The following is a 97,868-nucleotide window of genomic DNA, read 5'->3' as shown; positions in this document are numbered from 1 at the left end:
AGGGACGCCTCCCACAGGGCCGACTCGACGAGCGCCTCCGGGGTGGCCTTGCCGTACTTCTGCAGCAGCCGCCTGTCCAGGGAACCCGCGTTGACACCGATCCGGATCGGGGTGCCGTGGTCCCTGGCGGCCCGCGCGATCTCCTTCACCTGGTCGTCGAACTGCTTGATGTTGCCCGGGTTCACCCGCACCGCCGCGCAGCCCGCCTCGATCGCGGCGAAGACGTACTTGGGCTGGAAGTGGATGTCCGCGATCACCGGGATCCGCGACTTGCGGGCGATGGCCGGCAGCGCGTCCGCGTCGTCCTGCGTGGGGCAGGCGACCCGGACGATCTGGCAGCCGGACGCGGTCAGCTCGGCGATCTGCTGGAGGGTGGCACCGATGTCCGACGTACGGGTCGTCGTCATCGACTGCACCGAGACCGGGGCTCCGCCCCCCACCGCCACCGGCCCGACATCGATCCGCCGCGACACACGCCGCGGCGCGACCGGCCGGGCCGGCACCTCGGGGACACCCAGAGGCACGGCGGTCATGGCGTCACTCCCGGTTTCCGGAGACGGTCTCGCGCATGGCCCGCAGCGACTCCTTCAGGGAGCCCATGGTGGCAAGGACGGCGGTGGGCTCGTAGCCGCAGTGCGCCATGCAGTTGGCGCAGCGCGGGTCCTTGCCGCGGCCGTACTTGTCCCAGTCGGTCTCCTCGATGAGCTCGCGGTACGTCGGGACGTAGCCGTCGCTCATCAGGTAGCAGGGGCGCTGCCAGCCGAAGAGCGAGTAGTTCGGGATCGCCCAGGCGGTGCAGGGGAAGTCGACCTTGCCCTCCAGGAAGTCCAGGAAGAGCGGGGAGTGGTTGAGCCGCCACTTGCGGCGGTTGCCGCCCGCGAAGGCCTTCCGGAACAGCTCGCGGGTCTGCTCCACGCCCAGGAAGTGCTCCTGGTCGGGCGCCTTCTCGTAGGCGTAGGCGGGCGAGATCATCATCTCGTCCACCCGCAGGTCGTCATTGAGGAAGTTGAGCACCTCGATGATCGTCTGGGGGGTGTCGGTGTTGAAGAAGGTGGAGTTGGTGGTCACCCGGAAGCCGCGCCGCTTGGCCTCCTTGATGGCCTCCACCGCCTCGTCGAACACCCCCTCCTTCGCGACCGACTCGTCGTGCCGCTCCCGCAGCCCGTCGATGTGCACCGCGAAGGCGAAGTAGGGCGAGGGCGTGAACTTGTCCATCTTCTTGCGCATCAGCAGTGCGTTGGTGCAGAGGAAGACGTACTTCCGCCTGGCCACGAGCTGGCGCACGATCTCGTCGATCTGCGGGTGCATCAGCGGTTCCCCGCCGGCGATGGACACCATCGGCGCACCCGACTCCAGCACCGCGCCCACGGCCTGGGCGACCGGCATGCGCTGCTTGAGCACACCGGCCGGGTGCTGGATCTTGCCGCAGCCCTCGCACTTGAGGTTGCAGGCGAAGAGCGGTTCCAGTTCGACGATCAGCGGAAACTTGTCCCGCCTGCGGAGTTTCTGTTCGGCCAGGTATGTAGCGACCTTGATGGACTGACGCAACGGCATGGCCATCTGGCTCACCTCCGGGGGAGCGACAAAGAACGGTGCCATTCATAAAATGCGGGAAGAACGGAACGAAGAACGCGGAAGGCTGATATTCCACCGCGCAACGTGCCGATCCGGACGAGTTCATGTTCCGGAGCGTCCACGACCACCCGTACGGCCGCAACCGGACGCTCGCCGGCGCGCACGGCGCTCAGCAGCGTGGCCGCCGACTCCATGTCGACGGCGATCGCGCCGGTCGCGCGCAGCGCGGACCGCTCCGGGCCGCGGACGACGTGGTCGGAGCCGGTGAGCGGTCCGGTGTGGACGGTGCGCCCGGGCAGGACGCGCGCGAGCTCCTTGACGAGCGGTTCGGTGTCCACGCACGGGACGGTCCCGCGCGGGTCCCGGGTCTCCTCGGCGACGACCAGGTCGCCGGGGTGCATACCGGGGGCGAGCCCGGCGCAGAAGCCGGTGGCCAGAACGGCCGCGGCGGTGAGCGCCGGCTCGGACAGGTACCGGGTGACGGACCGTTCCGCCGCCCGGGGCCCCATGCCGGTGCGGACGAAGGTGACCGGCCCTCCCGCCCCGCCGCGGTCGCCGGTGCGCAGGGCGAGGTGCTCGATGCCGAGCGCGCAGGCGATCAGCAGCGGAGGCGGGGCGGGCCGGGTGCTCACCTCAGCTCACCGTGGCCTCGGGCAGCGGCTTCCTGCCGTCGGAGTGGGACCTCCTGGCCCGGGCGAGCGGGGGCCGCTCGAAGGGGTCGCCGTGCAGATAGCGGCCGAGCGCGGTGAGCGGGAACACCTGGCGGTACAGGTGGTAGTTGATGGAGAAGTCCCAGGGGAAGCCGGTGCCGGTGAAGTACGGCTCGTCCCAGGAGCCGTCCTCCCGCTGGGTCGCGGCCAGCCACTGGATGCCGCGTTCCACGGCCTGCGAGTCCCGCTCCCCCGCCGCGAGCAGCGCCATCAGCGCCCAGCCGGTCTGCGAGGCGGTGGAGGCGCCGCGGCCGCTCCACTCCTTGACGTGCTTGTAGGAGCGCAGGTCCTCGCCCCAGCCGCCGTCGTCGTTCTGCACCTTCTCCAGCCAGGCCACCGCCCGCCGGATCGCCGGGTGGGAGCCGGGCAGACCGGCCGCGGTGAGGGCGGGCACCACGGAACCGGTGCCGTACAGGTAGTTGACGCCCCAACGTCCGAACCACGAGCCGTCGGGCTCCTGTTCGGCGAGCAGCCAGTCGATGCCGCGCCGGGTGCGGGGATCGTGGGCCAGGCCCTCGGCGGCGAGCATCTCGACGACGTGGGCGGTGACGTCGGCGGACGGCGGGTCGATGACCTCGCCGAAGTCGCAGAACGGCAGCCGGTTCGGGAACGGGCTGGTGTTGTCGACGTCGAAGGCGCCCCACGCGCCGTTCCTCGACTGCATCCCCAGGTTCCAGCGCACCGCGCGCCCGACGGCGTGGTCCACGCGCTCGGGGTCGTGGTGCCGGACCCGGCGCAGCGCGAGAGCCACCTCGGCGGTGTCGTCGATGTCGGGGTAGTTGTCGTTGTGGAACTCGAACGCCCACCCGCCGGGCGGAAGTTGGGGTCGCTTCACGGCCCAGTCACCGGGCCGGACGATCTCCTCGCCGAGCATCCAGTCGGCCGCCCTGACCAGTTGCGGATGGTCGACCGGCAGGCCCGCGTCGACGAGCGCGATGGTGGCGAGGCAGGTGTCCCACACCGGGGACTGGCAGGCCTCGATCATCCGGGCGCCGTCCTCGCGCCACACGGCGAAGCGGTCCAGTGAGGCGAGACCCTCGCGCATCACCGGGTGCTGGAGGTCGTAGCCGAGCAGGCGCAGGGCGATGACCGAGTACACGGCCGGGGGCTGGATGCCGCCCCAGCAGCCGTCGTTCTCCTGCCGCTCGATGATCCAGCGGGCGGCGGAGTTCATCGCGGCCCTGCGCAGCCGGCGCGGGACGACCTTGCGCAGTCGGTGCAGCGCCTTGTCGAGGCGCTGGAAGGCGCCGTCCCAACTCGCCGCCGGTGCCAGCGGCTTGGCGGGGTTGGGGTCGGCCGGGTCGGTGTGCAGCTCGTCCAGCGGGAAGGGGGCCGGGCGGACGGGGCGCTTGGCCGAGACGATGGTCAGCGGCACGATGGTCTGCCGGGCCCAGCACCCGAAGTCGTAGATGTTGAGCGGCATCCAGCGGGGGAAGTAGATGAGTTCCGGCGGGAGTTCGGGCAGATCGTCCCACTTCCACCAGCCGAACAGGGCGAGCCAGATCCGGGTGAAGACACGGGAGGCGGCGATGCCGCCGCGTTCGCGGACCCAGGCCGAGGCCTTCGCCATGTGCGGGGCGTCGGGCGCGTCGCCGGCCAGCCGCAGGGCGACGTACGCCTCGATGGTGGTGGACAGTTCGCCGGGGCCGCCGTAGAAGGTGGCCCAGGTGCCGTCCGGGCGCTGCTCGCCGCGGATGAACAGGGCGGCGGCCCGCGTCGTCTCCTCGTCCAGGATGCCCAGGAACTGACGGAGCAGCAGGTCTTCGGCGTCCATGGTGACGTTCGTCTCCAGGTCGCCCTTCCACCAGCCCTGGGCGTCCTGCCGGGCGAGCAGGAAGTCGGTGGCGCGGCGCGCGGCGCGTTCGGCGGCTTCTGGTACCCCGGCCGCCTCGGGGATGGTGATGTCTGTTTCGCTGGCCGCGGCAGCGCGGGGCGGCATGGTCGCTCCGGTGCTTCCGTCGGTCGTCGCTGTCATGGCTTCCCCTTCGTGCAGTCGTGCGAGTCGTGCTGCTGTGGGTCCGCCGTCGGCCGGTGCCGTCATCCGCGGCACCGGCCGGCGACTACGCGAGGGTTATTCGGCCGATAGTGATCATCTCTTCCGTACGACGACGAAATCGGCGAGTGCCGTGAAGGCGGCCCTCACCCGGTCGGGCATGTGGACGGCGTCGAGTGCCTCGACGGCGATCGCGTGCTGCCGGCGTGCCTCCCCTGCCGTCCACTCTCGGCCGCCGGCCTCCTCGATGAGGGCGGCCCGGGCCGCGAACTCCTCCTCGGAGAAGTTCTCGAAGTCGCTGCTCTTGGCGTCGGCGGCGAGGATCTCGCCGAGCCGTTCGGAGGCGTCGCCGCCCGCCGCGAGCGCGGCCACCACCGGCAGGGACTTCTTGCGCTGGCGCAGGTCGCTCCAGGTCTGCTTGCCGGTGGCCTCCGGGTCGCCCCAGATGCCGAGGAGGTCGTCGACGGCCTGGAAGGCGAGTCCGAGGTGGTAGCCGTAGCGCTCCAGCGCGTCGGCGGTGGCGTCGTCCGCGCCGCCGAGGACCGCGCCGATCGAGGAGGCGCAGGCGAGCAGCGCGCCGGTCTTGTTGCCCTCCATCTCCAGGCACTCCTCGACGCTGACGCGGTCGCGGTGCTCGTAGGAGATGTCCTGCGCCTGACCGTCGATCAGGGCGCGGGTGGCGGTGGTCAGCCGGCGGGTGGCGCGGCCGGCCTCGACGGTGCCGAGCTCCAGCAGGACCTCGTTGCCGAGGGCGAACAGGGCGTCACCGACCAGGATGGCCTGGGCGGGGCCGTGCACCTTCCAGACGGTGTCGCGGTGCCGGCGCTGCTCGTCGCCGTCCATCAGGTCGTCGTGCAGCAGCGAGAAGTTGTGGACGAGTTCCACGGCGACCGCGCCGGGGACGCCCACCTCGGGCGCGGCGCCGGTCACCTCGGCGGAGAGCACGGCGAGGGCGGGGCGCACGGCCTTGCCGCCGTCCCCGTCGGCCGGGTTGCCCGCGGCGTCGATCCAGCCGAAGTGGTAGGCGGCGACGGTGTCCATGGGCGGCGCCAGGCGGTCGACGGCGGCGCGCAGGACCGGGGTGGCCAGGGTGCGGCCGCGCTCCAGCAGCGCGGTCACGTCCACCGCGGTCCTCGAGTCGGCCGTCGAGGCGGGGGGCACAGTGGGCACAGTCTCTCCTGTTGTTGCGGTACCGGGGGTGGGGCCCGCCGCGTAGTGCTCGGTCATCAGGCCGCCTCCTCGAACGCGAAGAGGCGGGCGGGGCGGGGCCGGCCCAGGGCGTTCAGCGCGGCGTCGGCCGCGCTCACGCCGCTGCGGACCGCACTCTCCATGGTCGCGGGCCACCCGGTGGCGGTCCACGCTCCGGCCAGGTACAGGCCGGGAGCCTTGGTGCGGGCGCCGGGCCGCAGCCGGCCGACGCCGGGGGTGGGGGCGAACGTCGCCGTGCGCTCCCGGGTCACGAAGAAGTCCTTCACCACGGCGCCGCGCGCACCGGGAATCAGCCGCTCCAGCTCGGGCAGGTAGCGCTCGCGGAGCACGGCGACCGGTTCGTCGATGTCGTCCAGCGCGGCCGACTGGGACACCGCGAGGTACTGGCCCTCGCGCAGCCCGGAGGCGTCGGTGCGGTCGAAGACCCACTGCACGCGGGTGCCGAGGGCGGCGACGAACGGCCGGGCGAGCACCGGGCGGTCGTAGACGACGTGCACGTTGAGGATGGGCGCGGTGCCGATCTCCAGCAGCCGCCCGGGGTCGTCGAGGGCGCCGGGCGGCAGCAGGCCGTGCGTCTCGCGCTGGGGCACGGCGAGGACGACCGCGTCGGCGCGGAGTGTTTCGCCGGGAACCTGAACGCTCCAGCCTCCGTTCCCGTTGAGGGAGACGGAGGTGACGCGTGTACGGACTTCGGTACGGACGCCCGCGGAGTCGAGCGCCTTGCGCGCCAGCCGGTCGTGCAGTTCGCCGAGCGGTACGGCGGCCCAGCCGATGTCGGCCGCGCCCGGGTCGGACAGCAGACCGGTCTTGAACACCATCGCGGCGAGCCCCAGTGAGGCGTCGCCCGCGACCGCGTTGAGGGTGGCGACCCCGACCAGGTCCCACAGGGCCTCGACGGCCCGCGCCGACTGGCCGTGCGCGGCCAGCCAGCTGCCGAAGTCCTGTGCGTCCAGGGCCGGATCGGTGAGGTCGAGCCCCTTGAGCGCGAGCGCGGCGCGCCCGACGGCGGCGCGCTCGGCGAGCGAGAGGTGCGGGTAGGTGGCCAGGCTGCGCCCCAGGTGGAGGGGGACGGGCAGCGGGTCGCGCCGCAGCCGCCCGAGCCGTTTGCCCTCGGGCTTGGCGACGTCGACGACGGGCACGTCCAGGCGGTCCTGCAGCGGCGCCAGCGCCGCGCCCTCGATCCGGTCGAGGAACCAGCGGTAGGCGGTGCAGCAGCGCAGGTACACGTGCTGGCCGTTGTCGACGGTCAACTCGCCGCGCTGGAAGGAGAAGGCGAGACCGCCCAGCCGGGGTCTGCCTTCGACGAGCGTGACGTCGACGCCCGCGTCGGCGAGCGCGAGAGCCGCGGTGATACCGGCGAGACCGCCGCCGACGACGACGGCGGTACGCCGCGCCGGGGCCTCGGGTGCCCGGGCACCGGCGTGCGCCTGTTCGGCGCGGGAGCCCTCGCTCATCCTGCGTCCTTCCCTGCGTGCCGACCGTGCTGGATGAACGGTGCACGGTCGCCCGTCGCAGTCAGGGACGCCACGCCGCAGCGCGGGGTTGCCCGCCGCGCCGCATCGTCGGAACCGGACGGTTCCCGGGAACCCATCAGGCGCGCCTCCTGACGGTCCGCCGGGAGACGTGCCGGGTGTCGAGGCCGGACAGTCCGCGCACGGCGACGTACGCCTTCTCGCGTCCGGGCAGCGAGACCCGGCCGCGCAGCACGGCCCCGGGGTCGCGCTCGATGCGGTCCAGCAGCCGGCGGTAGATGCCGGCCATGGCGGCCACGCAGGCGCCGCTGCGCCGGTCGAGCATGGGGAGCAGCCGGTAGCCCTCGGCGAACAGGGCGCGGGCCCGCCGCACTTCGAAGTGCACGAGGCCGGCGAAGTCGGAGCCCTGCGGTGGAGTGGGCCCGTCGAACCCGGCCGAGCAGCCGAACTTGGCCAGGTCGTCGGCGGGCAGATAGGTGCGCCCGCCCTCGGCGTCCTCACGGACGTCGCGGAGGATGTTGGTGAGCTGTAGCGCGAGGCCGAGCGTGTCGGCGTACTCGGGGGCGCGCTCGGCGCCGCGCGCGCCCGGTTCCGTACCGAAGACGCCGAGCGAGAGACGGCCGATGGCGCCGGCCACGCAGCGGCAGTAGACCTTCAGGTCGTGCCAGGTCTCGTAGGTCTCGCCGCGCACGTCCATCTGGACGCCGTCGATCAGCTCGTCCAGACCGCCGAGCGGGATCGGGAAGGCGCGCGCGGCATCGGCGAGGGCCACCGCCACCGGGTCGGTGTGGTCCTCCTCGATCTCGCCGGCGCGGATCAGGGTGAGCAGTTCCCGGGTGTCCTCGAGCCGCGCGACCTTCACCTCGGCCGGCAGGCCGCCGTCGCCGATGTCGTCGACGCGCCGGGAGAACGCGTACAGCGCGGACATGGCGCGCCGCTTGGGCGTCGGCAGCAGCCGGATGCCGTAGGCGAAGTTGCGGGCCTGCTGCCCGGTGACGGCCTCGCAGTAGCCGTATGCGGCGAGTACCGGTGCGGACACGTGCGGCACAGACTCCACGGTCCGGATCACCCCTCTCCTCGCAGAGTCGCGCCCGCCTCACGCAGCAACTGGACCTTGCCGGGCTTGGGCGGGCCGGGAAGTACGTCGTATTCGGCGGCGGCGATCGCCCGGACCGCCGCCCTTCCCCCCGCCACGAACCCCGCGAGCAGCAGCTTCAACCTGCCGTGGACGCTACCCACCAAGGGGGCGCCTTCATTCAGCAGATCGCGGGCGCGTTGTGCTTCGTATGCAACCAGGGCGCGCACCGAAGCGCTCGCGATTTTCGCGGCGAGGTCGGTTTCCTGGACGTGGAAACGTTTCATGTCCTGGGCCGGCAGATAGATCCGGTCACGGCCGAGGTCCTCCGCGACGTCCTGGAGGTGCTCGACGATCTGCAGCGCGGTGCAGATCGAGTCGGACAGCCGGATCCGCTCGGGGGTCGCGGTGCCGGTCACGGCGAGGACGAGGCGGCCGACGGGGTTCGCGGACAGTTCGCAGTAGGCGAGGAGGTCGTCGTAGGTCTCGTAGCGCCGCACCAGTTGGTCCTGACGGTTGGCGGCGATCAGGCCGAGGAACGGCTCGGGGGTGAGGGAGCGGCGGCGTGCCGTGGGCTGCAGGCGGCGCAGCAGCGGGTGGCGCGGGGTGCCGTCGAAGACCCGGCGCAGATCGGCCTCGAAGGCGTCGAGGAGGACCAGCCGGTCCCCGGCCTCGGCGGCCGGCACACCGAGGGCGCGGGCGTCGGCGCCGCCGGGGGCGAGGTCGCCGTCGCCGATGTCGTCCACCAGGCGGGCGAATCCGTACACGGCCATGAGGTCGTCGCGCCAGGCGCGGGGCAGGAAGAAGGGGGCCACGGGGAAGTTCTCGCTCGCGGCCTTGTCGAGGGTGGCGCGCTCCAGGTCCGGCGCCGTGCGGGTTGCCGTCACCGCGGGCTGCCCGGGGCGTGGACGGCACATGCTGCGCTGAGCTGGGGAGTTTCCGTAGCCATTGCCGTCACATCTCCCGTTCTACACTGCCGATCCGATACACACTATTTCGGACACGCCGCCTGGCCCTCCGCGGGGCGGCCCGGCGGAGGGTGTCGCGCTTTATCGCCCCATGTGCCGCTTTCGGGGACCGGTACAGCTTACGTTGTACAACGCAGCTTGGACCGGCAGGGTGTCCCGCGCATCACAACAACACACCAATTGCCGTCAAGATTCCTACGTCATGCGCGAGTTGACGTTTCCTTTGCAGACGCAGGGCCCCGCCGGAGAGGTTCCGCGGGGCCCTGGCCGAAACGGGTCACTTGCCCGTGAACTTCTCGTACTCCTTGAGGACCTCTTCGGTGGGTCCGTCCATGCGCAGTTCACCGCGTTCCAGCCACAGGACGCGGTCGCAGGTGTCGCGGATGGACTTGTTGTTGTGGCTGACCAGGAAGACCGTGCCGGCCTCCTTGCGCAGTTCCCGGATCCGCGCCTCCGAGCGCTTCTGGAACTTGCGGTCACCGGTGGCCAGCGCCTCGTCGATCATGAGGACGTCGTGGTCCTTGGCGGCGGCGATGGAGAAGCGCAGCCGGGCCGCCATGCCGGAGGAGTACGTCCGCATCGGCAGGGTGATGAAGTCGCCCTTCTCGTTGATCCCCGAGAAGTCGACGATGTCCTGGTAGCGCTCCTTGACCTGCTCGCGGGACATGCCCATCGCGAGACCGCCGAGGATGACGTTGCGCTCACCGGTGAGGTCGTTCATCAGGGCGGCGTTGACGCCGAGCAGGGAGGGCTGGCCGTCGGTGTAGACCTTGCCGCTCTCGGCGGGGAGCAGTCCGGCGATGGCGCGCAGCAGCGTGGACTTGCCGGAGCCGTTGGATCCGATCAGGCCGATCGCCTCTCCGCGGCGGGCGACGAAGGAGACTCCGCGCACCGCGTGCACCTTGCGCACGCCGCGCGCCCCGTCGTCGGAGCCGCGCTTGAGTATGCGGCTGAGGGCGGCGGTGGCGCTGCCCTTGCCGGTCCTGGCGCCGTTGACCCGGTAGACGATGTGCAGCTCGTCCGCGATGACGGTCGGGCGCGGGTCCGGGGTGTCCTGGATGTCGGTCTCAGCCACGGCCGTACCTCTCCTCCGCCTTCCAGAAGTACACGAAGCCGCCGGCGAATACGATCACGGCCCAGAACAGGGCGATGGCCCACACGTGCGGCGGCAGGTTCGAGGCGCCGTACCCGTCGATCAGCGCGAACCGCATCAGGTCCATGTAGACGGCGGCCGGGTTGACCTGCAGCAGCCGGACCACCCACTCGGGGCGGCCCTCCATCATCTTGCTGATGGAGAACATGACACCGGAGGCGTACATCCAGGTGCGCAGGACGAACGGCATCAGCTGGGCGAGGTCCGGGGTCTTGGCGCCGAGGCGGGCGACGATCAGCGCGAGACCGGTGTTGAACAGGAACTGCAGCACCAGCACCGGGATGATCAGCAGCCAGGACATCCCCGGGTAGCTGCCGAACCCGATGGCCACGATGAACATCACGATCATCGAGAACAGCAGCTGCTGGAGCTGCTGCAGCGAGAAGGAGACGGGCAGCGAGGCGCGCGGGAAGTGCAGGGCGCGCACCAGGCCCAGGTTGCCGGAGATCGCGCGGACGCCGGTCATGACCGAGCTCTGCGTGAAGGTGAACACGAACACGCCCGTGACCAGGAACGGGATGTACACGTCCTGGGACATGCCGCGGCTCGCGTGCAGGATGACGCCGAAGATGAAGTAGTAGACCGCCGCGTTCAGCAGCGGGGTCGCCACCTGCCAGAGCTGGCCCAGCTTGGCCTGGCTGTACTGCGCGGTCAGCTTCGCCTGGGAGAAGGCGAGGATGAAGTGGCGGCGCCCCCACAGCTGGCCCACGTACTCGGCGAGCGAGGGCCGGGCGCCGCTCACCGCGAGTCCGTACTTGGCGGCGAGCTGGGCGGCCGTCAGTCCCTCGTCGGGCGACGGGGCCGCGGTCACCGCGACTCCGGCGTCATGCGTTGTCTCACTCACGGGTGGAAGCTTTCGTCTTCGAGTACGTCTTGCACGGTTGCGTCTTCAAGGGCGGCGGACCCGCCCGCCGGGGCGGGTCCGTACGGTCGAGCTTGTCAGATCACCGGGGGCCGGCCCAGTCGGGTCAGCCGCCACACCGTACGCCAGCGCATCGGGCTCCGGGGCCCGCAGGGGCTGCTCCACCCCTCCTTGAAGCCGCCGAACCAGGCCTTCAGGGCCGGTCCGGAGGGCCGGCGCAGCAGCGTGAGCAGCAGCCAGACCCCGAGGTAGACCGGGACCAGGAGGGCGGGGAGGTTGCGGCGGGCCAGCCAGACCCGGTTGCGGGCGACCATGCGGTGGTACACCGCGTGCCGCGAGGGCGCGGTCGTCGGGTGGTAGAGCACCATGTCGGACCGGTAGTCGATCATCCAGCCGGCGTCGAGGGCCCGCCAGGCCAGGTCGGTCTCCTCGTGGGCGTAGAAGAACTCGTCCGGGAGGACGCCGGCGTCGGCGAAGACCCGGGTGCGGACGGCGTTGGCGCCGCCGAGGAAGGTGGTGACCCGGGAGGAGCGCATCGGGTCGGAGGCGCGCAGCCGGGGCACGTGCCGGCGCTGGGTCTCGCCGGTCTCGGGGTCCGCGATGCGGAAGCTGATGATGCCGAGCTCCGGGTCGGCCGTGAAGGCCTCGCGGCACAGCTCGGCCGTGTCGTGGCGGGCCAGCAGGCCGTCGTCGTCCAGGAAGAGCAGTATGTCGACATCGCGGCCGGCGGGCCCGAAGGCCGCTATGCCGACGTTGCGGCCGCCGGGGATGCCCAGGTTCTCGGGCAGTTCCACGGTCCGGACGCCCTCGGGGACGTCCGGGACGGGCGAGCCGTTGCCGACGACGACCACCTCGACGCGGTCGCCGTCCTGCTTGGCGACGGAGTCGAGCAGTGCCCTCAGCTCCTCGGGCCGGTTGCCCATGGTGATGATGACCGCGCCGACCTTCATGGCACTCACCTCAGCCTGCTGGACGCCAGGATGGACACCAGGTGCAGCACGGTCTGCAGCAGGGCGATGCCCGCGAGGACGGCGGTGCCGAGCCGGGTGAAGAACAGGTCGCCGTGGATCTGGTCGGCGATCGCCAGGACCAGGATCAGCAGCGCGGCCTCGATGCCGAGGATCAGCCGGTGGAACTTCAGCGCCGCGGCGGCCCGGCGGGCCAGCGCCATGCCGGAGGAGCGCGGCTCGGCCGCCGCCTCCTGGACCGGCGGCTTCCCGGCCTGGTGCCGGGCGACGCCGACCAGGTCGGTCTCGGCCTTGATCAGGATGGCGCCCAGCGCGGCGAGCGTGCCGAGGAAGGCCCACAGCCAGTCGATCCGGCCGCCGCCCCACAGGTCGGCGGCGCGCAGCCCGAGGCCGACCAGGACGGCCGCGTCGGTGAGGTAGGCACCGACCCGGTCCAGGTAGACCCCGCTGAGCGAGTACTGCTGCTTCCAGCGGGCGACCTCGCCGTCGACGCAGTCCAGCAGCAGGTAGAGCTGGGTGGCGACCACGCCGAGCACGGCGCCCGTGATCCCCGGCACCAGCAGCGCCGGGGCCGCGAGCACCCCGCAGAGGGTCATCAGGTACGTGAGCTGGTTGGGCGTGACCCGGGTGTTCACCAGGTAGCGGTCGACGCGCAGGGACACCTCTCGCATGTAGAGGCGTCCTCCCCAGTGCTCACCGCTGCGCCGGTCCTTCACCCCGACGGGGTGGACGACCGGACGGAGTTCAGCTACCGATGGCCTTGACATAGTCGGCGTAGGTGTCCTTGATCTGGTTCGTCTTGAGGTCGAGGTGTTCGAGGATCGTGTAGCGGCCGGGCCTGGTCTCCGGAGCGAACTCCACGGCGCGGACGAACTCGTCCACCGAGAAGCCGATCTCCTCCGGCAGCACCGGAAGCCCGTGCCGGCGCAGTACGCCGGCCATGTACGCCGCCTCCTCGTGCGCTCCGCGCAGGTACATCGCGAAGGCCGCGCCGATGCCGCACTGCTCGCCGTGGGCGGCCGCCCGCTTCGGGTAGAGCAGGTCGAAGGCGTGGTTGATCTCGTGGCAGGCCCCTGAGGAGGGGCGGGAGTCACCGGAGACGGACATGGCGATGCCGGTGAGGACGAGGGCTTCGGCCAGCACCTGCAGGAAGCCGTCGTCGCCGACGCCGCCGGGGTGCCTGAGCACCGACTCGCCGGCCTGCCGGGCCATGGCGGCGGCGAGACCGTCGATCTTCTCGCCGTTGACCCGGTTGGCCAGCTCCCAGTCCGCGACCGCGGAGATGTTGGAGATGGCGTCGCCGATACCGGAGCGCACGAAGCGGACCGGCGCCTCACGGATCACGTTGAGGTCGATGACGACCGCGATCGGGTTCGGCACACCGTACGAGCCGCGGCCCGCGTCGTTGTCGAGGGTCGCGACCGGCGAGCACAGACCGTCGTGCGCGAGGTTGGTGGCGACGGCGACCAGCGGCAGCCCGACGCGCGCGGCGGCGAACTTGGCGCAGTCGATGATCTTCCCGCCGCCGAGTCCGACGACGGCGTCGTAGCGGTCGGCCTTTATGTCGCTCGCCAGCCGGACAGCGTCGTCGATGGTGCCGCCGCCGACCTCGTACCAGGTGGCGCCGGGCAGCGACGGGGCGAGGCGTTCGCGCAGCCGGGCGCCCGAGCCGTTGCTGACGGCGACGGCGAGCCGGCCGGACTGCGAGATGCGCTCGTCGGCGAGGACCCCGGCCAGGTCGTCGAGGGCACCCGGGCGGATGTCGACGACGAGCGGCGAGGGGATCAGCCGGGTCAGTACTGGCACGCGATCTCCCGTCCACGGGCGAGGTCGTCGTGGTTGTCGATCTCCACCCACTGCACGTCGCCGATCGGCGCGACGTCGATCCGGAAGCCGCGGTTCACCAGCTCCTGGTAGCCGTGCTCGTAGAACTGCTGGGGGTCGGTCTCGAAGACCGTCTTCAGGGCGTCGGCCAGCTCGGGGGCCGCGTCGCCCTCGATGAGGGTGACGCCGATGTACTCACCGGTGGCCTCGGCGGGGTCCATCAGCTTGGTGATCTTCCGGACGCCCTCGGCGGGGTCCACGACGACCTTCATCTCCTCGTCCGCCAGGGACTTCACGGTGTCCAGCGCGAGGATGATCCGCTTGCCCTCGCCGCGGGCCGCGAGCAGCGTGCGCTCCACCGAGACCGGGTGCACGGTGTCGCCGTTGGCGAGGATCACACCGTCCTTGAGGGCGTCACGGCCGCACCACAGGGAGTAGGCGTTGTTCCACTCCTCGGCCTTGTCGTTGTCGATGAGGGTGAGCTTGAGGCCGTACTTCGCCTCGAGGGCCGCCTTGCGCTCGTACACGGCCTCCTTGCGGTAGCCGACGATGATCGCGACCTCGGTCAGGCCGATCTCGGCGAAGTTGCCGAGGGTGAGGTCCAGGACCGTCGGCTCGCCCTCTATGCCCGCGGGGCCCACCGGCACCAGAGCCTTGGGAAGGCTGTCGGTGTAGGGACGCAGACGCCGTCCGGCGCCGGCCGCCAGCACGAGGCCGATCATGCGGGTTCTCCTTCGTCGTGTACGGCGGGCGCCCCTGCGGACACCCAGAAGCGGATGCTCTCGACGAGCACCAGCACGGCGACGGCCACGGCGAGGACCGTGAGCGCGGCCTTGAACTGCGAGGCGGTGAGCACCGCGGCCAGGACGGTGACGAGCAGCGTCCGCCCCTCCTGCCCCCCGATGGCGCGCACCAGCCAGGCCGGGGGCGCTCCGGCGTTGCCGCGGATGCGGTACACCGTGTCGTAGTGATGGTAGGCGACGGCCGCCACCAGGCCGAAAGCCGCGGGAAGGGCTCCGTTCACGTCCGCGTGGGCCGCCAGTACCAGCACGGTGCCGTACTCGGCGGCGCGGAACAGCGGCGGGAGCAGCCAGTCGAGGGCGCCCTTGAGGGGGCGGTACAGGGCCTGGCCGGCGGTGACGGCGTAGACGGCGGCGCCGGCGACGGGCGCCCAGGCCGGGCCGGCGAAGAGGGAGACGGCGAGCACGGCGGTGCCGGCCAGGGCCACGAGCAGTGGGGCGCCGAGGCGGACCCGGGTGGCACGTGCCACGTACGAGGCGAGCGGGCCGTTGTCGGCGAGGTCGGCCAGCGCCTGGGCCGCCCGCTCGGTGCGCCGCGCCTTGCGGGTCACCGAGCGCAGCACACGGCCGGCCGTGGTGTACGTCGCGGCGAAGGCGCAGCCGGCGAGCAGCACGTAGAAGGTGATGCGCGGGGTGGTGACCGCGGTGAGGACGGCGATCATCGCCCAGCGCTCGCCGATCGGCAGGACGATCATCCGGCGCACCCAGACCGTCCAGCCGACGCTGTCCAGCTTGTCGGAGAGGGCGGCGGTGGGGCTGGTGTTGGCGGTGGCGTCGTGGTTGGCCTCGTTGAAGGAGAAGTCCACGACGTGCCGGCAGGTCTGCAGGATCATGGCGCCCAGCGCCAGGGCCCAGACGTCGTCGCCGCCGCGGGCCGCTCCGAGGGCGAGGCCGGCGTAGTAGGCGTACTCCTTGGCCCGGTCGAAGGTGGCGTCGAGCCAGGCGCCCAGCGTGGAGTACTTCAGGGCGTAGCGGGCGAGCTGGCCGTCGGTGCAGTCGAGCACGAACGAGGCGATCAGCAGGACGCCGGCCGCGACGAAGCCGGCCCGGGTACCGGTCGCCGCGCAGCCCGCGGCTATCAGGGCGGTGAGCAGCGAGGCGGTGGTGACCTGGTTGGGGGTCAGGCCCCGGCGGGCGCACCAGCGGGCGATGTAGCGCGAGTACGGGCTGATGAAGAACGTGGTGAAGAAGCCGTCGCGGGACTTCACGGCCGACCTCAGGCGTACGGCCTCGTCGTCCACGGCGGCGACGGCCTGCCGTGCCTCGTTGCGGGCCTGCGGGTCGGCCGGGACGGCGGCGACCAGGCTGCCCAGCTCGGGGTGGTGCACACCGGCGTCGTCGGCGTCGAGCGTGGTGACGACGCGGTCGGCGAGGGAGTCGGCGTCCCCCGCGCTCGGCTTGGCCGGCGCGGCACCCCCGCCCGCGGTGGCGGTCTCCCGGTCCAGCGCCCGGGTCAGCGCCTGGCGGGCCTCCGGCTGGGCGGTGACGGCTCCGGGCACGGCGGCGAGCGGGAAGCGCGGGTCGGTGAGGCCGAGGCGCAGGGCGTGCGGGTGGCCGACGAAGCGGGCGTCCACCAGGGCCACGCGCCTTCCGGAGGGTGCGGCGGCGAGCAGGGTCCGGGTCTCGGCGGCGTCAGCGGCCACGCGCACGTCGAAGCCGAGGGACCGCAGATCGTTCTCGAGCGACGATCCGGGGACCGGCTGACCGGTGACGATGGCGGTCGACAACCGAAACTCACTCCCTGGGTGCCGACGCGGGGGCGCCGGTCTTCTGCGTGGTGGGGCGCCCCTGCCTGCGGCACTCGGGCGGCATGTCGGCAGAGGCTATCGGATGGGCGGAAGCCCGTGTTCACCGGCCGTTCACGGCCCGGCCCACGGGGGCTGCCCGGTCCTTCGCCGCGATCATCATCGGGGATGCGGGGCCCGCCCCACAAACCGCGCGGCGCAGACCCGGGCATCCTCCGGCATCGCGGACACATGCCCGGTTCGGCATAGGGTGGACGACCATGACCTGGCTGATCACCGGCGGAGCCGGATACATCGGGGCGCACGTGGCACGGGCCATGACCGGCGCCGGCGAGAGCGTCGTGGCGCTGGACGACCTGTCGGCCGCCGTGCCGGCGCGGCTCCCGGCGGGCGTCCCGCTCGTCGAGGGCTCGACGCTGGACGGGGATCTGCTCAAGCGGGTCTTCGCGGAGTACGGCGTGACGGGTGTGGTACATCTCGCGGCGCGCAAGCAGGTCGCCGAGTCCGTGGCGCAGCCCACCCGCTACTACCGGGAGAACGTGGGCGGCCTGGCCACGCTGCTGGACGCGATCGCCGAGGCCGGGATCGACCGGCTGCTGTTCTCCTCGTCGGCGGCCGTGTACGGCAACCCGGACGTGGACCTGATCACCGAGGACACCCCCTGCGCCCCGGTGAACCCCTACGGCGAGACCAAGCTGGCCGGGGAGTGGCTGGTGCGGGCGGCCGGGCAGGCGCACGGGATCTCCACGGTGTGCCTGCGCTACTTCAACGTGGCGGGGGCGGCCGCGCCGGAACTGGCGGACACCGGGGTGTTCAACATCGTGCCGATGGTCTTCGACCGGCTCACCCGGGACGAGGCCCCGCGGATCTTCGGCGACGACTATCCGACGCCGGACGGCACCTGCGTACGTGACTACATTCACGTCGCCGACCTCGCCGAGGCCCACCTGGCGGCGGCCCGGCGGCTCGCCGGGGGTGGCCGCGCGGGCGACCTGACGCTGAACATCGGCCGCGGCGAGGGCGTCTCCGTGCGGGAGATGGTCACGGTCATCGGGGAGGTCACCGGCGACCGGCGGCCCGCGCTGGTGGAGGGGCGCCGGCCCGGGGACGCGCCGCGCGCGGTCGCCTTGGCCGAGCGGGCCGCCGAGGCGCTGGGCTGGCGGGCCCGGCTCGGGGTGCGGGAAATGATCGAGTCGGCCTGGGCGGGCTGGCGGCTGCACCACGGCGGCTGAGCCGGAGCCGGTCGCCGAGCGGCCGTCCGCTGCCTGACCTGCCGCTTGTTTGCGCAGGTCAGGGCAGATGACAACGGTGTTCAGTGCCGCGTTGCCCGATACCCCCCGCCCGTAGTTGACTGTGGCCACGCGCGCAACACGGAAGGGTGGTCCTCTCATGGGGGCAGGGCACGACCACGGGCACGCGCACAGCCATGCGCCGCCCACGGGCACGGCCGCGGCCGCCTATCGCGGCCGGCTGCGGGTGGCACTGGGCATCACGCTCACGATCATGGTGGTGGAGATCGCCGGCGGTCTCCTCGCGGACTCGCTCGCCCTCATCGCGGACGCGGCCCACATGGCGACCGACGCGCTGGGCCTGGGCATGGCGCTGCTCGCCATCCACTTCGCCAACCGCCCGCCGAGCACCAACCGCACCTTCGGCCTCGCCCGCGCCGAGATCCTCGCCGCCCTGGCCAACTGCCTGCTGCTGCTCGGCGTCGGCGGCTATGTGCTCTTCGAGGCGGTCCAGCGCTTCCTCACACCCGCGGACACCGAGGGCGGTCTGATGATCGTGTTCGGTCTGTTCGGCCTGGTCGCGAACTCGGTCTCGCTCCTCCTGCTCATGCGCGGGCAGAAGGAGAGCCTGAACGTGCGCGGCGCCTTCCTGGAGGTGGCCGCGGACGCGCTGGGCTCGGTGGCGGTGCTGATCTCGGCGGCCGTGATCCTGACCACGGGCTGGCAGGCGGCCGACCCGATCGCCTCGCTGGTCATCGGGCTGATGATCGTCCCGCGGACGGTGAAGCTGCTGCGCGAGACGCTCGACGTCCTGCTGGAGGCCGCCCCGAAGGACGTCGACATGGCCGAGGTGCGCTCGCACATCCTTGCGCTGGACGGCGTGGAGGACGTGCACGACCTGCACGCCTGGACCATCACCTCGGGCATGCCGGTGCTGTCGGCGCATGTGGTGGTCAGCTCGGAGGTGCTGAACGCCATCGGCCACGAGAAGATGCTGCACGAGCTCCAGGGCTGCCTCGGCCACCACTTCGACGTGGAGCACTGCACCTTCCAGCTGGAGCCGGGCGGGCACGCGGAGCACGAGGCGCGGTTGTGCCTCTGACCCCGCGCTCCTCCACACCGTAGGTACGTCTGTTCGAGCCCGGCGGACGGTTCCCGGCGGGAGGCGCCGGGCACGATGAATCACCGGGGCCCCACTCGACCACCGCCCCGCGCAGGACATGCGGACGTGCGGGGAAGTGCCGGGAGTGCCGGATTCGTACGGCAGACTTGGGGCGCAAGACCGAGGCGAAGGATGGGTATGCCGATCACACCTGCCACCGAGACGCACAGCTCGTCGAACGGCACCGCAGAGGCGATTTTGCTGGAACTGGTCGACGAGAAGGGCGTGACGATCGGCACGGCGGAGAAGCTCACCGCCCACCAGCCGCCGGGGCAGCTGCACCGCGCGTTCTCGGTGTTCCTCTTCGACGAGCAGGGCCGGCTGCTGCTCCAGCAACGGGCGCTCGGCAAGTACCACTCCCCCGGTGTGTGGTCCAACACCTGCTGCGGCCACCCGTACCCCGGTGAGGCGCCGTTCGCCGCCGCGGCCCGGCGGACCCACGAGGAGCTGGGGGTCTCGCCGTCACTGCTGGCGGAGGCGGGCACGGTCCGCTACAACCACCCGGACCCGGCCTCGGGCCTGGTCGAGCAGGAGTTCAACCACTTGTTCGTGGGCATGGTGCAGGCACCGCTGGCGCCGGACCCCGAGGAGGTCGGCTCGACGGCCTTCGTGACGGCGTCCGAACTGGCCGAGCGGCACGCCCGGGACCCGTTCTCGGCGTGGTTCATGACCGTGCTGGACGCGGCCCGCCCGGCGATCCGGGAACTGACGGGCCAGTCCGCGGGCTGGTAGACGCTACGCCGGCGCCGCCGGCTTGAGCGGCAGGGCGGCCCAGATCACCTTGCCGCCGCTCGCCGTGTGCTCCACGTCGACCGTCCCGCCCGCCTCCCGGGCCACCTCCCGCACCAGCAGCAGCCCCCGGCCGCCGGTCTGGCCGTGGTCGGCCTCCAGGGCGGTGGGCCGGTAGGGGTGGTTGTCCTCCACCGACACCCGCACCCACTCGGCGCCGACGGCCACCTCCACGGCGAGCATCGGCGACAGCAGCGCCGCGTGCCGGACCGCGTTCGTGACCAGCTCGGAGACGATCAGCAGCAGGCCGTGCACCGTGTCGTCGCCGACCGGTACGCCCTGCCGCAGCAGCAGGTCCCGTACGGCGTGCCGGGCCTGCGGGACCGAGGCGTCCACGGCGGCCGCGGTGAACCGCCAGACCCCCTCGTACGGCAGTGGACCGGGCGGCCGCTCGGCGCCTTGCGGCGGGCGCGGGCCGCCGTCCCCACGCCCGTGGTCGTCCATCGTCCGGTCGCCACCCTCGCGCTCGATTGTCACCACACGTCGAGTGTTGGTAACGACGCGCTCCCGTCCTGCGGACTGAACAGAAGTCAGCTGCTTTCGAACGGTTCTGACCGCCTGCGTATGACACCGGCAGGCGCGGGACTGTTCCTGTTCCTCCCGTGCAAGATTCACGAACTATTCGGCTTGTACGGGTTTGGCGCGCGCCGCACGCCCGGGCGTGCGGGACGCCCGCCCTTCCAGGTGCCCACCCGATCGGCCGTCATGGCCGGGCGGATAGCATCCGGCCTCATGGAGCCCCAGCTGTCGCACCAGGTCACCGACTCCGTCGCCACCGTCGTGATCCGTCACCCGGCCAAGCGCAACGCCATGACGGCGGGCATGTGGCAGGCCCTGCCACCGCTGCTGGAGGAGCTGGCGGGCGATCCCGGCGTGCGGGCCCTGGTGCTGACCGGTGAGGGCGGGACCTTCTGCGCGGGCGCCGACATCTCCACGCTCCGGGGAGCGCCGCTCCAGGCGCAGGGGCTGGCCGTGGCGGCCGAGGAGGCCCTCGCCGCGTTCCCGGGGCCGACCCTCGCCGCGATCCGCGGTCACTGCGTGGGCGGCGGGGCCCAGCTGGCGGCCGCCTGCGATCTGCGGCTGGCGGAGGAGGGCGCCCTGTTCGGGGTGACCCCGGCCCGGCTCGGGATCGTCTACCCGTCGTCGTCCACTCGGCGGCTGGTGTCGCTGGTGGGACCGGCGACCGCCAAGTACCTGCTTTTCACCGCCGAGTTGATGGACACCGGGCGGGCGCTGCGCACCGGGTTCGTGGACGAGGTGCTGCCCGAGGGCGAACTGGACAAGCGGGTCGCCGAGCTGACGCGTGTCCTGGCGTCGCGTTCCCGGCTCACCCAGGCCGCCGCCAAGGAGTTCGCGAACGGCCGCACCGACCGGGACGCCCACTGGGCGGAGCAGGCGCGGGGCAGCGGCGACACCGCCGAGGGGGTCGCCGCCTTCCTGGAGCGCAGGCAGCCGCGCTTCACCTGGACTACCGCAGGATGAACCGGCTCCCGGCGCGCAGTCTCTCCACCAGGTGCGCGGGGGCCTTGTGCGGGGACCCGGCGTCGTAGGGCGGCCGCGGGTCGTACTCGGTGGCCAGCTGCACCGCCCGGGCGTGCTCGTCGCCCGCGATCCGGCCGAGCAGGGCGAGCCCCATGTCGATGCCGGCGGAGACCCCCGCCGCGGTGACGTACTTGCCGTCGAACACCATCCGTTCCTCCGCCGGCGCGGCGCCGTACCGCTCGAGCTGGTCCAGGGCCAGCCAGTGCGAGGTGGCGCGGCGGCCGTCCAGGAGCCCGGCGGCGGCCAGCAGCAGGGAGCCGGTGCACACCGAGGTGGTCCAGGTGCTGGTGGCGTCGGCGGCGCGCAGCCAGTCCAGCAGCGGCCCGTGCTCCATCAGCGCGCTCTGGCCGGGCCCGCCGGGCACGAGCACGACGTCGGGGGCGGGCACTTCGTCCAGGGACCGGTCGGCGACGACCGCGAGCGCTCCGGTGTCGGTGCGGACGGGTCCGGGGCGCTCGGCCACGAACACCGTCTCGGCGCCGGGGGCGCGGGAGAGCATCTCGTACGGCCCCACTGCGTCCAGGGCGGTGAACCGGTCGTAGACGACGACGGCGATCTGCATGGGAAGTCCTTTCAGTTGGCGGTGACGGGGCGGAACCGGCGCCGGTACTCGGCCGGGGCCGTGCCGAGCGCCCTGACGAACGCGCGCCGCATGGCCTCGGGGGTGCCGTAGCCGCTGGCACGGGAGATCTCCTCGACGCCGTCGCCGGAGTCCTCCAGGAGCCGGCGGGCGTGTTCGAGCCGGACGCGGTCGACGTAGCGGCCGGGGGTCGTGCCGGTCTCCTCGCGGAAGGCGCGTGCGAAGTGGCGCGGCGAGAGCCGGGCGCGGGCGGCGAGCGACTCCACGGTCAGGTCGCCCGCGGGGTGCTCGGTGATCCACCGCTGCACTTCCCGCAGCGGGTCGCGACGCGCGGTCTGGGCGGCGAGCTGGGCGCTGAACTGCGCCTGGTTGCCGGGCCGGCGCAGGAAGACCACCAGATGCCGGGCGACGCTCAGCGCGACCTCCCGGTCGAGGTCCTCCTCCACCAGGGCGAGGGCCAGGTCGATGCCCGAGGTCACGCCCGCGGAGGTGGCGACGTGCCCGTCCCGTACGTAGATCGGCTCGGGGTCGACGGTCACGGCCGGATGGTCGCGGGCGAGCTTGTCGCAGTAGGCCCAGTGGGTGGTGGCCCGGCGGCCGTCGAGCAGGCCGGCGGCGGCGAGCAGGATCGCGCCGGTGCAGACGGAGACCAGGCGACGTGCGCGCGGGCCGTGCGCGCGCAGCCAGTCGGTCAGCCGCGGATCGGGGCCGCGGGTGCCCTGCCCGCCCGGGACCAGCAGGGTGTCCGGGTCCGGCATCGCGGTGAGCGCCCCGTCGGGTACGAGGGCCAGCCCGCTGGAGGTGCGCACGGGGCCGCCGTCCAGCGAGGCGGTGCGGACGCGGTACGTCCCCGGGGTGTGCAGCTCGGCCCCGGTGAACACCTCCAGGGGGCCGGTGACGTCGAGGCTCTGCACGCCGTCGAACAGGACGGGGAGAACGGTGCGCTGCGGCATGCCCCGATTCTTCGCCGGTGCCCGCATGGCCGCAATGACGGGTTCCCCACCTTTTCTGCCATCCGGTACGGCCGGGACGGGCATGACCTGCGGCGGAGGAGGTACCCGGGTTGTTCCCGGGCAGGGCGTCCGGGAGGAAGGAGAAGTTCTCGTGTTCCGTGCCATCGCAGACGTGTTGCGGCAGATCGGCGGAGCCATCGCGACGGTGGTCACGCTGCCGTTCCGGGCCCTGGCCCGCCTGTTCGGCGGAGCCTCGTCCTCCGCTCGGGGCAGCGGGGCCTGACTTCCCCGGCCGGCGGCCCGCCGCGTGTCGCCCTGATCCCCGGTTGTCGGCGTCACCTGCCACAATTGCCGCGCAACCTCAGTGGAGAAGGCGGTACGGGATCGTGACGACACCCCTCGTAGGGTCCATCGAAAGCAGGATCGCCGGGGAACTCGGCGTACGGGAGCGGCAGGTGAAGGCCGCGGTCGAACTGCTCGACGGCGGTTCGACGGTGCCCTTCATCGCCCGCTACCGCAAGGAAGCGACCGAGATGCTCGACGACGCGCAGCTGCGCACGCTCGAGGAGCGGCTGCGCTACCTGCGGGAGCTGGAGGAGCGTCGGACGGCGATCCTGGAGTCGGTGCGCGAGCAGGGCAAGCTCACCGAGGAGCTCGAGGCGCGGATCCGCGGCGCCGAGACCAAGGCGCGGCTGGAGGACATCTACCTCCCCTACAAGCCCAAGCGGCGCACCAAGGCGCAGATCGCGCGCGAGGCGGGCCTGGAGCCGCTCGCCGAGGGGCTGCTGGGCGACCCGACGGTCGACCCGCAGGCGGCCGCCGCCGCGTTCGTCGACGCGGACAAGGGGGTCGCCGACGCGCAGGCCGCGCTGGAGGGCGCGCGGGCCATCCTGACCGAGCGGTTCTCGGAGGACGCCGACCTGATCGGCGAGCTGCGCGAGCGCATGTGGGTGCGCGGGCGGCTGGCCGCCAAGGTGCGCGAGGGCAAGGAGGAGGCGGGCGCCAAGTTCGCCGACTACTTCGACTTCGCCGAGCCGTTCACCGAGCTGCCCTCGCACCGTGTTCTCGCGATGCTGCGCGGTGAGAAGGAGGAGGTCCTGGACCTCGTCCTGGAACCCGAGGAGGCCACCGAGGGGCCGTCCTCGTACGAGGGCGTCATCGCGCACCGCTTCGGCATCGCCGACCGCGGCCGCCCCGCCGACAAGTGGCTGAAGGACACGGTCCGCTGGGCCTGGCGCACCCGCGTCCTGGTCCACCTGGGCATCGACCTGCGGCTGCGGCTGCGGACGGCCGCCGAGGACGAGGCGGTGAACGTCTTCGCCGCGAACCTGCGCGATCTGCTGCTGGCCGCGCCGGCCGGCACGCGCGCGACGCTGGGCCTGGACCCCGGCTTCCGTACGGGCGTGAAGGTCGCCGTGGTGGACGCGACCGGCAAGGTCGTCGCCACGGACGTGATCCACCCGCACGTCCCGGCCAACAGGTGGGACGAGGCGATCGCCAAGCTGGCGCGGCTCAGCAAGGAGCACGCGGTCGACCTGGTCGCCATCGGCAACGGCACCGCGTCCCGGGAGACCGACAAGCTCGCCGCCGAACTGATCGCGAAGCACCCGGAGCTGAAGCTCACCAAGGTGATGGTGTCCGAGGCGGGCGCGTCCGTGTACTCGGCCTCGAGTTACGCCTCGCAGGAGCTGCCCGACATGGACGTGTCGCTGCGCGGCGCGGTCTCCATCGCTCGCCGGCTGCAGGACCCGCTGGCGGAGCTGGTGAAGATCGACCCGAAGTCGATCGGGGTCGGCCAGTACCAGCACGACCTGTCCGAGGTGAAGCTGTCCCGTTCACTGGACGCGGTGGTCGAGGACTGTGTGAACGGCGTCGGCGTGGACGTCAACACGGCGTCCGTGCCGCTCCTCGCCCGGGTGTCGGGCGTCTCCGCCGGACTGGCCGAGAACATCGTCGCGCACCGCGACCAGAACGGCCCGTTCCGGTCCCGTGCGGAGCTGAAGAAGGTGCCGCGGCTCGGCCCCAAGGCGTACGAGCAGTGCGCGGGCTTCCTGCGCATCCGCGGCGGCGACGACCCGCTGGACTTCTCCAGCGTGCACCCGGAGTCGTACCCGGTGGTGCGGCGCATGGTGAAGACCTCCGGGCAGGACGTCGCGTCCCTCATCGGCAACACGGGTGCGCTGCGCTCGCTGCGGCCCGCCGACTTCGTGGACGACACCTTCGGCCTGCCGACCGTCACGGACATCCTGAAGGAGCTGGAGAAGCCCGGCCGCGACCCGCGTCCGGCGTTCAAGACGGCCACCTTCAAGGAAGGCGTGGAGAAGCTCTCGGACCTGTCCTCGGGGATGGTCCTGGAGGGTGTGGTGACGAACGTGGCCGCCTTCGGCGCGTTCGTGGACGTCGGCGTCCACCAGGACGGTCTCGTGCACGTCTCGGCGATGTCGAAGACGTTCGTCAAGGACCCGCGGGACGTGGTGAAGCCCGGCGACATCGTCAAGGTGAAGGTCCTGGACGTGGACATCCCGCGCAAGCGGATCGCGCTGACCCTGCGCCTGGACGACGAGGCCGCGCCCCAGGGCGAGGGCGGCGGCCGGCAGCAGCGCGGCGGCGGCGCCCGCCCGCCTCAGCAGCGGCAGGGCGGCCAAGGGCAGCGCCAGGGCGGCCAGGGGCAGCGCCAGGGCCGCGGTGGCGGTGACCGGGGCGGCCGTCAGGCCCCGGCGCCGGCCAACAGCGCGATGGCCGACGCGCTGCGCCGCGCGGGCCTGGTGGACCCCAAGAACGGCCGCCGCTGACGGTCCCGGGGCCGGGGTGCCCGACCCCGGCCCCGGCCCGGCCGCCGAGGGTGGTCAGGGCTGCTCGGTCACCTTGCCCGCCGCGACCTCCAGGCGGCGGGTGACGCGGATCGCGTCCAGCATGCGGCGGTCGTGGGTGACCAGCAGGAGCGTGCCCTCGTAGGCGTCGAGGGCCGACTCGAGCTGTTCGATGGCGGGCAGGTCGAGGTGGTTCGTCGGCTCGTCGAGCACGAGGAGGTTGACACCGCGGCCCTGGAGCAGTGCCAGGGAGGCGCGGGTGCGTTCGCCCGGGGACAGACTCGCCGCCGGGCGCAGCACATGGTCGGACTTCAGGCCGAACTTGGCGAGCAGGGTGCGGACCTCGACCGGCTCGGTGTCGGGCACGGCCGCGCAGAAGACGTCGAGCAGCGACTCGGAGCCGTGGAACAGCCGGCGGGCCTGGTCGACCTCGCCCACCAGGACGCCCGAGCCCAGGGCGGCGTGCCCGCGGTCCAGCGGGATCCGGCCCAGCAGCGCGCCGAGCAGGGTGGACTTGCCGGCGCCGTTGGCCCCGGTGACCGCCACCCGGTCCGCCCAGTCGATCTGGAGCGACACGGGGCCGAAGGTGAAGCCGCCGCGCCGGACCTCGGCGTCGCGCAGGGTCGCCACGACCGCTCCGGACCGCGGGGCGGCCGCGATCTCCATCCGCAGCTCCCACTCCTTGCGCGGCTCCTCGACGGCCTCCAGACGCTCGATCATGCGCTGGGTCTGCCGGGCCTTGGCGGCCTGCTTCTCGCTGGCCTCGCTGCGGAACTTGCGGCCGATCTTGTCGTTGTCGTTGCCGGCCTTGCGCCGGGCGTTCTTCACGCCCTTGTCCATCCACGAACGCTGCGTCTGCGCGCGGTCCTGGAGCGCGCCCCGCTTGTCGGCGTACTCCTCGTACTCCTCGCGGGCGTGCCGGCGGGCGACGTCCCGCTCCTCCAGGTAGGCCTCGTAGCCGCCGCCGTAGAGGTTGATGCGCCCCTGGGCCAGGTCCAGTTCGAGGACCTTGGTGACCGTGCGGGTGAGGAACTCGCGGTCGTGGCTGACGACCACCGTGCCCGCGCGCAGGCCGGTGACGAAGCGTTCCAGGCGCTCCAGGCCGTCGAGGTCCAGGTCGTTGGTGGGCTCGTCCAGGAGGAAGACGTCGTAGCGGGAGAGGAGGAGGGAGGCGAGACCGGCGCGGGCCGCCTGGCCGCCGGACAGCGAGGTCATCGGCTGGTCCAGGTCGACGGCGAGGCCCAGCGAGTCGGCCACCTCCGCCGCCCGTTCCTCCAGGTCGGCGCCGCCGAGGCCGAGCCAGCGCTCCAGGCTCGCCGCGTAGGCGTCGTCGGCGCCGGGTGCTCCGTCGACCAGCGCCTGGGTGGCCTCGTCCATCACCCGCTGTGCCTCGGCCACTCCGGTGCGGCGGGCCAGGAACTCACCGACGGTCTCCCCAGGCCTGCGCTCCGGCTCCTGCGGCAGATGGCCGACGGTCGCGGTCGGCGGGGAGAGCCGCAGTTCGCCCTGCTCGGGCGGGGTCAGCCCGGCGAGCAGGCGCAGCAGCGTGGACTTGCCGGCGCCGTTGGCACCGACGAGACCGATCACGTCGCCCGGCGCGACCACGAGGTCGAGCCCGGCGAACAGGGAGCGGTCGCCGTGCCCGGCGGTGAGGTTCTTGGCGACGAGGGTGGCAGTCATCAGAGCGCCGATCCTAATCTGCCGGGCACCCGGCGTTCAGCCTGGTTCCCCGCGGTGCGGGGCGTGGCCCGCCGCTCACTCGTCCACCGGCCGCACCAGTACGCTCCCCGTGGTCCGGGCCACCACGAAGGACTCCCCCCTGACCGCCTCCGGGTCCAGCGGGACGCGGTGCCGGCCGGGCTCCAGGACCCCGTCGAAGACGTCCCGGGCATGGGTGCGGCGCAGCCGGTCGAGGCGGTACGCGGTCACCCGGACCCGGCAGGCGGAGGTCACCTCGACGTCCGCCGTGCCGCCGGCGGCGGCCAGGGAGGTGAGCCGGCGCGGCAGCGGGCCGCGGTGCAGGGCCTGCTCGATCTGCGCGACGAGCAGCGGGACGATCGGGGCCAGGCCGTCCACCCGGGCGACCGCCACCCCGGCACGCGCGAACGCGTCCATCACGCGGGTTCGTTGCGCCTCGCTCACGGCACGGCCGAAGGCGACCGCGCCGTAGCCGCGCAGTTCCTCGGCGGGAACGCCGGTGGCGTCCTGGGTGATGTCGGCGCCGATGCCGATGGTGCGCAGCGCGGCGGCCAGCCGGGCGAGCACGGCGACGCGCGCGCCGATCAGCAGCACCCGGCGGCGGGCCGCGGCCGGGCCCCCGGGGTCCGTCACGAGGGCGGCTAGCGCGGCCCGGTACTCGGCGCCACGGAAGCGGAACGGCCCTATCCCGTGGTACCCGTTGAGTTCCAGATCGGCGTGTTCACCGGTCTGCCAGGCGAAGTCCCGCCAGACGTAGTCCTCGCCGTCCCGCTCGATGACCGCGGTCACCGCGCCACAGGCCAGGTCCGCGCACTCGGGGCAGCCGTAGATCACGAACCGGCCGCCGGGGAGCGGGGGTTCGGTCTCCCGGAGCAGGCCGCGCACCTGCTCGGTGAAGATGGCCGGGGGGACGTCGGAGGCGAGCGGGGAGACGGCGTCCAGGTCGGAGAGCCGGAACAGCAGGGGACGGCCGTCGACGACGAAGTCCACGAAATCGCGGTGGACCTCGTAGCCGCCGTCGGCGAGGACACCGCCGGCGCGTGTGGCCGGTGCCAGGCCGAAGGTCGCGTATGCGGCAGACATGCTGTGAGTATTCCCACACGGGGACGGGTGTGAGCGCTGCGTGGCACATTCGCTTAGCGTCTGGGTGTGAAACGCGAGTCGAGTGACGAAGTGATCGTGGTCGGCGGCGGGATCGCCGGGCTGACGACCGCCGTGGTGCTGGCGGAGTCCGGGCGGCGGGTGCGGGTGTGGGCGCGCGAGCCCGTGGAACGTACGACCTCGGCGGTGGCCGGCGGGCTGTGGTGGCCGTACCGGATCGAACCCGAACCGCTGGTCGGGGCCTGGGCGCTGGAATCCCTCGCCGTGTACGAGGAACAGGCGGCCCGCCCCGGGGAGACGGGCGTACGCCTGGTCGAGGGCGTACACGCGGGGACGCGGCTGGACGAGCTGGGCGCGTGGGCGGGCCGGGTACCGGGGCTGCGGGGGGTGCCCGAGGGGCTGGCGGCACGGCTGCCGGTGATCGACATGCCGGTCCATCTGGCGTGGCTGCGGGATCGGTTGGCGAAGGCGGGCGGCACGGTCGAGGAGCGGGAGGTGGCCGACCTCGCGGCCGTGCCCGCCGCTGCCTTGGTCAACTGCACGGGCCTGGGCTCCCGTTCACTGGTGCCGGACCCGGCGGTGCGCCCGGTGCGCGGGCAGCTCGTGGTGGTGGAGAACCCGGGGATCACCACCTGGTACACCTCCGTCGACCACTCCTCCGCCGCCTCGGCCTACTTCATCCCGCAGCCCGGTGTGCTGCTCCTCGGCGGTACGGCGGAGGACGGCGACTGGTCGCTGGAACCGGATCCCGCGACCGCCGGGGCGATCGTCGCGCGGTGCGCGGAGATCCGGCCGGAGATCGCCGGTGCGCGGGTCCTGGCGCACCGGGTGGGTCTGCGGCCCGCCCGGGACGCGGTACGCCTGGAACGGCGGTCGCTGCCGGACGGACGGCCGCTGGTGCACAACTACGGCCACGGCGGGGCCGGGATCACGGTGGCCTGGGGGTGCGCCCGCGAGGCGGCCGGGCTGGTGACGGGCCCGGCCGCCTGACGGGTCAGGGCGCGGGGATGTGCCCGGTCAGGTCGGGTGTGCCGACGCCGGTCAGCCGCCGGGGCGCGGGAGCGGCGGCCGTGCTGCCGGAGGTGGCCCCGGCGAACGCCGCCGTGCCTCCGGTCAAGGGGAGCCGGGCCGAGGTGCGGGACAGGTCGAGGGTGAGGGCCGGCCGGGTGGACGGCGGGTCGATGAGGTCCTTGTCCGTGCCGGCGATGATCAGTGCCAGCCGGTGGCCCCGGGGGACGACGTGGTCGGTGGCGGCCAGGTCCAGGGTCATGGTGACGGCCTTGCCCGGGGTGAGCGGGACGCCCTTGCCGAGCGAGGCGTGGTGGCCGAGATCGGCCCAGCCCCGGCTGAACACCGTGTAGTCGGTCTCCGCGGTCCTGGCCGCGGTCTTCTTGAAGCAGGCGCTGTCGCCGGGTGTGCTCTCGCCCCAGCAGGTGCGGTCGGTGAGCGTGGTGATGCCCTCGGCCGCGTCGGCGTAGTCGCGGACGGTGTCCGGGCCGAGGTCCACCAGGACGGCGGACAGGTGGGCCGAGGTGGTGGTCGGGGTGGCGGTGACGGTCACCCGGGAGGAGCCGGACAGGCGCAGGTCGCGGGTGAGCGGTGCGGTGAGGAAGCCGGCCTTCTCGGGGGTGGGGGTGGTCAGCCCGGCGGCCCAGTCGGTTTCGCCGAGCGCCGGGTCGTCGGTGAAGGTCTCGGTGCCGGTGGCCGGGCGCAGACCGAGGGTGCCGACGCCCGCCCGCGCGCCGGGGGCCGGGCGCAGGGTGGTGGTCCGGGTGCCGTGCGGCGGCCAGGCCTTGGAGGTGACCCACTGGTCGGGGTGGCGTTCGATGTCGGCCATCGGCTCGCGGTCGATGCCGTTGTCGTAGCCGAGGAGTTCGTGGTCGAACCAGCGGTGCAGGGTGTCGACCCAGGCGCCGCGCCGGTAGTCGAAGGGGTCGACGTGCCCGGTCTGGGAGAGCCAGATCTTGCGTTCGACACCGTGCTTCGCCAGCGCGTCCCACCACTGGCCGAAGTGCTTGGTGCGCACGTTGAGGTCCTGCATGCCGTGGGCGACGAACACGCTCGCGCGTACCCGGGCCGCGTCCTTCACGTAGTCGCGTTCGGTCCACAGCGGGGTCCAGTCGCCGCTCGGCGGGCTGCCGTCGGCGAGCTTCTTGCGGACGGCCGCGCAGCGGGCGTGCGCGGCGTCGCTCTCGACGTAGCCGGCCAGTTCGTCGGGGCCGCCGTCGTAGAGCGGGGCGCCCTGGGCGAAGTAGTAGTCGTACCAGGAGGAGATGGCGCTGATCGGGACGATCGTCCGCAGGCCCCGTACGCCGGTGGCGGCGACGCCGTTGGCGATGGTGCCGTCCCAGCTCTTGCCGATCATGCCGGTTCTGCCGTTGGTCCAGCCGGCCCTGACGGTCGTGGAGCCGGTGCGGGTCGTGTAGGCCCTGGCGCGGCCGTTCAGCCAGTCGATCACGGCCTTGGCGGACTGGATCTCGGAGCGGCCGCCGACGTCGACACAGCCGTCCGATCGGTTGGTGCCGGTCAGGTCGACGCCGACGAAGGCGTAGCCCCTGGGCACGAAGTAGTTGTCGTAGAACAGCGGCATCTGGACGACGCGGCCCTGGGCGTCGTACGTCTTGAGCTGGCTCTCGTTGCCGCGTCCGCAGCAGGAGTAGTACGGGCTGGCGTCCATGATGACCGGCACCTTGCGGCCCTGGCGGGCCGGTTCGGAGGGCCGGACGATGTCGGCGGCCACCCGGTCGGTCCGTCCGTCGCCGTCCGCGTCGAGGCCGGTGTCCACCCAGACGGCCTCGCGGACGGCGTGTGCGTAGGAGTAGACGGGCCGGCTCTCGCGTGGCGCGGCGTGGGCGCCGGACGGGGCGAGGAGGGCGGCCGTCAGGGCTGCGACGGCCGCGGCCGCGAGCGTTCTCCAGGTCGTGAAGCGCGTGCGTGTCGGCATGCGCGGACGGTACCCCCGTCAACTCCCGTGCAGAAGAGGGCTTTACGGCAACCGGGTGGCGTATTGCGGCCGAATGGCGATCGTGTGACGGCAGGGGCCATGGACAGGCCGGGGGCCACGGCGACTGAATAGGCTCCGAACAGACTTCCTGTCCCGAAGACTTGGAGCTGACGTGCACCGCAGAATCATCGCGCCGGGCGCACTGGCGGCGGCCTCCCTCCTGCTGGCGATCCCGGCATCGGCCGCGAACCACACCCCGGGCGCGCCGGGCATCGGCGACCCCTACTACCCGAACTACGGCAACGGCGGCTACGACGTCTCGCACTACGACCTGCGGCTGCGGTACCAGCCGGGGACGGACGAGTTGCGGGGCACCGCGACCGTCCTGGCGCGGACCACGCAGGACCTGTCCAGTTTCGACCTGGACTTCCTGCTGGACGTGAGCGAGGTGCGGGTCAACGGCAGCAGGGCGGCCTTCGCGAGGTCGGGCGAGCACGAACTCGTCGTCACGCCCGACAAGCCGCTGGCGAAGGGCACACCGGTCACCGTCGTGGTCCGCTACAGCGGGGTGCCGTCGGCGAAGAGCGCCTACGGGTTCACCACCTGGCACCGCACCCCGGACGGCGCGGTGGCCGCCGACGAGCCCGAGGCCGCCTGGTGGTGGTTCCCGAGCAACGACCACCCCAGCGACAAGGCCACCTACGACGTGTCGGTGGCCGTGCCCGACGGCACGCAGGCCATCTCCAACGGCACGCTGCAGTCGACCGCCTCGAAGCTCGGCTGGACCACCTACAACTGGCGGCAGAACAAGCCGCAGGCGACCTATCTGGCCACACTCGCCCTCGGGAGGTTCGACATCACCACCGGCACCTCCGACGGCGGGGTGCCGGTCCTCAACGCCTACAGCAAGGACCTGGGCGACAACGACGGGGCGGCGCGGGCGAGTGTGGAGCGCACCGGGGAGCTCGTGGACTGGCTGAGCGGCTACTTCGGGCCGTACCCGTTCGCCTCGGCCGGCGGCTACGTGCCCAACACCACCACCGGGTACGCGCTGGAGACGCAGACCCGGGTCTACTACAGCCCGAAGCAGTTCGCGTCCGGTTCCAACACCTCGGTGGTCGTGCACGAGCTGGCCCACCAGTGGTACGGCGACGACGTGTCGCTGAAGGGCTGGAAGGACATCTGGATCAACGAGGGCTTCGCGCGCTACGCCCAGTGGCTGTGGTCCGAGCACGAGGGCGAGGGCACCACGCGGGAACTCGCCGACTACGTCTACGCCTCCCACCCCGCCGACGACGCGTTCTGGACGGTCGCGCCCGGTGACCCGGGCCCGGACCACCAGTTCGACGCCGCCGTCTACGACCGGGGCGCGCTCGCCATCCAGGCGCTGCGCGAGGAGATCGGCGACGACGCCTTCTTCGCCGTGCTGAAGGGCTGGCCGAAGGAGCACGCGTACGGCAACGCGTCGGTGGCGGACTTCCGGAAGTACGCCGAGCGGGTGTCGGGCAAACCGCTGGCCACGCTGTTCGACACCTGGCTGTTCCAGCCGTCGAAGCCGGCCGCACCCGCGGCCCGCGCGGCGTCGCTCGCGGGGGCGGGCACGGATGTGGCGCGGCCCCGCTCGTGGAAGCGGATCGCGGCGACGAACGACGTGCACGGGCACTGACGCCCGCACGGCTCAGGCCGTGACGGCGGCCATCCGCTCGACGAGGGCGTCGCGGGCCATCGGCTCGGCGCGGGTGGCCGGGACCGTGCAGGCGTGGGCGCCGGCGACCGCCCCGTACCGGGCGCACCGCAGGGGCGGCTCGCCGGCGAGCCGGCCGTAGAGGAACGCGGCGGCGAAGGCGTCGCCCGCGCCGTTGGAGTCGACCACCGGCGCGGGCGGGGCCACCGCCGGTATCCGGGTCAGCTCGCCGTCGGCCAGCAGATACGCGCCCTCGGCCCCTGCGGTGGCGACGACGACCTCGGCCCGGCCGCGCTCGGCGATGCGCCGTACGGTGCGCTCGGGGTCGGACAGCGCGGCGGCGGAGAGGAAGACGACGTCCGCCGCGAGCGCGAACGGCTCGTGGTAGGGGTTCTCGCCGTCCCAGTCGTGCAGGTCGGTGGAGAGGGGCACGCCCGTCCCGGCCAGCACCGGCAGGGCCTCGGCGCAGGGCTGGGTGATGGTCACGTGGACGTGCCGGCTCGCCGTGGCGAGCGCGCGCAGGGTGTCCTCCGGGAAGCGGTCGCCGGGGTGGGCGCGGCTCGTGTCGTACAGGGACAGCCGCCGGCCGTCCGGTCCGACGAGGTTGACCGCCCGCTTGGTCCCGGCGGGGCCGGGAAGCGCGGTGAGCCCGATGCCCCGGTCCCGGTGCAGGGCGCGCACGAGGTCGCCCTCCGGGTCGTCGCCGATCAGGTCCAGGTGGTGGGTGCGCAGGCCCAGCGCGTCCAGCCCCAGGGCGACGAAGTCGCCCGTCTGCCCGGCACGGGTACGGATCCCGGAGTCGATCCCGTAACTGTCGGCGTACGGCAGCGGCAGCTCCGGGACGTAGACGATCGTGTCCACCCCGGCGCCGCCCAGCACGAGCACGTCGATCGCTTCGCTCTGCGAGGTCATCCCCCACCCTCCCCCTGGCCGTACACCGTCGGACCGCAGCTTATGCGGGGCATGTGCGCGGACACACCGGGTTCGATCACTTCCCCGGCGAGACCACTCAGGGTGGTCCGGTCGTCTCGCCGGGGGTCTCGCCGCTACTTCGTCAGCCGGGACAGTTCCTGGTCCGTGTTCTGGGACACGCGGCGGCGGACGCCGAACCAGCCGGCGACCAGGAGGACGGCGATCAGGGGGATGAGCAGGAGGGTCTTGCGGCCGACCTCGGGGTCGTTCCACATCATGCCGAGGCAGGCCAGCAGGAAGACGATCGTGGCGATCTCGGCGACCGGGCTGAACTTGAGCTGGAAGTGCGGCCGGGTCACCAGGCCCGCGCGGGCGCGGCGGACGAAGACCAGGTGGCAGACCATGATGATCACCCAGGTGCTGATGATGCCGAGGGAGGCGACGTTCAGCACGATCTCGAAGGCCTGGCTGGGCACCAGGTAGTTCAGGCCGACGCCGAGCACGCAGACCGCGCAGGTCAGCAGGATGCCGCCGTAGGGCACCTGGCTGCGGTTCATGCGGGCGGTGAACTTCGGCGCCGAGCCGGCCGTGGCCATCGAGCGCAGGATGCGGCCGGTGGAGTAAAGGCCGGAGTTGAGCGAGGACATGGCGGCGGTGAGCACGACCAGGTTCATCACGTCGCCGGCCGCCGGGACGCCGATCTTGGACAGCACCGTGACGAAGGGGCTCTGGTCGGCGGAGTACACCGAGCCGGGCAGCAGCAGGGCGAGCAGTACGACCGAACCGACGTAGAACAGACCCACGCGCCACATGATCGAGTTCACCGCGCGCGGGACGACCTTCTCCGGCTCGGCGGTCTCGCCGGCGGCGACGCCGACCAGCTCGAGGGCCGCGTACGCGAAGATCACGCCCTGCATGACCAGGACGACCGGCATCATGCCCTGCGGCATGATGCCGCCGTGGTCGGTGATGACGCTCAGGCCGGGCTTCTCGCCGCCGACCTCGTGCTGGGTGGCGAGCAGGAAGATGCCGACGAACATGAAGCCGACCAGCGTCGCGACCTTGATGATCGCGAACCAGAACTCCATCTCGCCGAAGATCTTCACGGAGATCAGGTTCACCGCCAGCACCACCGCGAGGGCGATCAGCGCCAGCACCCACTGCGGGATGGCCGTGAACAGGCTCCAGTAGTGCGTGTACAGCGCGATCGCGGTGATGTCGGCGATGCCGGTGGTCGACCAGTTCAGGAAGTACATCCAGCCGGCGACGTAGGCGCCCTTCTCGCCGAGGAACTCGCGCGCGTAGCTCACGAAGGACCCGGAGGACGGGCGGTAGAGGACCAGCTCGCCGAGGGCCCGTACGACGAAGAAGGCGAAGACGCCGCAGACCAGGTAGGCCAGGGCGAGTGCCGGGCCCGCGGTGTGCAGGCGGCCACCGGCGCCCAGGAAGAGGCCGGTGCCGATGGCACCGCCGATGGCGATCATGTTGACGTGGCGGGCCTTGAGGTCCTTGCTGTAGCCGGCGTCGCCCGCGTCAGCGGGGGTCCGGTCCACCTGGGGGCGGGCGGTGGCCTGTGCCGATTCCACGGCGTCCTTGCTCACGGGTGGTTCCACTTCCTGGTGCGCCCGGGCCTCGTGGGTCCGGGGTTCGTGCAGGTCCTGGCCCGCACCACCCTTGTGTGTCGCGGTACAGACCAAGGCAGCAGCTTCCCAGGGAGATCACCATCCATGCGATGGTTCATGTCACATCGGGGCACTTCTCACATGGTCGACACATGTTTCACACCATTGGTGAGACAGCGATACTGCTGCACATGACGACGGACTCCACGACCGGGGGCGGGGAGCCGGCCCTCACCATCGACGAACTGGCGGCGCGGGCGGGCGTCACGGTCCGCACCGTCCGCTTCTACGGCAGCAGGGGCCTGCTCCCGCCGCCGGAGATCGGCCCGCGGCGGGTGGGGCACTACGGCGCCGGGCACGTGGCGCGGCTGGCCCTGATCGAGGAGCTCCAGCAGCAGGGCATGACCCTGGCGGCGATCGAGCGGTATCTGCGGCAGCTCCCGCCGGACCTCAGCCCGCACGACCTGGCCATCCACCGCGCGGTGGTCGCGTCCTGGGCACCGGAAGCGCCGGAGGAGGTGTCGCGGCGGGAACTGGAGCGGCGGGCGGGGCGGCCGCTCACGTCCGGGGACATGGAGCGGCTGGCCGCGATGAACGTCGTCCGTCAGGAGGACGAGGACACCTTCCGCCTCGATGCCGGGCTGTTCCGGCTCGGCCTGCGGCTGCTGGACGTACCGCTGTCGCAGGAGGCGATCCTGGCGGCGCGCGAGGTGCTCGTCGAGCACTCGCGCGCCGCGGCCCACGAGCTGGCCCGGCTCTTCCGCGGCGAGGTGGCGGAGCGTGACGCCCGGGACGTGCAGTCCCTGTCGGCACACATGCACCCGCTGGTGGTGCAGGCGCTGCTGTCCACGTTCCAGCGCTCGCTGCGGGAAGAGCTGAGCGAGTGGCTCAGCGGGTCATGAGCGGGAGTCGCCGAACCGCTCCCCCTTCTCGGCCTTGGCCACCAGCAGCGCGGGCGGGGTGAACCGCTCGCCGTAGCGCTCGGCGAGCTCACGCGCGCGTGCGACGAATCCGGGCAGGCCGCCCTCGTAGCCGTTGATGTACTGGAGCACACCGCCGGTCCAGCCCGGGAAGCCGATGCCGAGGATCGAGCCGATGTTGGCGTCGGCGACCGACGTCAGCACGCCCTCCTCCAGGAGCCGTACGGTGTCGAGCGCCTCGGCGAAGAGCATCCGCTCCTGCATGTCCCGGAACGGGATCTCGTGTCCGGGCCGCGTGAAGTGCTCGCGCAGGCCGGGCCAGAGCCCGGCCCGCTTGCCGTCCTCCGCGTAGTCGTAGAAGCCGGCGCCGCCGCTGCGGCCGGTGCGGCCGAACTCGTCGACCAGGCGGTCGATGACGGCGTCCGCCGGGTGCGCGGTCCAGGTGCCGCCGGCCTCCTCCACGGCCCGCCGGGTCTCGCCCCGGATCTTGCGCGGGAGGGTGAGGGTCAGCTCGTCCATGAGGGAGAGCACCTTGGCGGGGTAGCCGGCCTGGGCGGCGGCCTGCTCCACGGAGGCGGGCTCGACGCCCTCGCCGACCATGGCGACGCCCTCGTTGATGAAGTGGCCGATCACCCGCGAGGTGAAGAAGCCGCGCGAGTCGTTGACGACGATCGGCGTCTTGTTGATCTGCCGGACCAGGTCGAAGGCCCGGGCGAGGGCCTCGTCGCCGGTGCGCTCGCCCTTGATGATCTCGACCAGCGGCATCTTGTCGACGGGCGAGAAGAAGTGCAGCCCGATGAAGTCGCCCTGGCGCTCCACGCCCTCGGCCAGCGCGGTGATGGGCAGGGTGGAGGTGTTGGAGCACAGCAGCGCGTCGGGCGCGACGACGGACTCGATCTCCTGGAAGACCTTGTGCTTGAGCGAGGTGTCCTCGAAGACGGCCTCGATGACCGCGTCGCAGCCCGCGAGGTCGGCCGCCTCGGCGGTGGGCGTGATCCGGGCGAGCAGCGCGTCGGCCTTCTCCCGGCTGGTGCGGCCCCTGGCGACGGCCTTGGCGCACAGCTTCTCGGAGTAGTCCTTGCCCTTGACGGCCGCCTCCAGGGAGACGTCCTTCAGGACGACCTCGATGCCCGCGCGGGCACAGGAGTAGGCGATCCCGGCGCCCATCATCCCGGCGCCGAGGACGGCGACCCTGCGGACCGTGCGGGGCTCGACGCCCTTCGGGCGGTTGGCGCCCGAGTTGACGGCCTGGAGGTCGAAGAAGAACGCCTGGATCATGTTCTTCGAGGTCTGCCCGGCGGCCAGTTCCACGAAGTAGCGGGCCTCGATGACCTGGGCGGTCTCGAAGTCGACCTGGGAGCCCTCGACGGCCGCGGCCAGGATGTTGCGCGGGGCCGGGTAGGGGGCGCCGTTCGTCTGCTTGCGCAGGGTGGCCGGGAAGGCGGGCAGGTTGGCGGCGAACTTCGGGTTGGCGGGCGTGCCGCCGGGGATTCGGTAGCCGGGCCGGTCCCAGGGCTGCTGCGACTCGGGGTTGGCGTCGATGAAGGCGCGGGCCTTGGCGAGCAGTTCCTCGGGCGTGGCGGCGACCTCGTGGACCAGGCCGTTCTCCTGGGCGCGGCGCGCGTTGTACTGCTGCCCCTGGAGGAGCACCTTCAGCAGCGCGTCGGCGATGCCGAGCAGCCGTACGGTGCGCACGACGCCGCCTCCGCCGGGGAGCAGGCCGAGGGTGACCTCGGGGCAGCCGATCCTGGTGCCGGAGGTGTCGAGGGCGACGCGGTGGTGGCAGGCGAGGGCGAGTTCGAAGCCGCCGCCGAGGGCCGCGCCGTTGATGGCGGCGACCACCGGCTTGCCGAGGGTCTCGATGCGGCGCAGGTTCCGCTTGACGGCGAGGCCGCCGTCGAACAGCTCCTGGGCGGTCTCCGGGGTGACCCGGATCAGGTCGCGCAGGTCGCCGCCGGCGAAGAAGGTCTTCTTGGCCGAGGTGAGGATGACGCCGCGGATGGAGTCCTTCTCGGCCTCCAGCCGGTCGGTGATCGCGGCGAGGGAGTCGCGGAACGCCTGGTTCATGGTGTTCGCGGACTGGTTCGGGTCGTCCAGGACGAGGGTGACGACCCCGGTGTCGTCCTGTTCCCAGCGGATGGTGGTGCTCTCGGTCATGACAGTCGTCTCCGTTGAAGTCTCTTGGTTCCGCAGGGAGGTCAGACGCGCTCGACGATGGTGGCGATGCCCATGCCGCCGCCCACGCACAGGGTGGCCAGGCCGTAGCGCTTGTCCTGGCGCTCCAGCTCGTCGATGAGCGAGCCGAGGATCATCGCGCCGGTCGCGCCGAGCGGGTGGCCGAGGGCGATGGCGCCGCCGTTGACGTTGACCTTGTCCAGGGACAGGCCCATGTCCTTCACGAAGCGCAGCACGACCGCCGCGAACGCCTCGTTGATCTCGACCAGGTCGATGTCGTCGATGGTGAGCCCGGCCTTGGCGAGCGCCTTGCGGGCGGCCGGGGCGGGGCCGGTGAGCATGATGGTCGGCTCGGAGCCGGAGACGGCGGCGGAGACGATCCGCGCGCGCGGGGTGAGGCCGTGCCGCTCGCCGACCTCCTTGGAGCCGATCGCGACCAGCGAGGCTCCGTCCACGATGCCGGAGGAGTTGCCCGCGTGGTGGACGTGGTCGATCTTCTCCACCCAGTGGTACTTCTGCAGGGCGACCGCGTCGAAACCGCCCAGATCACCGATGTCCGCGAACGACGGCTTGAGCCCGGCGAGCGAGTCGGCGGTGGTGCCGGGGCGCATGTGCTCGTCGTGGTCGAGGACGACCAGGCCGCTGCGGTCCTTGACGGGGACGACGGAACGGTCGAAGCGGCCCTCCTTCCAGGCGGTGGCGGCGCGCTCCTGGGACAGGGCGGCGTACTCGTCGACGTCGCGGCGGGAGAAGCCCTCGACGGTGGCGATGAGGTCGGCGCCGATGCCCTGCGGTACGAAGTTGACGGACAGGTTGGTCATCGGGTCGTTGAACCAGGCGCCGCCGTCCGAGGCCATCGGCACGCGGGACATGGACTCCACGCCGCCGGCGAGGACCAGGTCCTCCCAGCCCGAGCGGATCTTGGCCGCGGCCAGGTTGACGGCTTCGAGGCCGGAGGCACAGAAGCGGTTCTCCTGGAGGCCGGCGACGGTGTCCGGCAGCCCGGCGGCGACCGCGGCGATGCGGGCGATGTCCGAGCCCTGGTCGCCGACGGGGCCGACCACGCCGAGCACGATGTCGTCGATGGCGGCCGGGTCGAGGCCGGGGAAGCGGTCGCGGATCTCGTGGATGAGGCCGACGACCAGGTCGATGGGCTTCGTGCCGTGCAGGGCGCCGTTCGCCTTGCCGCGGCCGCGCGGGGTGCGGATCGCGTCGTACACGTACGCTTCGGTGCTCACTGATGTGCCTTTCGGGAGGGTGGGCCGAGCGGGGCTCGGTCGCCGAGGGCGGGGTGGTTCGTCGGGTGGCCCGGTGGCCGGGGTCAGTCGGCGTCCGGGGCGAGGTCGTCGTCCACGAGGTCAGGTATGCCCCAGTCACGCGCCACCGTCCCGGTGTCGGCGCCGGGCCGGGCGGGGCCGGTGCGGACGGTGGTGGGGGTCGCGGAGAAACGGGGGGCGGGGGCCGGCTGGGTGATACCGCCGTGGTCGGTGAAGGTGCCGCGGGCGGCCAGGTGCGGGTGGTGCGGGGCCTCGCGCAGCGACAGCACCGGGGCCACGCAGGCGTCCGAGCCCTCGAAGAGGGCCGTCCATTCGTCCCGGGTGCGCGACTTGAAGCGGGCGGCGACCTGTTCGCGCAGCTCGCCCCAGCGGCTCCAGTCGTCGTGGGCCGGGGCCAGGTGGTCCAGGCCGAGCAGGCGCAGGAACTCCGCGTAGAACCGTGTCTCCAGGGCGCCGACCGCCATGTGCCCGCCGTCGGCGGTCTCGTAGGTGCCGTAGTACGGGCAGCCGCCGTCCAGGAGGTTGACGCCCCGCCGGTCCTGCCAGCCGCCGGCGGACAGCATGCCGTGGATCATCGCCGACAGGTGCGCGGCGCCGTCCACGATGGCCGCGTCCACCACCTGACCGGTGCCGGTGGCGCGCGCGTGGTGCAGGGCGGCCAGGACGCCGACGACCAGGTAGAGGGAGCCGCCCGCGTAGTCGCCGAGCAGGTTGGCGGGGACCGCGGGGGGCTCACCGGGGCGGCCGATCATGCCGAGGGTGCCGGTGAGGGCGATGTACGTCACGTCGTGGCCGGCGCGGTCGGCGAGGGGGCCGTCCTGGCCCCAGCCGGTCATGCGGCCGTAGACCAGCCGGGGGTTGCGGGCGTGGCAGGCGGCGGGGCCGACGCCGAGCCGTTCGGCGACGCCGGGGCGGTAGCCCTCGACGAGGATGTCGGCGCGCTCGGCGAGGTCGAGCACGCGCGCGGTGCCGTCCGGTGCCTTGAGGTCGACGACGACCGAGCGCTTGTTGCGGTTGGTCACGTCGTGTGCCGGGTCGATCCCGAGGCCGGGGCCGCCCGGGCGGTCCACCCGGACCACGTCGGCGCCCAGGTCGGCGAGGAGCATGGCGGCGAACGGGCCCGGCCCGATGCCGGCCAGTTCGACCACGCGCACACCTGAGAGCGGACCGTGGCCCGGCGTCCCTGCCGTCGTCATGCCGTCCTGCCCCCAAGCCCATGTGACACAACTGATGTAACACCGAGGATGCTAAGAACACGTTCCACTCGGCACAAGACCTGAACGAGCAAGCGCTTAGCCAAGTGCCCGCCGGCGTCATTCCCGGCCTGGTCGTCCGGCTCCGCACCACTCACGCTAGCCTCAGCCACCGACGGCGGCGCGGGCTGCGGAGGCAAGGGGTGACATGAGCAGGCTAAACAGGACGGATCGTCCCTACGACCTCGTGCTTTTCGGGGCCACCGGCTTCGTCGGCACGCTCACGGCGGAGTACCTGGCGGCCCATGCCCCCGAGAATCTGCGCTGGGCGGTCGCCGGCCGCGACGAACTCGCGCTGGAGCGGCTGCGGGCGCGGCTGCCCGGCGGTTCCGGCATCGGGACGCTCCGCGCGGACGTACGGGATCCGGCCACCCTGCGTGTCCTCGCCGAGCACGCGCGCGTGGTGGCCACGACCGTGGGCCCGTACCTGGAGTACGGCGAGGAGCTGGTCGCCGCGTGCGCGGACACCGGAACCGACTACCTCGACCTCACCGGCGAGCCCGAGTTCGTCGACCTGATGTACGTCCGGCACGACGCACGCGCGCGGGAGACCGGCGCCCGCCTGGTGCACGCCTGCGGTTTCGACTCCGTACCGCACGACCTGGGCGTGCACTTCACGGTCCGGCACCTGCCGGAGGGCGTGCCGCTGACCGTGGACGGTTTCGTGACGGCCGACGCCACCTTCTCCGGCGGCACCCTGGCCTCCGCGCTGAACCAGTTCGCGCGCGGCGGGCAGATGGCGGCCGCGGCCCGGGAACGCCGGCGGCACGAGCCGCGGCTGCTGGGGCGCCGGGTGTCGGCACCGGCGGGCGCGCCGCGGTTCGCCCGGGAGGTGGGCGCCTGGGCGCTGCCGCTGCCGACCATCGACCCGCAGATCGTGCGCCGCTCGGCGAAGGCGCTGGAGCGGTACGGCCCCGACTTCCGTTACCGGCACTACGCGGCGGTCCGGCACCTTCCGGTGGCCGCGGGCGGGGCCGCCGCCGTCGGCGCGGTCGCGGCGGCCGCCCAGCTGCCGCCCGCCCGGCGCTGGCTCTCGGACCGGCTCAGGCCCGGGGACGGACCGAGCGCCGAGAAGCGCGCGCGGAGCTGGTTCCGGGTCCGCTTCGTCGGCGAGGGCGGCGGACGGCGTGTGTACACCGAGGTCTCGGGCGGCGACCCGGGCTACGACGAGACGGCGAAGATGTTCGCCGAGTCGGCGCTCTGCCTGGCCTTCGACGACCTCCCGCCGACGGCCGGGCAGGTCACCACCGCGGTGGCGATGGGCGACGCGCTCACCCGGCGGCTGCGCGGGGCGGGCATCCGCTTCCGCGTCGCGGCGACCCGCTGACCCGTCAGAGGGGCCACTGCAGCAAGGTGTAGATCATCCCGCAGATCCAGCCGAGCCCGGCGAGCACCGCGAGCACGAGAGCGGCGTTCACGACCCGCTCGACGGGCCGGTTCGGATCGGCGAGGGGCTTGTGCGCACGGTGCGTCGTCATGCGCCCACCCTGCCGACCGCCGAGGACCCCGCACATCCGTACGGCTACTCAGTCCCGGTACTCAGTCACCGGGCACGGCCGCCGGGGCCGTTGAGGTTCCGTTCCGCGGTGTCCGGTCCGTCCCCTCCCGCTCCCCCCGCGACCGCCCGCTTCAGCGCCTGCCTGCACAGCGAGTCCGCGCGGCGGGTCGACTCCGGCAACCGGTACCGGGGCGTCAGCGCCAGGGTGTGGGCCAGGGCGTCGTCCAGGGTCGTGCGGTGGCCGACGGAGACGAAGACCGGTTTGACGTGGTCCCGGGTGCGCAGGGCGCGGCCCACCTCCTCGGGGCCCGCGAGGAGCGGGGCGGAGCTGCCACGGAGGGGGGCGGGGTCGTCGTAGGTGAAGGTGAAGGGGTTCTTGGCGACGCCGATCGTCGGCAGGCCGGTGAGGACGCCGAGGTGGCTCGCGAGCCCGAAGCGGCGCGGGTGGGCGAGGCCGTAGCCGTCGCACACCACCAGGCCGGGTGGGCAGGGCAGGGCGTCCAGGGCGGCCCGTACGGTCGGAATCTCGCGGAAGGCCAGCAGCCCGGGTACGTACGGGAAGGAGATCCGGCCGACCGCCGTGGCCTCGGCGACGACCTCCAGGGTGGCCGCGTCCAGGACGACGGCCGCGGCGGCGACGAGGTCGCGCTCGTCGTCGTAGGCGACGTCCACACCCGTCACCCGCCCCGATCCGGGCGGCGGACCCGGCTCGTCGAGCACCACCCGCCCGCGCAGTTCGTCCTGTACGGCGCGGGCCTCCTCCTCGGTCGCCGGCCAGTTCGCGGGCACGCCTACGGTCCTCATGGTGGACAGGACTGTACGACCCGGGGACGGCCCGGCGGGCGCCGGGGTAGCCTCGTGATCATGTTCGTACTGGAGCTGACGTACACCGCCCCGCTGGAGGACGTGGACGCCGTGCTGCCGGCGCACCGGGTCTGGCTCGAGGAGCACTACGGCAAGGGCCACTTCCTGGCGTCCGGGCGCAAGGAGCCCCGCGACGGCGGAGTGATCCTCGCCGTCGCGGGGGACCGTGCCCACGTCGAGGAGATCGCCGCGGGCGACCCGTTCGTCGCCGCCGGGGTGTGCGAGTACCGCGTCACGGAGTTCCGCGCCACGAAGACGGCCCCGGAGCTGGACCGTTACCGGCAGCCGGCGGGCTGACCGGAGCCGGTCAGCCCTTCTTGTCGTCCAGCGCGCGCTGCAACTGGTCCTTGTTCATGTTCGAGCGGCCCTCGATGCCGCGCTGCCTGGCCTCGTTGTAGAGCTGGTCGCGGGTCGGACCCTGGGGGCCGACCCGGTTGCCCGACCGCTGGCCGCCGCGCTCGCCGGACGACTTCCTGTCCTGGGTCGAGCTGCGGCTGGCGGTCCTGGACTCGCCGGAGCGGGCGCGTTCCTTGTTCACGGTCCGCGCGGCGATCTCCTTCGCGCGCCCGGCGCTTTCACCCCGGTCCTGCGCGCTCTCCTTGATGTGCTCGTACTGGCGTTCGCGCTTGGGGCTGGAACCGGCTGGCATGATCGCTCCCTTCCTGTCCTCACCTGTCCTCGGCGATGGGAGACGAGTACCCGGGTTCCGGACGCCTACGTCAGCGTTCCAGCCGGGCCACCCGCCCCTTCTCACCGGCTGCCCAGCAGCTCAGGTCGGGGGCACAGGCCACGGTGTCGTACGAACCGGTGTCGACGGTGCGCCAGGTGCGGCCCCCGTCGGCGGTCAGGTCGGTGCCGGTCGGGCCGACGGCCAGCGCGGCGGTACGGCTGTGCGGGAGCCAGGCGGCGCCCGAGCGGTACGCGGGCGGCGGGGTCGTGACGGGGCGCCAGGTGCGGCCGCCGTCGGCGGTCACCGCGGCGGCCCGCGGCGAGGACTGGTCGGGGCGGTAGTCGCCGCCGACGGCGAGACCGTGGAGGCGGTCCCGGAAGGCCAGCGCGAAGACGCCCTTGGCGGGATCGCCCGCCGGCACCGGCGTGTCGGCGGCCGTCCAGGTCAGCCCGCGGTCGGCGGAGTGCAGCACGCGCGCGCGGGCGGCGCCGCCGGTGGCCAGCCAGACGTCCTTCGGGCCCGCGGTGACCAGGCACTGGCCGCTCGCGGCGAAGCCGGCCTCGCCGTCCAGGGCGGCCGGCATGCCGGCGGAGGGCAGAACGCGCCAGGAACGGCCGCCGTCGCCGGTGGACAGGATGCGGAACCGGCCGTCCACCGGGTCGCTCATGGCGAGGCCGTGACGGTGGTCGAAGAAGGTGAGGCAGTCGTAGAAGGCCTTCGGGTCGGTGTTGCGGAACGACTCCGTCCACGTCGTGCCGCCGTCATCAGTGCGGTAGACGCGGGAGGCCTCGCCCTCGCCGATGGCCAGCACCACCGCGCGCCGCCCGTCGAACGCCTCGACGTCCCGGAACTGCAGGTCGGTCGCGCCCGGCGGGGAGACGTTCCGCCAGCTCGCCCCGCCGTCGGTGGTGCGCAGTACGGTGCCGCCGGTACCGGCCAGCCAGGCGGTCCCGCGGTCGACGGCGGCCAGACCGCGGAAGCGGACCTGCGGGGTGCCGCTGTCCTTCTCCGCCCAGTGCGCACCGCCGCCCCGGGCCGGCGCGGCCGCCCCGGCGGCGGCCGGTACCGCCGCCGCGGCCAGTGCCGCCACGCACGCCGCCCCCGCCGCCAGCAGCCGATGCGTTCGTCCCCTGCGTCGCGTGCTCCCCAAGCGCCTCATGGCGGGCGAAGCTAGCGGACCGCCCCGGCACCGTCCAGAGGGCCGCCGCGCCCGCGAAGCATGAAGGCGGTGACCGAGGTCACCCGTGTCTCGTGTGCACGGACTGGCCGAATCCGTCGTCTCCTCCAGTACCAGGTGTCACACCGGAAGCACGTCCAGCCGTCACAAGGGAGCAAGGCGTTGTCCACCATGATCGAGCAGCCCGTCGAGGCCCGCCTCGTCGCCGCCGCACCACGCATGCCGAACATCCCCGCCACGCTGCGCTACGACCGGTGCGATCCGTTCGCCGTCCGGATGTCCTTCCCCGCGCAGGCGACCCTGGAGGGTGTCGACGTCTGCTGGACCTTCTCCCGTGAACTCCTCGCGGCCGGACTCGAGGGCCCGGACGGCCACGGGGACGTCCGCGTCCGGCCGTACGGCTACGACCGCACGGTGCTGGAGTTCCACGCGCCCGAGGGCACGGCGGTCGTGCATGTGCGCTCGGGTGAGATACGGCGGTTCCTGAAGGCGACCGCGGACCTGGTGCCGGTCGGCCTCGAACACCTCCAGCTCGACCTCGACCACGACCTGGCCGTCCTGATGCGGGACGCCTGCTGACGTCCGACGCGCGGCCACGCCCGCTTGCGCGCGTGAGCAGCGTGAGCGCTACGCGCGCGTGATCACCGCGTGCGGCTACGCGCGCGTGACCAGCGCGTTCAGCTCCGCGTGGTCGAACCCGCCGGCCGGCGACCCGTAGGTCCCCTCCCGCAGCAGCTCCCGCGCGGCGCGGTGGACCAGGGCGCGTGGGCGGCCTGGGCGAGGCCCGCGCCGGCGCTGATCCGGGCGACGCCGAGTGCGGCCGGTTCCGCCTCCGTGGGCGCCCCGGGCCCCACCATCACGTTGAGCGGCCCGTCGATGCCCGCCACGAGCGCCCTGACCGTCCCCGGTTCGACGGCTCCGGGGACGAAGATCCCGTCGGCGCCCGCGGCGAGGAAGAACAGCCGGGGCGGCTCGCGCGCCGGCAGGAATCCGACGTGGACGCCGGGCCGTCGAGCCGGGTGGCCGCGTGACACGGGAGGGGCCGCGTGATTAATCGCGTTGACAGCCTCCCGCCCCCCTCGTACGTTGTATGAGGTCCTGTTGCCGTCGATTGGAGAAGGACGTTGCTCGTCTGAGGTCCTGAGACACCGCGCTCACACCGGTGAGGTGTGCGTGGTTGTACGACCTCGGCGTCCGAGCCGTCCTCCGGCACAGGCCCTTTTCCATGGGCCCCCTGCTGCCCAGGCCTTCGGTTTCCGCCTCGCGGTGTCTCGACACGCGTACGCCCAGACCGCATCCAGCAACCGCGAGGCCTTCATGTCAATGTCCCTCACCTGCACGTCCCTGTCCTTCGCCTGGCCCGACGGCACCTCCGTCTTCGACGGCCTCGACGTCTCCTTCGGACCCGGCAGGACGGGACTCGTCGGCGTCAACGGGTCAGGGAAGTCCACCCTGTTGAAACTGCTGGCCGGCGAACTGACCCCGGCCGACGGCACCCTCAAGGTGACCGGCGAGATCGGCCATCTGCCGCAGAACGTCACTCTCGACACCACGCTCCGCGTCGACGAGGTCCTGGGCATCGCCGCCCGGCGGGCCGCCCTGCACGCCATCGAGGCGGGCGACGTCGCCGAGGAGCACTTCGAGGCGCTCGGCGACGACTGGGACGTCGAGGAGCGCGCCCTGGTCACCCTCGGCGAGCTGGGCCTCGGCGACATCGGCCTGGACCGCACCGTCGGCGAGGTGTCCGGTGGCGAGTCGGTGCTGCTGCGGCTGGCGGCGCTGCTGCTGCGCCGCCCGGACGTCCTGCTGCTGGACGAGCCCACCAACAACCTGGACCTGTACGCGCGCCGCCGGCTGTACGCGGCCGTCGCCGCCTGGCCGGGTGTACTGGTGGTCGTCAGCCACGACCGCGAACTGCTCGACCTGGTCGACCAGATCGCCGATCTGCGCTCCGGTGAGATCGTCCGGTACGGCGGCAACTTCTCGGCCTACGAGGAGGCCCTGGCCGTCGAACAGGAGGCGGCCGAGCGGATGGTGCGGGTCGCCGAGTCGGACGTGCGCAAGCAGAAGCGCGAACTGGTCGACGCCCAGGTCAAGCTGGCCCGGCGCAAGCGTTACGGGCAGAAGATGTTCGAGACCAAGCGCGAACCGAAGATCGTCATGGGCGCGCGCAAACGCGCCGCGCAGGAGTCCGCCGGCAAGCACCGCATCATGCACGAGGAACGGCTCGCCGAGGCCAAGGACCGGCTGGACGAGGCGGTCGAGGCGGTGCGGGACGACGACGAGATCCGCGTCGAACTGCCCTACACGGCCGTGCCGCCCGGCCGCCAGGTGCTCACCCTGGAGAACCTGGAAACGGCGTACGGGTCGCGTGTCGAGGGCATCCTCGATCTGCGCGGGCCGGAGCGGATCGCGCTCGTCGGGCGCAACGGCGCCGGCAAGACGACGCTGCTGCGGACCATCACCGGGGAGCTGCCGGCGGTGGCCGGCGAGGCGCTGACGCACGTTCCGCTGCGGTTCCTGCCGCAGCGCCTGGACGTTCTCGACGACGAGGCGACCGTCGCCGAGAACGTGGCCCGGTTCGCACCGGGCGCCACCAACAACCGGATCCGGGCGCGCCTCGCCCGCTTCCTGTTCCGTGGCGCGCGGGCCGACCAGAAGGCGGGGACGCTCTCCGGCGGCGAGCGCTTCCGGGCCGCCCTGGCCGCGCTGATGCTCGCCGAACCGGCGCCCCAGCTCCTCCTGCTGGACGAGCCGACCAACAACCTCGACATGGCCAGCGTCCGGCAGCTGACCTCGGCCCTGGAGTCGTACCAGGGCGCACTGCTCGTCGCCAGCCACGACCTGCCGTTCCTGGAGTCGATCGGCATCACCCGCTGGCTGCTGATGGAGGGAGGGAAGCTGAGGGAGACCACGCCGGAGGAGCTCGCGAACCCGGGCCGGCCGGTACCGCCGGGGGTCTCAGGAGGGGAACAGCCTGCTAACGAGGCAGAGTGAGGGTTTTGTCCTGGCCATGGCGCGCTGCATGATGGCGGTCCGGCTCCCGTGTCCCGGGGGCCGGACCGCGTCACCGATCAGGAAAGGCCCCTCGTGCCCAGCAAGAAGGCCCTCGTCCGCCGCCCCGGCCCGCTGCTCGCCGAGGGGCTGGTCACGCACATCGAGCGGGAGAAGGCCGACGTGGACCTCGCCGTCGAGCAGTGGGAGGCCTACGTCGAGGCGCTCGGCACGCACGGCTGGGAGACGATCGAGGTCGATCCGGCCGACGACTGCCCCGACTCGGTGTTCGTCGAGGACACCGTGGTCATGTACCGGAACGTGGCGCTGATCACCCGGCCCGGCGCGGAGTCCCGGCGCGCGGAGACCGCGGGCGTCGAGGAGGCGGTGGCCCGGCTCGGCTGCTCGGTGAACTGGATCTGGGAGCCGGGCACGCTGGACGGCGGTGACGTCCTCAAGGTCGGCGACACCGTCTACGTCGGCCGGGGCGGGCGCACCAACGCGGCCGGGGTGCAGCAGCTTCGGGCCGCGTTCGAGCCGCTGGGCGCGCGCGTCGTGGCCGTGCCGGTGAGCAAGGTGCTGCATCTGAAGTCGGCGGTCACCGCGCTGCCGGACGGCACGGTCATCGGGCACATCCCGATGGTGGACCGGCCGTCGCTGTTCCCGGGGTTCCTCTCGGTACCGGAGGAGTCCGGTGCGCACGTGGTGCTGCTCGGTGGCCACAAGCTGCTCATGGCGGCGAGCGCCCCGAAGACGGCGGAACTGCTGACCGACCTCGGCCACGAGGTGGTCACCGTGGACATTTCCGAGTTCGAGAAGCTCGAGGGGTGTGTGACGTGTCTCTCGGTGCGGCTCCGGGAGCTGTACGTCTGACGGAGTGACGGCTTGCCTCGGACAGCCCCGGGACCTGCGGGTCCCGGGGCTGTCCGGCACACCCGTGAACCGGCCGCGTCAGGGCACCTGATCAGCGATCTTTACGGTGGCCTTAACCTACGGCTTCGTAACCTACGGGTTCGTAGCCTACGATCACGTAGGTTTCCCGGCACCGCTCGCCGGACCGTCCCCTTCACTCCCCCTTCTGCCCGGCGTCCCCCTGGAGTTACCGTGACGATCACCTCCCCTCACCTCGGCAGCCCGTCCGCATGGACCGACGCGCGGCTGCTGTACGCGCTGGAGGAAGTGGTCGAGAAGGAGCTGAACCGGCATCTGCAGGTCGCCAAGGACTGGATGCCGCACGAGTACGTGCCCTGGAGCGACGGCCGCAACTTCCCCGGCCTGTTCGAGGACGGCGAGGCCTGGGGCAAGGAGCAGTCCGGGGTCACGGAGATCGGCCGTATCGCCCTCGTCGTGAATCTGCTGACCGAGGACAACCTCCCGAGCTACCACCACGAGATCGCCTCGCTGTTCGGCCGCGACGGCGCGTGGGGTACGTGGGTGCACCGCTGGACGGCCGAGGAGGGCCGGCACGGCATCGTGATGCGCGACTATCTGCTCACCTCGCGCGCGGTGGACCCGGACAAGCTGGAGCAGTTCCGCATGTCCCACATGAGCGAGGGCTTCGAGTCCGACAACCGGCACTCGATGCTGCACTCGATCGCGTACGTCGCCTTCCAGGAGCTGGCCACCCGGATCTCGCACCGCAACACCGGCCACCAGTCCGGCGATCCGGTCTGCGACCGCATGCTGGCCCGCATCGCGACCGACGAGAACCTGCACATGGTCTTCTACCGCAACCTGCTGAAGTCCGCCTTCGAACTCGCCCCCGACCTCACCATGCAGGCGGTCCGGGACGTCGTCGTCGACTTCCGCATGCCCGGGCACGGCATCCCCGGCTTCGAGCGGGCCGCGGCGCAGATGGCGATCGGCGAGGTCTACAACCTGCGCATCCACCACGACGACGTGCTCCAGCCCGTGCTGCGTTTCCTGAAGATCATGGAGATCGACGGGCTCGGCCCGGACGGTCTGCGGGCCCAGGAGGAGCTGGGTCTGTTCATGGGCGGCCTGGACGCGGAGGCCGCCCGGTTCGACGAGCGGCTGGCGGCGCGCAAGGCCCGCATGGCGGCGCGGGCGGCCGGCTGAGCAGGCCGTCCGCGGTGTGTCAGCCGGAGGTGCGCCTCATCGCGAGGCGCTCCTTCTCGGACAGGCCGCCCCAGACGCCGAAGCGTTCGTCGTTGCTCAGGGCGTAGTCGAGGCAGGCGGGGCGCATCTCGCACATGCCGCAGATGCGCTTCGCCTCGCGGACCGAGCTGCCGGGCTCGGGGAAGAAGAAGTCGGCCCCGGTCTGCGCGCACAGGGCCTGGGCCTGCCAGGTGGTGTCGGCCGGGGTGATCGTGTCGATGTGCATGGCCAGGATCGTGCCGTGCGGCGAAAAACGTTCGATCAACGCCGCATCAACGCCGCGTCGACGGCGTGGCCGGCACCCTGCCGGGAGGCGTTCACCGTCCCGATGATGCGCCGCGCGACACACCCGTGCACGGCGGCGCGCGGTGTCGGCGCCGAATCCCGCGGAACCCTCGGGCCCGGCGGGGACGGCCGCGCGCGTGGGCCCGGCGCGCCGCGGCGCCTCGGCGGCGATTGTCAGTGGGCGGTGCCAGACTCGGCAGTGCAGAGGACGGGACCCGGTTCACGGTCCCCCTGTCGAGGAGGGCGAAGATGCTCACCACCCGTTTCGTCAACGGCGCTCCCAACTGGGTCGATCTCGGCACCCCGGACCTGGACGGCGCCCTCTCCTTCTACGGCGGTCTCTTCGGCTGGGAGTTCCGGTCGGCGGGGCCGGACGCCGGCGGCTACGGCTTCTTCCAGCTCGACGGCAGGACCGTGGCCGGCGGCATGCGGACCGGACCGGAGCAGGGGCCGCCGGCCTGGACGGTGTACTTCCAGAGCGAGGACGCGCAGGCCACCGCCAGAGCGGCGGAACAGGCGCACGGCGGTGTGCTGTTCCAGCCCGTCGACGTGATGGGACAGGGGCACATGGCGGTCCTCGCCGACCAGGCTCGGGTGCCGTTCGGCATCTGGCAGCCCGGGCGCACCAAGGGCGTCGACGTGGCGAACGAGCCGGGCGCGCTGTGCTGGGTCGAGCTGTACACGGCGGACATCGCGGCCGCCGCGGCGTTCTACCACAAGGTCCTCGGCCTGGAGACCTCCGGCGTGCCCTTCCCCGGCGGCACGTACACCTGTGTCAACCCCGGCGGGGCCGGGGAGGAGGCGATGTTCGGCGGGATGGTGCCGCTGGCCGACGACCCGGTCGAGGCGGAGGCCGGCCCGTACTGGCTGCCGTACTTCGAGGTCGAGGACACCGACGCCGTGGTCGAGAAGGCGCGGCAACTGGGTGGCACGGTGCGCGTGCCGGCGACCACCGTGGAGGGCGTCGGCCGTATGGCCAGACTCGCCGACCCGTACGGTGCCCGCTTCGCGGTGATCAGAAGCGGGTCGCCGCAGGGCTGAACGCGGAACGGGGGCCGCGGGCGCGGTCCCGGGCGGAAGCGCGGCGCCGTGGGGTTGAACGCGGAACGGGAGCCGCGGGCGCGGTCCTAGGCGGAAGCGCGGCGTATCAGCGTGGTCGGCAGGACCACGCCAGCCGCCGGTGGATCCGTCGGCTCCGGCGCGTCGCCCTGCCCGGCCGGGCCGGCGAGCAGCAGGCGGGCCATCAGCCTGCCCATCTCCTCGATGTCCTGACGGACCGTGGTCAGCGGCGGGTCGCACTCCTCCGCGACGGGCAGCACGTCGTCGAAGCCGATCACGGCCACGTCCTCGGGCACGCGCAGCCCCCGCTCGCGCAGCACGCGCAGGGCGCCGAGCGCGGTGAGGTCGTTGGCGGCGAACACGGCGTCCACGTCCGGGCAGCGGTCGAGCAGTTCCCGCATGGCCTGTTCGCCGCCTGCCGAGGTGAAGTCGCTCTCCACCACGAGCCGGGGGTCGGCGTCGCCCATGACGTCCCGGTAGCCGTCGAGCCGGTCCACGGCCGAGGTCTGGTCCAGCGCGCCGGTGATGTGGGCGATCCGGGTCCGGCCGAGGCCCGCGAGATGGCGCACCGCCGCGCGGGCACCGCCCCGGTTGTCACTGTCGACGTACACCGGTCCGGGGGCGCCGTCGCCGTCGCTCCAGTCGGGCCGGCCGCCGAACACGGTGGGCACGCCCGCGTTGCGGATCAGGCCGGGCAGCGGGTCGTCGAGGTGCAGGGAGAAGACGAGCGCGCCGTCGACGTGACCGCCGGCCAGATAGCGGGCCACGCGCGCGTGGTCGGCACGGCCCTCGGTCAGCAGCAGTACGAGCTGGTTGTCGTGGGCCGTCAGTTCCTTGCTGATGCCGCGCAGTTGCAGGGCGAAGAAGGGGTCGGCGAACACCCGGGCCTCGGGCTCGGCGATGACGACGGCGATGGCGTCGTGCCGCTTGGTGACCAGGCTGCGCGCGGCCTGGTTGGGCACGTACCCGAGTTCCTCGACCGCCCGCCGGACCCGCTCGGCCAGTGGCTCCCGGACTCCGTCCCCGCCGTTGACCACCCGCGACACGGTGGCCCGGGACACCCCGGCCCGCGCGGCCACGGCCTCCAGCGTGGGACGCGACACTGCCTCGGTCACTTCGGGCTCCTCATCGGCGGCTGACGATCAGGATAGCCGCGGTACGGCGGGCCGGACGGGCCGGAGCGGGGGCCGGCCGGCGCCGGGCCAGGGCCTTCTCGCCGGGCCGGGGTCCCGGTCGTTCAGGAGGCCTGCTCCCGGCGGGCCCGGCTCGGCTGGACCCGCTTGGGCTCGCCCGGCATCTTCGGGTACTCCGGCGGGTACGGCAGGTCGCCCAGGCCGTGGTCGTGCTCGTCACGGCGGGCCAGCTCCAGCAGGGCTTCCAGGGAGTAGGCGTGGTCGTCCATGCCGGCGTGCACGTCGCCGAGTTCGGCGAAGCGGGCCGGCATGGTGGCGAGGTCGAAGTCGCGGGGCTGGGCCACGCCGACCTCCTCCCAGCGCAGCGGCGCGGAGACGGGGGCGTGCGGTCGGGGCCGTACGGAGTAGGCGGAGGCGATGGTGCGGTCGCGGGCGGTCTGGTTGTAGTCGATGAAGATGCGCTCGCCGCGTTCCTCCTTCCACCACTTGATGGTCACCTGGTCCGGCATCCGGCGTTCCATCTCCCGGCCCACCGCGATCGCGGCGCGGCGGACCTGGGTGAAGGTCCAGCGGGGTTCGATGGGGACGAAGACGTGCAGCCCGCGGCCGCCGGAGGTCTTGGGCCAGCCGCGCAGGCCGCCGTACTCGTCGAGGACGGCGCGCAGTTCGTGGGCGGCGCGGACGGCGTCGGCGTAGTCGGTGCCGGGCTGCGGGTCGAGGTCGATGCGCAGCTCGTCGGGGTGGTCGACGTCGCCGCGGCGCACCGGCCAGGGGTGGAAGGTGAGCGTGCCGTACTGGGCGGCCCACACCACGGCGGCCTCCTCGGTGGGGCACATCTCGTCGGCGCTGCGGCCGCTGGGGAAGGTGATGTGGGCGGTCGGGATCCAGTCGGGCATGCCCTTGGGGGCCCGCTTCTGGTAGAACCACTCGCCGCCGACGCCGTCCGGGTAACGCTCCAGGGTGGTGGGGCGTTCACGCAGGGCGCGCAGGATGCCGGGGCCGACGGCGGCGTAGTACCGGGCGAGGTCCAGCTTGGTGAAACCGCGCTCGGGAAAGAACACCTTGTCCGGGCTGGACAGCCGTACGGTCCGGCCGGCCACCTCCAGTTGCACCGCATCACCCATGCGGCCACCGTAGGCGCACCCCGCACAGCGCGCATACCGGGCGGAGCCGTACGTATGCGAGCAGAATCGAACGCATGGATCTTCCGGTGATGCCGCCCGTGAAGCCGATGCTCGCCAAGTCGGTGGCGAGGATCCCGCCGGGCATGCACTACGAGGCCAAGTGGGACGGGTTCCGGGCGATCGTGTTCCGCGACGGCGACGAGGTCGAGCTGGGCAGCCGTACCGGCAAGCCGCTGACCCGGTACTTCCCGGAACTGGTGGCGGCGCTGAAGGAGCGGGTGCCCGAGCGGTGTGTGCTCGACGGGGAGATCGTGATCGCGCGGGAGGGCCGGCTGGACTTCGACGCACTGACCGAGCGGATCCATCCGGCGGACTCGCGGGTGCGGACGCTGGCGGAGCGGACGCCGGCCTCGTTCGTGGCGTTCGATCTGCTGGCCCTGGACGACCGGTCCCTGGTGGACGCGCCGCTGACCGACCGGCGGGCCCTGCTGGACCGGGCGCTGGCCGGGGTGGACGCACCGGTCCATCTGGCGCCCGCGACGACCGACGCCGAGGTGGCCGGGCGGTGGTTCGAGCAGTACGAGGGGGCGGGCCTCGACGGGATTGTGGCCAAGCCGCTGACCTTGCGCTATCGGCAGGACGAGCGGGCCATGTTCAAGATCAAGCACGAGCGGACGGCGGACGTGGTGGTGGCGGGCTACCGGTTCCACAAGAGCGGGCCGGTGGTGGGCTCGCTGCTGCTCGGTCTGTACGACGACCGGGGCGCGCTGCAGCACGTGGGCGTGTCGGCCGCTTTCCCGATGAAGCGGCGCGCCGAGCTGATCGAGGAGCTGGAGCCGCTGCGGATGGACGACGTGGGCGGGCATCCGTGGGCGGCCTGGGGGGAGGAGGCCGCGCACGGGACGGCCCGGCTGCCGGGGGCGCCGAGCCGCTGGTCGGGCAAGAAGGACCTGTCCTGGGTGCCGCTGCGGCCGGAGCGGGTCGCCGAGGTGGCCTACGACCACATGGAGAACGGCGCTCGCTTCCGGCACACGGCGCGCTTCCGCCGCTGGCGCCCGGACCGCACGCCGGAGAGCTGCACCTACGCCCAGCTGGAGGAGCCGGTGCGCTACGACCTGGCGGAGATCCTGGGCACCCCGGGCGACAGCCCTTAGGGCCCTGCGGACCCTACGGCTGCATCAGGATCTTGATGGCGCCGTCCTGCTTGTGCTGGAACATCTCGTAGGCGTGCGGGGCCTCGGACAGCGGCACCCGGTGGGTGGCGAAGTCGTCGACGCCGAGCGGGTCCTCGTCCGTCAGGTAGGGCATGATCTGGTCGCTCCACCGGCGCACGTTTGCCTGGCCCATCCGCATCTGGATCTGCTTGTCGAACATGGTGAGCATCGGCAGCGGGTCGGCCATGCCGCCGTACACGCCGCTGAGCGAGATGGTGCCGCCGCGCCGGACCAGTTCGATGGCCATGTACAGAGCGGAGAGCCGGTCGACGCTGAAGCGTTCGGCGATGGGGGCGCTGATCTTGCGCGGCATCACGGCGGCGGCCGTCTGGACGAGCTTCGCGGTCGCGCCGCCGTGGGCCTCGGTGCCGACGGCGTCGATCACGGCGTCCGGGCCCCGGCCGCCGGTCTCGTCGCGGATCGCCTCGATCAGCTCCTTCTCGTCGTCGAAGGCCCTGATGTCGTACGTCCGGGTGCCGCGCCGCTTGGCGCGGGCCAGCCGCTCCGGCACCAGGTCGATGCCGAAGACCTGCTCGGCGCCCCGGGCCATCGCGATGCGGCAGGCCATGTCGCCGATGGGGCCGAGCCCGAGCACGGCGAGGGAGCCGCCCGGCGGGACGGAGGCGTACTCGACCGCCTGCCAGGCGGTGGGCAGCACGTCGGAGAGGTAGACGAACCGGTCGTCCGGCGGGCCCTCGGGTACCTTCATCGGCCCGAACTGGGCCTGCGGCACACGCAGGTACTCGGCCTGCGCGCCGGGCACCGCGCCGTACAGCCGGGTGTAGCCGAACAGGGGGGCGCCCATGTGCTCGCCGGTGACCTGCGTGGTCTCGCACTGGGTCGGCAGCCCGGTGAGACACATCCAGCAGTTGCCGCAGGCGATCTGGAAGGGCACCACGACCCGGTCGCCCACCGAGAGGTCGGGCACGGCCGCCCCGACCTCCTCGACGATGCCCATCGGTTCGTGGCCGAGGATGTCACCCGGGGTCATGAACGGGGTGAGCACCTCGTACAGATGCAGGTCCGAGCCGCACAGGCCGCTGGACGTGATGCGGATGACCGCGTCGGTGGGCTCCTCGATCCGTGGGTCGGGCACGTCCTCCACCCGCACGTCCCGCCTGCCCTGCCAGGTCACTGCCTTCATGGGGTCGCGCTCCCTTGCTCGCGTGCGCGCCGGTTCGCCCTGGCGCGTCCGGTTTGGGGTGGACGCCCGGGTACCCGCGCGAGCCCGTGCGAACCAGTCGCTCCGCCCCGCCGGTGACACCCCGGCCGCTCCCCCGCCGCTCTCCGGGGTCACGCCGGGGGCCCGATCGGCCCAGTGCACGCGCGCGGAACCGGCCGACCGGGTATGGCCCGCACTGTGCCGGCGAGCACACAATCGACACATACGAACGGGGAGACGACGGTGGGCATGCGACAGGGGGCGCGCACGCGCCGCGCCGCGCTGACGGCGGCACTGGTCGCCGCGACGGCGGCGGCCTCACTCACGGCGGGCTGCACCCGGCACCGGCCCGCCGACGACTCCCGCGCCCCGGCGCGGACCCCCGCGCCGAGCACCTCCGCCACACCCACACCCACGCCCCCGGCCGGGTCACCGCTCGCGGTGAAGATCGACAACGTGTCCGCAGCGCGACCGCAGACCGGGCTCGGCGCGGCCGACGTGGTCTACACCGAGCCGGTCGAGGGCGGCCTGAGCCGGCTGATGGCGGTGTACGCGACCCGGCTGCCGAAGTCGGTCGGGCCGGTGCGCAGCGCCCGCGAGTCGGATCTGGAGCTGCTGCGCCAGTTCCACGAACCGACGCTGGCCTACTCGGGCGCGCAGCGCAAACTGCTGCCGCTGATCGGCCGGGCGCCGCTGCGGGCCGAGTCACCGGACGACGCAGAGAGCGCGTACTACCGGGGGGCCGGGCGGGCCGCGCCGCACAACCTCTACTTGCGCCCGGCCCGGCTGCTGCCCTCCGCCCCGGGCCGGACCGCGCTGACCACCGGGTTCCGGTACGGTCCGGCACCTTCCGGCGGCTCCCCCGCCGCCACGCGCACCGTGCGCTACCCGGCGGCGCGCTTCGCCTTCACCTGGTCCGGGCAGCGGGGCGGCTGGCTGGTCGCGATGGACGGCACACCCGCGGTGACGACGGACGGCGGCCGCCTGGCACCGCCGACCGTGGTCGTCCAGTACGTACGGGTCCGCTCCTCGAAGTACCACGACGTGCTCGGCAACCACACGCCGTACACCGAGACGGTCGGCTCCGGCAGGGCCGAGGTGCTGCGGGACGGGCGGTCCTTCGAAGCGCGCTGGTCGCGGCCGGCCGCGACGGACGGTACCGAGTTCACGACGGCGGACGGCGGCCCCATGAACTTCACCGACGGGCAGGTGTGGGTGGTGTTCGCCGCCTCCTCCGGCTGACCGGCCCGTCAGCCCTCCTGGAGAGCCGGCGGCTCCGCCGGGTTGCGCAGTTCCTCGGCGGCGTCGGCGACCCGGCGGATCAGGTCGAAGAACACGGTCCGCTCCTGCGCGGTCAGCGGGGCCAGGAAGACCTGGTTCATCCGGGCGGTGCGCACGGTCAGCCTGCGGTGGGTGCGCAGCCCGTCGTCGGTGAGGCGGAGCAGGAAGCGGCGGCCGTCCTGCGGATCGCGCACCTTGTCCAGCAGACCGCGGCGCCCGAGCCGGCTGATGACCTCGGCGATGGTCGACCGGTCCAGGCCCACCCGCTCCCCCACGGTCCGCTGGTCGAGGCCCGGCTCGGCGACGAGCGCGTTCAGGACCGCGAACTGGGGGGAGGTGATCTCCTCCGAGACCATCGTGTTCCACAGCAGGTAGTGCGCCTGCTGGAGCCGCCGGGCCAGGTGCCCGGGATGGGTGGTGAGATCCACCGCGGCCATGTGCGCTCCCTGATTGAAATCGTTGGTGCACTGAACAATACCCATCGAGGGCCTCACTGTCTGCCGACGAGTTCGGCGGTTCTACTAGGTATTGACGGTTCACGCATCCGATGGCAGCGTGAGCGTCACCTCGCTGAAATACTCAGTGCCCTGATTAATTTTGCAGAGATGGGGCTTCACGGATGGACAAGGTGGTCGCCACGGCCGCCGAGGCGGTGGCCGATGTGCCGGACGGCGCGTCCCTCGCGGTCGGCGGTTTCGGGCTGAGCGGTGTACCGAACGTACTGATCCAGGCGCTGTACGAGCGCGGCACGGCCGGGCTGGGCGTCGTCTCGAACAACTGCGGGGCGATGGAGTCCGGCCTCGCGGTGCTGCTGGCGGCCGGCCGGATCGCCCGGGTGACGGGCTCCTACATCGGCGCCAACAAGGAGTTCGCCCGCCAGTACCTGGCCGGTGAGCTGGAGGTCGAGCTGATCCCGCAGGGCACCCTCGCCGAGCGGCTGCGCGCGGGCGGCGCCGGCCTCCCCGCCTTCTACACCCCGGCCGGCGTGGGCACACAGGTGGCCGACGGCGGGCTGCCCTGGCGGTACGACGGCACGGGCGGGGTCGCGCTGGCCTCGCCGCCCAAGGAGGTGCGCGAGTTCGACGGCGTGGAGTACGTGCTGGAGCGCGGCATCCGCACCGACTTCGCGCTGGTGCGCGCCGCCCGGGGCGACCGGCACGGCAACCTCGTCTTCAACAGGTCCGCCCGGAACTTCAACCCGCTGGCCGCGATGGCCGGCCGGGTGACCGTCGCCGAGGTGGAGGAACTGGTGGAGCCCGGGGAGATCGACCCGGACGCGGTGCACGTGCCCGGTGTCTTCGTGCAGCGCGTGCTGGCGCTGACTCCGGAGCAGGCGGCGGACAAGAAGATCGAGCGGCGGACGGTGAGGTCCTGATGGCCTGGAAACGCGAGGAGATGGCCGCCCGCGCGGCCCGCGAGCTGGAGGACGGCCAGTACGTCAACCTCGGCATCGGCCTGCCGACGCTGATCCCCAACCATCTGCCGCCGGGCGTCGAGGTGGTACTGGAGTCGGAGAACGGCATCCTCGGCACCGGCCCGTACCCCGCCGACGACGAGGCCGACCCGGATCTGATCAACGCCGGCAAGGAGACCGTGACGGTTCTGCCGGGCGCCTCCTTCTTCGACTCGGCGCTGTCGTTCGCGATGATCCGCGGCGGGCACATCGACGTGGCCGTGCTGGGCGCGATGCAGGTGTCCGCGGGCGGCGACCTGGCCAACTGGGCGGTCCCGGGCAAGCTGGTCACCGGCATCGGCGGCGCGATGGACCTGGTGCACGGCGCCCGGACGGTCGTCGTCGTCATGACGCACACGGCCAAGGACGGCTCCCCGAAGATCCTCCCGCAGTGCACGCTGCCGCTCACGGGCAAGGCGTGTGTGAACCGGATCATCACCGACCTGGGCGTCCTGGACGTCACCGAGGAGGGCCTGGCCCTCGTGGAGACCGCGCCGGGCGTGAGCGTCGACGACGTGGTCGCCCGCACCGACGCCAAGCTGACCATCGCGGAGAACCTGCTGTGAAGTCCGTCTACATCGTCGACGCCGTCCGCACCCCGATCGGCCGCTACAACGGCGGACTGTCCTCGGTACGCCCGGACGACCTCGCCGCCCACGCCCTGCGTGAACTGCTCGCCCGCACCCCGGCCCTGGACCCGGCGCGCATCGAGGACGTCTACTTCGGCAACGCCAACGGCGCCGGCGAGGAGAACCGCGACGTCGCCCGTATGGCCGCCCTGCTCGCCGGTCTGCCGGTCTCGGTGCCGGGCGTCACGGTCAACCGGCTGTGCGCCTCGGGCCTGGAGGCGGTGATCCAGGCCGCCCGCGCCATCGCGGTGGGCGACGCGTCCATCGCCGTCGCGGGCGGCGTGGAGTCCATGACCCGGGCGCCGTACGTGCTGCCCAAGAACGACCGGGCCTTCCCGGCCGCGCACACGGAGCTGTACTCGACCACGCTCGGCTGGCGCATGGTCAACCCGGCCATGGACCCGCAGTGGACCATCCCGCTCGGCGAGAGCGCCGAGCTGATCGCCGACAAGCACGGGATCGGCCGGGAGCGGCAGGACGAGTTCGCCCTCGCCTCCCACCGCAAGGCCGCCGCCGCCCAGGAGAAGGGCCTGTTCGACGCCGAGCTGACGCCCGTGCCGGTGCCGCGCCACAAGGGCGGCCCGGTCCTCTTCGCCGCCGACGAGAGCGTACGGCCGGACGCCTCCCTCGCCGCGATGGCGAAGCTCAGGCCGTCGTTCCGCACCGAGGCCGGCACGGTGACCGCGGGCAACGCCTCCCCGCTGAACGACGGCGCCGCCGCGCTGCTCCTCGCCGACGAGGAGGGGCTTCGGTCCCTCGGCCGGGAGCCCCTCGCGCGGGTGTCGGCGACCGGAGTGTCCGCGACCGACCCGCGGTACTTCGGTCTCGCCCCCGTCGAGGCCGTCCGGCGCGCCCTCGGCAAGGCGGGCAAGGACTTCGGCGACCTCTCCGTGCTCGAACTGAACGAGGCGTTCGCCGCCCAGGTGCTCGGCTGCCTCGCCGAGTGGCCCGAGTTCGACCCGGCGGTCCTCAACCCCCAGGGCGGGGCGATCGCGCTCGGCCATCCGCTCGGCGCCTCCGGTGCCCGGCTCGCCGGCACCGTCGCCCACCAGCTCGCCCGCCGCGGCTCCGGCACCGGCGTGGCCACCCTCTGCATCGGCGTGGGCCAGGGCCTCGCCCTCGTCCTCGATCGCTAAGGAAACGTCAGGTATCGCGATGACTCTCACCCAGCAGGACATCGACCAGGAGATCGCGGCCGAGCACGCCGCGTACGAGAAGCGGGTCACCGACGGCGCCCCCGTCGAGCACCACCCGCGCCGGGACTACGCGCCCTACCGCTCGTCGGTGCTGCGCCACCCCCGGCAGCCGCTGGTCGCCATCGACACCGCCCAGGACCCGGAGCTGGTGGAACTGCGCTCCCCCGCCTTCGGGGAGCGCGACATCACCGGGATCGACAACGACCTCACCCGGCACCACCGGGGCGAACCGGTCGGCGAGCGCATCACCGTCTCGGGCCGGCTTCTGGACCGGGCCGGCCGGCCGGTGCGCGGCCAGCTCGTGGAGATCTGGCAGGCCAACTCGGCCGGACGGTACGCCCATCAGCGGGAGCAGCACGACGCCCCGCTCGACCCCAACTTCACGGGCTTCGGCCGTACCCTCACCGACGCCGAGGGCCGGTACCACTTCACCACCATCCAGCCCGGCCCGTACCCCTGGCGCAACCACGTCAACGCCTGGCGTCCGGCGCACATCCACTTCTCGGTGTTCGGCGCGGCGTTCACCCAGCGGCTGGTGACGCAGATGTACTTCCCGAACGACCCGCTCTTCCCGTACGACCCGATCCTGCAGTCCGTGACGGACGACGCGGCGCGGCAGCGGCTGGTCGCCACCTACGACCACGGCCTGTCGGTGCCCGAGTTCTCGCTCGGCTACCACTGGGACATCGTGCTGGACGGCCCCGCCGCCACCTGGATCGAGGAAGGACGCTGACCGCAGCCATGACGAAGACCGACACCGGCGGCCCGGAGAACGTGCTGCCCACCCCGTCCCACACGGTCGGCCCCTTCTACGGGTACGCGCTGCCCTTCCGCGGCGGCGAGGACATCGCCCCGCTCGGGCACCCCGACACGGTCACCGTGCACGGATACGTCCTCGACGGCGAGGGCAGGCCGCTGCCCGACGCCCTCGTCGAGCTGTGGGGGCCGCGCCCCGACGGCACCGTCCCCCAGGTGGACGGCTCCATCCGGCGGGACCCGGCGACCGGCGGCCATCTGGGCCGCAACGGCGTGGAGTTCACCGGCTGGGGGCGCATCCAGACCGACGCGGACGGCCACTGGTACGCGCGGACGCTGCGGCCCGGCGCGCGCGGGGACAGCGCGCCGTACCTGAGCGTGTGTGTCTTCGCGCGCGGCCTGCTCGTCCACCTGTTCACCCGGATCTACCTGCCGGGCGACGAGGCGGCGCTGGCCGCCGACCCGCTGCTCGCCCGGGTGGGCGACCGGCGCGACACACTGATCGCCGGGGACGAGGGCGGCGGGACCTACCGTTTCGACATCCGCCTCCAGGGCGAGGGCGAGACGGTCTTCCTGGAGTTCCGGTGACGCCCGGGGACAGCGACACCGGCCTGCTCGCCCCCGGGTGGGCCGGTACCCCCGCCGCCGGCGCGACGAGTGACACGGCCTACCTGCGCGCCCTGCTGGACGCCGAGGCCGCGCTGACCCGTGCCCAGGCCGCGCTCGGTCTGGCACCGGCGGCGGCGGCCGCCGCGGTGTCGGAGGCGGCCGGCTCCGGCCGCTTCGACGTCCGTTCGCTCGCCGAGCGGGCCCGCGGCGGCGGCAACCCGGTCATCCCGCTGGTCGCCGACCTGACGAAGGCGGTGGGTGCGGAGCACGGCCCGTATGTGCACCGGGGCGCCACCAGCCAGGACGTCATGGACACGGCGACGATGCTGGTCGCCGTGCGCACCCTGGACCCGGTCCTGGACGATCTCGGCCGGACCGAGCGGGCGCTCGCCCGCCTCGCCGCCGGCCACCGGGACACGCCGATGCCCGGACGGACCCTCACCCAGCACGCGGTGCCCACGACGTTCGGGCTGAAGGCGGCCGGCTGGCGCTCGCTGGTCCTGGACGCCCGCGACCGCGTGCGCCGGGTCCGGGATTCGCTCCCCGTCCAGCTCGGGGGCGCCGCAGGGACCCTGGCGGCCCTCCGCGTGTACGGCGCCGGGGACGCGGACGCCCTCACCCGGGCCTACGCCCGCGAACTCGGCCTCGCCGCACCGGTGCTGCCCTGGCACACGCTGCGCACCCCCGTCGCCGACCTGGCCGGCTGCCTGGCCTTCACGGCGGGGGCGCTCGGCAAGCTCGCGGTGGACGTGCTGACGTTGTCGCGCACGGAGACCGGCGAGGTGGCCGAGGGCAGCGGCGGCGGCTCGTCGGCCATGCCGCACAAGGCGAATCCGGTGCGCTCGACGCTCGTCGCGGCCGCCGCGCGGCGCGCCCCGCAGCTCGCGGCCACCCTGTACGGCTCGCTCGCCGCCGAGGACGAACGGCCCGCCGGTGCCTGGCACGCCGAGTGGGAGCCGCTGCGCGACCTGCTCCGGCTGGTGGGCGGCGCCGCCGCGCACGCGGCCGGGCTGTCCGAGGAGTTGCGGGTGCACCCCGCCGCGATGCGCCGGAACCTCGGCATCACCCGGGGCCTGATCGTCTCCGAACGGCTCTCCGCCGTCCTGGCCCCCGTCCTGGGCCGGGCCCGGGCGAGGGAACTGCTCACCGAACTGGCGCGCCGCGCGCACGACGAGGACCGTCCGCTGCGTGAACTTCTCGCGGAGCAAGCCGAGTTGAAGGAGGTCGAGCTGGACGACCTCACCGACCCCGCCCGTTACACCGGCTTCGCCGGTGCCCTCACCGATCAGGCCCTGGAGCGTCGTTGACCGTGCAACTCCTCAACCACCTGGACGAAGGACCGGCGTCCGCTCCCCCGCTGCTGCTCGGGCCGTCGCTCGGCACCTCGTACGCCCTGTGGGACGCGGTCGCGCCCGAACTGGCCGCCGGCCACCGTGTGGTCCGCTGGGACCTGCCGGGCCACGGCGGTTCGGCGGCGGACCTGATCGGACCGGGCGCCACCGTCGGCGACCTCGCCGCCCTGGTGCTGGCGCTCGCCGACGCGCTCGGCATCGAACGGTTCGCGTACGCGGGAGTGTCGCTCGGCGGAGCGGTCGGCCTGCATCTGGCCGTGCACCACCCCGAACGGCTCTCCTCGCTCGCGGTCATCTGCTCCTCCGCCCACTTCGGCGGCGCGGCCCCGTGGCGGGAGCGGGCCGAGCGGGTGCGCCGGGAGGGCCTCGAGTGGCTGGTGGAGAGCGCCGACGCACGCTGGTTCACGCCCGGCTTCACCGTGCCCCGGCTGGTGCGGGACCACCGGCAGGCCCATCCCGAGGGGTACGCCGCCTGCTGCGACGCGCTGGCCGCCTTCGACCTGCGCGAGCGGCTCGCCGGGATCACCGTGCCGACGCTGCTCGTCGCGGGCCGGGAGGACCCCGCGACGCCTCCGGCGCATCTGCGGGAGATCGCCGACGCGGTGCCCGGCGCCACGCTCCTGGAGCTTCCGGGCGCCTCCCATCTGGCGCCCGCGCAGGTGCCGAAGGCCGTCGTGGCCGCCCTGCGCACCCAGCTCGGCGGGGCTCCGGCGAGCGGGATGGCGGTGCGCCGGGAGGTGCTGGGCGATGCGCACGTGGACCGGGCGCAGGCCCGGCAGACCCCGTTCACCGCGCGGTTCCAGGACTTCATCTCCCGCTACGCCTGGGGGGAGATCTGGACCGATCCGACGCTGTCCCGCCGCGAACGCAGCATGATCACCCTGACCGCGCTGGTCGCGCACGGCCACTACGACGAGCTGGCCATGCACGTCCGGGCGGCGCGGCGCAACGGGCTGACGCCCGAGGAGATCGGCGCGGTGCTGCTGCAGACCGCCGTGTACTGCGGGGTGCCGGCGGCCAACTCGGCGTTCGCCACGGCCCAGCGGGTGCTGGCCGAGGAGGAGACCCCCTGACGCTCGCGGGCCGGTGGCGGCCCGGGGGAAGTCCCGGCACCCCCGGGTCTCAGCGCAGTCCGCGCCCCGTCTCCAGCACCTCCCGTGCCTGCGCCGCCAGACCGTCCGCCCCGCAGGAACGCGCCAGGGTCAGGCCCCGGTCGAGCTCCGCGACGGAGCGCGTCGCGATGCCGTACTCGACCCGGGCCGCCGCGTGCTCGTACTGGCAGGGCGAGGCCTCCAGATAGGCGACGGCCTGGGCGGCGAGGCGCACCGCGCGCTGGCCGGTCTCCAGGGAGGCGGCCAGACGCAGGGCCTCGCCGATGGCGGTGTCCGTGCCGAACCGCTCGGCCTGCCGGCGGGCGTCCGCGGCGAGCCGGGCGGCGCGCGCCGGGTCCTGCACGGCCAGTGCCCTGGCGAGGTCGAGGGACCAGGGGGCGAGGACCGGGTTGTGGCCGCCGCGGGAGGCGGCGGTCTTCTCGGCGGCCTCCAGTTCGTTGACGCCCTCCTCGGTGCGGCCGACGGCGAGCAGCAGCCGGCCGCGCACGGAGCGGATGTCGGGCAGCACGATGGTGGACGGATAGGGCGGGGCGAAGCCGTACCGCCCGGCGATCGACCAGGCCTCCTCGACATCGCCGCGGGCCAGCAGGGTGTCGACCAGTCCGCAGGTCGCGGACCAGTACAGCGGCAGGCCGCGGCCGACGCGCTCGGCGAGCGCCAGTGCCTCGCGCAGGGCCGCCTCCGCGTCGCGCAGCCGGCCCCGCCGGCGGTAGGCGAGGCCGAGGAAGGCGTTGGCCAGGGAGAGGTGGCCGCCGCGCCAGCCGGCGCCGGTGTAGGCGCGCAGGGCCTCGGAGAAGAGGCTCTCGGCGCGGTCGAGCCGGTCGGCGTAGGCGTACGCGCTGCCGAGCATCATCAGCAGTTCGATGCCCCACTCGCCGTCGGTCCAGCCGAGCCCGGGTGCCAGGCGGCCGTTGACCAGGGCGCGGTCGCAGGACTGGACGACGTCCTCGGCGCTCTCGCCGTGGGTCATCGCGTCGAAGCCGCGCAGGATCAGCAGGGCGCGCTCGGAGTTGTCCCGGCCGGTGCAGGTGGCGGCCAGTTCGGCCAGGCGCCGGGACCGTTCCTGGGAGACGGTCTCGCCGTGGATGCCCTCCCACATGAACTGCACGGCCTGCAGCCGCATCCGGACCGGGGACGCCGGGTGCCGGGCGGCCTCGGCCTCCACCGTACGGACGGCCTCCTCCAGCTCGTTGTTGTGCAGCAGCGCCTGCGAGAGCCGGACGACGGCGTCGACCCGCTGCGTGTCGTCGAGACCGGGCATGGCGAGGGCGCTGCGCAGGTGCTCGACGGTGACGGCGGGCGCGGTCAGCAGGGTGGCCCGGCCCAGTTCGTAGAGCACGTGGGCGTGGACCTCGGGGCGCGGCGGCTCCCGCAGGGCGCGTTCCAGACAGCGGCGGGCCGCGTCCGGCGCGCCGACGGCCAGGTGCTCGCGGGCCGCCTCGCGGAGCTGCTCGACGAGTTCCTCGTCGTCGTCCGGGTGCACCTTCAGCAGGTGCCGGGAGGCCTCCGCGGCGCCGTGTCCGGTCTCGGTGAGGATCTGCGCGGCGACTCCGTGCATCGCGGTGCAGACACCGGCCGGGATGGAGTCGTAGACGGCGGAGGCGATCAGCGGGTGGACGAACTCCAGCTCGCCGTCCCCGGACTCGGTGCCGGTCACGGGGTCGGGCTCGGTGAGGAAGCGGGCGTCGCGCAGCGGTTCGGCACAGCTCCGGGCCTCCTCGGCGCTCATGCCGGCGAGCCGGGCGACGAGGTCGACGGAGATGCCGGTGCCGAGGATGGCCGCCGCCCAGGCGAACCGGGTGGCCTCGATGCCGAGCCCCTTGAGCCGGTCGACGAGGCCGCCGCCGCGGGCGGAGCGGTTCAGGGCGCGCAGTTCGCCGGCCCGGGCCTCGACCGGCTGGACCTCGCTGTCCCGCACCTTGGCGAGGAGTTCGACGGTGTCGTAGGGGTTGCCGCCGGTGACGGCCCAGACCTCGCGGCAGAACGGGTCGTCGGCGTGCCGGCCGACGGTGGCCCGGGTGAGGCCGGCGGTGGCGTCCGGGGTGAGGACGCTGAGGTTGACGGGGCGGGCCGCGGCGGCGGCCACCGCGTCGAGGTGGCGGGCGCTGTCGCCGTTCACCTCGCCCGGGCGGCGGGCGACCACGACCAGCACGGACAGGTCGTCCAGGCGTTCGGCGAACGCGGAGAGCCAGCGCAGGGTCTCCTGGTCGGCCCAGTGCGCGTCGTCGACGAGCAGGACCAGCGGCCACTCGCGGCGGGCGAGCCGGCGCACGGCGGCGACGAGTCCGTCGCACACGTACTGCGGGTCGGCGGTGCCCTCCTGGGGGTCCACTATGCCGAGGGCCGGCCCCGCTATGTCGTACCAGTCGCCGAGGTACTCCCGGGCCTCCCCCGGCAGCAGGGACACCAGCGCGGGCTGCAGCAGTTGCCGGACCACGTTGAACGGGACGGACCTCAGGGTCTCGCCGCCCCGCGCGGACCACACGGTACAGCCGCGGCGTTCGGCCATCCGGCGGGTCTCGGTCAGCAGCGCGGTCTTGCCGAGGCCGGCCTCGCCCCGGAAGACGAGCAGGCTGCCCGCGGACGACCGGTCGGCGCACAGGGCGTCGAGCGCCCGTGTGACCGTGGCGATCTCCGTGTCCCGCTCCCACAGGGGAGCCGAGCCGGTCGCCGACGGCCGTCCCTCCGTCATCCCGTTACCTCCCCGGGTCGCCCGAATGACGTACAGACCCCGAGCGTAGCCGTCCGGTGGGATGTGTGGTGACCGGTCGGGACACGTGTTGCCCCGCCGGGTGAGGAAAGTCGCGGGTGTGCGACGCGCACCCCGCCCGACCGGCCGGTGTTCAGCGGACGGACCGTCAACAGGACTGGCCATGAAGCAGCTTTCCGAAGTACCGGGCGATCACGGGGGTACCGGGTCGCGCGACGGCGCGGCGCCCCGGGTGCCGATGGTGCGGGCGGTGGCGGCGGGGTCGGTGGGCAACCTCGTCGAGTGGTACGAGTTCGGTGTCTACGGCTCCCTGGCCACCGTGCTCGCCGAGCGGTTCTTCACCCCGGCGGGCGGCAGCGCGACCGAGGGGCTGGTGCGGACGTACGCCTCCTTCGCGCTGGCGTTCTTCTTCCGGCCGCTCGGCGCCGCCCTGTTCGGCCGGCTGGGCGACCGGCTGGGGCGGCGGCCGGTGCTGATCGGGGTGATCACACTGATGACGGCCGCCACGACGCTGATCGGTGTGCTGCCGACGTACGCCACGGCGGGCGCCCTGGCACCCTGGCTGCTGACGTTCCTGAGGGTCGTTCAGGGTCTGTCGGCGGGCGGTGAGTTCGGTGGCGCCGTGGCCGTGCTGACGGAGCACGCCCCGCCGGGCCGGCGTGGACTGTACGGCGCGTGGCAGTCGTTCACCGTGGCGCTGGGCCTGCTGGCCGGCACGTCGGTCGCGGCGGCCACGGCCTCGCTGCTCACCGGGGCCCAGCTCGCCGGCTGGGGCTGGCGGTTGCCCTTCCTGCTGTCCATGCCGCTGGGGCTGCTGGCGCTGTGGCTGCGGACCGGTCTCGAGGAGACGCCGGAGTTCCGGAGGCGGGGCGGCGCGCCCGCCGGGGCCGGCGGCGGCGCCCGGGCGGTGCTGCGGACGGTGCTGCTGGGCGCCGGGCAGATCATGGGCTGGGCGGCGGCCGGATACACGTTCCTCGTCGTCCTGCCGTCGTATCTCCAGTCCGCGCTGCACACGGACGTCCGGCAGGCGCTGGTGGCCACCGTGCCGGCGGGCGCCGGGTTCGCCGCCGCGATCCTCCCGGCGGGCCTGCTCAGCGACCGGATCGGGCGGCGGCCGGTGATGCTGACCGGGGCGGTGCTGGTCGTCGTCATGGCGGTGCCCCTGTTCGATCTGCTTCAGGATCCCGGCACCTCCGCCGTGGTCCGGGGCGCGGCCGTCGGCGCGGCGGGCGCGGTGGTGGGCCTGATGGCCGGACCGGGGCCCGCCCTGCTGGCCGAGCTGTTCCCGGCCCGGGTGCGCTGGACCGGTATGGGGCTCGCCCACTCCCTGTCCAACGCGGTGTTCGCCGGGTGCGCGGGGCTGATCATCACGGAGGCGGTGCGGCGTACCGGGAATCCGGACGTGCCCGCCTACTACGCGGCGGCGGCCTGCGCGCTCAGCGTGCCGGCGCTGCTCAGGCGGCCCTCGGGAAAGGCGGGTTGAACGGTGCGGGTGATCGGGCTGATGTCGGGGACGTCGTACGACGCCGTGGACGCGGCGGCGGCGGATCTGCGCCTGGACGGCGACACGCTGATGCTGGAGCCACTGGGAATGGTGAGCGCGCCGTACGACGGGGAACTGCGTGCCGCGCTCGCGGCGGCGCTGCCGCCGTCCGCCGTCCCGCTCGCCGAGGTGTGCCGGCTCGACACCCGGATCGGGCAGGCGTTCGCCGCGGCGGCGGTCCGCGCCGACCGTGAACTCTGCGCCGGCCGCGGCGAACTGGTGGCCTCGCACGGGCAGACCGTCCACCACTGGGTGGACGGGGGCCGGGTGCACGGCACGCTCCAGCTGGGGCAGCCCGCGTGGATCGCGGAGGCGACCGGGCTGCCGGTGGTCGCCGACTTCCGCGCCAGGGACGTGGCCGCCGGGGGGCAGGGCGCGCCCCTGGTGAGCCTGGTCGACCTGCTGTGGCTGCGAGGCAGGCCGGGCAGGCCCGTGGCGCTGAACATCGGCGGCATCGCCAATCTGACCGCGCCCGACGGCACGGCGTTCGACACCGGGCCGGGCTGCGCGCTGCTCGACGCGGCGGCCCGGCACTTCAGCGGCGGGCGGCTGGCCTGCGACACCGACGGCGCGCTGGCCGCGCGGGGCCGGCCGGACGGGGCGCTGCTGGACCGGCTGCTGGCCGAGCCGTACTACGCGCTCGAACCGCCCAAGACGACCGGCAAGGAGCTGTTCCACGCCGGGTATCTGCGGTCGGCCGGGGTGGACGCGCTGGCCGCCGAGGACGCGCTGGCCACGCTCACCTGGCTGACGGCCCGGACGGTGGCGGACGCGGTGCGCCGCGTCGGGGCCGGTGAGGTGGTGGCCTCGGGCGGGGGCACCCGCAACCCGGTGCTCATGTCCGCGCTGCGGGACCGGCTCCCCGGCGTCGCGGTGCGCGGCTCCGACGAGCTGGGCCTGCCCGCCCCCGCGAAGGAGGCGTACGCCTTCGCCGTGCTCGGTTTCCTCACCGCGCACGGCCTGGCCGGCACCGATCCGCGCAGCACCGGCGCCCACCACCCGAGCGTGCTGGGCTCGGTGACACCGGGTCGGGACGGCCTGCGGCTGCCGCCGGCGGCGGGACGCGGGCCGGTGCGGCTGGTGGTGGCCCGGTGACGGCGGCCGGGCCGCAGCCGGGGCCGGACGAGGAAATCTCCGGAGAAATGTCCTGGTGCGCGAAGTTGGCGGCGGATCCTCTCATCCCGCTTTCACCGATGCCTCATACGGTGGGGGCATGACGCAGGTGACTCCTCCCGGGTGGTACCCCGACCCCGGGCAGACGAATGACGGTCCGCCCACCGAACGCTGGTGGGACGGCAAGGCCTGGACGGACCAGACCCGCCCCGCCGGGACGGCCGCCGTGTGGGGTCCGCCGGCGCAGCAGCCGGCGGGCGGCGCGCAGCCGGTTCCCCCGGCGTACCAGCCGTACGGGGCGCAGCCGGGGTATCCGGCGTACTCGCCGTATCCGGCCCAGCCCACGGCCGCGCCCCGGCGCGGGCTGCGCACGGGCATAGCCGTGGGGGCCGCGGCAGCGGTCCTGGTGTGCATCGGGGTCGGGGTGTACGCCCTCGCCAAGGACGACGGTGGCGGTGGCTCCGAGCGCGCGGGTTCGCGGCAGGGGCAGGACGGCCGAACCGGCGGCCCGGACGGTTCCGGCGGCGACGGCGGACCGGGGGGCTCCGGCGGTGACGGCGGGTCGGGCGAGTCGCCCGCGCCAAGGGGCTCCGAGGCGCCCAAGGTCCAGGGCGGCGGCAGCGTGCCAGATCCGGTGAACGGCATCAGCCTGCCGGTGCCGAAGGGCTGGGTCGGGGAGTCGATCGGCGTCGGCGCCCAGGTGACCTCCGGCGACACCTACAAGTGCCCCGGCAGCAGCGCGAAGTCCTGCACCGCGGGCGGCGCCTACACCGCGCCCGCCTCCACCCTCAGGACGAAGGGCGGCACCGCCGAGGAGGTCGCCAGGGCGGACGTCGCGGCCAACGCCAAGCAGTCCTACGGCGGCACCACCTACGGCGGCATCACCTCGCACGAGGTGCTGTCGGCCAAGGCGGTGACGGTGGCCGGGCAGAAGGGCTACGCGGTGCGCTGGAAGGCGGTCACCAGCAAGGGCGCCGACGGTTACGTCGAGTCGGTGGCCTTCCCCTCGCCCAACGACGCCAAGCGGATGGTGGTGGTGCGCTTCGGCGTGGACGTCGGCCAGGACGTGTCGGTCATCGACGAGATCCTCAAGGGCATCAAGGTCTCGTCGGGCGGCGGGAGCGGCCAGGACGTCTGAGGACGCCCGGGGAAAGTGGCCGGCCGGGTGGGGCGCCCCTCCGCTCAAGGGGAGTCCCACCCGGCCGGGGGGTGCGCGCCGCCCCCGTCCCCACGGTGCGGCGCGGTCAGGTCACCGTTCAGTCATCTCGTGAACGGCGGCCTGGGTCTGGTGTCAGTCCGAGCGCGGGCAGCACGGTGGCCTCCACGAAGCGGACGAGGTAGTCGGCGTCGGCGTACTGGCCGCTCAGCACCGGCCGGACGCGCAGCACGCCGAACATCATGGCCGGGACGTACTCCAGCGCGGGATGGCCGGCGGGCACCTCGCCGCGCGCGACGCCCCGCGCCAGCATCTCCTGCAGCTCGGCGATCTCGGGCAGGACCAGGGCCTCGCGCAGCGCCTGCGCCAGTTCGTGGTCGCCCGTGACCGCGTGGCCCAGCGCCTGCATCAGCCGGGTGTCCTTGTTGGACCAGTCGCCCGCGGCCCGCGCGGCCAGGCACAGGTCCTCGGCGAGCGAACCGGTGTCGATGCCGGCGAAGCGCACCTTGCGGTTGGCCCGCAGCGCGGCCGCGACGAACTGGGGTTTGGTCTTCCACTGCCGGTAGAGCGTGGACTTGCTGCACCGGGTGCTGTGGGCGACACCCTCCATGGTCACGGAGTCGTAGCCGCACTCCCGGATCTGCTCCAGCACGGCGTCGAAGAACTCCCGCTCACGCTCGGGCGTGAGCTTGGAGCGGCGCGAGGCGGCGGCCGTGTCCGGTCCGTCTTCGGCCTGCGACGTCATGCGTTGCCTCTCCTCAACTCTGTTCCGGGACGTGGCCCGGGGTTCCGGGACGTGCCCGGGTCTCCAGTGTGTCGCACCTCAATCGATACGCCAGTGTACCGGTACTTGAGCGTATCGGTACACTGGCGTATCGGTACGGAGACGTATCGCTGAAATCCGGGCCCGGAACGCGGGGCCCGGCCCGCACCACCACCCGCACGACCGTCAGCGAAGGGGCCGGGGGATGAACGCCCGAACCGAGCCTGCAGCAGCGGAGCCGGACGCGACAGCGACCGCGCGACCGCCGCTCGCGCGCGAGCTCCTGCTCGTCGCGGGACTCTTCCTCGTCTACAAGCTCGGGCGGCGGCTGGCCGTCGGCCACACCGCGGACGCCTTCCGCAACGCCCATCGCGTCTGGGACCTCGAACGGGCCGTGCGCCTGCCCGACGAGACCTCCGTGCAGTCCGCACTGCTGCACGGCGACCTCCTCGTCCACCTGGCGAACACCTACTACGCGACCGTCCACTTCCCGGCCACGCTGGCGTTCCTGGTCTGGCTGTACGTCAGGCGCCCCGCCCACTACGTCTGGGCGCGGCGGGTGCTGGCGGCGGTGACCGCGGCCGCCCTGGTGCTGCCGTTCACGTTCCCGCTGGCCCCACCGCGGATGCTGACCGGCACCGGCCTGCTGGACACCGCCCGGATGTACGGCCCCTCGGTCTACGGACCGCCGGCCGACGACCACCTCTCCAACCAGTTCGCGGCGATGCCCTCACTGCACTTCGGCTGGGCGCTGATGGTGGCGGTGGGCCTGATGGCGGCCACCCGCTCGCGCCTGCGCCCGCTGTGGCTGCTGCATCCGCTGGTCACCCTGCTGGTGATCGTGGGCACGGCCAACCACTACTGGGTCGACGCGCTGGCGGCGGCCGTCATGCTCGGCGCCGCGCTGGCGGTCGTCCGCGCGCCCCGTCACCCGTCCGGTACGGCCGGGGGCGCCCCGCGGCTGCCCGCCCAGCGCGGGCCGGTCCTGGCGGGAGCAGTCCGATGAGCGCCGCCACCCTGCTCGCCCTCGGGCTGTCGCTGATCTCCGCCGTCGCCTACGCGGCCGCCGCCGTGGCCCAGGAACGGCTCGCCTCCCGCGGCCCCGGCACGGGTCTGGTGCGACTGCTCGGCACCGGCGCGTGGTGGTCGGCGGTCGGCCTGAACGCGGGCGCCGCGCTGCTGCACGTGGTCGCCCTCAAGTACGGGCCGCTGACGGTCGTCCAGCCGCTCGGGGCGCTCACCCTGGTCGCGGCCGTGCCGCTCGGGGCGCGGGCCGCCGGGCGGGGGGTGAGCGCGGTGGAGTGGCGCGGCACCGCGCTCACGCTGCTGGGGCTCGCGGCGGTGCTGGTCAGCGCCTCGGGACCGGCGCCCGAACGGATACTGAGCCTGCCCGAGGCGCTGGCGGTCGCCGGTACCACCGCCACGCTGATCGGTCTGCTCTCCCGGCCCGGCGCCCGGCCGGGCCTGCGGCACGCCACCGCCTCGGGCTTCGCCTCGGGGGTCGCCTCGGCCCTCACCCAGACGGTGACGGTGGCGGCCACGGACCACTCCGGGTCCGGCCCGGGGCTCGAGGTGGTCGTGGTCGCCGTCCTCGTGGCCGCGTTCTCCACCGGCGGCCTGCTGCTGTCCCAGACGGCTTACCGCGGTGGTCTCGGCGCTCCGCTTGCCATGGTCACCCTGGCCAATCCGGTGGCCGCCGCGGTCATCGGGCTGACCCTGCTCGGGCAGGGCCCGCGGGGCGGAACCGGCGGGGTGCTGCTGGCGCTGGCCGGGGCCGGGCTCGCCGCCCGGGGCGTCCTCCTGCTGACCCGGGCGACGCCGGCACCCGGCGGAGCCGGCGGGCCGGACGGGCACGACGACGATCACCCGGTCGCGGCGGTCCTGGCCCTGGAGCCGGGCACGGCGGCGGCGGAACCGGCGCTGGTCCCCCGGCAGCCGGAGCAGCCGGGACATCTCACCGCGCTCTGAACGGCGAACGGCGGCGGCCGGTGCCCGCGGGTCCTGCCGCGCGCACCGGCCACCGCCGTTCGCTCCGTCGGGCCGTGGCCCGGCGTGACCGGTCAGCCCCAGCCCCGCGAGTCCTGCTTGAGGGCGGTGTCGACGGTCAGGGCCGTCGCCACGACGAGGCTCAGCAGCGGCTCGGGCAGCTGGTAGTGGATCTGCAGGACGTAGTTGTCCGCGGTCGTGAACAGCGTCTTGGCGAGGCCTTCCCAGGTCTTGGTGATCCGGGCGACCTCGTTGTCCGCGTGGTCGACGATGGCGAAGTTCCAGGCCCGCCAGTTCTCCGCCTTGATCGCGCCGACCTGCTGGCCGTTCGCGTTCATCGCGAAGTTGATCTTGCCGATCATGTTCTTCTGGACGATCTCGCCGACCGGCGAGCCGTCCGGGCGCGTCACGATGACCCGGGACTTGAAGAACTTCGCGGGCCGGGTCAGCACGAGCTGCGGCTGGCCGTAGGCGTCGCGGATCTCCAGCTTGTGCGTCATGAACTGGTCGAGGCTGGACACGAAGCGCAGGATCTTCTTCAGCGCGCTCTGGCCGACCTCGGTGACCGCGCCGATCTCACGGCCGCTCTGGTCCATGACCTTGTACTCGTTGGTCAGCTCGATCAGCTTGGCCTTCTGGTTCACCACCAGGACCGGCTCGGTGAAGAGAGTGCCGCCGCCGGGACCGCCGGCCGCGACGCCCGCCTGCTTCTGCACCTGGCGCTGCACCTTGGCGTCGCCGGCCTGCTGCTGCGGGATGTGGGCGGCAGGCTGCTGCGGAGCGGCCGGCGGAGCCTGACCGGCGCCCTGCTGCGCCGGATTGGTGTGCTCGGTCCACTGGGTGCCGTCCCAGTAGCGGAGCGTCTGGGCCGCCCCGTGCGGATCGGGGTACCAGCCTGCAGGCGTGTTCGATTGCGTGGTCACCGGGGCACACTACCCTGATATGACCGGTACCTGACCAGTCCGCCCGGAGCGGTGTTCATCGCCCGCTCACTCCGTGACGATGGCCGGATCGCTGACGCCGGGTCGCCCGTTCTCGACATGACCGGCGAAGCCGCGCAGGAACGCCGGGTCGGCGTCCGTGGTGACCGTGAGGTCGTACCAGCGCCGGCTGGACGCGAGCCGGACGGTCCGCCGTACGGTGGCTCCGGCCCGCACGGTCACCGTCACCGGGTCGCCGCCGTAGCCGTTGACGAGCTTCAGCCGTGCCGTGCCGGAGCCCCGGTTGGTGAAGGTGAGCTCCACGTCGTCGCCGGTGTGCCGGGCCGTGACCTCCGGCCCGGCCGTGCCGTTGCGGCCCCTGAACAGGCGCCAGAAGCCGTTCGGGCCGTGCACGGCGAGGTCGTAGGAGCCGCCCGAGTACGCCGAGTTCCAGGTGTCGGAGAGCGTCTTGCCGGCCTCGGTGGTGTACGTCCAGGGGCCGTCGCCGCGGTTGCCCGAGGTGACGAGGAACGCGGCTCCCGCGTGCGCGCCGGAGGCGAAGGCGAGGGTGAACCTGCCGGCCGCCGTGTCCGCCGAACCGTCGACCGCCGGGGCGTACCTGAGCGGACGGGTGGGGCGGCTGCCGCGCTCCTGCCGGGGCAGCGCGGGTGTGGCGGGCGGGCTGGGCACGTAGTCGGGGTGGCGGTCGTGGTCCGGCGGCCGGTAACCGGCCGTGGACGGCAGCGCCACCGGCGCGGTGTCCTTGCGGGAGAAGTCGAAGGCGGAGGTCAGGTCGCCGCATATGGCGCGGCGCCAGGGCGAGATGTTCGGCTCCTGGACGCCGAAGCGGTTCTCGATGAACCGGATGATCGAGGTGTGGTCGAGGGTCTCGGAGCAGACGTAACCGCCCTTGCTCCAGGGGGAGACGACCAGCATCGGCACCCGCTGGCCGAGTCCGTAGGGGCCCGCGGCGTGGCCGGCGTCGCCCTTGAACAGGTCGGGTGCGGGGTCCACGGTCGACCGGCCCCGGTCGGCGGAGGCCGGCGGGAAGGGCGGGATCACATGGTCGAAGAAGCCGTCGTTCTCGTCGTAGGTGATGAACAGCGCCGTCTTCGCCCATACCTCCGGGTCGGCGGTCAGCGCGTCCAGCACCTGGGAGACGTACCAGGCGCCGTAGTTGGCGGGCCAGTTGGGGTGCTCGGTGAAGGCCTCGGGGGCGACGATCCAGGAGACCTGCGGCAGCTTCCCGGTGGTGACGTCGGCGCGGAGCCGGTCGAAGAAGCCCTCGCCCTTGCGCGCGTCGGTGCCGGTGCGTGCCTTGTCGTAGAGCGGACTGCCGGGTTCGGCGCTCCGGTACTGGTTGAAGTAGAGCAGGGAGTTGTCGCCGTAGTTGCCGCGGTAGGCGTCTTCGATCCAGCCCCAGCCGCCGTGCGCGTCCAGCCCGTCGCCGACGTCCTGGTAGATCCGCCAGGAGACCCCGGCCCGCTCCAGGCGCTCGGGGTACGTCGTCCAGCCGTAGCCCGCCTCGTCGTTGCCGAGGACCGGGCCGCCGCCCTTGCCGTCGTTACCGGTGTACCCCGTCCACATGTAGTAGCGGTTGGGGTCGGTGGAGCCGATGAACGAGCAGTGGTAGGCGTCGCAGACGGTGAAGGCGTCGGCGAGCGCGTAGTGGAACGGGATGTCGTCGCGCGTCAGGTAGGCCATCGTCGTCGGGGACTTGGCGGGCACCCACATGTCGTACTTGCCGCCGGCGAACGCGGTGTGGCCGTCGTTCCAGCCGTGCGGGAGGTCCTGGATGAACGCGAGGCCCAGGTCGTCCGCGTCCGGGTGGAAGGGGAGGATGTCCTTCGTGCCGTCGGACTGCTTCCAGACGGACCTGCCGTTCTGGGTGACCGGGCGGGGGTCGCCGAAGCCCCGGACACCTCTGAGCTTGCCGAAGTAGTGGTCGAACGAGCGGTTCTCCTGCATCAGGACGACGATGTGCTCGACGTCCCGGACCGAACCCGTGCGGTGGTGGGCGGGCAGTGCGGCCGCCCGCTGGATGCTGCCGGACAGCGCGGTGAACGCCGTCGTGGCGCCCGCGAGTTGCAGGAAGCGGCGCCGGTTGACCTCGGACATGGGTGAACGTCCTCTCATCCTGACGTAGAAGCTGCCGTCAGATGACGGAAGCTGCGCGAAGCGAGTGTTCCAAGAGCAGCAAACGTCAGGGAAGTATCTGATGGCACCCGTGTGAAACCCGGCGGTCCGCCGGGTGCCGCCGGCCGCGGCGGGCGGCCGGCGGCTCCGGAAGCGCCTCAAGGGCGTCTCCGGGCACGGGGATCAGTTCGCGAGGTACGCCTCCACCTCGCTGAACTGCCCGGCCGGCCAGCCGGTGTTGGCGCTGACGGAGAGCCGGAGGTAGCGCAGGTTCGTACCGCTCGGCAGCGAGACGGTGGCCGTGTTGCCGGTGGCCGGGTCGAAGCGGTAACCCTGCGCGCCGACGACCGTGGAGTAGGCGGAGCCGTCGGTGCTGCCGAGCACCGTGACGGTCTGGGTGCGGGCGCCCCAGGCGGCGGACGGGGGCAGCTTCAGCACCACGCGGCGCACCGCGCTGGAGGAGCCGAGGTCGACCGTCAGGGCCTGCGGGAAGGCGTTGTCGGCCGACTCCCAGTAGGTGCCCGGGTCGCCGTCTACAGCCTTGCCGGGCGTGTAGACGTCCTGCGAGCCCGTCGCGGTCGCCGGACGGCCCTTGGCGAGGTTGCGGTTCGGGTCGGGGGCGGGGTTGCCCTGGCCGGGCTGGGGCCAGGTGGAGCAGTCCGCCCAGGTGCCGGCCCAGCCGGAGTTGCCGCCGCCGTCGGTGAGTGTGAAGGCACCGGAGCTCGCCGGGTACGGGCAGTTGTAGACGCCGGCGGAACCGACCTGGGTGGCGGTGACGTCGCGGAAGGATGCCGCGCCCGGCGTCTCGGCCTGGACCACGACCGTGCCGGTGTTGCGCACGGTCGCACCGGTCACGTTGACGCCCCGCACCTGCCGGCCCTGTCCGCCGCCGGAGACGAACTCGAAGGCGCTGTACGGGCTGTCGGTGATCGTGGTGTCGGTGATGTTCACCGTCGCGTCGATCGCGCTGTCGTAGGAGTCGACCCGCAGCGCGCCCATCGGGTGGTTCCAGTTCGGGTTCAGCGCGCCGGTGCGCACCAGGGTGTTGCCGTCGACCGTGATGGTGCCGGCCAGCGGGGAGAAGGGGTCGAGGAACTCCTGGTTGGAGATCGCGATGCCGCTGCCCAGGGCGTTGGTGTCGGAGATCAGGTTGCCGCGCACCGTGAGGTCGGTGCCGCCGTAGATGGCGATGCCGTTGGCGAGGTTGGGCTGCGAGATGGTGTTGTTCTCGAAGCTGGAGCCGGTGTCCGGGGAGTTCAGCGACCACATGGCGAGGGCGTCGTCGCCCTGGTTGCGCAGGAAGTTGTTGCGGACCCGGACGCCCTTGGCGCTGCCGTTGAGGTTGAGGCCGTCGGCGGTGGTGTCGAGGACGCGGTTGTTCTCCACCACCAGGTTGTCGTTGTTGCCGGTCAGCCACAGCCCGACCTTGAGGTGCTGGAGCCACATGCCGGAGACGGACGAGTCCGGGCCGAGGGAGCCGTTGACGAAGTTGTCCGGGCTGGAGTCGACGCGCTCGGTGACCTCGCCGACGACCGCGAAGTCCTTGATGTGGACACCGCCCGAGGAGCCGGTCTGGTCGATGAAGCGGGAGGTGTGCACGACCGAGTGCCAGCTGCCCGCGCCCCGCAGGGTGACGTTCTGCACCCCGTTGAGGGAGGAGGTGAGCCGGTAGTCGCCCGGCGGGATCCACACCACCCCGCCCCGGGCCGCGGCGATGGCGTCGCGGAAGGCCTGGGTGGAGTCGCCGCTCCCACCGGGGTCGGCACCCTTGGAGACGACGGACACCGAGCCGGCGGGCTGGGCGGCGGCCGCCGCGACCTGCTCGAAGTCGGCGACGTCCACGGTGACCTGGGTGCCGGCCGCCTCGAAGGCGATCCTGTCGCCGGCCTGGACGTCCCGGCCCAGCAGCATCCGGGCGTTGTCGTAGAAGTGGTGGGTCCTGGAACCCGTGATCCAGCCGGTGTCGACGTAGGAGTACTTGGCGGTGACCGGGAGCGTCCGGGCGAGCCTGGTGCCGTTGACGTAGACGTTCAGCGAGCCGGACCGGCCCTCCGGGACGCTGTAGGCGACGTTCACCGCGTTGGCGGCGCGCGGCACGGTGAACTCCACGCGCTGTCCCGCGGCGAGCCGTACTGCCTGCCGGCCGGAGGCCTCCGAGGCGAGGCTGCCCTGGGTGTGGTCGGGGCCGATTCTCGTGCCGGTGGTGCTCGCCGACTCCGCCTCGACGGAGGTGAAGGGGAGCGTGGCGCCGGAGGCGGCGTGCGCGGCGGGCGCCAGGGTGACGAGCATGCCGGCGGCGAGGGCGACGGCCGCCCCGATCGCTGGCATGCGCCTGACATGTGCGGCGGTGGTGCGGTACATGTGCCGGTCCCTTCGTGGTGGGGGTCGGGGGACAGCAGGAGAGTGCGCCTGCGGGGCGCCGCACACTCAAGCACCGACGACATTCGTCCACAAGATGTCGCGCAGAACATGTAATTCTTTGACAGCAACATGGATAGTCGAAACGGCAAGCAGGAGAAGGTCCGAGAAGGGGGGCTTCGCATGCGTGTTGCCGCAAGAACAGCGCAAGCCACGCAAACGGATTGCGTGGCTTGCGTACGGAGCGCCTCGGGCGCGTTGGCGTGAGGGGGACCGCGGAGCTTCCTGGCCCGGTCCCGTCGGCGACCTGAACGCCGACGGAACCGGGTCAGTCCATGGGGGCCGGAACGACCGTCAGATGCGTTCCGGCGCCGCGCGTCCGGCGCTGACGGCGCGCGGCGCCGGCCGGGCGGCGGGTGTCGCGCAGCACCATCGTCAGACGGGTGCAGCCGATCTCCTCCAGCGTGCGAGGCGTCTCGTCGACGATCCGGCACTCGGTGGGACCCCTGCGCGGGTCGGGGTGGTGCAGCAGGCGTACGGCGCCGTCGATCCGGGTCGCGGCCTCGCCGACGGCGCGGATCCAGTGCGGCAGGCCCTGCCGGTAGGCGGCCTCCATGATCGGGTCCTGACCGATGTCCCGGCGGATGGCCTGGAGTTCGTGGTCGTGGCCCGAGCGGTCCATCGCGGCCTTCAGATGGGCGAGCATCGGGAGGCACCAGCCCTGCTCGTGCTCACCGAGGATGCCGCCGGCTTCGGGGTGGAACAGCACGAAACGCAGGAAGTTGTCGCCGGGCATGGCGGTCGGGTGCGGACGCACGCCGCCGAACAGGTTCCCGTAGGCGCCGTTGGCCAGCAGGACGTTCCAGCGGTGGTCGACGACCAGGGACGGGAAGGGGACGGCCTCCACCAGCGCGGCGTAGTCCTGGAGGTACGCCTGGACCTCGCGGCCCTCGGGGACGGGTCGCGGCGCCGGCCACTGCCCTCCTGCCTGATGTGCCATCGGGAGGTCACCCCTCTTGCCTCTGCCGGCCTTCGCGCGGCGATGCGATCCTGCTGCCCGGACAAGAGCCGTGTCAACTATCGTGGCATTTCATGCCGGTCGACGGCTGAAATTCGCCACAGTTGTGGCGAGACCTGGATGCGGGTTCGAAGCACCCGCTACTCTCCGGGAAGTTCACAACACCCGCTCGCGACATGCGCGGAACGCACCTGAGGCCTTCGAGAGACGTAGGAGTTCTGTCGGTGACGGATGGCTACGAGGATCCGGGCGCCACCGAGACCGCACAGCTGTCGGCCGTCGCCGCCCGCGTCACCGCGCTCGCCGACCGGCTCGGCGTGCCGCACACCGAGGTCTTCGACGTGGGGCGGCTCTCGGTCGCCTGCGGCGTTCCGGAGCCGGTGGTCAAAGCCCTGCTCAGCGGCCGCCCCGCGGGCGAACCGGACGTCCAGGCACGTTTCCTGCAGCGCCTGGACCTGCTGCGCCGCACCCGGCTGAAGCCGCACGGCCGCAAGTACACCCAGCAGGAGATCGCGGACGGCGCGGGCATGTCCCGGCAGCAGGCGGGCGCGCTGATCAACGGCGACCGGCGGCCGACCATGGAGCACTGTGACGCGCTCCAGCGGTTCTTCCGGGTGCACGCCGGCTTCCTCACCGCGGAGGACGCCGAGGCGCTGGCGGGTGCCCTGCAGCGCACCGAGCAGGACCTGCTGCAGAGGCTCGCCGACCGGGAGCGGGCCGCCGCCGAACTCGCGGAGGACCCGCTGGAGCGGCTGCTGCAGGACCACGGGGTCCGCGGGATCGCCTGGCGCGCCGCGCAACTGCCCACCGACCAGCACCGGGACAAGGTCGCCGAGTGGCTCGACATGCTCCTGGAGAGCGTCCAGCGGCCCGAGGCGTAGACAGTCCCCCGGATCGCGCGGACGTGGCCGGCCCACCGGTCCCGCGCGCGTCCGCCGGCACCTCCGCGACCGCCAAGTGCCATGTCCGCGGGGGGGTATCGCGTCCGCTGAGCGGGCGAACCCGGGTCCGCTCGCGCCGCGTTGTCAGTGGTGGGCGGCAAGCTGGAGTGGTGCGCCGTACGACGCGGCGCACGGCGCCGCAGCGCGCGTGATCCGTGACGCCGAACCGGGGAGAGCCGACCGATGACCACCGCTGTACTGACCGACCGTGAGCGCACCGCCGTCCAGGCCTATCTGCGGCTTCTGCACACCGTGCGCGCGGCCTTCGACGGGCCGCCGGACGGCCCCCGGCCCGTCCTGGTGCCGCCCGCCGTGCTCGCCGAGGCGGACGGGGCGCTGGCGCGGGCCGGGCTCGCGGGCAACGAGGAGGAGTTCTTCGGGCTGCTGTCCCACTGGTGCCCGCAGGAGTGAGATCCGGTCCCGGGTGGCCGTTCCGCTCAGTGGTGCGGGACGGTCACCGCCGACAGCACCAGCCCGTCCCGGACGAGCCAGCTCCCCTCGAACGCGCCCACACGGACGCCGCCGACCAGCGGGCCGGGGACGAGCAGCCGGGCGTGGAAGCCGCCGCGTGTGTCCTGGCCGGGGGCGGCGGTGAGTTCGATGTCGGCCTCGGAGAAGTCGAGCCAGGCGCGGGTGAGGGGGAACCAGGCCTTGTAGACGGACTCCTTGGCGCTGAACAGCAGCCGGTCGAAGTGCACGGCGGGCCGGGCGGCGGACAGCGCGCGGTGCCGGTCCTGCTCGGCGGGGAGCGCGATGGTGCCGAAGACGCCGTCCGGAAGCGGTGCGTGCGGTTCGGCGTCGATGCCGAGGGAGGCCAGGTCGGCGGCGCGCACGAGCGCGGCGGCGCGGTAGCCGTCGCAGTGGGTCATGCTGCCGGCCAGCCCGTCCGGCCACACGGGGGCGCCGCGCTCACCGGTCAGCACGTGCTGGGGCGGGACGCCGAGCTTCTCCATCGCGCGCCGGGCGCAGACCCGCGCCGCCGTGAACTCCCGGCGGCGCTTGCTCACCGCCCGCGCGACGAGCGGGCGCTCCTGCGGGTACAGCAGGGCCTCGTCGGTGTCCTGGTCACCGTGCGACTCCACGGCCACCACCGACTCCGGGAGCAGCTCCTCGATCACCGGGTCCGACCTCCATCGGCAGTACGGGGCGCGGCTGCCCCGGGGGCACCGGGCGCTTGCGCCATTCGCGGGGGTATCCCACGGACACCTCTTCGAAGCGGACTCCCTCGTGCCAGGTGGTCCGCGGGATGTGCAGATGGCCGTAGACCATCGTCTCGACCCGGAACCGGTGGTGCCAGTCGGCGGTGAGGGTGGTGCCGCACCACATGGCGAACTCGGGGTACCACAGCACGTCCGTCGGGTGCCGGTCGAGCGGGTAGTGCGCGGCCAGGACGGTCGGCAGGTCCGCGGGCAGCTCGGCGAGTCTGCGCTCGGTCTCGGCGACGCGGGCGCGGCACCAGTCCTCGCGGGTCGGGTAGGGGTCGGGGTGCAGCAGGTACTCGTCGTTGCAGACGATGCCGGTGCTGTGCGCGTAGGCCAGGCCGTCGGTCTTGGTGGCGCAGCCGTCCGGCAGGAAGGAGTAGTCGTACAGCAGGAACAGCGGGGCGACGGCGACCGGGCCGCCGGGGCCGCGCCACACCGGGTACGGGTCCTCGGGTGTGAGCACGCCCAGTTCCCGGCACACGGCGACGAGGTGCTCGTAGCGGGCGACACCACGCAGGGTGACGGTGTCCTTCGGGTGGGTCCACAGCTCGTGGTTGCCGGGTGCCCACAGGACCTTGGCGAAGCGGTCCGCGAGGGTGCCGAGCGCCCAGCGGATGTCCTCGACGGTCTCGGCGACGTCCCCGGCCACGATCAGCCAGTCGCCGTCCGTGGTGGGGCGCATCCGCTCCACGAGCGCGCGGTTCTCCGGATACGAGATGTGCAGGTCGCTGATGGCCAGCAGCTGTCCGGCCCCGGCCGTCGACTCCACCCCGTGCCCCTTCCGATCATGCCAAGGGCACCACCAGAACACATCCACGAGGCCGGGGCAAGGGGATCTTCGGCCAGTGCCCGCCCGGCCGGACCGGGGGAATCCGTAACCTGCGCGTTGCACGCGCGAGCGTTTGAAAGCCGTATGATCGCCCCGACATCGGCGCCCCTAACTCCCCCTTCGGCAGGGCCGTTTGGTGTCCCTTCCTCCCTCCTGCCCGGGCACGGGCCGCCGCGCCCTGCCCGGAAACCCCGAAAGGCGGCCTGCATGGCCTCTCGCGTACGCGTCTGGCTCAACCGCACGTACGCGGAGAACGTCTTCTTCATGGATCAGCTGCGGAGGAATCCCAGCGACCGGGCGGTCGAGATCCACGCCACGCACGGCGACGCCGACTCCCCCGTGCTGGCCGCCGCCGACACCGCCGAGCTGGAGCCGGAGGGCCTGTCGCCGGCCGCGTACGTGGAGTACGCCCTCGACCAGTGCGTCCGGCGCGGGATCGACGTGTTCGTGCCCCGGCTGCACCAGGCGGAGATCGTGGCGCACCGCGCGGAGTTCCGGGCGGCCGGGACCGCGCTGCTGGCGCCGACGCCCGAGGCGGTGGCCGTGTTCGAGGACAAGGCGACCGCGTACGAGGCGGCGAGCGCGGTCGGCGTGCCGGTGCCGCCCTGGTGGCGGGTGCGCACGGCGGACGAACTCGTCGCCGCGGTGGAGGAGCTGGAGGCGGCCGGGGAGCGGGCGTGCTTCAAACCGGCGTCCGGGGCGGGCGGGGCCGGCTTCCGGATGATCACCCGTGCGCCCTTCTCGCTCACGCATCTGAGCGGGTTCCCCGGGCCGTACGTCCAGCTCGACCTGGTGGTCGAGGCGCTGCGGCGGGCCGAGGAGCCGGTGGACTGGCTGGTGATGCCGCGGCTGGAGCAGCCGGAGGTGTCGGTGGACTGCCTGACCGGGCCGGACAACCGGGTCCGGCTGGCGGTGGGCCGGACCAAGAACGGCCGCCGCCGGGGCTTCACGCTGCGCGAGCGGTGGCTGGCGCCGGCCCGGCTGCTCGCGGAGGGCTTCGGGCTGCACTACCTGTCCAACATCCAGTTCCGGATGCACGGTGACCGCCCAGTACTGCTGGACGTCAACACCAGGCCGGCCGGAGGGCTGCACCAGCTCTCGCTCTGCGGGGTCAACGCCCCCTGGGCTGCTGTGCGGTTGGCGCTGGGCGAGGACCCGGGCGTGATCGAGCCCCCGTTCCTGGGCCAGGACTACACGGTGGTGTCGGCGCCGCGCACGCTGCGGCCGGTGTCCGTGCCCCAGCAGCGGACCGCGCAGACTCCGCTCCCCGCGGTCCCCGCGCCCGCCGACGGAGCCGCCAGGGAGGCCGGCGCTCCCGCCACCGCCCCGGCGTGAGGCCCTCACTCCCCCCACACCGGCCGCCGACGCGACGCCCTCATCGTCACACCGGCCCGGACCAATCCGAACTCGCCCTATTGACACTCCGATTGGTCCATACCAACTTGGTGGGCGCACCTTCCGCATTCCCCTTGCACTCCCGGACACCCCCATCCCCACAGGGAGATCGCGTGCGCCACATACTCGGGCGTCCCAGACGCCGGCTCCTCGCCCTGCTCGGCTCCGCCGCCCTGGCCCTCGGCGGGGCCGTCGCCCTTCCGGGCACCGCACAGGCGGCCAACGTCCTCACCAACCCCGGCTTCGAGTCGGGCGGCCTCTCCCCCTGGACCTGCACCGGCAACCTCGGCTCGGTCGTCTCCTCCCCCGTGCACGGCGGCTCCAAGGCCCTGCAGGGAGCGGTGAGTTCGAGCGACAACGCACAGTGCGGCCAGACGGTCGCGGTCAAGCCGAACACCGCGTACACCCTCAGCGGCTGGGTCCGCGGTTCGTACGTGTACCTCGGCGTCAACGGCGGCGCCTCCACCTGGACCACGTCCCCGTCGGCGTACAGCCAGCTCAGTGTCTCCTTCACCACCGGCGCCTCGCAGACCAGCGCCACCATCTATGTACACGGCTGGTACGCGCAGGGCTCCTACTACGCCGACGACATCCAGCTCGACGGCCCGGGCGGCGGAGGCGGCGGGGACACCCAGGCTCCGACCGCGCCCGGCGGGCTCGCCTCGACCGGCAAGTCCTCCTCCAGCGTGTCACTGAAGTGGAACGCCGCCTCGGACAACGTGGGCGTGACGGCGTACGACGTCTACGCCGGAGCGAGCCAGGTGCTCAGCGTCTCCGGCACCTCCGCCACGGCCAGCGGGCTGTCGCCGAGCACGTCGTACACCTTCACCGTGAAGGCGCGGGACGCGGCGGGGAACGTGTCGCCGGCCTCCAACTCGGTGTCCGTCACGACGGACGCCGGGACCGGCGGCGGCACCGGGTTCAAGCAGGCGGCCCCCTATCTGTACGAGGGCTGGGGCGATCCGCCGAACCCGGCCACGGTGATGAGCGCGACCGGCGTCAAGTGGTTCACCATGGCGTTCGTGCTGGACTCGGGCGGCTGCAACCCGGCCTGGGACGGCAGCCGGGCGCTGACCGGCGGCGCCGACCAGACCGCCATCAACCAGATCCGCTCGGCGGGCGGTGACGTCGTCCCGTCGTTCGGCGGCTGGCAGGGCAGCAAGCTCGGCGCCAACTGCTCCTCGGCGAGCGCGCTCGCGGGGGCGCTGCAGAAGGTGATCGACGCCTACTCGCTGAAGGCGATCGACATGGACATCGAGAACACCGACGAGTTCGAGAACGAGGCCGTGCAGGCACGGATCCTCACCGCGTTGAAGACGGTCAAGGCCAACAACCCCGGCCTGAAGACCATCGTCACCTTCGGCACCTCCACCACCGGCCCGACCTACTACGGCAACCGGCTCATCGAGCAGGCGCAGTCGCTCGGCGCCAACATCGACGTCTTCACGATCATGCCGTTCGACTTCGGCGGCGGCTCCGACATGTACGGCAACACCGTGAACGCGGCCGACGGGCTGAAGAACAAGCTGAAGTCGACGTTCGGCTGGGACGACGCGACCGCCTACTCGCACATCGGCATCTCCGGCATGAACGGCCTGTCCGACCAGCAGGAGAACACCACCCCGGCGATCTGGACCCAGATCCGTGACTGGGCCAACTCCCACCACATCGCGCGGCTCGCCTACTGGGCGGTCAACCGCGACCGGCCCTGCCCGGGCGGCGGCGTGGTGAGCAACTGCTCCGGCATCAGCCAAAGCACGTGGCAGTTCACCTCCATCACGGCCGGCTTCACCGGCTGAGCACGGCGGCGCACGGCCACGTCCCCCCGGCTCCTGGGCCGGGGGGATTTTTTTTCCGCCCGGGGTGTATCAGGGGGCGGTCCCGCGACTCTCAATAGCAGGAACACGGGGGATACGGGGGAAGCACGGGGGATGCCCCAACGGGGGGACGGGGGATCGGACCGGCCGGCCGCGGTCACGGGGAGCGGCCGGCCGGCCCGACGGACGAACCCGGCCGGGTCGGGCAGGGGGAGCGGGTCCGGTGCCGGGGCTACGTCAGGTACCCGAGCCCGGGATGGACGGCCGTGTACCCCTCGACCAGGCGCCGGGCCACGTGGACCGAGTCGACCAGCGGATGCAGCGCGAACGCCTTCACGGCCGTGGCGCGCGACCCCGACCCGGCGGCGGCCAGCACCTCGCGCTCGACGGCCTTGACCGCGCACACCAGCCCGGTGGCGTGGCCGGGCAGGGGGGCGGCCGCGACCGGGTGGGCGCCGTTGGCGTCGACCAGGCAGGGCACCTCGACCACGGCGTCGTCGTCCAGGACGGACAGGGTGCCCCGGTTACGGACGTTGAGGATCAGCGTGGTCCGCTCGTCCCGGGCGATGGCCCGCATCAGGGCGAGGGCCACCTTCTCGTAGCCGCCCGAGAGGTCCTCGGCCTCGCGCTCGCCGGCGCCCGCCGTCTCGCGGTTCTCCGCCATGTAGGTCGCCTCGCGCTCGGCACGGGTCCGCTCCCAGGCACCGAGGGCGGAGACGTCCGTACGGCGGGCCTCGTCGTAGAAGCGCGCCTGCTGCTCGCGCAGGAAGGCGCCGCGGGTCTTCTCCGCCTCCCGGTAGGCGCGCACCGTCTCGCGGTTGAAGTAGTAGTAGTGCAGGTACTCGTTGGGGATCGCGCCCAGCGACTGCAGCCAGTCGGCCCCGAAGAGCCTGCCCTCCTCGAAGGAGCCGAGCAGCCCCGGGTCGGCGAGCAGGCGCGGCAGTTCGTCGCGGCCGTCGACGCGCAGACCGCGCAGCCAGCCGAGGTGGTTGAGGCCGACGTAGTCGATCCAGGCATCCTCGGGCCCGACCCCGAGCACCCGGGCCACCCGGCGGCCGAGGCCGACCGGCGAGTCGCAGATGCCGATCACGCGGTCGCCGAGGTGGCGGGACATGGCCTCGGTGACCAGCCCGGCCGGGTTGGTGAAGTTGATGACCCAGGCCTCCGGGGCCAGGCGGGCCACCCGCCGCGCGATGTCGACGGCGACCGGGACCGTCCGCAGACCGTAGGCGATGCCGCCGGCACCGACCGTCTCCTGGCCGAGCACCCCCTCGGCCAAGGCCACCCGCTCGTCGTCCGCCCGGCCCTGGAGGCCGCCCACGCGGATCGCGGAGAAGACGAAGTCGGCGCCGCGCAGGGCCTCGTCGAGGTCGGTGGTGGTGGTCACGCGAGGGGCGTCGGCAGCGGCCGACGCCTGCTCGGCCAGCACCCGGGCGACCGCGTGCAGCCGGCCGTCGTCCGGATCGTGCAGCACCACCTCCGTGACCCGGCCCGCACCGCGGTCGGTCAGCAGCGCCCCGTACACGAGCGGAACCCGGAAGCCGCCGCCGCCCAGAATCGTCAGTCTCACGCCTGCACCCTCGCACATCGAGGCGTGCCACGGGGAAGTCCCCCCGCCGTGGACCGGGGCAGGGCGAACCAGCGGGGCCGGCGCTGCCGCACCCTCGAACGGGGCCCGGCTCGGCGGCACGGTCTGCTCCGGTACGGGCGGCTTCATGGGGTGAACTCCACTGACTTCAAAAGAGTTTCTCTGCTTCAACTCTTGACGACCGGAGACGCGGGGAGCACATTGGCGACACCCTTGAGAGCGCTCTCAACACACCATGGGAGCGCTTCCAAGGGTCTCCCCGCACACCACTTCCGTACCCGAGAGGCTCTCCCCCATGAGCGATTCCTCCGGCAGGTCCAGACCCCGGCTGTTCCGCCGCACTCTGGTCGCGGTCGCCGCGACCCTCGGTCTGGCCACGGCGGTCGCGACGGCCGCCACCGCCCCGGCGAGCGCGTCCGCCCCCACCCCGCCGTCCGGCTGGACCCAGGTCTTCCTCGACGACTTCAACGGCTCGGCCGGTTCCGGCGTCGACACCTCCAACTGGCAGTACGGCACCGGCACTTCGTACCCGGGCGGCGCGGCCAACTGGGGTACGGGCGAGGTCGAGACGATGACCTCCAGCACCAGCAACGTCGCGCTGGACGGCAACGGCAACCTGCTCATCACCCCGCGCCGCGACGCCTCCGGCCGCTGGACCTCGGGCCGCATCGAGACGACGCGGACCGACTTCCAGCCCCCGTCGGGCGGCAAGCTGCGGGTGCAGGCCCGCATCCAGATGCCCAACGTCACCGGCGCCGCCGCCAAGGGCTACTGGCCGGCGTTCTGGATGCTCGGTTCACCGTTCCGCGGCAACTACCAGAACTGGCCGGGCGTCGGCGAGCTGGACATCATGGAGAACGTCCAGGGCCTCAACACCGACTGGTCGACCATGCACTGCGGCACCAACCCCGGCGGCCCCTGCAACGAGACCTCCGGCATCGGCAACTCCACGTCCTGCACCGGCAGCACCTGTCAGACCGGCTTCCACACCTACTCGATGGAGTGGGACCGCTCGACCAGCCCCGAGGAGATCCGCTTCTACCTCGACGGCGTCAACTTCCACACCGTGAAGGCCAACCAGGTCGACGCGGCCACCTGGGCCAGCGCCACCAACCACGGCTACTTCGTCATCCTCAACGTGGCGATGGGCGGCGGCTTCCCGGGTGCCTTCGGCGGCGGACCCGACGGCGGCACCGAGCCCAACCACCCGATGACCGTGGACTACGTGCAGGTCCTGGAGTCCTCCGGCGGTGGCGGCGGAACCACTCCCCCGCCGTCCGGCAACCGGGACGCCTACAGCGCCATCCAGGCCGAGTCCTACGACAGCCAGTCCGGTGTGGTCCCCGAGTCCACCACCGACTCCGGCGGCGGGCAGAACCTCGGTTCCCTCGCGAACGGCGACTGGGCGCTGTACAAGGGCGTCAACTTCGGCTCCACCGCGGCCAAGCAGTTCTACGCCCGGGTGGCGAGCGGGGCCGCGTCCGGCGTCAGCGGACTGGTGGAGGTACGGCTGGACAGCCGGAGCAACGCCCCGGTCGGCAGCTTCGCGCTGGGCAGCACCGGAGGCTGGCAGTCGTGGCGCACCGTCCCGGCGAACATCACCGGGGTGACCGGCACGCACGACGTCTATCTGACCTTCACCAGCGGCCAGCCGGCCGACTTCGTGAACGTCAACTGGTTCGACTTCGGTCACTGACGAGGCGATCGCGCGCCCGGGCCCGTGACCGCTCGCCGGTGACGGGCCCGGGCACCGTCATCCGGCCGCGGGCGCGGGGCGCTCACGCACCAGCCGCGCGAAGCGCAGCGCCACCTCGCGCCACACCGGGGCCGCGGCGGGATCGGCCCGCCGGGCCGCCCTGAGCAGTTCGTCCCGGTCGACGCCGTGCCGGGACAGGCGCTCCGCCGGCCAGTGCGCGATCTGCTCGGGGTCGGCCTCGGGGTGGAACTGCACGCCCCACGCCGACCGGCCGAGCCGGAAGGCCTGGTGGGGACAGCGCTCGCTGCGCGCCAGCGGGCGCGCCCCGGCCGGCAGCCGCACGATCGCGTCCACGTGGTTCTCGACCGCCGTCGGACGCTCGGGCAGCCCGCCGAACAGCGGGTCCTCGGCCGCCGGCGCGAGCAGGGTCAGCACCGTGCTGCCGAACTCGGGTTCGCCGTGCTCCCCCTTCACCTCACCGCCCGCCACCTGCGCCAGCATCTGTCCGCCGAGGCAGATCCCGAAGACCGGCACGTCGCGTTCCAGCGCCTGGCCCATCAGGGTCCGGGTACGCGGCAGCCACGGCGCCCGGGTGTCGTCGTCGGGCAGGTAACCGCCGCCGAGCACGATCAGTGCCTCGTGCTCCAGCCGGTCCGGTAGTTCCTGCCCGGTGTCCGCGCGGACCACGTCCAGGTCGACGCCGCCCTCGGCCAGCCAGCCGGCCCACCGGCCGGGCCCGCCGTTCGGACCGTTCTGCACCACCAGTGCCGTGGCCCGGCTCCTCATGCCCTCACCCTGCCCTTCCGCGAGACTCCCGCGCATCCTAGGCAGGCGCACCGCCGCACGGTGGCGGTGCGCCCGGGGCGGGCGGGGTCCGGGAGTCAGTGCAGTTCGGCCCGGAACACCACCGGTGTGACGCCGGTGTGGAGCTGGAAGAACTTGGAGAAGTTGGCCGCGTCGGGGAAGCCCACGGCCGCCCCGACGCGGCCGATCGGCATGTCGGTGTGGGCGAGCAGGCGCTTGGCCTCCAGCACCACCCGCTTGTCGATGAATCCCTTCGGTGTCTCGCCGGTGGCCGCGCGGACCGCGCGGACGAGCGTGCGGCGGGAGTAACCGAGCGCGTCCGCGTAGGCGCTGACGCTGTGCTGGGTGGCGAAGCCCTTCTCGACCGCGTCGCGGAAGAGCGTGAAGGTGCTGTCCGCCGGCCGCCGGGCGGCCTCGGCCGAGCTGGCCGCGAGGTGGGCGAGGCGCAGCAGGAACGCCGTCAGGGTGTGCCGCAGGACGGCCGTGTGCAGGCTGAGCGGCAGCGTCACGGTGTCCTCGTACTCGCGGCGCAGCTGCTCGAGCGCCGCCTCGAGCGCGGAGAGCTGTCGCGGTCCGGGGCGCAGCAGCGGCGGCAGGTCGTAGCGGTACAGGCCGGTGGCCTCGACGGTGGCGCGGGGCAGGAAGCCGGGCTGCATGGTCAGGACGGTTCCGCGGTACTCGCTGCTCCGGGCGAAGCGGTGGACCTGCCCGGGGCGGATCCACAGCAGATCCCCGGCGTCGGCCTCGTACTCGGCGAAGTCGACCATGTGCCGTACGGGGCCGTCGGAGAACAGCATGACCACGTGGAAGTCGATGCGGTGGACGCGGTGCAGCGGGGCATCGGCGTGCCAGGTGCGGTCGCCTTCCATGGGGCCGATCTGCATGCCGACGCCCCCGACGGCCAGGCCGGCCGGGAAGGGGAAGGTTCTGATCGCGTCGCCGTCCATGCCCTCGTCGCCCTCGCCATCGGCTTGGGGTGTTTCGTCCGCCATGTGCTCCGTGTGCCGTTCCGCTAGCGCGATCACTGTCCCAGATTCACCACAGGCTGACACACCGCGACCTTTCCTCGAAAAAGTCAGACTTTTAGATTTGAACGCGTCCGGCCAGCCATCCCGCACTGAACGAGGACTTCTTGAAGATGAGCACGCAGACACCCGAAGGCTTCGAGTGGACCGACCTCGACCGGCGCGCCGTGGACACTGCCCGGCTTCTCGCCGCGGACGCGGTGCAGAAGGTCGGCAACGGTCACCCCGGCACCGCGATGAGCTTGGCGCCTGTCGCGTACACGATCTTTCAAAAGGTGATGCGTCATGACCCGGCTGACCCCGAGTGGACCGGCCGTGACCGCTTCGTGCTCTCCCCCGGCCACACCTCGCTGACCCTGTACACCCAGCTCTTCCTCGCCGGGTACGAGCTGGAGCTGGACGATCTCAAGGCGTTCCGCACGCACGGCTCGAAGACGCCCGGCCACCCGGAGTACGGCCACACCGCCGGTGTCGAGACCACGACCGGTCCGCTCGGCCAGGGGGTCGCCAACGCCGTCGGCATGGCGATGGCCGCCCGCTACGAGCGCGGCCTGTTCGACCCGGACGCCCCTGAGGGCGAGTCCCCCTTCGACCACACCGTCTGGGCGATCGTCTCCGACGGCGACCTGGAGGAGGGCGTCTCCGCCGAGGCCTCCTCGCTCGCGGGCCACCAGAAGCTCGGCAACCTGGTCTTCGTCTACGACGACAACCACATCTCCATCGAGGGCGACACCGCCACCGCCTTCTCCGAGGACGTGCTGAAGCGGTACGAGGCCTACGGCTGGCACACCCAGCGCGTCACGCCCACCGCCGACGGCGACGTCGACGTCCCCGCGCTGCACGCGGCGCTGGAGGCGGCGCGGGCCGAGACCGGACGGCCCTCCATCATCGCCCTGCGCACCGTCATCGCCTGGCCGGCCCCGAACGCGCGGAACACCGAGGCCTCCCACGGCTCGGCGCTCGGCGAGGACGAGATCGCCGCCACCAAGCGCCTCCTCGGCTTCGACCCGGAGCGCGCCTTCGAGGTCGCGGACGAGGTGCTGGACCACTCCCGGCGGGCCCTGGACCGGGGCGCCGAGGCGCACGCGGCCTGGGACAAGCGGATCGCCGAGTGGCGGGCCGCGAACCCCGAGCGGGCGCTGCTCTTCGACCGGATCAGCAAGGGCGAGCTGCCCGAGGGCTGGCAGGACGCGCTGCCCGTGTTCGAGGAGGGCAAGTCCGTCGCCACCCGCGCCGCCTCCGGCAGGGTGCTGCAGGCCCTCGGCCCGGTGCTCCCCGAGCTGTGGGGCGGCTCCGCCGACCTCGCCGGTTCGAACAACACCACCATCGACAAGAGCAGCTCCTTCCTGCCGGCCGGCAACCCGCTGCCCGAGGCCGACCCGTACGGCCGTACCGTCCACTTCGGAATCCGCGAGTTCTCGATGGCCGCGGAGATGAACGGCATCGCCCTGCACGGCAACACCCGCGTCTACGGCGGCACCTTCCTGGTGTTCTCCGACTACATGCGCAACGCCGTGCGGATGTCGGCCCTGATGCAGCTCCCGGTGACGTACATCTGGACGCACGACTCCATCGGCCTCGGCGAGGACGGCCCGACCCACCAGCCGGTCGAGCACCTGGCCTCGCTGCGCGCGATCCCGGGCCTGAACGTCGTCCGCCCGGCGGACGCCAACGAGACCGCGATCGCCTGGGCCGAGATCCTGAAGAGGCACGCCGCCGCCCCTGCCCCGCACGGACTCGCGCTCACCCGCCAGGGCGTGCCCGCCTACGCGCCGAACGAGAACGCGGCCAAGGGCGGATACGTACTGCGCGAGTCGTCGACCGAGACCCCGGAGGTGATCATCATCGCGACCGGTTCCGAGGTGCAGCTCGCCGTCGCCGCGCGGGAGCGGCTGGAGGCCGAGGGGATCGGCACCCGGGTGGTGTCCATGCCGTCCGTGGAGTGGTTCGAGGAGCAGCCGCGCTCCTACCGGGAGCGGGTGCTGCCGCCGGCCGTGAAGGCCCGGGTCGCCGTGGAGGCCGGCATCGGCCTGACCTGGCACCGCTTCGTGGGCGACGCGGGCCGGATCGTCTCCCTGGAGCACTTCGGTGCCTCCGCCGACGCGGCCACGCTGTTCGCCGAGTTCGGCTTCACCCCCGAGAACGTCGCCGCCGCTGCCCGCGAGTCGCTGGCCGCCACGCACGCCTGATACCGACGCGATAGGAAAGAAGATCACTGTGACCGAAGCAATCGCCACCCCGGGAGCCCTCAAGCGCCTCGCCGACGAGGGGGTGTCGGTCTGGCTGGACGACCTTTCGCGCAGCCGCATCACCTCGGGCGGTCTGGCCTCTCTCGTGGACGGCGGCGGTGTCGTCGGCGTCACCACCAACCCCTCGATCTTCCAGGCGGCCATAGGCTCCGGCGAGGGTTACGAGGAGCAGCTCACGGAGCTCGCGGTCCGGGGTGTGACGGTCGAGGAGGCCGTGCGCATGATGACGACCGCCGACGTGCGGGCGGCCGCGGACGTCCTGCGGGACGTGTACACCGTCTCGGACGGCCGCGACGGCCGGGTCTCCATCGAGGTCGACCCGCGGCTCGCCCACCGCACCGAGGCCACGGTCGCCGAGGCCAAGCAGCTCGCCTGGCTGGTCGACCGCCCCAACGTGATGATCAAGATCCCGGCGACCCGGGCGGGCCTGCCGGCGATCACGGAGGTCATCGGCCTCGGGATCAGCGTCAACGTGACGCTGATCTTCTCCCTGGAGCGCTACCGCGAGGTCATGGACGCCTACCTGGCCGGTCTGGAGAAGGCCCGCGAGCGGGGCCTGGACCTGTCGGAGATCCACTCGGTGGCGTCCTTCTTCGTCTCCCGGGTGGACAGCGAGATCGACAAGCGGCTGACCGCGCTGGGCACCGACGAGGCCCTCGCGCTCAAGGGCCGCGCGGCCCTCGCCAACGCACGGCTCGCCTACGAGGCGTACGAGGAGGTGTTCGGCTCCGCGCGCTGGCAGGCGCTCGCCGGTGACCGGGCCAACGAGCAGCGTCCGCTGTGGGCCTCCACCGGTGTGAAGGACCCCGCCTACAAGGACACGCTGTACGTCGACGAGCTGGTCGCCCCCGGCACCGTCAACACCATGCCGGAGGCCACCCTGAAGGCCACCGCCGACCACGGCGAGATCACCGGCGACACGGTGACCGGCGGCTACGACCGGGCCCGCGCGGACCTCGCGGCCGTCGAGCGGCTCGGCGTCTCCTACGACGAGGTCGTCCGGCAGCTCGAGGACGAGGGCGTCGCCAAGTTCGAGACGGCCTGGCAGGAGCTGCTGGACGCCGTCACCGAGTCGCTGAAGAGCAAGGGAGTTGAGGCGTGATGACGACCGACGCCCAGCAGCCGGAGAAGCCGGCCGCGACCGAGGACGTGCGTGTCCCGGTCGGCCCGGCCGCCGACTGGGTGAACCCACTGCGGGACCCCAGCGACCGCCGGCTGCCCCGCATCGCGGGCCCCTCCGGTCTGGTCATCTTCGGCGTGACCGGTGACCTGTCCCGCAAGAAGCTGATGCCGGCCGTCTACGACCTGGCCAACCGCGGTCTGCTGCCGCCCGGCTTCTCCCTCGTCGGCTTCGCCCGCCGGGACTGGGAGGACCAGGACTTCGCGCAGGTCGTGCACGACGCGGTGCGCGAGCACTCGCGCACCCCGTTCCGGGAGGAGGTCTGGCAGCAGCTCGCCGAGGGCATGCGGTTCATCCCCGGTGACTTCGACGACGACACCGCGTTCAAGCAGCTCAAGGACGCCGTCGAGGAGCTGGACGCCTCCCGGGGCACCGGCGGCAACTTCGCGTTCTACCTCTCGGTGCCGCCGAAGTTCTTCCCCAAGGTCGTGCGGCAGCTCAAGAAGCACGGCCTGGCCTCCCCGCCGCAGGGCGCCTGGCGGCGCGCGGTCATCGAGAAGCCGTTCGGCCACGATCTGGCCAGCGCCCGCAACCTGAACGCGATCCTGCACGACGTGTTCGACCCCGACCAGGTGTTCCGGATCGACCACTACCTCGGCAAGGAGACGGTCCAGAACATCCTGGCGCTGCGCTTCGCCAACCAGATGTACGAGCCGATCTGGAACCGCAGTTACGTCGACCACGTGCAGATCACGATGGCCGAGGACATCGGCATCGGCGGCCGCGCCGGCTACTACGACGGCATCGGCGCCGCCCGTGACGTCATCCAGAACCACCTGCTGCAGCTCATGGCCCTCACGGCCATGGAGGAGCCCATCGCGTTCGACGCGGAGGCGCTGCTCACCGAGAAGCTGAAGGTGCTGAAGTCGGTGCGGCTGCCGGAGGACCTCGGCCGGCACACGGTGCGCGGCCAGTACACGGCCGGCTGGCAGGGCGGCGAGAAGGTCGTCGGCTACCTCCAGGAGGAGGGCATCGACCCCAAGTCGAAGACCGACACCTTCGCCGCGATCAAGCTCGGCGTCGACAACCGCCGCTGGGCGGGTGTCCCCTTCTACCTGCGCACCGGCAAGCGCCTCGGCCGCCGGGTCACCGAGATCGCGGTGGTCTTCCAGCGGGCCCCGCACTCCCCCTTCGACTCCACCGCCACCGAGGAGCTGGGCCAGAACGCCATCGTGATCCGCGTCCAGCCGGACGAGGGCATGACCGTGCGGTTCGGCTCCAAGGTGCCGGGCACCTCGATGGAGATCCGGGACGTGTCCATGGACTTCGCCTACGGCGAGTCGTTCACGGAGTCCAGCCCGGAGGCGTACGAGCGGCTCATCCTGGACGTGCTGCTCGGCGACGCCAACCTGTTCCCCCGTCACCAGGAAGTGGAAGAGTCCTGGAAGATCCTCGACCCGATCGAGGAGTACTGGTCCCGGCACGGCAGGCCGGCCCAGTACCCGGCGGGTACCTGGGGGCCGGAAGAGGCAAACGAGATGCTCGCACGAGACGGACGGAGCTGGCGCAGGCCATGAAGATCGACCTGACCGACACCACGGCAAGCAAGATCAACAAGGCGCTGGTACGGGGCCGCCGGGCCATCGGCACCCCGGCCGTGGGCATGGTCCTGACGATGGTCATCGTCACGGACGAGGAGAACGCCTACGACTCGCTCCGGGCCGCCGAGGAGGCCTCGCACGAGCATCCCTCACGGACCCTGGTCGTCATCAAGCGCCACGCCCGTACCCTGCGCGACCGCACCACCTCCCGGCTGGACGCCGAGGTCCGGGTCGGCTCCGAGGCCGGCACCGGCGAGACGGTGGTGCTGCGCACCTACGGCGACGTGTCCGACCACGCCGACTCGGTGGTCCTGCCGCTGCTGCTGCCCGACGCCCCGGTCGTCGTGTGGTGGCCGGTGGACGCGCCCGACACCCCCTCCAAGGACCCGCTCGGCGCGCTGGCCCAGCGCCGTATCACCGACCTGTACGCCGTCGAGCGTCCGCTGGAGGTCCTGGAGACCCGGGTCCGGCACTACGCGCCCGGCGACACCGACCTCGCCTGGACCCGGCTCACGCCGTGGCGCTCCATGCTGGCGGCCGCGCTCGACCAGGCCCGGGTGAAGGTGACCTCGGCGGCCGTCGAGGCCGAGCAGGAGAACCCCAGCGCCGAACTCCTCTCGCGCTGGCTGGAGGCCCGGCTGAACGTGCCGGTGGACCGCGTGGTCACGGCGGGGCCGGTGGTCACCGCCGTCCGGCTCGGCACCGAGAACGGCGAGATCGTCATCGACCGCCCCGAGGGGCCCCTGGCGACGCTGACCCTGCCGGGGCAGCCGCCGCGCACCCTCGCCCTGAAGGTCCGCCCCACCTCCGAACTCATCGCCGAGGAGCTGCGCCGCCTCGACGCCGACGAGATGTACGCCGTCGCCCTCAGTGGCGAGGGCATCAAGGAGCACGCCTGACATGTCCGACGCACCGTCAGACCTCCCCGAGCTCACCCGTCGCCCCGAGTGGACGGCCCTCGAGGACCACCGGGCCGCGGGCCGGCCCTCCCTGCGCGAGCTGTTCGCCACGGACCCCGGCCGCGCCGAGCGCTACGTCGTCCGGGTCGGGGACCTGCACATCGACTACAGCAAGCACCTGGTCACCGACGACACGCTGCGGCTCCTGCGCGGGCTCGCCGCCGCGACGGACGTCTTCGGTCTGCGGGACGCCATGTTCCGCGGCGAGAAGATCAACATCACCGAGGACCGGGCGGTGCTGCACACCG

87 protein-coding genes and 1 pseudogene are annotated in these 97,868 nt (G+C 72.8%); 40 read left to right on the top strand and 48 right to left on the bottom strand.

Annotated features, from left to right (window positions below):
• The 16 genes from ABZ478_RS31155 to ABZ478_RS31080 all read right to left on the bottom strand — a co-directional run.
• A partial coding sequence (locus tag ABZ478_RS31155) for a flavodoxin-dependent (E)-4-hydroxy-3-methylbut-2-enyl-diphosphate synthase (protein ID WP_359554484.1) occupies positions 1-533 on the bottom strand: 533 nt, incomplete at its 3' end.
• A 4-nt stretch (positions 534-537) separates the two neighbouring features.
• A complete protein-coding gene (gene hpnH / locus ABZ478_RS31150; RefSeq protein WP_359554481.1) occupies positions 538-1,560 on the bottom strand; it encodes an adenosyl-hopene transferase HpnH in 1,023 nt (340 codons plus the stop codon).
• A gap of 5 nt (positions 1,561-1,565) precedes the next feature.
• Positions 1,566-2,207 (bottom strand): 1-hydroxy-2-methyl-2-butenyl 4-diphosphate reductase, encoded by a 642-nt coding sequence (locus tag ABZ478_RS31145; RefSeq protein WP_359554478.1) that lies wholly within the window; start codon positions 2,205-2,207, stop codon positions 1,566-1,568.
• 1 nt (position 2,208) lies between these two features.
• Positions 2,209-4,260: a squalene--hopene cyclase gene (gene shc, locus ABZ478_RS31140; protein ID WP_359554476.1), complete on the bottom strand. Its 2,052-nt coding sequence runs from the start codon at positions 4,258-4,260 to the stop codon at positions 2,209-2,211.
• Between the two features lie 114 nt (positions 4,261-4,374).
• Positions 4,375-5,505 carry a polyprenyl synthetase family protein gene (locus ABZ478_RS31135; RefSeq protein ID WP_359554475.1) on the bottom strand — a complete coding sequence of 377 codons (1,131 nt, stop codon included), beginning with the start codon at positions 5,503-5,505 and terminating at the stop codon, positions 4,375-4,377.
• Complete coding sequence (gene hpnE, locus ABZ478_RS31130) at positions 5,505-6,941, bottom strand: hydroxysqualene dehydroxylase HpnE (RefSeq protein WP_359554473.1); 1,437 nt, start codon at positions 6,939-6,941, stop codon at positions 5,505-5,507. Before hpnE ends, ABZ478_RS31135 begins: the two co-directional genes overlap by 1 nt.
• Positions 6,938-7,078 (bottom strand): DUF6380 family protein, encoded by a 141-nt coding sequence (locus tag ABZ478_RS31125; RefSeq protein WP_359554470.1) that lies wholly within the window; start codon positions 7,076-7,078, stop codon positions 6,938-6,940. Before ABZ478_RS31125 ends, hpnE begins: the two co-directional genes overlap by 4 nt.
• The gene (hpnD, locus tag ABZ478_RS31120; RefSeq protein ID WP_359554469.1) at positions 7,078-8,028 is read right to left on the bottom strand and encodes a presqualene diphosphate synthase HpnD; all 951 of its coding nucleotides are present in this window, start codon (positions 8,026-8,028) and stop codon (positions 7,078-7,080) included. Before hpnD ends, ABZ478_RS31125 begins: the two co-directional genes overlap by 1 nt.
• Positions 8,025-8,921 carry a squalene synthase HpnC gene (gene hpnC, locus ABZ478_RS31115; RefSeq protein ID WP_359554466.1) on the bottom strand — a complete coding sequence of 299 codons (897 nt, stop codon included), beginning with the start codon at positions 8,919-8,921 and terminating at the stop codon, positions 8,025-8,027. Before hpnC ends, hpnD begins: the two co-directional genes overlap by 4 nt.
• Before the next feature lie 358 nt (positions 8,922-9,279).
• Positions 9,280-10,077, bottom strand: a complete 798-nt coding sequence (locus ABZ478_RS31110) for an ABC transporter ATP-binding protein (RefSeq protein WP_359554463.1) — start codon at positions 10,075-10,077, stop codon at positions 9,280-9,282.
• On the bottom strand, positions 10,070-10,999 hold the full coding sequence (locus ABZ478_RS31105; RefSeq protein ID WP_359554460.1) for an ABC transporter permease: 930 nt from the start codon (positions 10,997-10,999) through the stop codon (positions 10,070-10,072). Before ABZ478_RS31105 ends, ABZ478_RS31110 begins: the two co-directional genes overlap by 8 nt.
• Before the next feature lie 95 nt (positions 11,000-11,094).
• Positions 11,095-11,967, bottom strand: a complete 873-nt coding sequence (locus ABZ478_RS31100) for a glycosyltransferase (protein WP_359554457.1) — start codon at positions 11,965-11,967, stop codon at positions 11,095-11,097.
• 5 nt (positions 11,968-11,972) lie between these two features.
• Entirely contained in the window at positions 11,973-12,752 is a 780-nt protein-coding gene (locus ABZ478_RS31095) for a CDP-alcohol phosphatidyltransferase family protein (protein WP_359554456.1), read from the bottom strand.
• The gene (locus tag ABZ478_RS31090) at positions 12,730-13,791 is read right to left on the bottom strand and encodes an iron-containing alcohol dehydrogenase family protein (RefSeq protein WP_359554453.1); all 1,062 of its coding nucleotides are present in this window, start codon (positions 13,789-13,791) and stop codon (positions 12,730-12,732) included. Before ABZ478_RS31090 ends, ABZ478_RS31095 begins: the two co-directional genes overlap by 23 nt.
• A complete protein-coding gene (locus tag ABZ478_RS31085; protein ID WP_359554451.1) occupies positions 13,779-14,531 on the bottom strand; it encodes a phosphocholine cytidylyltransferase family protein in 753 nt (250 codons plus the stop codon). The genes ABZ478_RS31090 and ABZ478_RS31085 overlap by 13 nt, the downstream gene beginning before the upstream one ends.
• Positions 14,528-16,336: a DUF5941 domain-containing protein gene (locus ABZ478_RS31080; protein WP_359554449.1), complete on the bottom strand. Its 1,809-nt coding sequence runs from the start codon at positions 16,334-16,336 to the stop codon at positions 14,528-14,530. Before ABZ478_RS31080 ends, ABZ478_RS31085 begins: the two co-directional genes overlap by 4 nt.
• Positions 16,337-16,614: 278 nt before the next feature.
• Between ABZ478_RS31080 and galE the strand changes: the two genes are divergently transcribed.
• The 3 genes from galE (at position 16,615) to idi (ending at position 19,477) form a co-directional block, all read left to right on the top strand.
• A complete protein-coding gene (gene galE, locus ABZ478_RS31075) occupies positions 16,615-17,586 on the top strand; it encodes a UDP-glucose 4-epimerase GalE (RefSeq protein ID WP_359554448.1) in 972 nt (323 codons plus the stop codon).
• Between the two features lie 157 nt (positions 17,587-17,743).
• On the top strand, positions 17,744-18,685 hold the full coding sequence (locus tag ABZ478_RS31070) for a cation diffusion facilitator family transporter (RefSeq protein WP_359554445.1): 942 nt from the start codon (positions 17,744-17,746) through the stop codon (positions 18,683-18,685).
• A 198-nt stretch (positions 18,686-18,883) separates the two neighbouring features.
• Positions 18,884-19,477 (top strand): isopentenyl-diphosphate Delta-isomerase, encoded by a 594-nt coding sequence (idi, locus tag ABZ478_RS31065; protein WP_358932409.1) that lies wholly within the window; start codon positions 18,884-18,886, stop codon positions 19,475-19,477.
• Positions 19,478-19,480: 3 nt separating this feature from the next.
• Here idi and ABZ478_RS31060 read toward each other — a convergent pair whose 3' ends face one another.
• Entirely contained in the window at positions 19,481-19,978 is a 498-nt protein-coding gene (locus ABZ478_RS31060; protein ID WP_359554487.1) for an ATP-binding protein, read from the bottom strand.
• Positions 19,979-20,266: 288 nt separating this feature from the next.
• On the opposite strand from ABZ478_RS31060, the gene ABZ478_RS31055 reads away from it, so the two are divergent.
• Positions 20,267-21,016 (top strand): enoyl-CoA hydratase-related protein, encoded by a 750-nt coding sequence (locus ABZ478_RS31055; RefSeq protein WP_359554444.1) that lies wholly within the window; start codon positions 20,267-20,269, stop codon positions 21,014-21,016.
• On the opposite strand, the gene ABZ478_RS31050 is transcribed toward ABZ478_RS31055, so the two are convergent.
• Together ABZ478_RS31050 and ABZ478_RS31045 are read right to left on the bottom strand one after the other, a co-directional pair.
• Complete coding sequence (locus ABZ478_RS31050; protein WP_359554441.1) at positions 21,003-21,638, bottom strand: DJ-1/PfpI family protein; 636 nt, start codon at positions 21,636-21,638, stop codon at positions 21,003-21,005. The genes ABZ478_RS31055 and ABZ478_RS31050 overlap by 14 nt on opposite strands.
• 11 nt (positions 21,639-21,649) lie before the next feature.
• On the bottom strand, positions 21,650-22,609 hold the full coding sequence (locus ABZ478_RS31045; RefSeq protein WP_359554440.1) for a GlxA family transcriptional regulator: 960 nt from the start codon (positions 22,607-22,609) through the stop codon (positions 21,650-21,652).
• Between the two features lie 151 nt (positions 22,610-22,760).
• Between ABZ478_RS31045 and ABZ478_RS31040 the strand changes: the two genes are divergently transcribed.
• Together ABZ478_RS31040 and ABZ478_RS31035 are read left to right on the top strand one after the other, a co-directional pair.
• Complete coding sequence (locus tag ABZ478_RS31040) at positions 22,761-22,892, top strand: LPFR motif small protein (protein ID WP_351668260.1); 132 nt, start codon at positions 22,761-22,763, stop codon at positions 22,890-22,892.
• A gap of 103 nt (positions 22,893-22,995) precedes the next feature.
• Positions 22,996-25,401: a Tex family protein gene (locus tag ABZ478_RS31035; protein WP_359554438.1), complete on the top strand. Its 2,406-nt coding sequence runs from the start codon at positions 22,996-22,998 to the stop codon at positions 25,399-25,401.
• Positions 25,402-25,455: 54 nt separating this feature from the next.
• Here ABZ478_RS31035 and ABZ478_RS31030 read toward each other — a convergent pair whose 3' ends face one another.
• Both ABZ478_RS31030 and ABZ478_RS31025 read right to left on the bottom strand, forming a co-directional pair.
• Positions 25,456-27,099, bottom strand: coding sequence for an ABC-F family ATP-binding cassette domain-containing protein (locus tag ABZ478_RS31030; RefSeq protein WP_359554435.1), 1,644 nt, complete (start codon positions 27,097-27,099; stop codon positions 25,456-25,458).
• A gap of 75 nt (positions 27,100-27,174) precedes the next feature.
• On the bottom strand, positions 27,175-28,200 hold the full coding sequence (locus ABZ478_RS31025) for an oxidoreductase (RefSeq protein ID WP_359554433.1): 1,026 nt from the start codon (positions 28,198-28,200) through the stop codon (positions 27,175-27,177).
• A gap of 66 nt (positions 28,201-28,266) precedes the next feature.
• Here ABZ478_RS31025 and ABZ478_RS31020 point away from each other — a divergent pair, with 66 nt between their 5' ends.
• Complete coding sequence (locus tag ABZ478_RS31020) at positions 28,267-29,208, top strand: FAD-dependent oxidoreductase (protein WP_359554432.1); 942 nt, start codon at positions 28,267-28,269, stop codon at positions 29,206-29,208.
• 4 nt (positions 29,209-29,212) lie between these two features.
• Here ABZ478_RS31020 and ABZ478_RS31015 read toward each other — a convergent pair whose 3' ends face one another.
• On the bottom strand, positions 29,213-31,162 hold the full coding sequence (locus tag ABZ478_RS31015) for a Xaa-Pro dipeptidyl-peptidase (protein ID WP_359554430.1): 1,950 nt from the start codon (positions 31,160-31,162) through the stop codon (positions 29,213-29,215).
• Between the two features lie 172 nt (positions 31,163-31,334).
• Between ABZ478_RS31015 and ABZ478_RS31010 the strand changes: the two genes are divergently transcribed.
• Complete coding sequence (locus tag ABZ478_RS31010) at positions 31,335-32,828, top strand: M1 family metallopeptidase (RefSeq protein ID WP_359554428.1); 1,494 nt, start codon at positions 31,335-31,337, stop codon at positions 32,826-32,828.
• A gap of 12 nt (positions 32,829-32,840) precedes the next feature.
• Here the strand turns inward: ABZ478_RS31010 and ABZ478_RS31005 are convergent, their stop codons facing one another.
• Both ABZ478_RS31005 and ABZ478_RS31000 read right to left on the bottom strand, forming a co-directional pair.
• Positions 32,841-33,758, bottom strand: a complete 918-nt coding sequence (locus ABZ478_RS31005; protein ID WP_359554426.1) for a PfkB family carbohydrate kinase — start codon at positions 33,756-33,758, stop codon at positions 32,841-32,843.
• Positions 33,759-33,892: 134 nt separating this feature from the next.
• Positions 33,893-35,359, bottom strand: coding sequence for an amino acid permease (locus ABZ478_RS31000; RefSeq protein ID WP_359554423.1), 1,467 nt, complete (start codon positions 35,357-35,359; stop codon positions 33,893-33,895).
• 212 nt (positions 35,360-35,571) lie between these two features.
• Here ABZ478_RS31000 and ABZ478_RS30995 point away from each other — a divergent pair, with 212 nt between their 5' ends.
• Entirely contained in the window at positions 35,572-36,282 is a 711-nt protein-coding gene (locus ABZ478_RS30995) for a MerR family transcriptional regulator (protein WP_359554421.1), read from the top strand.
• Here ABZ478_RS30995 and ABZ478_RS30990 read toward each other — a convergent pair.
• The 3 genes from ABZ478_RS30990 to ABZ478_RS30980 all read right to left on the bottom strand — a co-directional run bounded on the left by ABZ478_RS30990 (position 36,277) and on the right by ABZ478_RS30980 (position 40,948).
• Positions 36,277-38,457, bottom strand: coding sequence for a 3-hydroxyacyl-CoA dehydrogenase NAD-binding domain-containing protein (locus ABZ478_RS30990; RefSeq protein WP_359554418.1), 2,181 nt, complete (start codon positions 38,455-38,457; stop codon positions 36,277-36,279). The genes ABZ478_RS30995 and ABZ478_RS30990 overlap by 6 nt on opposite strands.
• 41 nt (positions 38,458-38,498) lie before the next feature.
• Positions 38,499-39,713 carry an acetyl-CoA C-acetyltransferase gene (locus tag ABZ478_RS30985; RefSeq protein ID WP_359554415.1) on the bottom strand — a complete coding sequence of 405 codons (1,215 nt, stop codon included), beginning with the start codon at positions 39,711-39,713 and terminating at the stop codon, positions 38,499-38,501.
• Positions 39,714-39,796: 83 nt separating this feature from the next.
• Positions 39,797-40,948 carry a CaiB/BaiF CoA-transferase family protein gene (locus ABZ478_RS30980; RefSeq protein WP_359554413.1) on the bottom strand — a complete coding sequence of 384 codons (1,152 nt, stop codon included), beginning with the start codon at positions 40,946-40,948 and terminating at the stop codon, positions 39,797-39,799.
• 205 nt (positions 40,949-41,153) lie between these two features.
• Here ABZ478_RS30980 and ABZ478_RS30975 point away from each other — a divergent pair, with 205 nt between their 5' ends.
• Entirely contained in the window at positions 41,154-42,332 is a 1,179-nt protein-coding gene (locus ABZ478_RS30975; protein ID WP_359554410.1) for a saccharopine dehydrogenase NADP-binding domain-containing protein, read from the top strand.
• Between the two features lie 4 nt (positions 42,333-42,336).
• Here the strand turns inward: ABZ478_RS30975 and ABZ478_RS30970 are convergent, their stop codons facing one another.
• Both ABZ478_RS30970 and ABZ478_RS30965 read right to left on the bottom strand, forming a co-directional pair.
• Positions 42,337-42,483 (bottom strand): hypothetical protein, encoded by a 147-nt coding sequence (locus ABZ478_RS30970; protein WP_358932374.1) that lies wholly within the window; start codon positions 42,481-42,483, stop codon positions 42,337-42,339.
• A 65-nt stretch (positions 42,484-42,548) separates the two neighbouring features.
• The gene (locus tag ABZ478_RS30965; protein ID WP_359554408.1) at positions 42,549-43,307 is read right to left on the bottom strand and encodes an endonuclease V; all 759 of its coding nucleotides are present in this window, start codon (positions 43,305-43,307) and stop codon (positions 42,549-42,551) included.
• A gap of 60 nt (positions 43,308-43,367) precedes the next feature.
• On the opposite strand from ABZ478_RS30965, the gene ABZ478_RS30960 reads away from it, so the two are divergent.
• Complete coding sequence (locus tag ABZ478_RS30960) at positions 43,368-43,664, top strand: YciI family protein (RefSeq protein WP_359554405.1); 297 nt, start codon at positions 43,368-43,370, stop codon at positions 43,662-43,664.
• A 10-nt stretch (positions 43,665-43,674) separates the two neighbouring features.
• Here ABZ478_RS30960 and ABZ478_RS30955 read toward each other — a convergent pair whose 3' ends face one another.
• Together ABZ478_RS30955 and ABZ478_RS30950 are read right to left on the bottom strand one after the other, a co-directional pair.
• The gene (locus ABZ478_RS30955; protein ID WP_359554402.1) at positions 43,675-44,016 is read right to left on the bottom strand and encodes a plasmid stabilization protein; all 342 of its coding nucleotides are present in this window, start codon (positions 44,014-44,016) and stop codon (positions 43,675-43,677) included.
• A gap of 70 nt (positions 44,017-44,086) precedes the next feature.
• A complete protein-coding gene (locus tag ABZ478_RS30950) occupies positions 44,087-45,196 on the bottom strand; it encodes an oxidoreductase (RefSeq protein ID WP_359554400.1) in 1,110 nt (369 codons plus the stop codon).
• 180 nt (positions 45,197-45,376) lie between these two features.
• Between ABZ478_RS30950 and ABZ478_RS30945 the strand changes: the two genes are divergently transcribed.
• Positions 45,377-45,793 (top strand): SsgA family sporulation/cell division regulator, encoded by a 417-nt coding sequence (locus tag ABZ478_RS30945; protein ID WP_359554398.1) that lies wholly within the window; start codon positions 45,377-45,379, stop codon positions 45,791-45,793.
• A gap of 98 nt (positions 45,794-45,891) precedes the next feature.
• Here the strand turns inward: ABZ478_RS30945 and ABZ478_RS30940 are convergent, their stop codons facing one another.
• Complete coding sequence (locus tag ABZ478_RS30940; RefSeq protein WP_359554395.1) at positions 45,892-46,248, bottom strand: isocitrate lyase/phosphoenolpyruvate mutase family protein; 357 nt, start codon at positions 46,246-46,248, stop codon at positions 45,892-45,894.
• A gap of 283 nt (positions 46,249-46,531) precedes the next feature.
• On the opposite strand from ABZ478_RS30940, the gene ABZ478_RS30935 reads away from it, so the two are divergent.
• The 3 genes from ABZ478_RS30935 (at position 46,532) to ABZ478_RS30925 (ending at position 50,287) form a co-directional block, all read left to right on the top strand.
• On the top strand, positions 46,532-48,211 hold the full coding sequence (locus ABZ478_RS30935) for an ABC-F family ATP-binding cassette domain-containing protein (RefSeq protein ID WP_359554393.1): 1,680 nt from the start codon (positions 46,532-46,534) through the stop codon (positions 48,209-48,211).
• 93 nt (positions 48,212-48,304) lie between these two features.
• Entirely contained in the window at positions 48,305-49,081 is a 777-nt protein-coding gene (gene ddaH, locus ABZ478_RS30930; RefSeq protein ID WP_359554390.1) for a dimethylargininase, read from the top strand.
• 231 nt (positions 49,082-49,312) lie between these two features.
• On the top strand, positions 49,313-50,287 hold the full coding sequence (locus tag ABZ478_RS30925) for an acyl-ACP desaturase (RefSeq protein WP_359554387.1): 975 nt from the start codon (positions 49,313-49,315) through the stop codon (positions 50,285-50,287).
• Positions 50,288-50,306: 19 nt separating this feature from the next.
• On the opposite strand, the gene ABZ478_RS30920 is transcribed toward ABZ478_RS30925, so the two are convergent.
• Positions 50,307-50,552 (bottom strand): WhiB family transcriptional regulator, encoded by a 246-nt coding sequence (locus ABZ478_RS30920; protein WP_359554384.1) that lies wholly within the window; start codon positions 50,550-50,552, stop codon positions 50,307-50,309.
• A 308-nt stretch (positions 50,553-50,860) separates the two neighbouring features.
• Between ABZ478_RS30920 and ABZ478_RS30915 the strand changes: the two genes are divergently transcribed.
• Entirely contained in the window at positions 50,861-51,652 is a 792-nt protein-coding gene (locus tag ABZ478_RS30915) for a VOC family protein (RefSeq protein ID WP_359554381.1), read from the top strand.
• Positions 51,653-51,738: 86 nt separating this feature from the next.
• Here the strand turns inward: ABZ478_RS30915 and ABZ478_RS30910 are convergent, their stop codons facing one another.
• Complete coding sequence (locus ABZ478_RS30910) at positions 51,739-52,785, bottom strand: LacI family DNA-binding transcriptional regulator (protein WP_359554378.1); 1,047 nt, start codon at positions 52,783-52,785, stop codon at positions 51,739-51,741.
• Between the two features lie 122 nt (positions 52,786-52,907).
• Positions 52,908-53,927, bottom strand: a complete 1,020-nt coding sequence (gene ligD / locus ABZ478_RS30905) for a non-homologous end-joining DNA ligase (protein ID WP_359554375.1) — start codon at positions 53,925-53,927, stop codon at positions 52,908-52,910.
• Between the two features lie 74 nt (positions 53,928-54,001).
• On the opposite strand from ligD, the gene ABZ478_RS30900 reads away from it, so the two are divergent.
• Positions 54,002-55,081, top strand: a complete 1,080-nt coding sequence (locus ABZ478_RS30900; RefSeq protein ID WP_359554373.1) for an ATP-dependent DNA ligase — start codon at positions 54,002-54,004, stop codon at positions 55,079-55,081.
• 13 nt (positions 55,082-55,094) lie between these two features.
• On the opposite strand, the gene ABZ478_RS30895 is transcribed toward ABZ478_RS30900, so the two are convergent.
• Entirely contained in the window at positions 55,095-56,285 is a 1,191-nt protein-coding gene (locus ABZ478_RS30895) for a zinc-dependent alcohol dehydrogenase (RefSeq protein ID WP_359554371.1), read from the bottom strand.
• 267 nt (positions 56,286-56,552) lie between these two features.
• Between ABZ478_RS30895 and ABZ478_RS30890 the strand changes: the two genes are divergently transcribed.
• Positions 56,553-57,545 carry a DUF3048 domain-containing protein gene (locus ABZ478_RS30890; protein WP_359554369.1) on the top strand — a complete coding sequence of 331 codons (993 nt, stop codon included), beginning with the start codon at positions 56,553-56,555 and terminating at the stop codon, positions 57,543-57,545.
• 8 nt (positions 57,546-57,553) lie between these two features.
• On the opposite strand, the gene ABZ478_RS30885 is transcribed toward ABZ478_RS30890, so the two are convergent.
• Complete coding sequence (locus ABZ478_RS30885) at positions 57,554-58,021, bottom strand: MarR family transcriptional regulator (RefSeq protein WP_359554366.1); 468 nt, start codon at positions 58,019-58,021, stop codon at positions 57,554-57,556.
• A gap of 182 nt (positions 58,022-58,203) precedes the next feature.
• Between ABZ478_RS30885 and ABZ478_RS30880 the strand changes: the two genes are divergently transcribed.
• Genes ABZ478_RS30880 through pcaD form a run of 7 tightly spaced genes read left to right on the top strand, consistent with a single transcriptional unit; the run spans position 58,204 to position 64,652 of the window.
• Positions 58,204-58,959: a CoA transferase subunit A gene (locus ABZ478_RS30880; RefSeq protein ID WP_359554364.1), complete on the top strand. Its 756-nt coding sequence runs from the start codon at positions 58,204-58,206 to the stop codon at positions 58,957-58,959.
• Positions 58,959-59,603: a CoA transferase subunit B gene (locus ABZ478_RS30875; RefSeq protein WP_359554361.1), complete on the top strand. Its 645-nt coding sequence runs from the start codon at positions 58,959-58,961 to the stop codon at positions 59,601-59,603. Before ABZ478_RS30880 ends, ABZ478_RS30875 begins: the two co-directional genes overlap by 1 nt.
• Entirely contained in the window at positions 59,600-60,802 is a 1,203-nt protein-coding gene (locus tag ABZ478_RS30870) for a thiolase family protein (RefSeq protein ID WP_359554359.1), read from the top strand. The genes ABZ478_RS30875 and ABZ478_RS30870 overlap by 4 nt, the downstream gene beginning before the upstream one ends.
• A 19-nt stretch (positions 60,803-60,821) precedes the next feature.
• Complete coding sequence (pcaH, locus tag ABZ478_RS30865; protein ID WP_359554356.1) at positions 60,822-61,595, top strand: protocatechuate 3,4-dioxygenase subunit beta; 774 nt, start codon at positions 60,822-60,824, stop codon at positions 61,593-61,595.
• Positions 61,596-61,603: 8 nt separating this feature from the next.
• Positions 61,604-62,206: a protocatechuate 3,4-dioxygenase subunit alpha gene (gene pcaG, locus ABZ478_RS30860; protein WP_359554354.1), complete on the top strand. Its 603-nt coding sequence runs from the start codon at positions 61,604-61,606 to the stop codon at positions 62,204-62,206.
• Positions 62,203-63,534 carry a 3-carboxy-cis,cis-muconate cycloisomerase gene (pcaB, locus tag ABZ478_RS30855; RefSeq protein ID WP_359554351.1) on the top strand — a complete coding sequence of 444 codons (1,332 nt, stop codon included), beginning with the start codon at positions 62,203-62,205 and terminating at the stop codon, positions 63,532-63,534. The genes pcaG and pcaB overlap by 4 nt, the downstream gene beginning before the upstream one ends.
• A complete protein-coding gene (pcaD, locus tag ABZ478_RS30850) occupies positions 63,531-64,652 on the top strand; it encodes a 3-oxoadipate enol-lactonase (RefSeq protein ID WP_359554349.1) in 1,122 nt (373 codons plus the stop codon). The genes pcaB and pcaD overlap by 4 nt, the downstream gene beginning before the upstream one ends.
• A gap of 49 nt (positions 64,653-64,701) precedes the next feature.
• Here pcaD and ABZ478_RS30845 read toward each other — a convergent pair whose 3' ends face one another.
• Positions 64,702-67,383 carry an AAA family ATPase gene (locus ABZ478_RS30845; RefSeq protein WP_359554346.1) on the bottom strand — a complete coding sequence of 894 codons (2,682 nt, stop codon included), beginning with the start codon at positions 67,381-67,383 and terminating at the stop codon, positions 64,702-64,704.
• 256 nt (positions 67,384-67,639) lie between these two features.
• Between ABZ478_RS30845 and ABZ478_RS30840 the strand changes: the two genes are divergently transcribed.
• The 3 genes from ABZ478_RS30840 to ABZ478_RS30830 all read left to right on the top strand — a co-directional run bounded on the left by ABZ478_RS30840 (position 67,640) and on the right by ABZ478_RS30830 (position 71,195).
• Complete coding sequence (locus ABZ478_RS30840) at positions 67,640-68,884, top strand: MFS transporter (RefSeq protein WP_359554486.1); 1,245 nt, start codon at positions 67,640-67,642, stop codon at positions 68,882-68,884.
• A gap of 3 nt (positions 68,885-68,887) precedes the next feature.
• Positions 68,888-70,039 carry an anhydro-N-acetylmuramic acid kinase gene (locus tag ABZ478_RS30835; RefSeq protein ID WP_359554343.1) on the top strand — a complete coding sequence of 384 codons (1,152 nt, stop codon included), beginning with the start codon at positions 68,888-68,890 and terminating at the stop codon, positions 70,037-70,039.
• Positions 70,040-70,157: 118 nt separating this feature from the next.
• Positions 70,158-71,195: a DUF2510 domain-containing protein gene (locus tag ABZ478_RS30830; RefSeq protein ID WP_359554341.1), complete on the top strand. Its 1,038-nt coding sequence runs from the start codon at positions 70,158-70,160 to the stop codon at positions 71,193-71,195.
• 118 nt (positions 71,196-71,313) lie between these two features.
• Here the strand turns inward: ABZ478_RS30830 and ABZ478_RS30825 are convergent, their stop codons facing one another.
• Positions 71,314-71,958 carry a TetR/AcrR family transcriptional regulator C-terminal ligand-binding domain-containing protein gene (locus ABZ478_RS30825; protein WP_359554339.1) on the bottom strand — a complete coding sequence of 215 codons (645 nt, stop codon included), beginning with the start codon at positions 71,956-71,958 and terminating at the stop codon, positions 71,314-71,316.
• Between the two features lie 223 nt (positions 71,959-72,181).
• Here ABZ478_RS30825 and ABZ478_RS30820 point away from each other — a divergent pair, with 223 nt between their 5' ends.
• Positions 72,182-72,982, top strand: a complete 801-nt coding sequence (locus ABZ478_RS30820; RefSeq protein ID WP_359554336.1) for a phosphatase PAP2 family protein — start codon at positions 72,182-72,184, stop codon at positions 72,980-72,982.
• Positions 72,979-73,944, top strand: coding sequence for a hypothetical protein (locus tag ABZ478_RS30815; protein ID WP_359554334.1), 966 nt, complete (start codon positions 72,979-72,981; stop codon positions 73,942-73,944). The genes ABZ478_RS30820 and ABZ478_RS30815 overlap by 4 nt, the downstream gene beginning before the upstream one ends.
• A gap of 92 nt (positions 73,945-74,036) precedes the next feature.
• Here ABZ478_RS30815 and ABZ478_RS30810 read toward each other — a convergent pair whose 3' ends face one another.
• The 4 genes from ABZ478_RS30810 to ABZ478_RS30795 form a co-directional block, all read right to left on the bottom strand.
• The gene (locus tag ABZ478_RS30810; protein ID WP_359554331.1) at positions 74,037-74,885 is read right to left on the bottom strand and encodes a phospholipid scramblase-related protein; all 849 of its coding nucleotides are present in this window, start codon (positions 74,883-74,885) and stop codon (positions 74,037-74,039) included.
• A gap of 66 nt (positions 74,886-74,951) precedes the next feature.
• The gene (locus ABZ478_RS30805) at positions 74,952-77,000 is read right to left on the bottom strand and encodes a phosphocholine-specific phospholipase C (RefSeq protein ID WP_359554328.1); all 2,049 of its coding nucleotides are present in this window, start codon (positions 76,998-77,000) and stop codon (positions 74,952-74,954) included.
• 201 nt (positions 77,001-77,201) lie between these two features.
• Positions 77,202-79,379, bottom strand: a complete 2,178-nt coding sequence (locus ABZ478_RS30800; protein ID WP_359554326.1) for a discoidin domain-containing protein — start codon at positions 79,377-79,379, stop codon at positions 77,202-77,204.
• Positions 79,380-79,704: 325 nt separating this feature from the next.
• A complete protein-coding gene (locus tag ABZ478_RS30795; RefSeq protein WP_359554323.1) occupies positions 79,705-80,376 on the bottom strand; it encodes a hypothetical protein in 672 nt (223 codons plus the stop codon).
• Positions 80,377-80,618: 242 nt separating this feature from the next.
• Between ABZ478_RS30795 and ABZ478_RS30790 the strand changes: the two genes are divergently transcribed.
• Both ABZ478_RS30790 and ABZ478_RS30785 read left to right on the top strand, forming a co-directional pair.
• Positions 80,619-81,275, top strand: a complete 657-nt coding sequence (locus tag ABZ478_RS30790) for a helix-turn-helix transcriptional regulator (RefSeq protein ID WP_359554320.1) — start codon at positions 80,619-80,621, stop codon at positions 81,273-81,275.
• A gap of 243 nt (positions 81,276-81,518) precedes the next feature.
• Positions 81,519-81,746, top strand: coding sequence for a hypothetical protein (locus ABZ478_RS30785; RefSeq protein WP_351668166.1), 228 nt, complete (start codon positions 81,519-81,521; stop codon positions 81,744-81,746).
• Positions 81,747-81,772: 26 nt separating this feature from the next.
• Here the strand turns inward: ABZ478_RS30785 and ABZ478_RS30780 are convergent, their stop codons facing one another.
• Both ABZ478_RS30780 and ABZ478_RS30775 read right to left on the bottom strand, forming a co-directional pair.
• A complete protein-coding gene (locus ABZ478_RS30780) occupies positions 81,773-82,453 on the bottom strand; it encodes a 4'-phosphopantetheinyl transferase superfamily protein (protein ID WP_359554317.1) in 681 nt (226 codons plus the stop codon).
• A complete protein-coding gene (locus tag ABZ478_RS30775) occupies positions 82,401-83,306 on the bottom strand; it encodes a metallophosphoesterase (RefSeq protein WP_359554315.1) in 906 nt (301 codons plus the stop codon). Before ABZ478_RS30775 ends, ABZ478_RS30780 begins: the two co-directional genes overlap by 53 nt.
• A 267-nt stretch (positions 83,307-83,573) precedes the next feature.
• Here ABZ478_RS30775 and ABZ478_RS30770 point away from each other — a divergent pair, with 267 nt between their 5' ends.
• Positions 83,574-84,701 carry an ATP-grasp domain-containing protein gene (locus ABZ478_RS30770; protein WP_359554312.1) on the top strand — a complete coding sequence of 376 codons (1,128 nt, stop codon included), beginning with the start codon at positions 83,574-83,576 and terminating at the stop codon, positions 84,699-84,701.
• A gap of 173 nt (positions 84,702-84,874) precedes the next feature.
• Positions 84,875-86,560 (top strand): carbohydrate binding domain-containing protein, encoded by a 1,686-nt coding sequence (locus ABZ478_RS30765; protein WP_359554309.1) that lies wholly within the window; start codon positions 84,875-84,877, stop codon positions 86,558-86,560.
• 250 nt (positions 86,561-86,810) lie between these two features.
• Here the strand turns inward: ABZ478_RS30765 and ABZ478_RS30760 are convergent, their stop codons facing one another.
• On the bottom strand, positions 86,811-88,148 hold the full coding sequence (locus ABZ478_RS30760) for a 6-phospho-beta-glucosidase (protein WP_359554306.1): 1,338 nt from the start codon (positions 88,146-88,148) through the stop codon (positions 86,811-86,813).
• Positions 88,149-88,461: 313 nt separating this feature from the next.
• Between ABZ478_RS30760 and ABZ478_RS30755 the strand changes: the two genes are divergently transcribed.
• Entirely contained in the window at positions 88,462-89,862 is a 1,401-nt protein-coding gene (locus tag ABZ478_RS30755) for a glycoside hydrolase family 16 protein (protein WP_359554303.1), read from the top strand.
• 57 nt (positions 89,863-89,919) lie between these two features.
• On the opposite strand, the gene ABZ478_RS30750 is transcribed toward ABZ478_RS30755, so the two are convergent.
• On the bottom strand, positions 89,920-90,648 hold the full coding sequence (locus ABZ478_RS30750; protein WP_359554301.1) for a type 1 glutamine amidotransferase: 729 nt from the start codon (positions 90,646-90,648) through the stop codon (positions 89,920-89,922).
• Between the two features lie 95 nt (positions 90,649-90,743).
• A complete protein-coding gene (locus tag ABZ478_RS30745) occupies positions 90,744-91,658 on the bottom strand; it encodes an AraC family transcriptional regulator (protein ID WP_359554299.1) in 915 nt (304 codons plus the stop codon).
• A gap of 146 nt (positions 91,659-91,804) precedes the next feature.
• Here ABZ478_RS30745 and tkt point away from each other — a divergent pair, with 146 nt between their 5' ends.
• The 5 genes and pseudogenes from tkt to ABZ478_RS30720 all read left to right on the top strand — a co-directional run.
• The gene (gene tkt, locus ABZ478_RS30740) at positions 91,805-93,880 is read left to right on the top strand and encodes a transketolase (protein WP_359554296.1); all 2,076 of its coding nucleotides are present in this window, start codon (positions 91,805-91,807) and stop codon (positions 93,878-93,880) included.
• Between the two features lie 28 nt (positions 93,881-93,908).
• The gene (gene tal, locus ABZ478_RS30735; RefSeq protein ID WP_359554294.1) at positions 93,909-95,042 is read left to right on the top strand and encodes a transaldolase; all 1,134 of its coding nucleotides are present in this window, start codon (positions 93,909-93,911) and stop codon (positions 95,040-95,042) included.
• Positions 95,042-96,637: a glucose-6-phosphate dehydrogenase gene (gene zwf / locus ABZ478_RS30730; RefSeq protein ID WP_359554292.1), complete on the top strand. Its 1,596-nt coding sequence runs from the start codon at positions 95,042-95,044 to the stop codon at positions 96,635-96,637. Before tal ends, zwf begins: the two co-directional genes overlap by 1 nt.
• Complete coding sequence (opcA, locus tag ABZ478_RS30725; protein ID WP_359554289.1) at positions 96,634-97,560, top strand: glucose-6-phosphate dehydrogenase assembly protein OpcA; 927 nt, start codon at positions 96,634-96,636, stop codon at positions 97,558-97,560. The genes zwf and opcA overlap by 4 nt, the downstream gene beginning before the upstream one ends.
• A 1-nt stretch (position 97,561) precedes the next feature.
• Positions 97,562-97,868 (top strand): annotated as a pseudogene (locus ABZ478_RS30720) (glucose-6-phosphate isomerase); the annotation flags it as partial.

This window comes from Streptomyces sp. NPDC005706, from assembly GCF_040631045.1.
Taxonomy (GTDB): Bacteria; Actinomycetota; Actinomycetes; order Streptomycetales; family Streptomycetaceae; genus Streptomyces.
This window is presented reverse-complemented; position numbering and strand designations above follow the sequence as displayed.

What these genes read in the sequence shown, in the direction of transcription:
- tkt (WP_359554296.1), top strand. Translation starts at nt 91,805, where the DNA reads ATGAGCACGCAGACACCCGAAGGCTTCGAGTGGACCGACCTCGACCGG.
- ABZ478_RS30750 (WP_359554301.1), bottom strand. Translation starts at nt 90,648, where the DNA reads ATGAGGAGCCGGGCCACGGCACTGGTGGTGCAGAACGGTCCGAACGGC.
- ABZ478_RS30880 (WP_359554364.1), top strand. Translation starts at nt 58,204, where the DNA reads ATGGACAAGGTGGTCGCCACGGCCGCCGAGGCGGTGGCCGATGTGCCG.
- ABZ478_RS30950 (WP_359554400.1), bottom strand. Translation starts at nt 45,196, where the DNA reads ATGAGGCGCTTGGGGAGCACGCGACGCAGGGGACGAACGCATCGGCTG.
- ABZ478_RS30885 (WP_359554366.1), bottom strand. Translation starts at nt 58,021, where the DNA reads ATGGCCGCGGTGGATCTCACCACCCATCCCGGGCACCTGGCCCGGCGG.
- ABZ478_RS30785 (WP_351668166.1), top strand. Translation starts at nt 81,519, where the DNA reads ATGACCACCGCTGTACTGACCGACCGTGAGCGCACCGCCGTCCAGGCC.
- ABZ478_RS31095 (WP_359554456.1), bottom strand. Translation starts at nt 12,752, where the DNA reads ATGTCAAGGCCATCGGTAGCTGAACTCCGTCCGGTCGTCCACCCCGTC.
- ABZ478_RS30875 (WP_359554361.1), top strand. Translation starts at nt 58,959, where the DNA reads ATGGCCTGGAAACGCGAGGAGATGGCCGCCCGCGCGGCCCGCGAGCTG.
- opcA (WP_359554289.1), top strand. Translation starts at nt 96,634, where the DNA reads ATGAAGATCGACCTGACCGACACCACGGCAAGCAAGATCAACAAGGCG.
- zwf (WP_359554292.1), top strand. Translation starts at nt 95,042, where the DNA reads ATGACGACCGACGCCCAGCAGCCGGAGAAGCCGGCCGCGACCGAGGAC.
- ABZ478_RS30920 (WP_359554384.1), bottom strand. Translation starts at nt 50,552, where the DNA reads ATGCACATCGACACGATCACCCCGGCCGACACCACCTGGCAGGCCCAG.
- hpnE (WP_359554473.1), bottom strand. Translation starts at nt 6,941, where the DNA reads ATGAGCGAGGGCTCCCGCGCCGAACAGGCGCACGCCGGTGCCCGGGCA.
- ABZ478_RS31100 (WP_359554457.1), bottom strand. Translation starts at nt 11,967, where the DNA reads ATGAAGGTCGGCGCGGTCATCATCACCATGGGCAACCGGCCCGAGGAG.
- ABZ478_RS31045 (WP_359554440.1), bottom strand. Translation starts at nt 22,609, where the DNA reads ATGCCGCAGCGCACCGTTCTCCCCGTCCTGTTCGACGGCGTGCAGAGC.
- ABZ478_RS30955 (WP_359554402.1), bottom strand. Translation starts at nt 44,016, where the DNA reads ATGCCAGCCGGTTCCAGCCCCAAGCGCGAACGCCAGTACGAGCACATC.
- ligD (WP_359554375.1), bottom strand. Translation starts at nt 53,927, where the DNA reads ATGGGTGATGCGGTGCAACTGGAGGTGGCCGGCCGGACCGTACGGCTG.
- ABZ478_RS30805 (WP_359554328.1), bottom strand. Translation starts at nt 77,000, where the DNA reads ATGTCCGAGGTCAACCGGCGCCGCTTCCTGCAACTCGCGGGCGCCACG.
- ABZ478_RS31015 (WP_359554430.1), bottom strand. Translation starts at nt 31,162, where the DNA reads ATGCCGACACGCACGCGCTTCACGACCTGGAGAACGCTCGCGGCCGCG.
- ABZ478_RS30840 (WP_359554486.1), top strand. Translation starts at nt 67,640, where the DNA reads ATGGTGCGGGCGGTGGCGGCGGGGTCGGTGGGCAACCTCGTCGAGTGG.
- ABZ478_RS30845 (WP_359554346.1), bottom strand. Translation starts at nt 67,383, where the DNA reads ATGACGGAGGGACGGCCGTCGGCGACCGGCTCGGCTCCCCTGTGGGAG.
- ABZ478_RS31125 (WP_359554470.1), bottom strand. Translation starts at nt 7,078, where the DNA reads ATGGGTTCCCGGGAACCGTCCGGTTCCGACGATGCGGCGCGGCGGGCA.
- ABZ478_RS31050 (WP_359554441.1), bottom strand. Translation starts at nt 21,638, where the DNA reads ATGCAGATCGCCGTCGTCGTCTACGACCGGTTCACCGCCCTGGACGCA.
- ABZ478_RS30975 (WP_359554410.1), top strand. Translation starts at nt 41,154, where the DNA reads ATGAGCAGGCTAAACAGGACGGATCGTCCCTACGACCTCGTGCTTTTC.
- ABZ478_RS30820 (WP_359554336.1), top strand. Translation starts at nt 72,182, where the DNA reads ATGAACGCCCGAACCGAGCCTGCAGCAGCGGAGCCGGACGCGACAGCG.
- ABZ478_RS30990 (WP_359554418.1), bottom strand. Translation starts at nt 38,457, where the DNA reads ATGACCGAGAGCACCACCATCCGCTGGGAACAGGACGACACCGGGGTC.
- ABZ478_RS31085 (WP_359554451.1), bottom strand. Translation starts at nt 14,531, where the DNA reads ATGATCGGCCTCGTGCTGGCGGCCGGCGCCGGACGGCGTCTGCGTCCC.
- ABZ478_RS30745 (WP_359554299.1), bottom strand. Translation starts at nt 91,658, where the DNA reads ATGGCGGACGAAACACCCCAAGCCGATGGCGAGGGCGACGAGGGCATG.
- ABZ478_RS30900 (WP_359554373.1), top strand. Translation starts at nt 54,002, where the DNA reads ATGGATCTTCCGGTGATGCCGCCCGTGAAGCCGATGCTCGCCAAGTCG.
- ABZ478_RS30935 (WP_359554393.1), top strand. Translation starts at nt 46,532, where the DNA reads ATGTCAATGTCCCTCACCTGCACGTCCCTGTCCTTCGCCTGGCCCGAC.
- ABZ478_RS30830 (WP_359554341.1), top strand. Translation starts at nt 70,158, where the DNA reads ATGACGCAGGTGACTCCTCCCGGGTGGTACCCCGACCCCGGGCAGACG.
- idi (WP_358932409.1), top strand. Translation starts at nt 18,884, where the DNA reads ATGCCGATCACACCTGCCACCGAGACGCACAGCTCGTCGAACGGCACC.
- ABZ478_RS30800 (WP_359554326.1), bottom strand. Translation starts at nt 79,379, where the DNA reads ATGTACCGCACCACCGCCGCACATGTCAGGCGCATGCCAGCGATCGGG.
- ABZ478_RS30755 (WP_359554303.1), top strand. Translation starts at nt 88,462, where the DNA reads ATGAGCGATTCCTCCGGCAGGTCCAGACCCCGGCTGTTCCGCCGCACT.
- ABZ478_RS30970 (WP_358932374.1), bottom strand. Translation starts at nt 42,483, where the DNA reads ATGACGACGCACCGTGCGCACAAGCCCCTCGCCGATCCGAACCGGCCC.
- ABZ478_RS30795 (WP_359554323.1), bottom strand. Translation starts at nt 80,376, where the DNA reads ATGGCACATCAGGCAGGAGGGCAGTGGCCGGCGCCGCGACCCGTCCCC.
- ABZ478_RS30980 (WP_359554413.1), bottom strand. Translation starts at nt 40,948, where the DNA reads ATGACGACGGCAGGGACGCCGGGCCACGGTCCGCTCTCAGGTGTGCGC.
- ABZ478_RS31005 (WP_359554426.1), bottom strand. Translation starts at nt 33,758, where the DNA reads ATGACCTCGCAGAGCGAAGCGATCGACGTGCTCGTGCTGGGCGGCGCC.
- ABZ478_RS30890 (WP_359554369.1), top strand. Translation starts at nt 56,553, where the DNA reads ATGCGACAGGGGGCGCGCACGCGCCGCGCCGCGCTGACGGCGGCACTG.
- ABZ478_RS30965 (WP_359554408.1), bottom strand. Translation starts at nt 43,307, where the DNA reads ATGAGGACCGTAGGCGTGCCCGCGAACTGGCCGGCGACCGAGGAGGAG.
- ABZ478_RS31070 (WP_359554445.1), top strand. Translation starts at nt 17,744, where the DNA reads ATGGGGGCAGGGCACGACCACGGGCACGCGCACAGCCATGCGCCGCCC.
- ABZ478_RS31060 (WP_359554487.1), bottom strand. Translation starts at nt 19,978, where the DNA reads ATGGACGACCACGGGCGTGGGGACGGCGGCCCGCGCCCGCCGCAAGGC.
- ABZ478_RS30825 (WP_359554339.1), bottom strand. Translation starts at nt 71,958, where the DNA reads ATGACGTCGCAGGCCGAAGACGGACCGGACACGGCCGCCGCCTCGCGC.
- ABZ478_RS30915 (WP_359554381.1), top strand. Translation starts at nt 50,861, where the DNA reads ATGCTCACCACCCGTTTCGTCAACGGCGCTCCCAACTGGGTCGATCTC.
- ABZ478_RS31025 (WP_359554433.1), bottom strand. Translation starts at nt 28,200, where the DNA reads ATGTCTGCCGCATACGCGACCTTCGGCCTGGCACCGGCCACACGCGCC.
- ABZ478_RS30995 (WP_359554421.1), top strand. Translation starts at nt 35,572, where the DNA reads ATGACGACGGACTCCACGACCGGGGGCGGGGAGCCGGCCCTCACCATC.
- ABZ478_RS30895 (WP_359554371.1), bottom strand. Translation starts at nt 56,285, where the DNA reads ATGAAGGCAGTGACCTGGCAGGGCAGGCGGGACGTGCGGGTGGAGGAC.
- pcaH (WP_359554356.1), top strand. Translation starts at nt 60,822, where the DNA reads ATGACTCTCACCCAGCAGGACATCGACCAGGAGATCGCGGCCGAGCAC.
- shc (WP_359554476.1), bottom strand. Translation starts at nt 4,260, where the DNA reads ATGACAGCGACGACCGACGGAAGCACCGGAGCGACCATGCCGCCCCGC.
- ABZ478_RS30770 (WP_359554312.1), top strand. Translation starts at nt 83,574, where the DNA reads ATGGCCTCTCGCGTACGCGTCTGGCTCAACCGCACGTACGCGGAGAAC.
- galE (WP_359554448.1), top strand. Translation starts at nt 16,615, where the DNA reads ATGACCTGGCTGATCACCGGCGGAGCCGGATACATCGGGGCGCACGTG.
- ABZ478_RS30815 (WP_359554334.1), top strand. Translation starts at nt 72,979, where the DNA reads ATGAGCGCCGCCACCCTGCTCGCCCTCGGGCTGTCGCTGATCTCCGCC.
- ABZ478_RS31135 (WP_359554475.1), bottom strand. Translation starts at nt 5,505, where the DNA reads ATGACCGAGCACTACGCGGCGGGCCCCACCCCCGGTACCGCAACAACA.
- ABZ478_RS30960 (WP_359554405.1), top strand. Translation starts at nt 43,368, where the DNA reads ATGTTCGTACTGGAGCTGACGTACACCGCCCCGCTGGAGGACGTGGAC.
- ABZ478_RS31055 (WP_359554444.1), top strand. Translation starts at nt 20,267, where the DNA reads ATGGAGCCCCAGCTGTCGCACCAGGTCACCGACTCCGTCGCCACCGTC.
- ABZ478_RS31030 (WP_359554435.1), bottom strand. Translation starts at nt 27,099, where the DNA reads ATGACTGCCACCCTCGTCGCCAAGAACCTCACCGCCGGGCACGGCGAC.
- pcaG (WP_359554354.1), top strand. Translation starts at nt 61,604, where the DNA reads ATGACGAAGACCGACACCGGCGGCCCGGAGAACGTGCTGCCCACCCCG.
- hpnH (WP_359554481.1), bottom strand. Translation starts at nt 1,560, where the DNA reads ATGGCCATGCCGTTGCGTCAGTCCATCAAGGTCGCTACATACCTGGCC.